General features: G+C 55.7%; 99 protein-coding genes, 1 tRNA gene and 1 pseudogene (2 of these 101 only partly in view). 49 read left to right on the top strand and 52 right to left on the bottom strand.

Translation table 11 applies throughout. The annotated features are described in order from the left end of the window. Positions 1–413: the final stretch of an NCS2 family permease gene (locus ABLV78_RS07990; protein ID WP_032708742.1), read on the top strand. The gene continues 931 nt to the left of window position 1, outside the view; the window shows 413 of its 1,344 coding nt (coding positions 932–1,344); the start codon falls outside the window, past its left edge; it ends in the stop codon at positions 411–413. Here ABLV78_RS07990 and ABLV78_RS07985 read toward each other — a convergent pair. Then, entirely contained in the window at positions 403–1,302 is a 900-nt protein-coding gene (locus ABLV78_RS07985; protein ID WP_047044861.1) for a LysR family transcriptional regulator, read from the bottom strand. The two genes, ABLV78_RS07990 and ABLV78_RS07985, sit on opposite strands and share 11 nt — an antisense overlap. Positions 1,303–1,485: 183 nt before the next feature. Here ABLV78_RS07985 and ABLV78_RS07980 point away from each other — a divergent pair, with 183 nt between their 5' ends. Then, positions 1,486–1,803, top strand: a complete 318-nt coding sequence (locus ABLV78_RS07980; protein ID WP_015365753.1) for an RcnB family protein — start codon at positions 1,486–1,488, stop codon at positions 1,801–1,803. Continuing rightward, entirely contained in the window at positions 1,775–2,248 is a 474-nt protein-coding gene (locus ABLV78_RS07975) for a GNAT family N-acetyltransferase (protein WP_047044864.1), read from the top strand. The genes ABLV78_RS07980 and ABLV78_RS07975 overlap by 29 nt, the downstream gene beginning before the upstream one ends. Here ABLV78_RS07975 and apbC read toward each other — a convergent pair. Beyond that, positions 2,245–3,354, bottom strand: a complete 1,110-nt coding sequence (gene apbC / locus ABLV78_RS07970; RefSeq protein ID WP_015365751.1) for an iron-sulfur cluster carrier protein ApbC — start codon at positions 3,352–3,354, stop codon at positions 2,245–2,247. The genes ABLV78_RS07975 and apbC overlap by 4 nt on opposite strands. Positions 3,355–3,505: 151 nt before the next feature. Between apbC and metG the strand changes: the two genes are divergently transcribed. Then, positions 3,506–5,539, top strand: a complete 2,034-nt coding sequence (gene metG / locus ABLV78_RS07965; protein WP_045377042.1) for a methionine--tRNA ligase — start codon at positions 3,506–3,508, stop codon at positions 5,537–5,539. 140 nt (positions 5,540–5,679) lie between these two features. After that, positions 5,680–6,144 (top strand): YehR family lipoprotein, encoded by a 465-nt coding sequence (locus ABLV78_RS07960; RefSeq protein ID WP_047044866.1) that lies wholly within the window; start codon positions 5,680–5,682, stop codon positions 6,142–6,144. Between the two features lie 43 nt (positions 6,145–6,187). On the opposite strand, the gene ABLV78_RS07955 is transcribed toward ABLV78_RS07960, so the two are convergent. The 3 genes from ABLV78_RS07955 to ABLV78_RS07945 are packed head-to-tail and all read right to left on the bottom strand — an operon-like array spanning position 6,188 to position 9,110. Next, the gene (locus ABLV78_RS07955) at positions 6,188–6,655 is read right to left on the bottom strand and encodes a YehS family protein (RefSeq protein WP_015706088.1); all 468 of its coding nucleotides are present in this window, start codon (positions 6,653–6,655) and stop codon (positions 6,188–6,190) included. Between the two features lie 53 nt (positions 6,656–6,708). Beyond that, positions 6,709–7,428, bottom strand: coding sequence for a two-component system response regulator BtsR (btsR, locus tag ABLV78_RS07950; RefSeq protein WP_045391229.1), 720 nt, complete (start codon positions 7,426–7,428; stop codon positions 6,709–6,711). Next, a complete protein-coding gene (locus ABLV78_RS07945; RefSeq protein WP_045391232.1) occupies positions 7,422–9,110 on the bottom strand; it encodes a sensor histidine kinase in 1,689 nt (562 codons plus the stop codon). Before ABLV78_RS07945 ends, btsR begins: the two co-directional genes overlap by 7 nt. A gap of 199 nt (positions 9,111–9,309) precedes the next feature. Between ABLV78_RS07945 and ABLV78_RS07940 the strand changes: the two genes are divergently transcribed. Together ABLV78_RS07940 and ABLV78_RS07935 are read left to right on the top strand one after the other, a co-directional pair. Continuing rightward, complete coding sequence (locus ABLV78_RS07940) at positions 9,310–10,041, top strand: MerR family transcriptional regulator (protein WP_047044868.1); 732 nt, start codon at positions 9,310–9,312, stop codon at positions 10,039–10,041. A 59-nt stretch (positions 10,042–10,100) separates the two neighbouring features. Beyond that, complete coding sequence (locus ABLV78_RS07935; protein WP_015365743.1) at positions 10,101–10,214, top strand: protein YohO; 114 nt, start codon at positions 10,101–10,103, stop codon at positions 10,212–10,214. Here ABLV78_RS07935 and ABLV78_RS07930 read toward each other — a convergent pair. The 5 genes from ABLV78_RS07930 to bglX all read right to left on the bottom strand — a co-directional run bounded on the left by ABLV78_RS07930 (position 10,189) and on the right by bglX (position 16,376). Next, positions 10,189–10,926, bottom strand: a complete 738-nt coding sequence (locus tag ABLV78_RS07930; protein WP_047044871.1) for an ABC transporter permease — start codon at positions 10,924–10,926, stop codon at positions 10,189–10,191. The two genes, ABLV78_RS07935 and ABLV78_RS07930, sit on opposite strands and share 26 nt — an antisense overlap. Next, a complete protein-coding gene (locus ABLV78_RS07925; protein ID WP_047044874.1) occupies positions 10,923–11,858 on the bottom strand; it encodes an ABC transporter ATP-binding protein in 936 nt (311 codons plus the stop codon). Before ABLV78_RS07925 ends, ABLV78_RS07930 begins: the two co-directional genes overlap by 4 nt. Beyond that, on the bottom strand, positions 11,851–13,008 hold the full coding sequence (locus ABLV78_RS07920) for an ABC transporter permease (RefSeq protein ID WP_047044876.1): 1,158 nt from the start codon (positions 13,006–13,008) through the stop codon (positions 11,851–11,853). Before ABLV78_RS07920 ends, ABLV78_RS07925 begins: the two co-directional genes overlap by 8 nt. Before the next feature lie 6 nt (positions 13,009–13,014). Further along, on the bottom strand, positions 13,015–13,932 hold the full coding sequence (gene osmF, locus ABLV78_RS07915) for a glycine betaine ABC transporter substrate-binding protein OsmF (RefSeq protein ID WP_047044879.1): 918 nt from the start codon (positions 13,930–13,932) through the stop codon (positions 13,015–13,017). A gap of 146 nt (positions 13,933–14,078) precedes the next feature. Next, positions 14,079–16,376, bottom strand: coding sequence for a beta-glucosidase BglX (bglX, locus tag ABLV78_RS07910; protein ID WP_072058213.1), 2,298 nt, complete (start codon positions 16,374–16,376; stop codon positions 14,079–14,081). 201 nt (positions 16,377–16,577) lie between these two features. Here bglX and dld point away from each other — a divergent pair, with 201 nt between their 5' ends. Together dld and ABLV78_RS07900 are read left to right on the top strand one after the other, a co-directional pair. Then, complete coding sequence (gene dld, locus ABLV78_RS07905) at positions 16,578–18,311, top strand: D-lactate dehydrogenase (RefSeq protein ID WP_047044882.1); 1,734 nt, start codon at positions 16,578–16,580, stop codon at positions 18,309–18,311. Positions 18,312–18,403: 92 nt separating this feature from the next. Next, positions 18,404–18,958, top strand: a complete 555-nt coding sequence (locus ABLV78_RS07900; protein ID WP_015365736.1) for a GNAT family N-acetyltransferase — start codon at positions 18,404–18,406, stop codon at positions 18,956–18,958. Between the two features lie 43 nt (positions 18,959–19,001). Here the strand turns inward: ABLV78_RS07900 and pbpG are convergent, their stop codons facing one another. Further along, complete coding sequence (gene pbpG, locus ABLV78_RS07895; protein WP_161799877.1) at positions 19,002–19,952, bottom strand: D-alanyl-D-alanine endopeptidase; 951 nt, start codon at positions 19,950–19,952, stop codon at positions 19,002–19,004. Between the two features lie 174 nt (positions 19,953–20,126). After that, positions 20,127–20,714 (bottom strand): Yip1 family protein, encoded by a 588-nt coding sequence (locus ABLV78_RS07890; protein WP_045391252.1) that lies wholly within the window; start codon positions 20,712–20,714, stop codon positions 20,127–20,129. Positions 20,715–20,868: 154 nt separating this feature from the next. On the opposite strand from ABLV78_RS07890, the gene ABLV78_RS07885 reads away from it, so the two are divergent. Continuing rightward, a complete protein-coding gene (locus ABLV78_RS07885; RefSeq protein WP_047044885.1) occupies positions 20,869–21,462 on the top strand; it encodes a DedA family protein in 594 nt (197 codons plus the stop codon). A 27-nt stretch (positions 21,463–21,489) separates the two neighbouring features. Here the strand turns inward: ABLV78_RS07885 and mdtQ are convergent, their stop codons facing one another. After that, complete coding sequence (gene mdtQ / locus ABLV78_RS07880) at positions 21,490–22,929, bottom strand: multidrug resistance outer membrane protein MdtQ (protein WP_047044888.1); 1,440 nt, start codon at positions 22,927–22,929, stop codon at positions 21,490–21,492. Positions 22,930–23,053: 124 nt separating this feature from the next. On the opposite strand from mdtQ, the gene ABLV78_RS07875 reads away from it, so the two are divergent. After that, positions 23,054–23,788, top strand: coding sequence for a class I SAM-dependent methyltransferase (locus tag ABLV78_RS07875; protein WP_047044892.1), 735 nt, complete (start codon positions 23,054–23,056; stop codon positions 23,786–23,788). 39 nt (positions 23,789–23,827) lie between these two features. On the opposite strand, the gene ABLV78_RS07870 is transcribed toward ABLV78_RS07875, so the two are convergent. From ABLV78_RS07870 to mhbT, 9 genes and pseudogenes are all read right to left on the bottom strand, one after another. Further along, complete coding sequence (locus ABLV78_RS07870) at positions 23,828–25,222, bottom strand: glycoside hydrolase family 1 protein (protein ID WP_045391264.1); 1,395 nt, start codon at positions 25,220–25,222, stop codon at positions 23,828–23,830. 15 nt (positions 25,223–25,237) lie between these two features. Continuing rightward, a pseudogene (gene bglF, locus ABLV78_RS07865) lies at positions 25,238–27,206 on the bottom strand (PTS beta-glucoside transporter subunit IIABC). 28 nt (positions 27,207–27,234) lie between these two features. Next, positions 27,235–28,068 carry a transcriptional antiterminator BglG gene (gene bglG / locus ABLV78_RS07860; protein ID WP_032712035.1) on the bottom strand — a complete coding sequence of 278 codons (834 nt, stop codon included), beginning with the start codon at positions 28,066–28,068 and terminating at the stop codon, positions 27,235–27,237. A gap of 210 nt (positions 28,069–28,278) precedes the next feature. Further along, the gene (gene dusC / locus ABLV78_RS07855) at positions 28,279–29,211 is read right to left on the bottom strand and encodes a tRNA dihydrouridine(16) synthase DusC (RefSeq protein WP_045391272.1); all 933 of its coding nucleotides are present in this window, start codon (positions 29,209–29,211) and stop codon (positions 28,279–28,281) included. A 73-nt stretch (positions 29,212–29,284) separates the two neighbouring features. Next, positions 29,285–30,478, bottom strand: a complete 1,194-nt coding sequence (locus tag ABLV78_RS07850) for a 3-hydroxybenzoate 6-monooxygenase (protein WP_047044900.1) — start codon at positions 30,476–30,478, stop codon at positions 29,285–29,287. 12 nt (positions 30,479–30,490) lie between these two features. Then, positions 30,491–31,135, bottom strand: a complete 645-nt coding sequence (gene maiA, locus ABLV78_RS07845) for a maleylacetoacetate isomerase (RefSeq protein WP_015706104.1) — start codon at positions 31,133–31,135, stop codon at positions 30,491–30,493. Positions 31,136–31,143: 8 nt separating this feature from the next. Beyond that, the gene (locus tag ABLV78_RS07840; RefSeq protein ID WP_047044903.1) at positions 31,144–31,845 is read right to left on the bottom strand and encodes a fumarylacetoacetate hydrolase family protein; all 702 of its coding nucleotides are present in this window, start codon (positions 31,843–31,845) and stop codon (positions 31,144–31,146) included. A gap of 17 nt (positions 31,846–31,862) precedes the next feature. Next, the gene (gtdA, locus tag ABLV78_RS07835) at positions 31,863–32,900 is read right to left on the bottom strand and encodes a gentisate 1,2-dioxygenase (RefSeq protein ID WP_047044904.1); all 1,038 of its coding nucleotides are present in this window, start codon (positions 32,898–32,900) and stop codon (positions 31,863–31,865) included. Between the two features lie 11 nt (positions 32,901–32,911). Further along, complete coding sequence (gene mhbT, locus ABLV78_RS07830; RefSeq protein WP_047044907.1) at positions 32,912–34,270, bottom strand: 3-hydroxybenzoate transporter MhbT; 1,359 nt, start codon at positions 34,268–34,270, stop codon at positions 32,912–32,914. A gap of 127 nt (positions 34,271–34,397) precedes the next feature. Here mhbT and ABLV78_RS07825 point away from each other — a divergent pair, with 127 nt between their 5' ends. The 5 genes from ABLV78_RS07825 to sanA all read left to right on the top strand — a co-directional run bounded on the left by ABLV78_RS07825 (position 34,398) and on the right by sanA (position 38,404). Beyond that, a complete protein-coding gene (locus tag ABLV78_RS07825) occupies positions 34,398–35,303 on the top strand; it encodes a LysR substrate-binding domain-containing protein (RefSeq protein ID WP_045391285.1) in 906 nt (301 codons plus the stop codon). A gap of 112 nt (positions 35,304–35,415) precedes the next feature. Beyond that, positions 35,416–35,814 carry a CidA/LrgA family protein gene (locus ABLV78_RS07820; RefSeq protein ID WP_045376759.1) on the top strand — a complete coding sequence of 133 codons (399 nt, stop codon included), beginning with the start codon at positions 35,416–35,418 and terminating at the stop codon, positions 35,812–35,814. Beyond that, the gene (locus ABLV78_RS07815) at positions 35,811–36,506 is read left to right on the top strand and encodes a CidB/LrgB family autolysis modulator (protein ID WP_015365717.1); all 696 of its coding nucleotides are present in this window, start codon (positions 35,811–35,813) and stop codon (positions 36,504–36,506) included. The genes ABLV78_RS07820 and ABLV78_RS07815 overlap by 4 nt, the downstream gene beginning before the upstream one ends. Positions 36,507–36,633: 127 nt before the next feature. Further along, positions 36,634–37,518, top strand: a complete 885-nt coding sequence (gene cdd, locus ABLV78_RS07810; RefSeq protein WP_047044911.1) for a cytidine deaminase — start codon at positions 36,634–36,636, stop codon at positions 37,516–37,518. Positions 37,519–37,687: 169 nt separating this feature from the next. Next, on the top strand, positions 37,688–38,404 hold the full coding sequence (sanA, locus tag ABLV78_RS07805) for an outer membrane permeability protein SanA (RefSeq protein WP_047044914.1): 717 nt from the start codon (positions 37,688–37,690) through the stop codon (positions 38,402–38,404). Between the two features lie 70 nt (positions 38,405–38,474). Here sanA and mglC read toward each other — a convergent pair whose 3' ends face one another. From mglC to folE, 6 genes are all read right to left on the bottom strand, one after another. Beyond that, complete coding sequence (mglC, locus tag ABLV78_RS07800; RefSeq protein ID WP_015365713.1) at positions 38,475–39,485, bottom strand: galactose/methyl galactoside ABC transporter permease MglC; 1,011 nt, start codon at positions 39,483–39,485, stop codon at positions 38,475–38,477. 15 nt (positions 39,486–39,500) lie between these two features. Continuing rightward, the gene (gene mglA, locus ABLV78_RS07795; RefSeq protein ID WP_015365712.1) at positions 39,501–41,021 is read right to left on the bottom strand and encodes a galactose/methyl galactoside ABC transporter ATP-binding protein MglA; all 1,521 of its coding nucleotides are present in this window, start codon (positions 41,019–41,021) and stop codon (positions 39,501–39,503) included. Between the two features lie 116 nt (positions 41,022–41,137). Beyond that, positions 41,138–42,136 carry a galactose/glucose ABC transporter substrate-binding protein MglB gene (gene mglB / locus ABLV78_RS07790; RefSeq protein WP_045391288.1) on the bottom strand — a complete coding sequence of 333 codons (999 nt, stop codon included), beginning with the start codon at positions 42,134–42,136 and terminating at the stop codon, positions 41,138–41,140. Positions 42,137–42,434: 298 nt separating this feature from the next. After that, a complete protein-coding gene (gene galS / locus ABLV78_RS07785) occupies positions 42,435–43,457 on the bottom strand; it encodes an HTH-type transcriptional regulator GalS (RefSeq protein ID WP_047044918.1) in 1,023 nt (340 codons plus the stop codon). A gap of 155 nt (positions 43,458–43,612) precedes the next feature. Further along, positions 43,613–44,770, bottom strand: coding sequence for a DUF418 domain-containing protein YeiB (yeiB, locus tag ABLV78_RS07780; RefSeq protein WP_047044922.1), 1,158 nt, complete (start codon positions 44,768–44,770; stop codon positions 43,613–43,615). Between the two features lie 15 nt (positions 44,771–44,785). After that, the gene (gene folE / locus ABLV78_RS07775) at positions 44,786–45,454 is read right to left on the bottom strand and encodes a GTP cyclohydrolase I FolE (protein WP_015365708.1); all 669 of its coding nucleotides are present in this window, start codon (positions 45,452–45,454) and stop codon (positions 44,786–44,788) included. Between the two features lie 343 nt (positions 45,455–45,797). On the opposite strand from folE, the gene fghA reads away from it, so the two are divergent. The 4 genes from fghA (at position 45,798) to arsC (ending at position 48,877) form a co-directional block, all read left to right on the top strand. Beyond that, on the top strand, positions 45,798–46,634 hold the full coding sequence (fghA, locus tag ABLV78_RS07770; protein ID WP_047044925.1) for an S-formylglutathione hydrolase: 837 nt from the start codon (positions 45,798–45,800) through the stop codon (positions 46,632–46,634). Between the two features lie 151 nt (positions 46,635–46,785). Beyond that, a complete protein-coding gene (locus ABLV78_RS07765) occupies positions 46,786–47,106 on the top strand; it encodes a metalloregulator ArsR/SmtB family transcription factor (RefSeq protein WP_047044926.1) in 321 nt (106 codons plus the stop codon). 34 nt (positions 47,107–47,140) lie between these two features. Beyond that, the gene (locus tag ABLV78_RS07760) at positions 47,141–48,430 is read left to right on the top strand and encodes an arsenic transporter (RefSeq protein WP_047044929.1); all 1,290 of its coding nucleotides are present in this window, start codon (positions 47,141–47,143) and stop codon (positions 48,428–48,430) included. A 12-nt stretch (positions 48,431–48,442) separates the two neighbouring features. Next, the gene (arsC, locus tag ABLV78_RS07755; RefSeq protein ID WP_047044933.1) at positions 48,443–48,877 is read left to right on the top strand and encodes a glutaredoxin-dependent arsenate reductase; all 435 of its coding nucleotides are present in this window, start codon (positions 48,443–48,445) and stop codon (positions 48,875–48,877) included. Positions 48,878–48,946: 69 nt separating this feature from the next. On the opposite strand, the gene cirA is transcribed toward arsC, so the two are convergent. The 3 genes from cirA to yieE all read right to left on the bottom strand — a co-directional run bounded on the left by cirA (position 48,947) and on the right by yieE (position 53,737). Then, positions 48,947–50,920, bottom strand: a complete 1,974-nt coding sequence (gene cirA, locus ABLV78_RS07750; protein ID WP_047044936.1) for a catecholate siderophore receptor CirA — start codon at positions 50,918–50,920, stop codon at positions 48,947–48,949. Positions 50,921–51,223: 303 nt separating this feature from the next. Next, a complete protein-coding gene (locus ABLV78_RS07745) occupies positions 51,224–52,693 on the bottom strand; it encodes an amino acid permease (protein ID WP_045376788.1) in 1,470 nt (489 codons plus the stop codon). A 177-nt stretch (positions 52,694–52,870) separates the two neighbouring features. Further along, positions 52,871–53,737, bottom strand: a complete 867-nt coding sequence (gene yieE / locus ABLV78_RS07740; RefSeq protein ID WP_015365699.1) for a DNA-binding transcriptional regulator YeiE — start codon at positions 53,735–53,737, stop codon at positions 52,871–52,873. Between the two features lie 374 nt (positions 53,738–54,111). Here yieE and ABLV78_RS07735 point away from each other — a divergent pair, with 374 nt between their 5' ends. Together ABLV78_RS07735 and nfo are read left to right on the top strand one after the other, a co-directional pair. Next, positions 54,112–55,161: a YeiH family protein gene (locus tag ABLV78_RS07735; RefSeq protein WP_045391310.1), complete on the top strand. Its 1,050-nt coding sequence runs from the start codon at positions 54,112–54,114 to the stop codon at positions 55,159–55,161. A gap of 96 nt (positions 55,162–55,257) precedes the next feature. Then, positions 55,258–56,112 (top strand): deoxyribonuclease IV, encoded by an 855-nt coding sequence (gene nfo / locus ABLV78_RS07730; protein ID WP_047044939.1) that lies wholly within the window; start codon positions 55,258–55,260, stop codon positions 56,110–56,112. Positions 56,113–56,165: 53 nt separating this feature from the next. Here nfo and fruA read toward each other — a convergent pair whose 3' ends face one another. From fruA to fruB, 3 genes are read right to left on the bottom strand one after another with little or no spacing between them, the layout of a single operon-like run. Further along, positions 56,166–57,860 carry a PTS fructose transporter subunit IIBC gene (gene fruA / locus ABLV78_RS07725; RefSeq protein ID WP_045391316.1) on the bottom strand — a complete coding sequence of 565 codons (1,695 nt, stop codon included), beginning with the start codon at positions 57,858–57,860 and terminating at the stop codon, positions 56,166–56,168. Positions 57,861–57,876: 16 nt separating this feature from the next. After that, positions 57,877–58,815 (bottom strand): 1-phosphofructokinase, encoded by a 939-nt coding sequence (fruK, locus tag ABLV78_RS07720; RefSeq protein WP_015365695.1) that lies wholly within the window; start codon positions 58,813–58,815, stop codon positions 57,877–57,879. Then, on the bottom strand, positions 58,816–59,946 hold the full coding sequence (gene fruB, locus ABLV78_RS07715) for a fused PTS fructose transporter subunit IIA/HPr protein (RefSeq protein ID WP_047044942.1): 1,131 nt from the start codon (positions 59,944–59,946) through the stop codon (positions 58,816–58,818). 330 nt (positions 59,947–60,276) lie between these two features. On the opposite strand from fruB, the gene setB reads away from it, so the two are divergent. Then, on the top strand, positions 60,277–61,458 hold the full coding sequence (gene setB, locus ABLV78_RS07710; protein WP_047044945.1) for a sugar efflux transporter SetB: 1,182 nt from the start codon (positions 60,277–60,279) through the stop codon (positions 61,456–61,458). Here setB and ABLV78_RS07705 read toward each other — a convergent pair. Then, positions 61,455–61,709, bottom strand: coding sequence for a YkgJ family cysteine cluster protein (locus ABLV78_RS07705; RefSeq protein WP_045391329.1), 255 nt, complete (start codon positions 61,707–61,709; stop codon positions 61,455–61,457). The genes setB and ABLV78_RS07705 overlap by 4 nt on opposite strands. A gap of 205 nt (positions 61,710–61,914) precedes the next feature. Between ABLV78_RS07705 and yeiP the strand changes: the two genes are divergently transcribed. Next, positions 61,915–62,487, top strand: coding sequence for an elongation factor P-like protein YeiP (yeiP, locus tag ABLV78_RS07700; RefSeq protein ID WP_015365690.1), 573 nt, complete (start codon positions 61,915–61,917; stop codon positions 62,485–62,487). Positions 62,488–62,828: 341 nt separating this feature from the next. Here yeiP and uxuA read toward each other — a convergent pair whose 3' ends face one another. Continuing rightward, on the bottom strand, positions 62,829–64,019 hold the full coding sequence (gene uxuA / locus ABLV78_RS07695; RefSeq protein WP_045376800.1) for a mannonate dehydratase: 1,191 nt from the start codon (positions 64,017–64,019) through the stop codon (positions 62,829–62,831). A 206-nt stretch (positions 64,020–64,225) separates the two neighbouring features. Between uxuA and ABLV78_RS07690 the strand changes: the two genes are divergently transcribed. From ABLV78_RS07690 to yejF, 9 genes are all read left to right on the top strand, one after another. Then, the gene (locus tag ABLV78_RS07690) at positions 64,226–65,692 is read left to right on the top strand and encodes a mannitol dehydrogenase family protein (protein WP_047044948.1); all 1,467 of its coding nucleotides are present in this window, start codon (positions 64,226–64,228) and stop codon (positions 65,690–65,692) included. Positions 65,693–65,813: 121 nt separating this feature from the next. Continuing rightward, the gene (locus ABLV78_RS07685) at positions 65,814–66,791 is read left to right on the top strand and encodes a CobW family GTP-binding protein (protein ID WP_059342127.1); all 978 of its coding nucleotides are present in this window, start codon (positions 65,814–65,816) and stop codon (positions 66,789–66,791) included. Positions 66,792–66,833: 42 nt separating this feature from the next. Further along, entirely contained in the window at positions 66,834–67,541 is a 708-nt protein-coding gene (locus ABLV78_RS07680; RefSeq protein ID WP_047043195.1) for a phosphatase PAP2 family protein, read from the top strand. 426 nt (positions 67,542–67,967) lie between these two features. Then, complete coding sequence (gene mepS / locus ABLV78_RS07675; protein WP_047043201.1) at positions 67,968–68,537, top strand: bifunctional murein DD-endopeptidase/murein LD-carboxypeptidase; 570 nt, start codon at positions 67,968–67,970, stop codon at positions 68,535–68,537. A 203-nt stretch (positions 68,538–68,740) separates the two neighbouring features. After that, positions 68,741–70,303, top strand: a complete 1,563-nt coding sequence (gene pdeN / locus ABLV78_RS07670; protein WP_047043203.1) for a cyclic di-3',5'-guanosine monophosphate phosphodiesterase PdeN — start codon at positions 68,741–68,743, stop codon at positions 70,301–70,303. A gap of 57 nt (positions 70,304–70,360) precedes the next feature. Beyond that, positions 70,361–72,166, top strand: coding sequence for an extracellular solute-binding protein (locus tag ABLV78_RS07665; protein ID WP_047043206.1), 1,806 nt, complete (start codon positions 70,361–70,363; stop codon positions 72,164–72,166). Between the two features lie 9 nt (positions 72,167–72,175). Beyond that, the gene (locus ABLV78_RS07660; RefSeq protein ID WP_020078276.1) at positions 72,176–73,270 is read left to right on the top strand and encodes a microcin C ABC transporter permease YejB; all 1,095 of its coding nucleotides are present in this window, start codon (positions 72,176–72,178) and stop codon (positions 73,268–73,270) included. After that, the gene (locus ABLV78_RS07655; protein ID WP_047043209.1) at positions 73,270–74,295 is read left to right on the top strand and encodes a microcin C ABC transporter permease; all 1,026 of its coding nucleotides are present in this window, start codon (positions 73,270–73,272) and stop codon (positions 74,293–74,295) included. The genes ABLV78_RS07660 and ABLV78_RS07655 overlap by 1 nt, the downstream gene beginning before the upstream one ends. Before the next feature lies 1 nt (position 74,296). Further along, positions 74,297–75,886 carry a microcin C ABC transporter ATP-binding protein YejF gene (yejF, locus tag ABLV78_RS07650; protein WP_047043211.1) on the top strand — a complete coding sequence of 530 codons (1,590 nt, stop codon included), beginning with the start codon at positions 74,297–74,299 and terminating at the stop codon, positions 75,884–75,886. A gap of 3 nt (positions 75,887–75,889) precedes the next feature. Here yejF and ABLV78_RS07645 read toward each other — a convergent pair whose 3' ends face one another. The 3 genes from ABLV78_RS07645 to rsuA form a co-directional block, all read right to left on the bottom strand. Next, entirely contained in the window at positions 75,890–76,234 is a 345-nt protein-coding gene (locus ABLV78_RS07645) for a YejG family protein (protein WP_045391356.1), read from the bottom strand. A 331-nt stretch (positions 76,235–76,565) separates the two neighbouring features. Beyond that, on the bottom strand, positions 76,566–77,762 hold the full coding sequence (locus tag ABLV78_RS07640; protein ID WP_045391357.1) for a Bcr/CflA family multidrug efflux MFS transporter: 1,197 nt from the start codon (positions 77,760–77,762) through the stop codon (positions 76,566–76,568). Next, positions 77,759–78,478, bottom strand: a complete 720-nt coding sequence (gene rsuA, locus ABLV78_RS07635) for a 16S rRNA pseudouridine(516) synthase RsuA (protein ID WP_047043216.1) — start codon at positions 78,476–78,478, stop codon at positions 77,759–77,761. The genes ABLV78_RS07640 and rsuA overlap by 4 nt, the downstream gene beginning before the upstream one ends. A gap of 147 nt (positions 78,479–78,625) precedes the next feature. On the opposite strand from rsuA, the gene radD reads away from it, so the two are divergent. After that, the gene (gene radD / locus ABLV78_RS07630) at positions 78,626–80,383 is read left to right on the top strand and encodes a DNA repair helicase RadD (protein ID WP_047043219.1); all 1,758 of its coding nucleotides are present in this window, start codon (positions 78,626–78,628) and stop codon (positions 80,381–80,383) included. Positions 80,384–80,519: 136 nt separating this feature from the next. Further along, positions 80,520–80,804 (top strand): 50S ribosomal protein L25, encoded by a 285-nt coding sequence (gene rplY, locus ABLV78_RS07625; RefSeq protein WP_015365674.1) that lies wholly within the window; start codon positions 80,520–80,522, stop codon positions 80,802–80,804. A gap of 58 nt (positions 80,805–80,862) precedes the next feature. Here the strand turns inward: rplY and ABLV78_RS07620 are convergent, their stop codons facing one another. Next, positions 80,863–81,750 carry a LysR family transcriptional regulator gene (locus ABLV78_RS07620; protein WP_045391365.1) on the bottom strand — a complete coding sequence of 296 codons (888 nt, stop codon included), beginning with the start codon at positions 81,748–81,750 and terminating at the stop codon, positions 80,863–80,865. 103 nt (positions 81,751–81,853) lie between these two features. Here ABLV78_RS07620 and ABLV78_RS07615 point away from each other — a divergent pair, with 103 nt between their 5' ends. Next, a complete protein-coding gene (locus tag ABLV78_RS07615) occupies positions 81,854–83,140 on the top strand; it encodes a serine hydrolase domain-containing protein (protein WP_047043350.1) in 1,287 nt (428 codons plus the stop codon). Between the two features lie 20 nt (positions 83,141–83,160). Here the strand turns inward: ABLV78_RS07615 and ABLV78_RS07610 are convergent, their stop codons facing one another. Then, on the bottom strand, positions 83,161–83,757 hold the full coding sequence (locus ABLV78_RS07610; protein ID WP_047043222.1) for an NUDIX domain-containing protein: 597 nt from the start codon (positions 83,755–83,757) through the stop codon (positions 83,161–83,163). Positions 83,758–83,838: 81 nt separating this feature from the next. Here ABLV78_RS07610 and ABLV78_RS07605 point away from each other — a divergent pair, with 81 nt between their 5' ends. Further along, entirely contained in the window at positions 83,839–84,600 is a 762-nt protein-coding gene (locus ABLV78_RS07605) for a DeoR/GlpR family DNA-binding transcription regulator (RefSeq protein ID WP_045391372.1), read from the top strand. A gap of 39 nt (positions 84,601–84,639) precedes the next feature. On the opposite strand, the gene yejK is transcribed toward ABLV78_RS07605, so the two are convergent. Next, the gene (gene yejK / locus ABLV78_RS07600) at positions 84,640–85,647 is read right to left on the bottom strand and encodes a nucleoid-associated protein YejK (protein ID WP_015365669.1); all 1,008 of its coding nucleotides are present in this window, start codon (positions 85,645–85,647) and stop codon (positions 84,640–84,642) included. A 188-nt stretch (positions 85,648–85,835) separates the two neighbouring features. On the opposite strand from yejK, the gene ABLV78_RS07595 reads away from it, so the two are divergent. From ABLV78_RS07595 to ABLV78_RS07575, 5 genes are all read left to right on the top strand, one after another. Beyond that, the gene (locus ABLV78_RS07595) at positions 85,836–86,063 is read left to right on the top strand and encodes a YejL family protein (RefSeq protein WP_045377048.1); all 228 of its coding nucleotides are present in this window, start codon (positions 85,836–85,838) and stop codon (positions 86,061–86,063) included. A gap of 19 nt (positions 86,064–86,082) precedes the next feature. Continuing rightward, positions 86,083–87,843 (top strand): LPS biosynthesis-modulating metalloenzyme YejM, encoded by a 1,761-nt coding sequence (yejM, locus tag ABLV78_RS07590; RefSeq protein WP_045391375.1) that lies wholly within the window; start codon positions 86,083–86,085, stop codon positions 87,841–87,843. 76 nt (positions 87,844–87,919) lie between these two features. Next, positions 87,920–87,996 (top strand) — tRNA-Pro (locus ABLV78_RS07585). Between the two features lie 338 nt (positions 87,997–88,334). Further along, positions 88,335–88,649, top strand: coding sequence for a cupin domain-containing protein (locus tag ABLV78_RS07580; RefSeq protein ID WP_045391377.1), 315 nt, complete (start codon positions 88,335–88,337; stop codon positions 88,647–88,649). A gap of 32 nt (positions 88,650–88,681) precedes the next feature. Next, positions 88,682–89,509: an aminoglycoside phosphotransferase family protein gene (locus ABLV78_RS07575; protein ID WP_047043227.1), complete on the top strand. Its 828-nt coding sequence runs from the start codon at positions 88,682–88,684 to the stop codon at positions 89,507–89,509. 115 nt (positions 89,510–89,624) lie between these two features. Here the strand turns inward: ABLV78_RS07575 and ABLV78_RS07570 are convergent, their stop codons facing one another. Next, a complete protein-coding gene (locus tag ABLV78_RS07570; protein ID WP_045376845.1) occupies positions 89,625–90,080 on the bottom strand; it encodes a GNAT family N-acetyltransferase in 456 nt (151 codons plus the stop codon). A gap of 227 nt (positions 90,081–90,307) precedes the next feature. Between ABLV78_RS07570 and ABLV78_RS07565 the strand changes: the two genes are divergently transcribed. Further along, positions 90,308–91,417 (top strand): AI-2E family transporter, encoded by a 1,110-nt coding sequence (locus tag ABLV78_RS07565; protein ID WP_045391382.1) that lies wholly within the window; start codon positions 90,308–90,310, stop codon positions 91,415–91,417. A gap of 129 nt (positions 91,418–91,546) precedes the next feature. Beyond that, positions 91,547–92,038 (top strand): serine protease inhibitor ecotin, encoded by a 492-nt coding sequence (gene eco / locus ABLV78_RS07560; RefSeq protein WP_045391384.1) that lies wholly within the window; start codon positions 91,547–91,549, stop codon positions 92,036–92,038. 46 nt (positions 92,039–92,084) lie between these two features. On the opposite strand, the gene mqo is transcribed toward eco, so the two are convergent. Next, positions 92,085–93,719 (bottom strand): malate dehydrogenase (quinone), encoded by a 1,635-nt coding sequence (gene mqo / locus ABLV78_RS07555; protein ID WP_047043232.1) that lies wholly within the window; start codon positions 93,717–93,719, stop codon positions 92,085–92,087. A gap of 278 nt (positions 93,720–93,997) precedes the next feature. Between mqo and ABLV78_RS07550 the strand changes: the two genes are divergently transcribed. Next, positions 93,998–95,206: a SulP family inorganic anion transporter gene (locus tag ABLV78_RS07550; RefSeq protein WP_047043234.1), complete on the top strand. Its 1,209-nt coding sequence runs from the start codon at positions 93,998–94,000 to the stop codon at positions 95,204–95,206. Here ABLV78_RS07550 and mgtE read toward each other — a convergent pair. The 6 genes from mgtE to ABLV78_RS07520 all read right to left on the bottom strand — a co-directional run bounded on the left by mgtE (position 95,169) and on the right by ABLV78_RS07520 (position 102,552). After that, positions 95,169–96,605 carry a magnesium transporter gene (mgtE, locus tag ABLV78_RS07545; RefSeq protein WP_045391390.1) on the bottom strand — a complete coding sequence of 479 codons (1,437 nt, stop codon included), beginning with the start codon at positions 96,603–96,605 and terminating at the stop codon, positions 95,169–95,171. The two genes, ABLV78_RS07550 and mgtE, sit on opposite strands and share 38 nt — an antisense overlap. Positions 96,606–96,769: 164 nt before the next feature. Continuing rightward, positions 96,770–98,413 (bottom strand): multidrug ABC transporter permease/ATP-binding protein, encoded by a 1,644-nt coding sequence (locus tag ABLV78_RS07540; RefSeq protein ID WP_047043236.1) that lies wholly within the window; start codon positions 98,411–98,413, stop codon positions 96,770–96,772. 68 nt (positions 98,414–98,481) lie between these two features. After that, positions 98,482–99,141 carry a DNA oxidative demethylase AlkB gene (alkB, locus tag ABLV78_RS07535; RefSeq protein ID WP_047043239.1) on the bottom strand — a complete coding sequence of 220 codons (660 nt, stop codon included), beginning with the start codon at positions 99,139–99,141 and terminating at the stop codon, positions 98,482–98,484. Then, positions 99,141–100,211 (bottom strand): bifunctional DNA-binding transcriptional regulator/O6-methylguanine-DNA methyltransferase Ada, encoded by a 1,071-nt coding sequence (ada, locus tag ABLV78_RS07530; protein WP_045391396.1) that lies wholly within the window; start codon positions 100,209–100,211, stop codon positions 99,141–99,143. Before ada ends, alkB begins: the two co-directional genes overlap by 1 nt. Before the next feature lie 72 nt (positions 100,212–100,283). Then, a complete protein-coding gene (gene apbE, locus ABLV78_RS07525) occupies positions 100,284–101,336 on the bottom strand; it encodes an FAD:protein FMN transferase ApbE (RefSeq protein ID WP_047043241.1) in 1,053 nt (350 codons plus the stop codon). Between the two features lie 103 nt (positions 101,337–101,439). Next, on the bottom strand, positions 101,440–102,552 hold the full coding sequence (locus tag ABLV78_RS07520) for a porin OmpC (protein ID WP_045391399.1): 1,113 nt from the start codon (positions 102,550–102,552) through the stop codon (positions 101,440–101,442). A 772-nt stretch (positions 102,553–103,324) separates the two neighbouring features. Between ABLV78_RS07520 and rcsD the strand changes: the two genes are divergently transcribed. Both rcsD and rcsB read left to right on the top strand, forming a co-directional pair. After that, the gene (rcsD, locus tag ABLV78_RS07515; protein ID WP_045391401.1) at positions 103,325–105,985 is read left to right on the top strand and encodes a phosphotransferase RcsD; all 2,661 of its coding nucleotides are present in this window, start codon (positions 103,325–103,327) and stop codon (positions 105,983–105,985) included. A gap of 16 nt (positions 105,986–106,001) precedes the next feature. Further along, positions 106,002–106,652 carry a response regulator transcription factor RcsB gene (rcsB, locus tag ABLV78_RS07510; protein ID WP_015365624.1) on the top strand — a complete coding sequence of 217 codons (651 nt, stop codon included), beginning with the start codon at positions 106,002–106,004 and terminating at the stop codon, positions 106,650–106,652. Between the two features lie 112 nt (positions 106,653–106,764). Here the strand turns inward: rcsB and rcsC are convergent, their stop codons facing one another. Together rcsC and gyrA are read right to left on the bottom strand one after the other, a co-directional pair. Beyond that, on the bottom strand, positions 106,765–109,617 hold the full coding sequence (gene rcsC, locus ABLV78_RS07505; RefSeq protein WP_047043244.1) for a two-component system sensor histidine kinase RcsC: 2,853 nt from the start codon (positions 109,615–109,617) through the stop codon (positions 106,765–106,767). A gap of 131 nt (positions 109,618–109,748) precedes the next feature. After that, complete coding sequence (gene gyrA, locus ABLV78_RS07500; protein WP_045391405.1) at positions 109,749–112,382, bottom strand: DNA topoisomerase (ATP-hydrolyzing) subunit A; 2,634 nt, start codon at positions 112,380–112,382, stop codon at positions 109,749–109,751. 146 nt (positions 112,383–112,528) lie between these two features. On the opposite strand from gyrA, the gene ubiG reads away from it, so the two are divergent. Both ubiG and nrdA read left to right on the top strand, forming a co-directional pair. Further along, positions 112,529–113,257: a bifunctional 2-polyprenyl-6-hydroxyphenol methylase/3-demethylubiquinol 3-O-methyltransferase UbiG gene (ubiG, locus tag ABLV78_RS07495; RefSeq protein ID WP_045391407.1), complete on the top strand. Its 729-nt coding sequence runs from the start codon at positions 112,529–112,531 to the stop codon at positions 113,255–113,257. A gap of 346 nt (positions 113,258–113,603) precedes the next feature. Then, positions 113,604–115,343: the 5' portion of a class 1a ribonucleoside-diphosphate reductase subunit alpha gene (nrdA, locus tag ABLV78_RS07490; protein ID WP_015365619.1), read on the top strand. The gene runs 546 nt beyond the window's last position; 1,740 of the gene's 2,286 nt are visible here — the first part of the coding sequence; its start codon is at positions 113,604–113,606; its stop codon lies off the right edge, out of view.

The raw sequence follows: 115,343 nt of genomic DNA, 5'->3' as shown, positions 1-115,343 counted from the left end.
GTATTCCGGCGGCCACGGCGCTGATTGAATCATCCGCGGCAGCGGAAGCCGGCGGCAAGACCGGCCTCACCGCGCTGGCGGCGGCGGTGATGTTCCTGCTGATGTTGCTGTTTACGCCGGTGGCGCTCATGATCCCTAAAGAGGCCACCGCGCCGGCGTTAATTTTGATAGGCCTGAACATGTTTAGCGGCCTGCGCAAAGTCGATCTGGGGAACTTTACCGATGGACTGCCGGTCCTCATGATGGTGATGATTACGCTCATCGCCAACAGCTTCGGCACCGGTATTGCCGGCGGGCTGCTGTTTTACATTGTCATTAAAGCGATCGCCGGCAAGTGGCGTGAAATTCCGATTGGCCTGTGGGTGCTGGCGATCCCGCTAATCTATTACTTCGCGACCTTAGTTAAGCACTAAGCGCTTCACAATGTGATTTCACCTCTTGATATAACAAACGCACCGCGGCAGAGAGCTGTTTGCGGTGCGGACAAATCATATTCAACGGCGTTAAATCGCCCTGATAGTCCGGCAGCAGCCGCACCAGTCTTCCTTCCCGCAGATCGTCGCTGACATCGAGAAACGATTTATATGCGATCCCCTCCCCGGCTACCGCCAGCCGACGGATCACCTCCGCATCATCGCTCATAATCGCGCCGTTCATCTCCACGGTATGTACTTCATTACCTGAAATCAGCGGCCAGCGGTCAAAAGGCCGGCCGCGTAATACATACAGTAGCGCACTGTGCCGGGATAACTCCTCCAGACTACTGATTTGACCGTGGCGGGCAATCCACTGCGGTGAAGCGACTAACACCCGGCGATTCTCCGGCGCGACCGGCAGCGAGATAAACGAAGCGTCTTCGTGGTAGCCGTAGCGAAAAGCGACATCCACCGGATCTTTAAACACGTCGGTCAGATGATCGGAAAAGTGCAGCCGCAGACTCAGCGCCGGATGACGTTCGCGAAAAGCGCAAAATACCTTGAGCAGCAGGTTGCGCCCAAGGTCGGATGGCACAGCGATTTGCAGCGTGCCGCGCACTTCATCCCCCGGAGCCTGAATTTTCTGTAACCCGGCCTGTAAGGTATCGAGCATCTGAGTGGCATAGGGCAACCAGGTTTCGCCCTCCGGAGTCAGACGCAGGCTACGGGTCGAACGGGCAAAAAGGCGAATGTTGAGCGTCGTCTCCAGGCGTTTGATCGCCGCGCTCACCTGCGCTGGCTGCTGCCCCGCCTCCCGCGCCGCCTCGCTAAAACTGCCTAACGCCGCCGCGCGGACAAATAAGGTCAGATCTTCCAGCCTGAACATGCCAAGTCTCCCCTGCTTCAGAATGCTCCCAAAATAGCGATTTACCGCCTAACAACGCAAGCGGGACAAGACTTCAGCCGTGTTTTGCTTACACTTTTTAAAAAACCAGTGCTTGCCATTTCAGCAGCGCTTCAGGAATGATACGAGGCTGCTATTTTGAGTCCAGGTAATATTGAGGAAAATATGCGTAAAACAAAAATGATGCTTCTGGGCGTACTTCTTGCCAGCGCCAGCGCAAGCTGGGCGGCGCCGGCCTCCGGGATTGAACAGTATGCGATGAAAGAATTCACCGCTGATTTTACCCAATTTCATATTGGCGATACCGTGCCGGCGATGTACCTCACTCCTGAGTACAACATCAAGCAGTGGCAATTGCGTAACCTGCCCGCGCCGGATGCCGGCAGCCACTGGACCTACATGGGCGGCAACTATGTTCTGATCACCGACACCGAAGGCAAGATCCTGAAAGTGTATGACGGCGAGATCTTCTATCATCGCTAAGCTCTCACTATCGCCGCAGTTGCGTATTCGTCCTGGCCGCGACAGCGACTACCCTCGCCTGCGTCAGCTGTTTCTTGACGCGCGTCTTGCGTCGTGGACATGGCTTAACGGCGATCAATGGCGGTTGGAAGATTTTGATGCCGTAGTGCAAGACGAACAGCTATGGGTCGCCGAATGCGGCGATGTGCTGGCAGGATTCGCCTCGGTGTGGGTTATCGACAACTTCCTGCATAACCTGTTCGTGGATCCGCAGTGGCAGGGAAAAGGCGTCGGTAGCCTGCTGCTGGAACAGGTTCAGCGCTCATTTAAGCGCAGCGGCACGCTGAAGTGCCTGTCGCGAAATGAAAACGCCCTGAGCTTCTACCAGCATCACGGCTGGAAAGTCGAAGCGCAGGGCGCGTCTCCTGACGGAGATTATTGGCTGATGCGTTACACCCAGCCTTAAACGGCGCGGAAGGCAATCTCGCTCGGGATAACTTCGCCCTGCCAGTACATCTGCGCCGCCACGCGTCCCGCCAACTGGCGGTAGATATCGGTAAACTCGCTTTCCGGACGCGCAATGACCGTCGGCGTGCCTTTATCCAGGTCTTCACGCAGCGTGATATGCAATGGCAACTGGCCTAGCAACTGGGTGTGATACTTCGCCGCCAGCTTCTCGGCGCCGCCGGTGCCAAAGATAGGTTCGTGGTGGCCACAGTTGCTGCAGATATGCATGCTCATGTTTTCCACGATCCCCACGACCGGCACTTCCACCTTCTCAAACATCACGATGCCTTTTTTGGCGTCGATCAGCGCGATGTCCTGCGGCGTCGTCACCACTACCGCGCCGGTCACCGGAATGTTTTGCGCCAGGGTCAGCTGGATGTCGCCGGTTCCCGGCGGCATATCCAGTACCAGGTAATCCAGATCCGGCCACAGCGTCTCTTGAAGCATCTGCATCAGCGCCTTGCTGGCCATCGGGCCGCGCCACACCATGGCGTTGTCGTCGGTCACCAGATAACCGATGGAGTTAGTCGCCAGGCCATACTTCATGATCGGCGCCATATGGGTGCCGTCCGGCGACGTCGGGCGGCTGTCTTCGGCGCCGAGCATGGTCGGAATCGACGGACCATAGATATCGGCATCGAGAATACCCACTTTGGCCCCTTCCGCCGCCAGCGCCAGGGCGAGGTTCACGGCGGTAGAGGATTTGCCCACCCCGCCTTTACCGGAACTCACGGCGATGATGTTTTTCACGCCATTAATGCCCGGCTGGTTTTTCACTCGCTTCAGGGTGGCGATACTGTGAGAGAGCTTCCAGTCGATGGCCTTCGCGCCGGTAATGCGCAGCAGCTCGGCGCTGCATTGCTCCTTCAACGCCTCAAACGCGCGGGTCCAGACGAACGGCATTTGGATCTCGATATGCACGGTATCGTCAAGCCAGGCAACATGGTGCAGCGCCTTTAGCGTGGTGAGGTTATGCTTCAGGGTTGGGTGCTGGAAATTAGCCAGAGTCCCGGCGACCATCGCACGTAGACGTTCGGGGGATTTGGCCTGGGATTGCGAACTCATCCCGACTCCTTTGTTATTGTGAGTTGATTCTTGTCCGTTAAGTTTACCTGAAAGGGAATAATTCCCCCACAATAAGCTTTGGGCTTACCAAATTATTGCCTTTCAGGTAACATCAAAAGCCCTTTTTACAACAGAAGATGTAATGCCCACTATGACTCAAGTCGCGAAAAAAATTCTGGTAACGTGCGCGCTGCCGTACGCCAACGGCTCTATCCACCTCGGCCACATGCTGGAGCACATCCAGGCTGATGTCTGGGTCCGTTACCAGCGAATGCGCGGCCACGAAGTCAACTTCATCTGCGCCGACGACGCCCACGGCACCCCGATTATGCTGAAAGCGCAGCAGCTTGGCATCACCCCGGAGCAGATGATTGGCGAGATGAGTCAGGAGCATCAGACCGATTTTGCCGGTTTCGATATCAGTTACGACAACTACCACTCGACGCACAGCGACGAGAACCGCGAGCTGTCGGAGCTTATCTATACCCGTCTGAAAGAAAACGGTTTTATTAAAAACCGCACTATCTCCCAGCTCTACGACCCGGAAAAGGGCATGTTCCTGCCGGACCGTTTCGTCAAAGGTACCTGTCCGAAGTGTAAATCTCCGGACCAGTACGGCGATAACTGCGAAGTCTGCGGCGCGACCTACAGCCCGACTGAACTCATCGACCCGAAATCCGTGGTGTCCGGCGCGACGCCGGTGATGCGTGAATCTGAGCACTTCTTCTTCGACCTGCCGTCCTTTAGCGAAATGCTGCAGGCGTGGACCCGCAGCGGCGCGCTGCAGGAGCAGGTGGCGAACAAAATGCAGGAGTGGTTCGAATCCGGCCTGCAGCAGTGGGATATTTCCCGTGACGCGCCGTACTTTGGCTTTGAAATTCCGAATGCGCCGGGCAAATACTTCTACGTCTGGCTGGATGCGCCGATCGGTTACATGGGTTCCTTTAAGAATCTGTGCGATAAACGCGGCGACACGACCAGCTTCGATGAATACTGGAAGAAAGATTCCAGCGCCGAGCTATATCACTTCATCGGTAAAGACATCGTTTACTTCCACAGCCTGTTCTGGCCGGCCATGCTTGAAGGCAGCAATTTCCGTAAGCCGACCAACCTGTTCGTTCACGGCTATGTCACGGTAAACGGCGCCAAGATGTCCAAATCTCGCGGCACCTTTATCAAAGCCAGCACCTGGCTGAACCATTTTGATGCCGATAGCCTGCGCTACTACTACACCGCTAAGCTCTCTTCGCGCATTGATGATATCGACCTGAACCTGGAAGACTTTATCCAGCGCGTCAACGCCGACATCGTTAACAAAGTGGTGAACCTGGCTTCGCGTAACGCCGGCTTTATCAATAAGCGCTTCGACGGCATGCTCTCCGCCGAACTGGCTGACCCGGCGCTGTATAAAACCTTCACCGATGCGGCTGCCGCTATCGGCGAAGCGTGGGAAAGCCGCGAGTTCGGTAAAGCCATCCGCGAAATTATGGCGCTGGCCGACGTCGCTAACCGCTATGTCGACGAGCAGGCGCCGTGGGTGGTGGCCAAACAGGAAGGCCGCGACGCCGACCTGCAGGCAATCTGCACCATGGGGCTGAACATGTTCCGCGTGCTGATGACCTGGCTGAAGCCGGTTCTGCCGGGGCTGAGCGCGCGCGCTGAAGCGTTCCTCAACACCGAGCTGAGCTGGGACGCCATCCAGCAGCCGCTGCTGGCGCACAAGGTTAACGCCTTTAAGGCACTGTACAACCGCATTGAAATGAAACAGGTCGAAGCGCTGGTGGAAGCCTCTAAAGAAGAAGTTAAAGCCGCCGCCGCGCCGGTGACTGGCCCGCTGGCCGATGATCCGATCCAGGAAACTATCTCCTTTGACGATTTCGCCAAGGTGGATATGCGCATCGCGCTGATTGAAAACGCCGAGTTCGTCGACGGTTCCGATAAGCTGTTGCGCCTGACCCTCGATCTCGGCGGCGAGAAGCGCAACGTCTTCTCCGGCATCCGATCCGCCTACCCGGATCCGCAGGCGCTGATTGGCCGTCTGACGGTGATGGTCGCCAACCTGGCGCCGCGTAAAATGCGCTTCGGTATCTCCGAAGGGATGGTGATGGCCGCCGGCCCTGGCGGGAAAGATATTTTCCTGTTAAGCCCTGACAGCGGCGCACAGCCGGGTCAGCAGGTTAAATAACCCTCCGCAAAAGCGCTGCTCCGGCAGCGCTTTTTTTATTCCCTTCACGCCTTCTGTTGCGACAACGCGTAATCGCCATAATAATCATTACTGTCTGCTCCTCTCTGGACGCGCAATACCACTCAACATAGGGAATCGTGATGAAATTTAACCGCAAGATGGCTGGCATGCTGGCCGTATCCGTTCTGCTGGCGGTCCTCGCCGGCTGCGATAATAAAAAAGAAGAGACTAAAACCTTTGCGCTGAATACCAACGGCGTCGAACTTAGCTTTACCTACCACTATGACGGCGACAAAGTGCTGCGTCAGGATGCCGACAATACCATTCCCTATAAATCGATCGGCGCGGAAAATAAAGAACAGGCGCGGGCGATTATCGAGCCGATCAGCAGCGTCTATCGTAATCTGCAGGGCGTTGAGCAGACCATCGACTATAAAGATTCCTACGCGCTTGAACATCTGACCGTGGATTTCAGCAAAGCGAAAATCAGCGAGCTGTGCAAGCTGCCGGGCTCGATGTTCACCGACTGCTCACAGCAGTTTGTTTCGCTATCAGTATCGACTAAGCTGCTGGAATCGCAGGGTTTTGAAGAAGTGAAGAAGTAAAGAGATACAGGGCCCGGGCGCAGGCCCGGGTCAAGTCAGGCGCTTAGCCTTTGGCGTGCTCGCGCTCGGTAAGACCGCGCAGGAAATAGCGCAAAAACTGATCGCCGCATTCACGGTAGTTTTTATGGTCCGGCGCGCGCATCATGGCGGTAATTTCCGGCATCGACACGCGGAATTTTTGCTGAGTCAGGATAGCCAGAATGTCGTCGGTCTTCAGCGAGAAGGCGATACGCAATTTTTTCAGTACGATATTGTTATTCACCCGGCGCTCGACCGCCAGCGGCGGCGCCGACTCATCTTTGCCGCGCTTGTCGTAAATCAGACCGTTGAGGAAATTCGACAGTACGACATCCGGGCAGCGCGCAAACCCTTCTTCGTCTTCTTTTTTCAGCCAGGGTACCAGTTGTTCCGCGCTCACCGGCGCATCCGCCAGCGCAAAGATACGTACCAGACCGTTATTATTCGTTTTCAGGGTGTAGCGCAGGCTACGTAAAATGTCGTTACTGATCATAATGCCTTCATGATGAAAAATGCTGGCGCTAAGTCTACCATGATTCCGCGTTTTTACAGACCAATCGCCTCTTTCAGGCTTTTCAGATAACGACGGCTGACCGGCACCGTTTGCCCGGCGCGCATCAGTAGCTCCGCCTGGCCGTTCTCCTCAAGGCGGATCTCTTTCAAATGCGCCATGTTAACCAAATACTGACGGTGGCAGCGCAGCAGCGGCGTTCGGCTTTCCAGAGTACGCAGAGTCAGCTCGGTAAAACCTTCTTTGCCTTCGCTATCGGTGACGTAAATACCGCTCATTCGGCTGCTCACAAAAGCCACATCCTCCATTTGCAGTAGCCAGATGCGGCTGTGACCGGTGCAGGGAATGTACTTCAGCGCCTGCTGGGCATCCTCCAACAGTGATACATCCTGCAGACTGCGCTCCTGGCGCAGGCGGCCCAGCGTTTTCTCCAGCCGGACGTTCTCAATAGGCTTGAGGAGATAATCGAAAGCGTGCTCTTCAAACGCCTTCACCGCATATTCATCGAAGGCGGTTAAAAAGACGATATAGGGGCGATGTTCAGGATCGAGCATGCCAACCATCTCCAGCCCACTGATACGCGGCATTTGAATATCCAGAAACAGCACGTCGGGACGCAGCTTATGCACCGCGCCAATCGCTTCGACGGCATTGCCGCATTCGCCAACGATTTCTATATCGCTTTGCTCCTCCAGCAGGATGCGCAGGTTTTCCCGCGCCAGCGGCTCATCATCGACGATTAAAACTTTTAGCATGCATTTTCCTCCACAGGCAGTCGCAGCGTGATGCGGGTAAAATGTTCCGCTTCGCAAGCGACGCTAATTCCGCAGTCGGCGCCGAAGCGCGTGCGCAGTCGTCTGTCCACCAGACTCATCCCAAGCCCGCTGGCATTAGGGTTATCACGGTAAAGCCCGGCATTGTCTTCCACATCCAGCTGTAGCCAACGCTCATGCTGACTGGCGCGAATGGTAATTTCGCCCACGCCAAGATGCTGAGAGGTGCCATGCTTGATCGCGTTTTCGACTATCGGCTGTAACGTAAATGCCGGTAGCTGGAGATGCTCAAGCGACGCTGGCACCTGCATGCGTATCTGCAAATTATCCTGGAATCGCGCCTTCTCAATTTGCAGATAGGCATTCACATGTTCAATTTCGTCCGCCAGGGTGACAATCTCCGTTGGTCGCTTCAGATTTTTGCGAAAGAAGGTCGATAAATACTGCACCAGTTGCCCAGCCTGATCGCTATCACGGCGGATCACTGCCTTCAGCGTGTTCAGGGCGTTGAACAGAAAGTGCGGGTTAACCTGCGCGTGCAGCAGTTTAATTTCCGACTGGGTCAGCAACGCTTTCTGTCGTTCATACTGGCCGGCAAGGATCTGCGCCGACAGCAGTTGCGCTATCCCCTCCCCCAACGTGCGGTTAATCGAGCTGAACAAGCGGTTTTTCGCTTCATATAGCTTAATAGTGCCAATAACCCGTTGATTCTCACCGCGCAGCGGAATGACCAGCGTCGAGCCCAGTTTACAGCCAGGATGAATTGAACAACGGTATGGCACTTCGTTGCCGTCGGCATAAACCACTTCGCCGGTATCAATCGCCTTTTGTGTATAGGATGAGGAGATAGGTTTACCTGGCAGATGATGATCGTCGCCGATACCGGTAAACGCCAGCAGCCGATCGCGGTCGGTAATCGCCACGGCGCCGATATCGAGTTCCTGAATCAGCACCTGAGCGACCTTCATACTGTTCTCTTCGTTGAACCCCTGGCGCAGGATCCCCTCGGTGGAGGCCGCCACCTTTAACGCGGTGGCTGAAAAAGCCGAGGTGTATTTCTCAAACATCGCCCGCTTATCCAGCAGAATGCGCATAAACAGCGCGGCGCCGACGGTATTAGTGACCATCATCGGCGCGGCGATACTCTGCACCAGGTGCAACGCATCCTGGAATGGCCGCGCAATGAGCAGGATTATCAGCATCTGTACCAGTTCAGCGAAAAAGGTAATCGCCCCGGCAGTAAGCGGGCTGAACACTTTATCCGGACGTCCGCGTTTGATCAGAATGCTATGCACCAGGCCGCCGAGCAGCCCTTCGACAATGGTCGACACCATACAGCTTAACGCCGTCATTCCGCCCAGCGAATAGCGATGCAAGCCGCCGGTCAACCCCACCAGACCGCCGACCACCGGGCCGCCGAGCAGGCCACCCATCACTGCGCCAATAGCGCGAGTATTAGCAATAGAGTCTTCGATATGCAGACCGAAATAGGTCCCCATAATGCAAAAAATCGAGAAGGTGACATAGCACAGCAGCTTATGCGGTAAACGCACGGTGACCTGCATCAGGGGAATGAACAGCCGCGTTTTACTCATCAGCCAGGCGATAACCAGAAACACGCACATCTGCTGGAGCAGCAGCAATACCAGATCGAACTCGTACATACCCGCCAACCACACAACCTTTGAAAGCGCGTAACATACACTGACCGCTTATAACTTTCTTTGAAGCGATACAAGAAAATGATAAATCATGGTGACGATCACACTTCCCACCGTCTCGCCGGCGCCGTAAAGCGCAAAAAATGAACAATTGATAAACCCCTTCTACAGTTAAATGAGGAGCACACGGCGGGAGGGGAAAATGGCGCTGTATACGATAGGCGAAGTGGCTCAGCTTTGTGATATCAATCCCGTGACGCTGCGAGCCTGGCAGCGACGTTATGAACTCATCAAGCCGCAACGCACCGATGGCGGCCATCGTTTATTCAATGACAGTGAAATCGATCGCATCCGCGAAATTAAGCGCTGGATTGATGCCGGCGTTCAGGTCAGCAAGGTAAAAAACCTGCTGCCCGATCGCGAAGCGGATGTCGAAGACGGCTGGCGCGAACAGCAGGAAATTTTGCTCGGTTTTCTGCAGGAAGGTCATTACCAACGCGTGCGACTATGGCTCAAAGAGCGTAGCCACAGCTATAGCGCACAGATGCTGGTGCATCATCTGCTTAATCCGCTTCGCCACCGCCTGCTAAGCCCTCAGCCGACTTTACTGGCGCTGCGTAGCCTGCTCGATGGTATCTTAATCAACCACATCGCCCAATGTCTCGCCCATGCCTGGAAGCGCCCCGGCCATCACGCGGTGGTGGTGGGCTGGAACACCGATGACACCACTCAATTATGGCTGGAAGGTTGGATCGCCTGCGAGCAGGGCTGGCGGGTGGATATCGTCGCGCACTCGCTTAATCAGATCCGCCCGCAGCTATTTCCTGACAGCACCCTGCTGGTGTGGTGCCCCGCGCCGCCGGGTAGCCCGCAGGCAGCGCAGCTCCGCGAATGGGAACAGCAGGAAAATCTGATCTGGCTAAATAGCAATTAATGTTTCATTAACACCTGCGCTTCACCGTATAATCCCTCCGTTAACAAAAGGAGCCTATCATGAAGCCTGCGAAAATCGCGGTCATTACCCTCTTCTTATGCATGGCCATCGGCGGGATCGGCGGCGTCATGCTGGCAGGTTACTCGTTTATTGTTCGCGGCGGTGTCGGCTGATCCACTGGTTCAGCCGTTCAAAAAAGCGGTCGATTATGATCGCGGCGAGCGCCACCAGCAGCGCCCCTTGCAGCACATAAGCGGTATTAAAGCCGCTGAGGCCGATAATTATCGGCGTGCCGAGGGTGTTGGCGCCCACCGTTGAGGCAATGGTTGCCGTACCAATATTGACGATGGTCGAGGTGCGGATCCCGGCCAGCATCACCGGCGCCGCCAGCGGCAGCTCCACCTTGCACAACCGCTGCCAGCCGCTCATCCCCATCCCCTCGGCAATATTCAATACTCCAGGCGATATCGAACTTAATCCAGCCAGCGTCCCCTGCAGCACGGGCAATATTCCGTATAGCGCCAATGCGATAAGCGCCGGCTGCCAGCCGAAGCCCATCACCGGTACCGCGATCGCCAGTACCGCTACCGGCGGAAATGTCTGTCCCATGGCGGCAATGGTTTCCACCAGTGGACGAAACTCTCGCCCGGCGGGTCGGGTGACGATAATCCCTGCCCCCACGCCGATAACCGTCGCGGCAATGCTTGAGAGCGCCACCAGCCAAAAGTGGGCCAGCGTCAGCGCCAGAAAACTCTCCTGCTGATAAACCGGGCGCGGCAGCTCCGGAAACAGCCAGCTAAACAGCGGCGCGCTGTGGGGCAATACCAGCAGCAGCGCGATAAACAGCGCTACCAGCCACAGTAGCGGATCGCGAAGCGCCTTCACATCGTGCCCCTATCGTGTAGCAGGTCTGAAAAGTGCAACGTACCGCACGCTTCACCCTGTTCATCGACCACCGGCAAAACGTCGCGGCGGTGAGCGACAAACTGCGACAGCGCCTCGCGCAACGTCATCGAGACGTTCAGCGCATCGCCTGCCAGCCGTTCATCCCGCCGCAGGTAATCCCCAACGCCGCGTAGCGAGAGCAGCCGAACGCCCAGTTCGCTACGGCCAAAGAAGGTTTCAACAAAGGCGTTTTTCGGCTGCAGTAGCATCTGCATAGGTTCCCCCTGCTGCACCACTTCGCCGCTGTCCATCAGCACCAGGTGATCCGCCAGGCGTAGCGCTTCGTCGATATCATGGGTGACGAGCACGATCGTGCGCCCAAACAGACGATGAATGCGCAGCATCTCCTGCTGCAGCGCTTGGCGGGTGACCGGATCCAGCGCGCCAAATGGCTCATCCATTAACAGCACCTCCGGGTTGGCTGCCAGCGCCCGCGCCACACCAACGCGCTGCTGCTGGCCGCCGGAAAGCTGATGCGGGTAGCGATCGCGTAGCAGAGGTTCCAGGCCAAGTAACGCCATGAGTTCATCAACCCGCTCGGTAATTTTTCCGCGCGGCCACTTTTGCAGCTGCGGCACGGTGGCGATATTCTGCGCCACCGTCCAGTGTGGAAACAGGCCGATAGACTGAATGGCGTACCCCATACGGCGGCGCAGCGCCAGCAGCGGCTGTCGACGGATATCCTCGCCGGCGAAGCGTATCACTCCACTATCCTGTTCCACGAGTTGATTAATCATCTTCAGAGTGGTCGATTTTCCGGAGCCGGAAGTACCAATCAGCACGGAAAACGCGCCTTCGCGCAGATGCAGATTAAGATCCTTCACCGCCGGCTGTCCGGCGAAGGCCTTGTTCACCCCGGCGAATTCAATCATGCGCCTCTCCTTTTAATAACGCGCCCCACAGTGCAAACACGGCATCCACGACTACCGCCAACGCAATCGTCGGAATGACGCCCAGTAGCACCAAATCCAGCGCGCTGCTGAGGAGCCCCTGAAACACCAAAGCGCCGAAGCCGCCCGCGCCTATCAGCGCCGCCACCACCGCCATACCGACGGTCTGCACGCTGACGACCCGCAGGCTACGCAGCAGAATCGGTAGCGCCAACGGCATTTGGACCTGGCGAAAACGCTGTCCGCCGCTCATTCCCATCGCCATCGCGCTTTCCAGCGCCTCCCGCGGCACCTGCTGTAGTCCGGTCACCACCCCGCGCACCAGCGGCAATAACGCGTACAACACCAGCGCGATCAGCGCCGGCGCCATCCCGGTTCCAGAAATACCTATATTCCCCAACCACGGAAAATGGCGGGTCAAACCGGCGAGCGGCGCGATCAACAAACCGAATAGCGCCACCGAGGGAATAGTTTGAATCACATTAAGGAAGGTAAATACTGGCGCCTGCCAGTGCGGTCGCCGCCAGAGGGCGAAGCCTATCGATAAACCCAATAATAATCCGGGTAGCAACGTCCCGAACAACAACCATAGATGCTGACGCAGCGCGTCATTAAAGACATCCTCGCGGTTAGCATACTCTTTCAGCAAAGAGAGTTGATCGAGGGCCCCATGCCACAGCAGCAGGCACGGTAGCAACCAAAGCTGCGCATTCAGCAGCCAACGCCATAAAGCGTGCGGAGTCAGTCGGCGGATAGTATCGCTGGCAAGCAGCAGGCATAGCGCGAGAGCAAGCCATAATCCGCTGCCAGGAGAGGTACGCGCCAGCGGGGAACCCTGTTGCACTAGCTGTAGCGCGATGTCTCCGGCGCCCCACATTAGTAGTGGCAGGAGCAAATCGGCAATCAGCAGACTTCCTAACAGCGCCAGACGGCCAGGGATCCAGCACAATAACAACAGCAACAGCCCGCCCGCCAGCTGCGCCGCCGCCAGCCACGGCATTTGCGTCCAGAGCCAGCGCGCTTCACCGGAGAGCAGACGATTAGGGGCATAAGTAACAAACGGCAGCGCCGCCACGGCCAACAGCAGTAGCGTGAGCAGCAGCGCCACGCGGTTATAACAACGAATAGTCACCAGTCCTTACTTCAGCAGCCCTTTTTGTTGCAGGTAATCGGCGGCAACGCTCTTCGCGTCACGCCCTTCAACGGCAATACTGGCGTTTAGTTTCTGCAATGTTTTTTCATCGAGGCTAGCGAACACCGGCTCCAGCCACTGCGCCATCTGCGGATACACCTTCAGCACCGCGTCGCGCACAACCGGCGCCGGCGCGTAAATGGGCTGTACGCCTTTTGGATCGCTCAGGGTTTGTAATCCCAGCGCCGCCACCGGCCCATCGGTACCATAGGCCATCGCCGCGTTAACGCCGGAGGTTTGCTGTGCCGCCGCCTTAATGGTCACTGCGGTATCGCCGCCCGCCAGCGACAACAGCTGATTCTGATTAAGCTTAAATCCGTAAGCTTTTTCAAATGCCGGCAGGGCATCGGCGCGCTCGATAAACTCCGCGGAAGCCGCCAGTTTGAAGTCGCCGCCCTTCTGTAGATAGGCGCTAAGATCGGCCAAAGAAGTAAGATGATTTTGCTCTGCCACTTCCTGTCGCACCGCGATAGTCCAGGTATTATTTGCGGGGGCCGGAGTCAGCCAGATCAGCTTGTTTTTGTCCGCGTCCAGCTTCTTAACTTTTTCATAGCCCTGTTTGGCGTTTTTCCACGCCGGGTCATTTTCATCTTTAAAGAAGAAAGCGCCGTTGCCGGTATATTCCGGATAGATATCCAGCTCGCCGGCGGTAATCGCTCCGCGAACCACCGGCGTGGTGCCAAGCTGAACTTTATTGACCGTTTTCACCCCATGGCTTTCCAGCACCTGCAAAATGATATTGCCGAGCAGCGCCCCTTCCGTATCGATTTTCGAGCCCACCTTCACCGGTTCCGCCGCCTGCAGCGGCAGGCTAAGCAGGGCTGCAAGCGCCATTACACCTGACCATTTCATTGCCATCATCATCCCGCTTCCCTCATTTTTATACGCTTCGCTTACAGAAGCTTAAGAGAAAAGCGTAGTCCATTTGGCCATTTAACGAAAAAGAAAAGGCCGATTAATCGGCCTTTCAGGTGTAACACCCGGTTTATCCCTTTTTACAGGGCTCGCGACTACAGCAGCTCAAACTCGCTCTGCTTAACGCGGGCGGAATCTACCCCAATAAAGACGTTAAATTTGCCCGGTTCGGCAACGTATTTCATCTGCTGGTTCCAGAACTTCAGCGCTTCAACATCAATCGGGAAGCTGACAGTTTGCGTCTCGCCCGGCTTGAGATTCACCTTCTTAAAGCCGCGCAGCATTTTCACCGGCCGGCTCATCGACGCGGTCACGTCCTGCAAATAAAGCTGGATCACCGTCGCCCCTTCGCGTTTGCCGGTGTTGGTCACCTGCACGCTGGCGGTCACGCTGCCGTCGCGCGGCATCGTTGGCGCCGACATTTTGACATCGGAAACGCTAAAGGTGGTGTAGCTCAGGCCATAGCCAAATGGATACAGCGGGCCGTTCGCTTGATCGAAATAACGCGAAGTGTATTTATTCGGTTTTTCCGGATTATACGGACGGCCGGTATTCAGATGGCTGTAGTAGGTCGGGATCTGACCCACCGAACGCGGGAAGGACATCGGCAGCTTACCGGACGGGTTGTAATCGCCAAACAACACATCGGCGATCGCATGGCCGCCTTCAGTACCGGCAAACCAGGTCTCCAGCAGAGCATCCGCCTGCTGATCCTCTTTCACCAGCGCCAGCGGACGCCCGTTCATCAGCACCAGCACCAGCGGTTTACCGGTCGCTTTCAGCGCGCTAATCAGATCGCGCTGACTTTGCGGCAGGGTGATATCGGTACGGCTGGAAGCCTCATGCGCCATACCCTGCGCTTCGCCCACCACCGCAACGACCACGTCGGACTGTTTCGCCGCCGCGACGGCCTCATCGATCATCTCCTGCGGCGAACGCGGGTCGACCTGCACCGCTTTCTCATACAGGTTAAGGAAATCGACAATGCCTTTATCGTCGGTAACGTTAGCGCCTTTGGCATAAATCACTTTGCCTTTATCACCCAGCGCCTCTTTGATGCCGGTCAGCACGGTGACCGACTGATCGGCCACGCCCGCCGCCGACCAGCTGCCCATCATGTCGCGCTTGCTATCCGCCAGCGCGCCCACCACCGCGATGGTGCCTGATTTTTTCAGCGGCAGCGTATCGAGACGATTTTTCAGCAGCACCAGGCTTTCTCGCGCTACTTCGCGCGCCTCTTTACGATGCAGACGGCTTTCGGCGTTGGTGTCCTGCGGGTCGGACGCTTTCGGCCCCAGATGGCTGTACGGATCGTTGAACAGCCCCATGTCATACTTGACGTTGAGCACGTGGCGGGTAGCGTCATCCAGTTCAGCCATCGTCACCTTGCCGGATTTCACCAGCCCCGGCAGATATTTGCTGTAGTACTCATCGCTCATGCTCATGTTGATACCGGACTTCAGCGCGACGCGCACCGCGTCTTCCGGGTCGGAGGCGACACCGTGTTTAATCAACTCTTTGATGGCGCCATGGTCGGAAACGGTGATGCCTTTGAAGCCCCACTGGTCGCGCAGGACGTCTTTCAGCAGCCAGGAATCGGAAGTGGCCGGGGTACCGTTGAGCGAGTTTAGCGCCACCATCACCGCGCCGCTGCCGGCATCGAGACCGGCTTTATACGGCGGCATGTAGTCATTGAACAGGCGCTGCGGGCTCATATCGACGGTGTTGTACTCTTTGCCGCCTTCAACCGCGCCGTAGGCGGCGAAGTGTTTAACGCTGGTCATCACCGAATAGCGGTCTGCCGGGCTCTTGCCCTGCATCGATTCCACCATCGCTTTACCCATCATGGTGGTCAGGTAAGTATCCTCGCCAAACCCTTCAGAGGCGCGGCCCCAGCGCGGGTCGCGAGAAACGTCGACCATCGGCGCCCAGGTCATATTAAGACCATCGTCAGCCGCTTCGTAGGCCGAGATACGCCCGACGGTATTCACCGCGTCGAGATTAAAAGAGGAGGCCAGGCCGAGGCTTATCGGGAAGACGGTACGCTGGCCGTGCAGCACATCGTAGGCGAAAAACAGCGGGATCTTCAGGCGGCTTAGCTGCATCACCTGATCCTGCATCACGCGGATATCAGGCCGGGTCACGGTATTAAAAATCGCCCCAACCTGACCGTTTTTGATCATTTCCCGGATCGCTTCTTTCGGGTTATCCGGGCCAACGCTGATTAAGCGCAGCTGACCGATTTTTTCATCGACCGTCATTTTTTTCAGCAGTTCGCTAACAAACGCATCTCGCGCCTCAGGCGTCAGCGGATGGTTACCAAACAGTTCATCGGCCAGCGCGGGTTGCAGCGCCAGGCTCACGGCGACGCCAACAGTACACAACCATTTCATTATTATGTATCCCTCTTTGATTCGGTGCTAATAGCCCAGCGAAAACGCAGCAAAAACCGCAGTTTGCCATATATATAAACAACGCGCCCGTAGAATGCTAAGGTTCTTATCTGATTTATAGAAACATTCATACACCAAATTGTCATACAAAGCGGTATGCTAACAGCGATATAGCTTTCCTGTGCCCACAAGGAGTGAATCATGTCATCTGCAACAACAATAAATAACCCTCCCTTTTTGGCGGAACTGGCGCGGCTGGTTGGCTCCTCGCATCTGTTAACCGATCCGGCGAAAACCCAGCGTTACCGAAAAGGTTTCCGCTCCGGCCACGGCGATGCGCTGGCGGTGGTGTTCCCCGGTACCCTGCTTGAACTATGGCGGGTTCTCAGCGCCTGCGTACAAGCTGACAAAATTATCCTGATGCAGGCGGCGAATACCGGCTTGACCGAAGGCTCCACCCCGAGCGGCAATGATTACGATCGCGAAATCGTCATTATCAGCACGCTGCGTCTGGACAAGCTGCACCTGCTGGATAAGGGCGAGCAGGTGCTGGCCTACCCTGGCACCACCCTCTATTCACTGGAAAAAGCGCTAAAACCGCTGGGCCGCGAACCGCACTCGGTGATCGGCTCTTCCTGCATCGGCGCATCGGTTATCGGCGGTATCTGTAACAATTCCGGCGGATCGCTGGTGCAGCGCGGACCTGCCTATACCGAAATGTCGCTGTTTGCGCAGATTGACGCCGACGGCAAACTGAAATTAGTCAACCATCTGGGAATCGATTTAGGCGCGACGCCGGAACAAATCCTGAGCCGCCTCGACGACGATCGTATCACCGATGCCGACGTGCAACACGATGGCCGCCACGCCCACGATCACGATTACGTCACTCGCGTGCGCGATGTCAACGCCGATACTCCAGCTCGCTATAACGCCGACCCGGACCGCCTGTTCGAATCCTCCGGCTGCGCCGGCAAGCTGGCGGTCTTCGCCGTCCGTCTCGATACTTTTCCAGCGGAAAAACGCCAGCAGGTGTTCTATATCGGTACTAACCAGCCGGAAGTGCTCACCGAGATCCGCCGCCACATCCTCGCTGAATTCAATAATCTGCCGGTGGCCGGCGAATATATGCACCGCGATATTTACGATATCGCCGAAAAATATGGCAAAGATACCTTCCTGATGATCGATAAGCTCGGCACCGACAAAATGCCGTTCTTCTTCACCATGAAGGGGCGTACCGACGCGATGCTGGAAAAGGTCTCCCTGTTCAAGCCGCACTTCACCGACCGCTTTATGCAGAAGCTCGGTCATGCCTTCCCGGCGCACCTGCCGGAGCGTATGAAAACCTGGCGCGATAAGTACGAACATCACCTGCTGCTGAAGATGGCCGGCGACGGCATCGAAGAAGCGCAGAAGTGGCTTACGGAATATTTCCAGCAGGCTGAAGGCAATTTCTTTGTCTGTACCGCGGAAGAAGGCAGCAAGGCATTCCTGCACCGCTTCGCCGCCGCCGGCGCGGCGATCCGCTATCAGGCGGTACATGCCGACGAAGTGGAAGATATTCTGGCGCTGGACATCGCCCTGCGCCGCAATGACACCGACTGGTTCGAACATCTGCCGGCGGAAATCGACAGCCAGCTGGTCTACAAGCTCTACTATGGCCACTTTATGTGTCACGTCTTCCACCAGGATTACATCGTGAAGAAAGGGGTCGACGCGCACGAACTGAAGGAAAAAATGCTGGATCTGTTGAAAGCGCGCGGTGCGCAGTATCCGGCGGAGCACAACGTCGGCCATCTGTATGAAGCGGCGGAGAGTTTAAAGCGCTTCTATCGCCAGAACGATCCCACCAACAGCATGAATCCGGGTATCGGCAAAACCAGCAAACAAAAATACTGGGGCGAGGCGCAGAAGCCGACTGAAGCACAATAATCGTTAACCAGGACTGTTCAGCCGCGGGGCTTCTGTATTACGCTGCATGCCGGAGAAAAAGACTCTCCGGCCAATTAGCTTGAGGAGCCCCCATGTCCGCCAAGGATAAGTTACAAGACGCCGACTTAGAGATCCGCGAAGCGCTGCCCGATGACGCACATGCGATTGCCGCGCTGTACGTCTGGCACGTGCTTAACGGCCGCGCCTCGTTTGAAGAGATCCCGCCTACCGTCGACGAAATGCGCAAGCGAATTAAAACCGTGCGCGATAACGGGCTTCCGTGGCTGGTCGCGCTGTGGCGCGGCACCATTGTCGGCTACTGCTATGCCACCTTTTACCGCCCTCGCCCGGCCTATCGCTATACGCTGGAAGAGTCGATTTACGTCGAGTCCGGTATGGGCGGGCGCGGCATCGGCAGCGCGCTGCTGACGCGCCTCATCGCGCAGTGTGAACAGGGGCCGTGGCGGCAAATGCTGGCGATTATCGGCGACGGCCACAACAACGCCGGCTCGATTGCCATTCATAAGAAATTTGGCTTTACCGTTGCCGGACAGTTGCGCAGCGTCGGCTATAAGATGGGCGACTGGCGCGATACCCTCATTATGCAGCGCCAGCTTGGCGACGGCGACTGGACGTTACCGGAGTGATATTAGAATTCCCGGATTGCGGCGCAATCCGGGGAAGGACAAATTAATCGTTCTGCGCGGTCTGCGTGCCGCCTTTCAGCATCGCTTCCGCCATCTGCGCTTCGCGCTGCTTTTTATAGCTCAATGCGGAGGCCGGAACCGGCATCACCTTGCCGGTTTCAATCCAGGTCCGTAAACGACTGGCGTCGGCAAAATGGGTGTATTTGCCAAACGCGTCCATTACCACCAGCGCCACCGGGCGTTGATTAATCACCGTACGCATAATCAGGCAGTGGCCGGCGGCGTTAGTAAAGCCGGTTTTGGTCAGCTGAATATTCCAGTTATCGCGATACACCAGATGGTTGGTATTGCGGAACGGCAAGGTATAAGCCGGATGCGCAAAGGTGGCGGTATCTTCTTTGGTGGTGCTTAGCTGGCCGATCAGCGGATATTGTTCGCTGGCGATCAGCAGCTTAGTCAGATCGCGCGCCGTGGAGACGTTATGCACCGACAGGCCGGTCGGCTCAACATAGCGTGTATGGGTCATCCCCAGCGCCTGCGCTTTGGCGTTCATCGCGCGGATAAAAGCGTTATAACCGCCAGGATAGTGGTGCGCCAGGCTGGCGGCGGCGCGGTTTTCCGAGGACATCAGCGCCAGCAGCAGCATATTGCGGCGGCTGATTTGGCTGTTAAGACGCACGCGGGAATAGATACCTTTCATCTCCGGCGTCTGGCTGATATCAACGGTCAGCATCTCGTCCAACGGTAAATGCGCATCCAGCACCACCATGGCGGTCATTACTTTGGTGATCGACGCCATCGGGCGCACCAAATCGGGCTGGCTGGCGTAGATGATTTTCTTGGTCGCCAGATCGACGATCATCGCGCTACCGGAAGCGATATCCGGCTGGGAAGCGGCGGTTACCGCGCTGGTTTTTGCTATCGCCTGGGGCGCAAAAGGCACAGCCAGCAGCAAAGTCAGGCTGAGCAAGGAAATTCGAAAATTCGGCATCATGGGCATTCTGAAAAGTATTTTTGCACGCTATTGAACGTACGCCGCGGCGTAAAGTGGGCTACGCCGCTGGCAAACGCCATCATACCGCGTCATAACGCCCTGAGGCCAATAAGAATCGTGAGTAAATGCTGCATTGCCGACATAATTATTCATTTCTGCCGGCAATGCATCTGATTAGAAGAGTCGGTACCCGTAGCCCCACAGCACGACGGTGATCGCCAGCAGCACTTCCAGCACCAGCACCCCGATAGCCAGGGTTGAGCTGGCGAAGCTGAGCCCCTCTTCCTTATTAATACTCAGAAAGGTCGGAATACCCAGATACAGCAGATAACCGGTGTAAAACAGCGCGATGGTGCCTATTAACGCGCACAGCCATACCAGCGGATAGAGCGCCACGATCCCGCTTAAAAACAGCGGCGTCGCGACGTAGCCGGCAAAGACCATACAGCGTTTCAGCGACGGCTGTTGCGGATAGCTCCTGGCCATCCACCAGATCACCCGCCCCATCACCGCCACCCCGGCCAGCATCACGGCATAAAACAGTACCGCTAATACCAACCCGGTCATCAGTGAAAGCTTAATCACCGTGCCGTCGCCGAAGTTCCAGCCGAGCTGCGTCGTACCGATAAAGGCGCAGATAACCGGAACCGCCGCCATCACCAGCACATGGTGGGTATAATGGTGCGAAATGGTTTCATTTTCACTCTTGATCACGCTCATCTCTTGATTAGGATGAGAGAAGAGTCCCCAGACATGGTTCATAGCGTCCCCCTTGTCACGGCTTCGTACAGCACTGATCCAAGTATAATTCACTCTGTAGATTATTTTGTGTACAGCGATAAAAATGCGCTTCAGACCGTTTTAATCATCAGGGTGTATGATTAAGGGACTGGTAATAGTAGGAGTTTATGTTTATATGGATATCAATCACCTGATTTCCCAATACGGCTACGCGGCGCTGGTTATCGGCAGCATCGCAGAAGGTGAAACCATCACCATCCTTGGCGGCGTGGCGGCGCATCAGGGTCTATTGAAGTTTCCTTTGGTGGTCGTTGCCGTAGCCTTAGGCGGCATGATCGGCGATCAGCTACTCTATTTTCTGGGGCGCCAGTTCGGCGGCAAGCTACTGCGTCGCTTCTCGCGGCAGAAGGCGCGGATCCGGAAAGCGCAGCGCCTGATTCAGCGGCATCCCTATCTGTTCGTTATCGGCACCCGCTTTATGTACGGCTTTCGGGTTATCGGCCCGGTCTTGATCGGCGCCAGTCGCTTGCCGCCGAAAATTTTTCTGCCGCTGAATATTTTCGGCGCCATCGTTTGGGCGCTGATTTTTACCACCCTCGGCTACCTTGGCGGCGAGGCGATAGGCCCATGGCTACATCATCTCGATCAGCACATCAAACACTGGGTCTGGCTGATCCTGGTGGTGGCGCTGGTAGTCGGAGCTCATCTGTGGCTGAAACGCCGGGAAGCGAAAAGAAAAGCGGAAGATACAGAGGATGATAATGAATAGCGGCGCCGCGCGCCGCTATTGACGCCGTTATTTCGTCGTCTGGTGATAACCGCCGCCCAGTGCGGAAGTCAGCTGAATGCTGGCGTCCAGCCACTGGCCGTGCAGACGCAGGGCGGTGATTCGCTCCTGTAGCGCAGGTAGCTTCGCCATGCTCACGCGGGAGCCGGGTAAGATTCCCGCATTCATCCGCGCCTGGGCGAGATTGACCACCCGCTGCGCATCTTTCTCCACCTGCTGCTGCTGCTGGTTTTTCTCCATCAGCGTCTCTACCTGGCTTGCGGTTTTCGCCACCTGGTTCACCGCATCGACTACGGCTTTGTTGTATTTAGCGATCGACAGGCCGTTCTGCGCGCTGGCGATATCGAGATTGGCGTTCAACCTGCCGCTATCAAAGATAGGCAGCGTCAGCCCGGCGGTCACGCCCATCTGCTGCGCCGAGTGGCGGAACAGATCGCTTAAATGCAGCGCATCCTGCTGCAGGAACGCCATCAGGTTGATATCCGGATAAAACGCCGCTTTCGCCGCATCAATTTCGCTCAGCGAGGATTCGATATACCAGTGGGCTTCCTGCAGATCCGGACGGCGGGCCAGCAGTTCATAGCCCAGTTCGCTCGGCATCTGCGCGCTGACCGCGGGCAGCGGCGCCGCTCGCAGATTGAGCGACTGGCTCTGGCTGTTGGTTAACGCCATCAGCCGCGCTTCAATCTCTTTCATATTACCCGCCACGTCGGCCAACTGCTGATCGGTTTTGCTGACGTTAATGTCGTTCTCCGCCCCTTCGGCGGAGTTGGTGATGCCACGCTGATAGAGCGCGGTATCGACGCTCACAATATTATTCTGTTCGCTTTTAACCTGCTGCAGCACCGTTTTTACCGCCGCTTCGGTCTGCCACTGCCAGTACAGGCGCGCCACGCTGCTGGCCAGCAGCTCGCGGGTCTGCGCCTGCTCGGCGAGCTGGGCTTTCACTTCGCCGATGCGCGCTTTCACCAGCGCGCGGTTTTTCCCCCACAGGTCCAGATCCCAACCGGCGGTCAGGCCAAAGGTACCGTTGGTATACCAGGGTCCGGTATTGCCGTCGGTGTCGGTGGCGAATGGCCCCATCAGGCCTTCCGCGGACATTTTCTGTCGTTCGATATCGGCGGAGAAATCCATCTCCGGACCGAGATTCGCCTGAGACATTCGCGCCTGCGCTTCGGCCAGCTTGATGCGCTGCGCGGCAATTTGCATATCCGGAGCATTAGCTAACGCGCGCTGAATCAGATTATCCAGTTGGGCATCGTGGTAATCTTTCCACCAGTCGGTATGCGGCCAGCCATTTTTTACGGCGGCGGGCAGATCCATCGAAACGTGAGATGCCGGGGTTTGCTGCTTTAAAGGGCCGCCAATGTCATGCGATGGCGCGCAGCCAGCCAGCGCGATGGCCAGTGGCAGTGCCGCCAGCACGCTTTTGCTCAGTGTAAGATTCATTCTTCAGGTCGGGTTACTTATAAAGGTTGGTCATCATAAATTAATTGAATGACGGTCGTTAAGTAAAGCGTGTGCATTGACAATGAGCCAGCTAAAAATAAACAAAGTTATTATTGGAGTTGCAATGAGTCAGAACATTTATGACGATCCCGGTTTCTTTGCCGGTTACGCCACCCTTGACCGCTCGGTGAAGGGGCTTGACGGCGCGCCGGAGTGGCCGGCAATTCAGCGCCTGCTGCCGGCGTTAGATGGCCTGCGGGTGGTCGATCTCGGCTGCGGATACGGCTGGTTTTGCCGCTGGGCGCAGCAACAGGGAGCAAAACAGATAATCGGTTTCGATCTCTCCAGCCGGATGCTGGAGCGGGCGCGAGAGATGACCACCGGCGAGACTATCGAATATCGCTGCGCCGACCTGCAAACCCTGACGCTGCCTGCGGATAGCTGCGATCTGGTCTACAGTTCGCTGGCGCTGCATTATCTGCCGGACGTCGCGCCGCTGTTCGCTATGCTCTATCAGGCGCTGGTTCCCGGCGGTACGCTGGTCTTTTCCGCCGAACACCCCATCTATACCGCGCCGCTGCAGCAGGGTTGGCAGGTAGATGAACAGGGGCAAAAACGCTGGCCGGTGAGCCACTATCAGCAGGAAGGCGAACGTATCAGCAACTGGTTTGCCGAGGGGGTGATTAAACAGCATCGCAAACTCTCAAGCTGGATTAACGCGCTTATCGCCGCCGGTTTTGTGCTGGAGCAGCTTGATGAGTGGGGCCCGAGCGCCGAGCAAATCGCCGCCCAACCGGCGCTCGAGGAAGAGAAAGAGCGTCCGATGATCTTTTTACTGCGCGCCGGTAAACCGGCTTAAACGGCATGCGGCCCGGAAAAAACCGGGCCGCCGAACAGCTTATTCCTGCAGACTACCGCCGTTGCTGGCAATCACCGCCTGATACCAGGCGAAGCTTTTCTTCTTACGCCGTTCGAGCGTCCCCTGCCCGCGATCGTCACGATCGACATAGATAAAACCGTAGCGCTTTGACATCTCGGCCTTCGACGCGCTAACCAGATCGATTGGCCCCCAGCTGGTAAAGCCCATCAGTTCGACGCCGTCAGCAATGGCTTCGCGCGCCTGCACCAGATGATCGTTGAGATAGCTGATGCGATAGTCATCGTTGATGCTGCCGTCGGCTTCGATTTTATCCTTCGCCCCCAGACCATTTTCAACGATAAATAACGGCTTCTGATAGCGGTCCCACAGTACGTTCAACAGCGTACGCAGCCCCAGCGGGTCTATCTGCCAGCCCCACTCTGAGCTTGCCAGATGCGGGTTCGGCACCATGCTGAGAATGTTGCCGCGCGCCTGCTGGTTCAGCGCTTCATCGGCGGTGACGCAGCCGGTCATATAGTAGCTAAAGGAGATAAAATCGACGGTCTCTTTCAGCGCTTCCCGGTCGTCGTCGGTGATGGTCAGCGTAATATCGTTTTCGCGGAAATAGCGCTGCATGTAGCCCGGATAGGCGCCACGGCACTGCACATCGCCGAAGAACTGCCAGCTGCGGTTTTGCTGCAGCGTTTCAAAGACATCTTCCGGCTTGCAGCTCAGCGGATACATCAACCCGCCGAGCAGCATATTGCCAATTTTCCCTTGCGGTACCAGTTCATGACAGGCTTTGACCGCCAGCGCGCTGGCCACCAGCTGGTGGTGGATAGCCTGATAGACTTCGCCTTTACTGCTACCGGCCGGCAGGCCGACGCCGGTCATTGGCGCATGCAGTGACATATTAATTTCGTTAAAAGTGAGCCACAGCTTGACCTGATTTTTATAGCGACTGAATACCGTCCGGGCGTAGCGCTCGAAAAAGCCAATCACCTCGCGGCTGCCCCAGCCGCCATAGTTTTTCACCAGCGCCCACGGCATTTCGTAATGAGATAGCGTCACCAGCGGAGTGATGTTGTGCGCGGCCATCTCGGCAAACAGTTTGTCGTAGAAGGCCAGCCCGGCTTCGTTCGGCTCGGCGTCATCGCCGTTCGGGAAGATACGCGTCCAGGCGATCGAGACCCGCAGACAGTTGAAGCCCATCTCAGCAAACAGCGCGATATCCTGCGGGTAACGATGGTAAAAATCGATCGCCACATCTTTAATACCGCTGTCGCCGGCGACGCGCTCCACGACGTCGCCGAATACCCCCTGCGGCTGCACGTCGGAGGTGGATAAACCTTTGCCATCTTCCAGATATGCGCCTTCGACCTGATTTGCCGCGGTGGCGCCGCCCCATAAAAAGCCCTGCGGGAATGTTTTCATCGCTCTCTCCTGTGATTAATGGCTAACGGACAACAGCGGCTGGCCGGCATCCACGACGCTCGCGGACACAATCTCAACGCTGCGGTAATCATCGCTGTTGCTGATAATAATCGGGGTCGCCAGGTCGTAACCGGCGTCCAGAATGGCCTGACGATCGAACTCCAGCAGCAGATCGCCGGCCTGAACTTTGTCCCCCTCTTTGACATGGGCGGTAAACGGTACGCCGTCGAGTTTGACGGTATCAATGCCGACGTGGATCAGTAGCTCAATGCCGCTGTCGCTCAGCAGGCCGATAGCGTGTTTAGTCTGAAACAGTGAGGCGACCTCGCCAGAAAACGGGGCAATGACCTTGCCCACCGCCGGAATAATGGCTACGCCTTTGCCCAGCAGGCCGCTGGCGAAGGTGCTATCCGGCACCTGATCGAGGGCCAGCACGCTGCCGGACATCGGCGCCAGAATATCGTTTTCCGCCGCGGGCGCGACGACGACCGCCTGTTCTGCCTGGCTGCGCGGCAAGCCGGCGAAGAAGGTCAATACGCAGGCGAGAATGAAAGCCACGCCGGTGCCAATGAGACCGCCCCACACGCTAAAATCAATGCCGCCGGGCGGGATCATCTGCGCCGGAAAGAAAATGTTCGGCACCCCAAAGGAGTAGGCGTAGCTATTACTGAAGGCGGTAATCGCGCCGCCAATCGCGCCGGCGATACATCCGAAGATAAACGGGCGACGTAACGGCAGCGTCAGGCCATAAATGGCAGGCTCAGTAATGCCAAACAGCCCGGCGGAAAACGCGGAACCTGCCAGCATCCGCTGACGCGAATCGCGCGTGGCCAGCAGTATCCCCAGCACGGCGCCCACCTGGGCTATCACCGCCGGCAGAATGATCGGCAGCATGGAATCATGCCCCAACACGGTCATGTTATTGATCATCAACGGTATCAGCCCCCAGTGCAGGCCGAAGATAACGCATACTTGCCATAGCGCGCCCAGCACTGCGCCTGCCAGCCATGGGGCAAAAACGTAGATAACCTGATAGCCATTGGCAATCATGTGGCTCAGCCAGGTCGCCAGCGGGCCTATCACCAGAAAGGTCAGCGGCACTACCACCGCCAGACAGATTGCCGGGGTAAAAAAGTTCTTCATCGCCGACGGCAGCACCGCGTTACTCTTCCGTTCGAGCCAGCAGCAGACCCAGGAGGCAAGAATAATCGGGATCACCGAGGAGCTATAATTGATATAGGTCACCGGTATACCGAGAAAATGCTCCACGGGCGCCCCCGTCTGACTGGCTTCAAAGGCCTGCATCATTAGCGGGTGGGTTAACGCGCCGCCGATCACCATTGAGATAAACGGGTTGCCGCCAAACTTTTTGCCGGCGGTGTAGCCAAGAAACAGCGGGAAGAAAAAGAACAGCGCGTCGCTGGCGGCAAACCAGATTTTATAGGTCCCCTGCTGCGGCGTGAGCCATCCGCAGGTTAGCGCCAGCGCCAGCAGTCCTTTCAGCAGACCCGTCGCCGCCATCACGCCAATAAAAGGGGTAAAGATGCCGGAGATGATGTCGATCAGCTGACTTAATACCGAGCTTTTCGCCGCTTTCTCCTGCGGCACCGGTTCGCTGTCGTCACTTAACCCCGCCTGCTGGCGCACTGCCAGCCAGACATCGTGGACATGGTTACCGATGACCACCTGAAACTGGCCGCCGCTTTCGACTACCATGATCACACCAGGGTTCGCCTTCAGCCCTTCGGCATCGGCCTTCGCGTTATCTTTCAATTTGAAACGCAGACGTGTCGCGCAGTGAACCAGACTCACAATATTCTCTTTGCCGCCGACGCGGTGAAGAATATCCTGCGCGAGTGCTTTATATTCCATGCTCTTTTCCTTACTGCCGCTGCCCACAGACAACCGGCGACTGAGTAGTAAAAATAAAAAAAACCCGAGAACCACGCCGGTTGGCGTCGCGCTCAGGTTTTGCCTGCATCATGCAGTAACAATCCAGTTTTGTGGGGGGATTAACGCCCCTCTTTTCTTACCCGCTCGATATGAATGGCAAGAAACATAATCTCTTCGGTGGTCAGCGCCCGTTGATAATTCTTTTGCAGGTGCTTCGCCACCGTTTCCGCGCACTTCCACGCTTTGGCGTAGTTATCTTTCACCGCACTGTGCAGCGTAACGTCGTCATCCTGCACTACCGTTCGCGTTAACATGCGCTGGGCGAAAAACTTCAGATGGGTCACAAAGCGCTGGTAGCTGAGCGACTCTTCATCGTAGTTAAGCTGCAGCTGATACTTCACCAGTTGCAGGATCTCCTGCATCACCCGCGTTACGTGCATCACTTCCGGCATTTCGCTGTTGAGCTGCGCCGTCACCAGATGCAAAGCGATAAACCCGGCTTCATCCTCGGCAAGCTCGACGCCCAGCCGGCGGGCGATGATGGCCCTCGCCTCCTGACCCAGTTCGAACTCCTTCGGATACAGCCGTTTAATCTCCCACAACAGCACGTTGCGAATCGCGACGCCGTTTTTCTGCCGCTCGATGGCAAAGTGGCAGTGGTCAGTTAAGGTGATGTATAAACTTTCTTGTAACTTTCCCAACCGCCCGCGGGCCAGCTCGATGATACGATCGCAGGTGGTCATCACTTCTAACGGTATCTGACTGAGTAATTCGCCTAAGCGGCCAACCAGTTCATCGCTTTGTAAGGCGAAGACTTTTTCAATTTTACTTTCGTCCAACGAGTCGCCCACGCGCTTTTGAAAGGCCAGCCCTCGCCCCATCACCACCTGTTCGCGCTGCTGCTCGTTGACCACTACCACCACGTTATTATTAAGTACTTTGGCGATTAGCATATGAACCCCAGAAACAAAAAAACCTGACCCCCGACAAATGCCAGGTAATCAGGTTTCGCCTGCCGAAGCAGTAGCAATCCAACTATTGCACTGTATCAACTTCTTGTGACGACTCAAGCGCGAGGGAATAAAAACGTGATACAGCTCGCGTCGTATCGTGCAGGAATAAGTGCTAATTACTAAAGTGCGTACGGAATAACACCGCCTTATCTAATAACGTGCAATCGCTTTCGCTATCTCTGCTGAGGTTTGCAAGGTGCGAATTTCATTAAAGAGGCCAAGCGCTTCCGTGTATTCTTTGCGTAAATAGCCCAGCCACTGCTTAATGCGCGCTACGTGATATAAACCGGTATCCCCCTGCTTTTCCAGCTGGGTATATTTTTTGAGTAACTCAACCACCTGCGGCCACGGCATACGCGGTTCATTGTATTTGATTACCCGGCTGAGATTCGGCACGTTGAGCGCGCCGCGGCCAATCATCACTGAATCACAGCCGGTAGCGGCCATGCACTCCTGCGCGCTTTGCCAGTCCCAGATTTCGCCGTTAGCAACCACCGGAATAGTCAGGCGCTGGCGGATTTCGCCGATGGCCTGCCAGTTGATGCGTTCAGCTTTGTAACCATCCTCTTTGGTGCGGCCATGCACCACCAGCTCGCTGGCGCCCGCCTGCTGTACCGCGTCGGCGATTTCGAAGCGCCGTTCGCCGCTGTCCCAGCCGAGGCGAACTTTCACCGTCACCGGCAGGTGATCGGGAACCGCTTCGCGCATGGCTTTCGCCCCGCGATAGATAAGCTCGGGATCTTTCAGTAACGTTGCGCCGCCGCCGCTGCCGTTCACCAGCTTCGATGGACAACCGCAGTTTAAATCCACGCCCCAAGAGCCAAGCTCCACCGCGCGGGCGGCGTTTTCCGCCAGCCATTGCGGGTATTGCCCCAACAATTGCACGCGCACGCGGGTGCCGGACGGAGTGCGACTTTGATGGTGCAGTTCCGGGCACAGTCTGTAGAACGATTTTACCGGCAGCAGTTGATCCACCACGCGCAGAAATTCGGTGATGCACAGATCGTAATCATTAACCTCGGTCAGCAGCTCGCGCACCAGCGAATCGAGCACGCCTTCCATTGGCGCCAGTAATACACGCATATCGTTACCCGGAAAAAAAGAGGCGCTATGGTAGCGCCTCTGTGCGTCGGTTTAAAGATCTCAATATCAGACCTTAGCGTGGTGCGAGGCAGTTATCCTCTTTCCAGCCGTAAAGCCACTCGATACCGCGGTAAAATTCATCCTGCGTTTTGCCCTTCCATAGAAGATTACGTACCTGCCGTTCGACCCCCGCCGCGTGATAAATCCGCCCCATTTCACGAGTTGACCAGACAATTCGCGCGGTACGCGGAATACGCACCGACTCGTACAGCGCGAAGGCGCGAGCGGCGTCGCCGTCGCACTGTTGCAGCGCTTTGCCTATCGTTACCGCATCCTCCAGCGCCATGCAGGCGCCTTGCGCCATATACTGCGCCACCGGGTGTGCGGCATCGCCGACCAGAGTAATGCGATCGTTGCCCCACTTTGCAACCGGCTCGCGGTCGGCGGTAGACCAGCGGCGCCAGGACGTTGGTTTGTCGAGCATTTGCCGCGGGCGGGGATGAATCCCTTTAAAGTAAGAAAGCACCTCTTCTTTGTTTCCGTCGCGCACGCCCCACTCTTCACTTTCGCGGCTATGGAAGGTGACCACCAGGTTGTACTGTTTGCCGCCGCGCAGCGGATAATGCACCAGATGACAATGCGGCCCGGCCCACAGCACCGGCGCGTTAATCCGCAGGTCTTCCGGCATGTCGGCCGCCTCGATCACCGCGCGGTACACCACGTGGCCGGTGACCCGCGGCGCATCGCCGAGCAGACTCTGGCGCACCACTGACTTCACGCCGTCGCAGCCCAGCAGAATATCGGCGGTCCAGCTGTTGCCTTTGTCATCAAAGACCGTCACGTCATCGGCGGTCTGGCGGATATCCACCACCTGAGTTGAAGTCCGGTATTCCACGCCGGGATGGGTCAGCGCGGCTTCCCAGACTGTGGCGTGAATGTCCACCCGATGGATCACCGCATACGGGCCGCCGAAATGGTCACGGAAGGCCTGGCCGGTCTCGATACGCACCACCTCTTCCCCATTCACCGCATCCATCATCGTGATATGGTCGGTAAACACCGCGCGCTGGCGCGCCATTTCGCCGACGCCGAGGCTATCCAGCGCTGAAAACGCATTCGGCCCCAGTTGAATACCGGCGCCGATTTCACCGATTTCATGCGCCTTTTCCAGCAGCATTACTTTGATTCCCTGGCGCGCCAGAGAGAGCGCCGTCGCCGCGCCGCCAATGCCGCCGCCGACGATAATTGCTCGCGTCACTTTCGCCATTTTCCTTCCTCCCTAGGCCGGAATTTTGTCTTGTTGATTTTCCGGCGCGGCGGCAATAAACGCCGGTAGCCGGGTACAGGCGTCGTAAACCGCCTGGCAGCGCGGATAATGGCTCAGATCGCACCCCATCCGCTGCGCGTTGGCCCATTGCGGCACCAGACAACAGTCGGCGAGCGTTGGCCTATCGCCGACGCAGAAAGCGCCGGATTTCGATTGTCGCAGCAGTTGCTCCAGCGCGCTCAGCCCCTGCTGGATCCAGTGGGCATACCAGCGTTTTTTGTCCGCTTCGCTGACCTTCAGCTCGTCGCTAAGATAGCGTAAAACCCGCATGTTATTAATCGGATGAATATCGCAGGCGATGGCGTAGACCATCTCCAGCACCCGCATCCGCGCCGGATCCTCCTGCGGCAGCAGCGGCATCTGTGGGTAGTGGCGGTCAAGCCAGTCAACTATCGCCAGCGACTGGCCCAGCGATTCACCGTCATCGGTGATAAGCGTCGGCACCAGCCCCACCGGATTGAGCCGCCGGTACTCCAGCGCATTCTGCGCCCCGATGCGGATATTCACCCCCACGCTCTGATAATCGATACCCTTGAGGGCCAGTGCGATGCGCACCCGGTATGAGGCAGAGCTATTAAAAAAACTGTACAGCTTCATTGTTCACCTCACACCACGCGAACGGCGATAGGCGTCAGTCCGTCTACGTTGCCGGTAATCACATCGCCCTTCACCACCGCGCCGACGCCTTCCGGCGTGCCGGTGAAAATCAGATCGCCGGGCTGCAGTTCAAAAAAGCCCGACAGATAGCTGATGGTTTCATTTACTGACCAGATGAGGTGGCGTATATCGCTACGCTGATGATCTTCACCATTCACCTGCAGCCAGATCCCGGCTTGATTCACCTCGCGCGCCTCGGCGGCTTTATGCAGCGGCGCGACAGGAGCGGAAAGATCGAATGCTTTACCTATTTCCCACGGGCGCCCCATCTGGCGCATCTCCATCTGGCGGTCGCGGCGGGTCATATCGAGTCCGGTGGCATAGCCCCAGATATATTCCTGCGCCTGCTCCAGCGGGATGTCGCGTCCCGCCTTGCCGATGGCGACCACCAGCTCAATCTCGTAGTGATAGTTGTCGGTCTGCGCCGGATACGGCAGATCCAGCGTTTCGCCAGCCGCCACCGGCACAACCGCATCCGCCGGTTTGCAAAAGAAGAACGGCGGTTCGCGATCCGGATCGAAGCCCATTTCACGGGCGTGGGCGGCATAGTTACGGCCAACACAGTACACGCGGCGCACCGGGAACTGCTCATCGCTGCCAACAACGGGGAGACTAATCGGCGCCTGGGGAGCAAAAACGTATTGAGTCATGATGGTTTTCCTTCTTATTAATAACGCGCTTCGCGGAACAGGCCTAAGGCCTCCTGTACCGGACGGTCCGAGAAGCTAAATAACACGCACTCTTCGCAGGCGTTGAACGATACGCCGTGCCAGGTTGGCGCCACGAAGATGTCTTTCGGCTGGAATGCGAAGGTTTGTTCGCCAATCGTCACCTGGCCGCTACCTTCCACTACGTGGTAGATGGTACTGTCGGTGGTTTTCGCCACCCGCGACCGGAACCCTTTCGGCAACAGTTGCAGGAAAGCGCCCATCGAGGGCATCGGATAGCCGCCGGTGACCGGGTTGACGTAGCGCATCTTGTAGCCGTCCCATTCGTCGGCCTCGCCAAGATGGGTCAGGTCATGCAGCGCCTCGCGGCTACGGTCGTAGCTGTAGTTAAAGATCGGCGAGGAATTTCCCACCTGATGGCGCAGCGGCAACATGTTGGCAGCGTAGCGCGGCAGGTAGTCGCCCTCTTTACGCGTCACCGGCTGCTGCTCCTGCGGATAATCTTCAGCAAAACCGCAGCCGAGATAGTTGACCAGCGGTAAATCGAGACCATCGAGCCAGACCACCGGTTCATCGCCAGGATTGCCGTGATCGTGCCAGCGCCACTGCGGAGTCAGAATAAAATCGCCGGGGCGCATTGGCGTGCGCTCGCCGTCGACGGCGGTAAACGCGCCGTGGCCTTCCACGATAAAGCGCAGCGCCGACTGATTGTGACGGTGGCTCGGCGCCACCTCGCCCGGCATGATGAGCTGCAGGCCGGCATACAGCGACGCGGTAATGGACGACTGGCCGCGCAGCTGCGGGTTCTCCAGCACCAGTACCCGACGCACCGCCTCTTTAGCGCCGATTAACTGCCCGCTTTCCAGCAGCAGCGGGCGAATTTCCTGATAGTTCCAGTACGCCGGGGCGCAGTTGGCATTCGGCGTTTGCGGCACCAGATGGTGCAACGATTCCCACAGCGGCGTCAGATTCTGTCCAGCGATATGCTGATAGAACTGCTGACGATTGCGGTTCGATTGCGGAGTAGATGGCGTCATTATTATTCTCCTCATTTATTCGCGATACCGGCAGAGGGCAACGCGTCGGGTACAGTTCCAGGGCGGCGAACCGCCAGCATCAGCAGGATGAGCATCACCGCGCCGATCGCCGCCGGTACCGCTATAACGTAAAACAGCGTGTCGAAAGAGAGATTCATCGCCATCATCATGCCGCCGGAGAGCGAACCAACGATGGCGCCGCAGCGGCCGACGGCGTTGGACCAGCTGACACCGGTCGCGCGGCTCTGAGTAGGATAAAGCGTGGCAGTCAGCGCATTCAGGCCTACCTGCGAACCACTCACGCCGATTCCGGTGCCGAAAATCGCCAGCGCCATCAGCCACAAACCGTTTTCGCTTAAACCGATCATCACGATGCACAACGCGCCCAGGCAGTAACTCAGCGCCAGCACAAGGAAGGGATTGAAACGGTCCATCAGGATACCGAGCAACAGTGCGCCGAGCGTGCCGCCCACCTGAAACGCGGCGGTCACCCACGAAGCGTGCTGCAAATCGATACCACGATGGTTAAGCAGCGTCGGCATCCAGCTGGAGAGCAAATAGATAATCAGCAGGCTCATAAAGAACACCACCCAGAGCATCAAGGTGATTGTCAACTGGCGGCCGACAAACAGCTGGCTAATGCTGCCTTTCGGCCCGGCCGCCGGTTCATCCAGCCAGAAATGGGTTTCGGAATAGCGCTCGCCGGTGATGGCGCTAACGGTTTTGGCGATGGTCGCCTGCGGCAGTCCGCGGCGAACCTGCCAGCGCGGCGATTCCGGCAGCGCCCACAGCAGCGCGACGGCCAGCAGCAGCGGCAGGATGCCGCCTAAGGCCAGAATGCCGTGCCAGCCGATATGCGCCACCAGTTGGGCGCTCACCACGCCGCCCAGCGCCGAACCCAGCGTGAAGCCGCAGAACATCAAGGTTACTAACGCCCCGCGGCGGCGAGCCGGCAGATATTCCGAAGTCATGGTAATGGTGTTGGGCATCGCCCCGCCCAATCCCAGACCGGTGAGAAAACGCAGGATCACCAGCATTTCAAGATTCGTCGAGAACGCGGAGAGCAGGCTAAATAAGCCAAACAACGCGACACAGAACTCAATCACCCGTTTTCGGCCAAAGCGGTCAGAAAGCGGGCCGCAGAGCAGCGCCCCGGCGGTCAATCCCAATAGTCCGGCGCCAAACAGCGGCGCGAGGTCGCTGGCGCTCAGTTGCCAGTGAATGCGGATATCGGGGGCGATAAAACCAATGGCGGCGGTGTCAAAACCATCAAGCATCACCACCAGAAAACAGCAAATAATCACACGCCACTGCAGGGCGCCAACCGGCGCTGCGTTGAGTAACGTCTGTAGTTCACGTCGTTGAGCCATAATGATGCCTCAGTGCAGGTCAGGGTAGATGTTGTATTTATTTCTTTTATGTTGCGATTTTGTAACCATGGCGATGAAATGTACAATGGCTTTTCGGGCATAGACATAACCTGGAGGTTATCGGCTGATGGCGAACTGGACGCAAAAGTTGAAGCTGCAGCATTTGAAAATGCTGGTGGCGCTGGGTGAGCAAGGCAATCTCACGCAGGTCGCGAAAATGATGAATATTACCCAGCCCGCACTCTCTAAGTGGCTGACGCAATTTGAAGAAGAAGTCGGCATGCCGCTCTTTGAGCGCCACAGTAAGGGCCTGCGCCCTTCGGAAGGTGGCAAACTGCTGCTTCAGCACGCCCAGCGGCTAATCAACGACATGTCGCGCTCGCAGTACGAGATCGAGCGCTTTAAACAAGGCGGGCTGGTCGGCAGCCTGATGATCGGCTGCTCGCCGGTGGCGACAGACTGCGTGGCGCAGGCCATCCTCGCCCTGCTTAAAGAGATGCCGACCCTGCATCTGAATATCGAAGAAAAAGTGATGACGCCACTGCTGCACGACCTGCTCTCCGGCGTGGTCGATGTGGTCGTTGGACGTGTTGGGGGGCGCGCGCTGGAACTGCCGCTCAACTACCGTGTGCTCTATACCGAACCGGTATGCTTCGTCGCCCGTCCCGATCATCCGCTGGCCAGCAGGTCCCATCTGAGCTGGGCGGATCTTGCCGCCTGGCGCTGGATCGTCTGGCCTACAGGCACGCCCATTCGTCAGAGTATTGATAACGCGCTGGTCGATAACGGCGTCATGCTGCCGGAGAATACTATCGAGTCGGCCTCAATGAATGTCACCAGCAATTTGCTGCAAAGCAGCGATATGATCTCTATTCTTTCTTTGCGGCTGGCGCAGCATTACGCCGAACATGGGCAACTGGCGATTCTGAATTTGCCGCGTATTGAACAAAAAGGTAGCGTTGGGGTGTTCTGGCGCAAAAGCGAAGTGCCATCGCTGGCGCTCACTCGTTTTCTGCACTACCTCGCAGAATAAGGCCGCTGTTCCCATTTTCTATGCTGACGATGCGTAGAATTCATGATGTGATCGGTAGCACATTTCAGGGTTTAATTGTATGATGAATGGCAGTTCATCAAGGGTTATTACCATGAGTAAGTCGCTGAATATTATCTGGCAGTACGCGCGAGCTTTCGTCCTGATTTACGCCTGCTTGTATGCGGGCATTTTTATCGCCGGGCTACTGCCCATCACAATTCCCGGCAGCATTATCGGCATGCTGATTTTGTTCGTGCTGCTGGCGCTGCAAATTATGCCGCCGCAGTGGGTCAACCCCGGCTGTAACATCCTGATTCGCTACATGGCGCTGCTGTTCGTGCCTATCGGCGTCGGCGTAATGCAGTACTGGGATTTGCTGCGCGCGCAGCTGGGGCCGGTGGCGGTCTCCTGCGCCGTCAGTACCTTATTAGTCTTTTTGGTAGTGAGCTGGAGCTCGCATCTGGTCCACGGTGAACGCAAAATCATCGGGCAAAAAGGAAGTAAAAAATGATCCATGAAATGTGGTGGTCGCTCCCGTTAACGCTGATTGTCTTTTTCCTTGCCCGCAAGCTGGCGGCGCGGTTTAAATTTCCGCTGCTCAACCCGCTGCTGGTCGCCATGGTGGTCATTATTCCTTTCCTGCTGGTCACCGGCATTTCTTATGAACGCTATTTTGCCGGCAGCAAAATCCTTAACGATCTACTGCAGCCGGCGGTGGTCGCGCTGGCCTTTCCGCTGTATGAACAACTGCACCAGATCCGCGCGCGTTGGAAATCCATCATCACCATCTGCTTTATCGGTAGCTGCGTGGCGATGATCACCGGTACTACCGTCGCTCTGCTGATGGGCGCCACCCCGCAAATCGCCGCTTCCATCATGCCAAAATCCGTCACTACGCCGATTGCCATGGCGGTCAGCGGCAGTATTGGCGGTATTCCAGCGATTAGCGCCGTGTGCGTCATTTTCGTTGGCATCCTCGGCGCGGTGTTCGGCCATACGCTGCTTAACGCCATGCGTATTCATACTAAAGCATCCCGCGGCCTGTCGATGGGTACTGCCTCGCACGCCCTCGGCACCGCCCGTTGCGCCGAACTGGACTACCAGGAAGGGGCATTTAGCTCGCTGGCGCTGGTACTGTGCGGAATTATTACCTCGCTGGTCGCGCCTTTTCTGTTCCCGGTGATCGTCGCTGTTGTTGGATAAATGTGATATGCATCACACTTATAAATGCAACAAATTAGCGTTGCACAAACAATGAGACTTATGTCACATATAGAGCCCGTACGGGCCCGTACACTAGCTTCCCATTACATTGTTATGAGGCAACGCTATGCACTCTCGTTTTCAAGCTGCTTTGACTAATCTGGCGGCAGACCTGCAGGCGGCCATCGCCCCGATGCTCGCAGACCCGCACTTCCCGGCGCTGCTCGAAGCCGATCAGGTGGCGACGCTACAACAAGCAACAGGTTTGGATGAAGACGCGCTGGCCTTTGCGCTACTGCCGCTTGCCGCCGCCTGCGCCCGTGCCGATCTTTCTCACTTTAACGTTGGCGCTATCGCCCGCGGCGTGAGCGGTCGCTGGTATTTCGGCGGCAACATGGAATTCCTCGGCGCCACCATGCAGCAGACCGTCCACGCGGAACAGAGCGCCATCAGCCACGCCTGGCTGCGCGGCGAAAAATCCCTGCGCGCCATTACCGTCAACTACACGCCTTGCGGCCACTGTCGCCAGTTTATGAACGAACTGAACAGCGGTCTGGCGCTGCGCATTCATCTGCCGGGTCGCGAAGCGCACTCCTTGCAGCACTATCTGCCGGACGCCTTTGGTCCGAAAGATCTGGAGATTAAAACTCTGCTGATGGATGAGCAGGATCACGACTTCCCCCTCAGCGGCGATGCGCTCACGCAGGCGGCTATTCAGGCGGCGAACCGCTGCCATGCGCCGTACAGCAACTCCCCTTCCGGCGTGGCGCTGGAGCTGAAAGACGGCACCATTTTCTGCGGCAGCTACGCGGAAAACGCGGCGTTCAATCCGACGCTACCGCCGCTGCAGGGCGCGCTGAACCTGCTGAGCCTTAACGGTTACGACTATCCGGATATCCAGCGCGCGCTGTTAGCCGAGAAAGCCGACGCCGCGCTTATCCAGTGGGATGCGACCGTTGCAACCCTGAAAGCGTTGGGCTGTCAGAATATCGACCGCGTGCTGTTAGGTTAACTAGCCAGATAGCCTGAGCAGATTGCCGGATGCGCCTTTGGCTTATCCGGCCTGGATTCGGTAATCTGCCATATTGCTGAAAATCCCCGCAATTAAACGATGGTTTCTTGCGCTTACCCGGCGGGTAAAGTAGCCTGAAGCTTCCCTCGTCCACCATTGAGTCAAGTTCATGTTAAAGCGTGTGTTATACAGCCTGTTAGTCCTGCTCGGCCTGCTGCTGTTGACCGTGCTGGGTCTTGACCGCTGGATGAGCTGGAAAACCGCGCCCTATATTTACGATGAGCTGCAGGAACTCCCCTACCGCCAGGTTGGCGTGGTGTTGGGTACTGCCAAATATTATCGCACCGGCGTGATCAATCAGTATTATCGTTACCGAATCCAGGGCGCGCTCAACGCTTACAATAGCGGTAAGGTTAATTATCTGCTGTTAAGCGGTGACAACGCCCTGCAAAGCTATAACGAACCGATGACCATGCGCCGGGATCTGATCAAAGCCGGCGTCGATCCGGCGGATATCGTGCTGGACTACGCTGGTTTCCGCACCCTCGATTCGATCGTGCGCACCCGCAAAGTGTTCGATACCAACGATTTTATTATTATCACCCAGCGCTTCCACTGCGAGCGCGCGCTGTTTATCGCCTTGCATATGGGGATTCAGGCGCAGTGCTATGCGGTGCCTTCGCCGAAGGATATGTGGACCGTGCGTCTGCGCGAGTTTGGCGCCCGGTTTGGCGCACTGGCGGATCTCTATATCTTCAAACGCGAACCGCGTTTCCTCGGGCCGCTGATCCCCATCCCGGCGCAGCAGCATGAAGTTCCGGAGGATGCGCAATCCTACCCGGCGGTCACGCCTGAGCAGTTACTGGAACTACAGAAAGAAAAATAGCCGCCGTCGTTTCGTCGATTTGAGATATAAAAAAACCCGCGCCAGGCGCGGGTTTTGTATGGGTTCAATCTTATTTCTTACGCGCGTATTTCAGTGAATCCAGCGCCACGGCGAAGATGATAATCGCCCCTTTAATAATATACTGCCAGTATGGATTGACGCCGATGTAGGTCAGACCGTAGTTGATGACGGTAAAGATAATAACCCCGGTCACCACGCCGAAAACCGTACCCACGCCGCCGCTGAAGGAAACGCCCCCCACCACGCAGGCAGCAATCGCATCCAGTTCGTACATAAAGCCGAGGTTGTTGGTCGCCGAACCGATACGTCCGGCTTCCAGCAGCCCGCCGAAGGCGTAAAACACCCCGGATAGGGCATAAATCATCAGCAGGTTCAGCGCCACGTTAACGCCGGAGACACGCGCCGCTTCCGGGTTGCCGCCGATAGCGAAGATGTTTTTACCGAAACGGGTTTTATTCCACAGGATCCACACGAAGAAGATAGCGATCAGCGCGTAGAAAGTAATGTACGACAGGCGGAATGAACCTAAAGCGACAAAGCCCTGGGCAAACTGCGAGAAGTGGCTGTCGAAACCGGAAATCGGCGACGCGCCGACGAAGTCGTAGTACAGGGAGTTGATACCGTAAACGATAATCATCGTCCCCAGGGTAGTGATAAACGGCGTCACGTTGAGATAGGCAATGACGATACCGTTAATCAAGCCAATCACCGCGCCAATTGCGCAAACCAGCAGAATAACCAACGGGATCGGCATGGTCGCCATCTCCGGGAACACCTTGTTGGCGTTATCCACCGCCTGCAGCATGGTAGCCGCCACCACCGCCGCCAGCCCCACCTGACGTCCGGCGGAAAGGTCGGTCCCCTGAGTAACAATCAGCCCGGCGACGCCGAGCGCGATGATAATACGTACCGAGGATTGCGTCAGAATGTTACTTAAGTTCAGCAGACTTAAGAAGGTCGGGTCCTGGAAAATAATAATGGCCAGCAAGACCAAAAGTACAACGTAAATCCCACCCTCTTTCAGGTAAGTGAGGAAACTCTTTTTATTTAACGCACTCATGGAAAGCCCCTGATCTCAAAGGTGCAATGATGCAAGACGCAGAATTTCATTTTGCGTCGTGGTTTTGGTCTCAACAATTCCGGCAACCAGCCCGTTGCTCATAACCAGAATACGGTCGGTAATTCCCAGCAGCTCCGGCATTTCAGAAGAGATAATAATGATGCCCTTATCTTTTTTAGCCAGTTCGGCAATCAGCTGGTAAATTTCAAATTTCGCGCCGACGTCAATTCCGCGGGTCGGTTCATCAAGCATTAATATTTCCGGTTGGGTTAATAACCAACGGCCGATAATAACCTTCTGCTGATTCCCGCCGGAAAGCGAACCGATTTGCGTTTGATGACCTGGCGTTTTTACACGCATGGAATCGATAACCCATTGGGTATCGCTTTTCATCCGTGAATTGTCCAACAGGCCGACCTTGTTTTTATACTTCTTGATATTTGATATCAGCGAGTTAAAACCAATATCGAGATAAGCATAAATCCCCGTCGAACGACGCTCTTCGGTTACCAGCGCAAAGCCGTGGTTAATCGCTTCGTTAGCGCTATGGTTATTAATTTTTTTACCATGCAGGGTAATAGTGCCGCTGGCCTTTTCGCGGATGCCAAACAGCGTTTCAACGATATCGGTACGCTTCGCGCCTACCAGCCCGGCAATACCGAGAATTTCGCCCTTATGCAGATCGAACGAGACATCGCGAATCGACGGCTGGCGCAGCGAGGTCAGGTTACGAACTTCAAGGATTACTTCGCCCGGTTTGTTTTGTTTATCCGGAAAACGCTGGTTCAGCGAACGGCCAACCATCATCGCAATGATCTTATCCATATCCAGCCCTTCCAGCGGCTGGGTGGCAATCCACTGACCATCGCGCAGGATAGTAATCTCATCGCAGAGCTGGAATATCTCCTCCATTTTATGGGAGATATAAACAATGCCGCAGCCACGCTCTTTCAGCTTGCGGATTATTTTAAACAGGTGATTGACCTCTTTTTCGGTCAGCGATGAGGTAGGCTCATCCATAATGACTATTTTGGCGTCATAGGAGAACGCCTTCGCAATTTCAATCATCTGCATCTGCGATACCGATAACGTCCCCACGCGAGCGCGCGGGTCAATATCAATATCCAGTTCATCAAATATCGCTTTGGTATCGCGATACATTTTATCCTGATCGACAAACATACCTTTGGTGGGGTAACGCCCCAGCCACATGTTGTCCATGACCGAACGTTGTAGAACCAGGTTTAACTCCTGGTGCACCATTGAAATACCGTTCTCCAGGGCTTCTTTCGCCGAATGGAAATCGATCTCTTTTCCCTGAAAAAGAATACTGCCGGAATCTTTTTGATAGATCCCAAATAAGCATTTTAATAATGTCGATTTACCCGCGCCATTCTCCCCCATTAATGCATGGATTGAGTGCGGACGAACCTTCAGGTTGACATTATCAAGAGCTTTCACGCCGGGGAAAGATTTGTTGATGTCGCTCATTTCCAACAAATATTCGCCCGACTGTACGCTATTATTGCTGACCATAGTTATACCTGGCTGCGTTCGTGCCGATCCGCGACGATAAGTTATATCGCAGCAAAATCGGCTTCGGTATCAGGAATAATCGGGCGCGCTGAACGCGCCCGCAATGCATGTAAAACTTATTTACCGATAAACTGGCTGAGGTTGTCTTTATCGACGCCTACGTATGGTACGCGGACAATCTTATTCTCAATTTTCCAGTTGGTGCCAGCAGCAGGCTCTTTGCCGTCAGCCAGGTTCTTCGCCAGATCGAAAGTCGCTTTCGCCTGGTTGTTGGCGTCGTTCAGCACGGTACCGGCCATCGCGCCGGATTTCACCAGCGCCAGCGCTTCAGGCAGAGCATCGACGCCGAACACCGGAATGCTGCTCTTGTTATGCGCTTTCAGCGCTTCTACCGCGCCCATCGCCATCGCATCGTTGTTAGCGATCACCACTTCGATTTTGTTAGCGTTCGGGCCGGAGAGCCAGGCGTCCATTTTATCTTTCGCTTGCGCGGTATCCCACATGGCGGTATCTAACGCCAGCTGCTGAGTTTTAAGACCTTTTTCATTCAGCTCTTTGATAACGTAGGAAGTACGCGCTTCGGCATCCGGGTGGCCCGGCTCGCCTTTCAACAGAACAAACTGAATCTGACCATCTTTATTCAGATCCCAGTTAGGGTTCGCTTTCCAGTGTTTGGCGATAAGATCGCCCTGGATAATCCCGGATTCTTTAGAGTCGGTACCTACATAGTAGGCTTTATCGTAGCTATCCAGCGCCTTGCGCGATGGCTCTTTGTTAAAGAACACCACCGGCACATTTTGCCCGCGCGCTTTGTCGATAACCGTACCCGCCGCCGCCGGGTCAACCAGGTTGATCGCCAGCGCCTTCACCCCTTTCGCCAGCAGCACGTCGATCTGATCGTTCTGTTTGGACTGATCGTTCTGCGAGTCATTCATCAGCAGTTTCACGTCCGGCGCAGATTTGCCGTCTTTTTCGATAGCTTTACGCACGACGGACATAAAGTTGTCGTCATACTTGTAGATCGTAACGCCGATACGGGTATCCGCGGCATGCGCTGCGGCGCCGAAAAGCATACCAGCCATGACGGCGGACAGAGCTAAGACCTTCTTATTCATGGAATCTCCGGTTTTATTATTTTGCATCGTTTTTTTTGGCGTGAAGATAGCTGGCGGGAGTTGTTACATTAGGGTTACCGCACAACGATATTCACAACGTTAATTCTGTCTTCCGTGTAGGGTAACGCTCCAGAAAAACGGCTTCATCAAGTGCCTAACCTATTGTTTAAGATGATGTTTAAACGCATCATCAGCACAGTCTGGTTCGGACTGGTCAACGCTGCCATCATAAACAGCGGAATGTTAATATACTGTGAATTTACTCACAGATTGAAAGCGGTTACATCGATGGATAGATTCAGTTAGTGATCGGCCCCACACTTTGCTTCTGCGTCACAGAATGGCGGCGCACCAGCGTGGGCATAAAACAGTGGCTGGCCTCACTATCGAGTTTTCCTGCCGCCCCTTGTAGCGCCAGTTCGGTAGCCAATTTGGCCATCGACATAATGGGATAGCGCACCGTGGTCAGCTGCGGATCGGTGTAACGGGAAATGGGAATGTCATCAAAGCCAATCAGCGAGAGATGCTGCGGCACAGCAATGCCGTTATCCTTGAGGGTGGTGAGCGCGCCGGCGGCCATACTGTCGTTATAGGCAAACACCGCCGTCAGGCCTAAATTACGCCCAAGCAGTTCCACCATCGCCGCTTCGCCGCCCTGCATATCCGGCGATCCCGAGCCAATCCAACTTTCCGGGGCGATAATACCCTGCTCCTGCAGCGCCTTACCCCACCCTTCGCGGCGCAGTTCATCATCCTCAATGCCGTGGTTGGAAGAGAGATAGCCAATCCGCTGATGGCCGTGATTGAGCAGCATCCGCGTAGCCATGAGCGCGCCGCTGACGTTATCGAGACCCACACAGCGGTGCGCGAAGCCGGGTACAATGCGGTTAATCAGCACCATGCCCGGAATATGCTGCATAAAATCGCCGAGTTCGGCATCGCTTAACGCTTTCGAATGCACGATAAGCGCCGAACAGCGCTGGCGAATCAGCACCTCAATGGCGTTACGCTCTTTTTCAGCTTCATGATAACTGTTGCCGATCAGGACATATTTCTGGTGCTGCTGCGCGACGGTATCCACCGCTTTCACCAGCGCGCCGAAAAAGGCGTCCGACACATCCATCACCACCACGCCGATGGTATCGCTAACCTGGGTCGCCAGCGCCTGGGCATTGGCATTGGGTCGATAACCCAGCTGCGCGACCGCCTTCATCACCGCTTCCCGCGTATCCGGGCTCACCAGCGCGCTGTTGTTCAGCACCCGTGAGACCGTCGCTACGGAGACCCCCGCCTGACGGGCGACATCACGAATGGTGATCATGGAGACCCACCTTAATAGCATTACAATACGTCACACCCACCTCCTGTGTTCAGCAAGGTGGCTATTCTGGCAGTGACACGCGCCGCGCTACGTGAGTGAGGTCACACCGCTGGAAACGGTTACATCCATTTTGTTAATGATTGTGATCGAGATCGTTATACGGATGTATCTCTTGTTGTTGTCCCTGAGGCTCTCAGGGTTAACTGACGCCATAGCCACTCAACGGGCCCCTGGCGGAAATGACGCAACCAAAACTGCGAGAAGAGGAGATTAACGGCCCACACCGCCGGCACAAAGGCCAACAGCTGAAAACGGTCAAATTTCATAAACAGGCCGAGATGATAGAACAGCGTGGTGCAGATCAGGGTTTGCAGTAAATAGTTACTGAGCGCCATCCGCCCAACGCAGGCAATCGCGCCGACCAGACGGAAGCGGCATAATTGCGGCCAGAATCCCCACGCCAGCGCGGCATAGCCGATGGTTTGAAGCGGCGCGCCAAGTTCACGCGGCGCCTGCAGCAGAAAACCGCACCAGCGGTAGTCCCATTGCAAGTACCACTGCGCGGCGATGGCCGGCACATTCACCGCCATCCCGGCAATAATCAGCACCAACCCGACGCGGCGGTAGTGACTAAGGCTAAACTGCCCTTTCAACCAGCCGCAGCGCATTAGCGCCGCGCCCATTAGCATCATCCCCGCCAGCTGCCAGCCGTACTGCACGCCCAGCGCCACCAGGTTATCGGACAGCATATCCGCGCGATTGCTCACCGCCTCCATACCGCCTTTAAGCTTCCAGAACTGTTCATACTGCACATTCGCGGCATCGGGCACCCATGACCGGCTGGCGCCGTTGGCGGAAATCAATCCCAGCAATACCAGCACCGCAATACCGATGAGATATAGCACTACGCCGGTATTAAATAGCGATTTAACGTGTTGGGCATCGCGTACCATGCGCCAGGCAATCAGCCCCACCAGCGCATAGGCCAGCAGAATATCGCCATCCCAGAAAAAGAGGCCGTGAATAAAACCAAGTAGGGCAAGCAGCGTTAGCCGCGACTGGATCCAGCGTTTACCGCGTACCAGCAGCATTTGTAATCCGGCGCCGAACAGCAGAGCAAACAGGGTGAGGAATTTCACCTGCGCAAACAGGTCGAGGATTGCCCAGCTCCAGGCGTCGCTCAGCGAAATACTCCCGGCCCATGCTGGATTAAGATAGGCCGCCTTCGGCAAGCCGAAGGCGGTGATATTCAGTAGCAGAATGCCGAGGATGGCGACGCCGCGAACGAAGTCCAGCGTGACGTTTCTCTCCATGCACCCTGCTCCGAATTAATTGTGGTGACGTACGGCGCGCAGGAACTCCTGGCGGGTATTCTGGCTGGATTTAAACAGACCGCCAAGCGAAGTGGTGGTCGTGGCGCTGGTCGCATCGCGGATGCCGCGCGCTTTCACACAGTAATGCACCGCGTCAATGGATACCGCGACGTTACTGGTACCGAGCAGGGTCTGCAACGCAGTGAGGATCTGCTGCGTCAGGCGCTCCTGCACCTGCGGACGCTGGGCAAAGAACTGCACGATGCGGTTAATTTTCGACAGGCCGATTACCGAATCTTTCGGGATATAAGCTACGGTCGCTTTGCCGTCAATCGTCACAAAGTGATGTTCACAGGTACTGGTCAGCGTGATATCGCGAACCGTCACCATCTCGTCAACTTTCATTTTGTTTTCAATAACGGTGATTTTCGGGAATCTGGCATAATCCAGACCGGAGAAAATCTCATCAACGTACATTTTTGCGATGCGATGCGGAGTCTCCATCAGGCTGTCGTCACTGAGATCAAGATTCAGCAGCTGCATAATCTCAGTCATGTGCCCGGCGATCAGACGCTTGCGCGTTTCATTATCAATTTCTTGTACTGGCGGACGCAGCGGCGTCTCCAGCCCACGAGCGACCAGCGCTTCATGAACGAGTATGGCTTCTTTACTCAATGATGACATTTAGGTTCTCCTGCAGGTGTGGCGCTCTTTGCTCTTCTGAGGGCAAAGTTTGCACTCATTGTGCGTGAGGTGGCGCACATAATCCAGTAGCCGTCACGATAATTATTGAAATTGGCGCAACCTTTCATTTTTACCGCTGCGGTTGGACGTTGTCGATGCGCCACGCCAGCGAGCCCCGCCGCTACCGCGCGCAATCATAAGTACTGTAGATGTTCTGAGATGTTCTTTATAACTCGTATTAATGATGCAATAGCTTTGCGCGACGGGAAAGTGAAAGTTGCTCACCGGTTAATGAAATATCTGTATTATTAAGCATTACACATAGATACCCGAGGAGCCCTGCATGGAACTGCTTGAAGAGCATCGCTGTTACGAGGGTCGACAGCAACGCTGGCGTCATCACTCCAGTACCCTGAACTGCGCCATGACGTTTAGCATCTTTTTACCGCCGGCGACGGAAACCGCCCCGCCGCCGGTGCTGTACTGGCTATCCGGTTTGACCTGCAATGACGAAAACTTTACCACTAAGGCCGGCGCTCAGCGGATAGCCGCCGAACTTGGCATTGCGCTGGTGATGCCCGACACCAGCCCGCGCGGCGATGACGTCGCCGATGATGCCGGTTACGATCTCGGTAAAGGCGCAGGTTTTTACCTCAACGCCACTCAGGCGCCGTGGGCGGCGCATTTTCGCATGTACGACTACCTGCGCGATGAGCTGCCGCAGTTAATTAACAACCAGTTTCAGGTCGCCGACCGTTGCGCCATCAGCGGCCACTCGATGGGCGGCCACGGCGCGCTCATCGTGGCGCTGAAAAACCCAGGGCGCTTTACCAGCGTCTCGGCCTTCGCGCCGATCGTCAACCCATGCAAAGTTCCGTGGGGACAAAAAGCGTTCAGCACCTATCTCGGCGATGATGAGGCGACCTGGCAGGAGTGGGACAGCTGCGCGCTGATGCAGGCAAGCCAGGCCGGGGATGCCATTCCGACTTTAATTGATCAGGGTGACGCCGACCAGTTTCTCGGTACCCAGCTGAAGCCCGCGGTCCTTGCAGAGGTGGCGCGACAGAAACAGTGGCCGCTGAGCCTGCGTATCCAGCCCGGCTACGACCACAGCTACTATTTCATTGCCACCTTTATAGAAGATCATCTGCGCTTCCACGCGAAGCATCTGTTTAAATAGTCCCCCTTCCCCGCCTCGCCGGGCATCCTCCGCTTGCCCGGTTTTTTATCATCGTCAGGAACTACCTTGTCGCTACGGGCGATAATTTGTTATTTCAAACACAACACATATGATTTAGCATATATGTACTCCGATGATAATCTGGTCAACCATGATAAAACCTATCCAGCTGTTTAAAATTCTGGCGGATGAAACCCGTCTAGCCATCATCATGTTGCTACGTGAGTCCGGCGAACTGTGCGTCTGCGATCTGTGTGCCGCCACCGGGCAATCCCAGCCGAAAATTTCGCGTCATATGGCGATATTACGTGAGTCCGGACTGGTGCTCGACCGTCGGCAAGGGAAATGGGTCCACTATCGCCTCTCGCCCCATATGCCGGCCTGGGCGGCGGAGATCATTGCCGCATCCTGGCAGAGCATGAGAGAAGATATTGACGAATGGCGCACGAAATCAGCGTGTAGCACCTGTTGATACATATATATAAACGCATATATTGGAGTAGGAAATGTTGTTGGCAGGTAGTCTCTTTTTATTCACGCTGGTGTTGGTTATCTGGCAGCCCCGGGGCCTCAGCATCGGCTGGAGCGCGAGTATTGGCGCAGTGCTGGCGCTGGTCAGCGGCGTTATTCATCCCAGTGATATTCCTGTGGTCTGGAATATCGTCTGGAACGCAACTGCGACTTTTATCGCGGTAATTATCATCAGCCTGCTGCTCGATGAATCGGGCTTTTTTGAATGGGCCGCGCTGCATGTCTCCCGCTGGGGTAACGGGCGCGGTCGTCTGCTGTTTAGCTGGATTATCCTGTTAGGCGCGACCGTTGCGGCGCTGTTTGCTAACGATGGCGCAGCGCTCATTCTGACTCCCATCGTCATTGCCATGCTGCTCGCTCTGGGGTTCAGCAAAAGGACAACATTGGCCTTTGTCATGGCAGCCGGGTTTATTGCCGATACCGCCAGCCTGCCGCTTATCGTTTCTAATCTGGTAAACATTGTCTCTGCTGACTTCTTCCGGCTTGGTTTTACGCAATACGCCTCTGTAATGGTTCCTGTTGATATTGCTGCCATCGCGGCCACGCTGGGCATGCTGCATCTGTTTTTCCGCCGGGATATTCCGGCAACCTACAACGTCACTTTGCTGAAAACGCCTGCCAGCGCGATTAAAGATCCCGCAACCTTCAAGGCTGGCTGGGTTGTTCTGCTTTTGTTGCTGGTTGGTTTCTTTGTTCTTGAACCGCTGGGGCTGCCCGTTAGCGCCATCGCCGCTGTCGGAGCCGCTGTTCTGTTTGCCGTTGCGAAAAAAGGTCACGCTATCAATACCGGTAAAGTATTGCGCGGCGCGCCCTGGCAGATCGTTATTTTCTCGCTGGGTATGTACCTGGTGGTCTACGGTCTGCGCAATGCGGGCTTAACGGAATATCTGTCGGGTGTCCTGAATATGCTGGCGGATAAGGGACTGCTGGCGGCAACGTTTGGCACGGGCTTCCTGACCGCTTTCCTGTCGTCGGTAATGAACAATATGCCAACGGTCCTGGTGGGCGCGCTGTCGATTGAAGGAAGCACCGCTTCTGGCGTTATCAAAGAAGCGATGATCTACGCCAACGTGATTGGGTGCGATTTAGGCCCCAAAATCACGCCAATAGGCAGTCTGGCGACCCTGCTGTGGCTGCACGTACTGTCGCAGAAGAGTATGATCATCAGTTGGGGATATTACTTCCGCACCGGCATCATCATGACGCTACCCGTGCTGTTTGTCACTCTGGCCGCGCTGGCGCTGCGGCTCTCTCTCACTCTATAACGAGACACTTATATGAGTAATATCACCATCTATCACAACCCGGCCTGCGGCACGTCACGTAATACACTGGAGATGATCCGTAACAGCGGTAATGAACCCACCGTTATTCACTACCTTGAAACACCGCCGACTCACGATGAGCTGGTTAAACTTATCGCAGAGATGGGGATCGCGGTGCGTACTCTGCTACGCGAGAATGTTGAACCTTATGCCCAGTTGGGACTCGCGGAGGATAAGTTCACCGACGAACAGTTAATAGAATTAATGCTCGCTCATCCCATCCTGATTAATCGCCCTATTGTGGTCACTGAACGGGGAACCCGCTTATGTCGACCTTCTGAAGTGGTACTGGATATCCTGCCCGATCCGCAGCAAGGCGCTTTTAGCAAAGAGGATGGAGAAAAGGTGGTGGATGAAAGAGGCAAACGGCTGATACCTGGCGGATAGCGGCGTACACGTTTTATCGGGGCTGCCGCCACTGAAGTTACTTCAGCGGCGGCGGACAGTTTATCGCTATCAGAAGCGGTAATCGACGGCCATAAAGTAGCGACGGCCATCTTCGGTGTAGCTGTAATCGTCGCGGTTCAGATCTTTGTCGCCAACGTTAAGCACGCCGGAGCGCAGTTTCACGTTTTTACTGACCTGCCACGCGGCGCCGATATCGAACATGGTATAACCGCCTGGGGTTTTACCCGTCGCGCTTACCGCACGCTGCTCGCCGGTATAGTTGGCCGTGACGTAGAAAGACCAATCCTCCAGCGGTTTCCAGTCGAGGGTACCGTTAGCGGTGTGGAACGGCAGCGTCTGCAGCGGTTTATTGCCGCCGTTGCTCAGATCGCGACCATCGTTATAGGTATAGTTGACCGTCAGTTTCCACTCTTCGCCGAACGGAACCTTCACTTCGGTCTCCACGCCTTTAATCCGCGCTTTGTTGACGTTGAAGTAGCGGAATACCGGCACGCGCTTACCGTTCACGGTCTTCCAGCCGACGAAGTTCGGGTAACCCGGCGCCTCGCTGGCGCTGGAGGTGCGCAGGATGTCGATCATATCGTCAACGTTGTTCTGGAAGGCGGTCACGCTGCCTTCAACACCTTCCAGCCAGCCCTCTTCACCGCTGTAATACAGACCAAGCTCAAAGCTTTCGCTGGTTTCCGGCTTCAGATTCGGGTTACCGATAATGCTGCAGCTACCGCGACAGGAGTTGGTGGTCCAGTCCGGGTTCAATTGCAGCAGCGAAGGCGCTTTAAAGGCCGTAGCCCAACCGCCTTTCACAGTCACGGTATCGGTGGCGTTATAGACCAGGTACGCACGCGGGCTCCAGTGATCGCCGTAAGTTTGGTGATCGTCCATACGGATGCCGGTGGTCAGCGCCAGCGGTTCAAAGATCCGCCACTCATCTTCGAGGAACAGCGCGTACTGGCTGGCGGAAGTCGATTTGCCGCCGCTACTCAGGTTTACCGGATCTTTGAGTTTATCGTGGCGCCATTCACCGCCGAGGGTGACGATCTGGTTGATCATACCCAGCGGCATCACATATTTACCATCGACCGCATTACTCTCAGAAGTAATAGTGCCCGCCTGCCCTGGATTTTTGTTATCCACTTTCTCGCCGTAGAATTTCACTTCGCTATTGCCGACATCCCAGCGCCCGTTATGGGTCAAAGAGTAGTTCTGACGTTCGAGGCGGTTTTTGTCGAGCGAGTCTGAATCGCGATCCTGGCGATCGAAACCGTAGCCGGCGGTAATGTCCTGATTCTCCGTTGGCGTCCAGGCGAACTCAACGTTGCCGTCGCGGCTGGTAAAACCTTCAATGCGCGGCGTTTCGCCCGCGGCGTTGCTGGAAGATTGCTGATCGTCTTTACTGCGTTTCGCCAGGCTGCCGTAGGCTTTCATGCCCAACACGCCGTCAATCAGCGGGCCGCTGGTGAAGAACTGGCCGTTATAAGTGTCACCGCGATCGCGGTGTTCCTGAATGGTGGCATCGCTGCTGAGGGTACCGGTCCATTTCTGGCCGATTTTTTTGGTAATGATGTTGACCACGCCGCCGAGCGCGTCGGAACCGTACAGGGAAGACATCGGGCCGCGCACTACTTCAATCCGTTCGATGGAGTCCACCGGGATCCAGTTCAGATCGAAATCGTTATGGCGGAAGACGGCGTTACGCGAGTTGACGCGTTTGCCATCGATCAGGATCAGCGTATAGCTGCTATCCAGACCGCGGATGCTGACACCCTTGCGGTTATCCCCTTCGTTGGTGAGCTGAACGCCAGGCACATCGCGCAACACGTCCTTCAGGTTCTGCACCGGCTTACGCTGCAAGTCCTGTTGGGTGATCACGCTGATACTGGCGGGGGCATCTTTGACGCTCTGTTCAGTCGCCGCGGCGGTGACAACCAGCGTTTCGTCATCATTTGCGGCCAGCGCCGGAAATGCCAATGCTACGACGGACGCGCACAGTCCCGCCCGGGCAAAAGGGTTTAACCTGAACATACCAAATCTCCATGAGGTCAACTACAAATCAAACAAAGGGTGCTGCTTGCACATCCTGTCGACACACGGCTCTGGCGGCCGCGCGCAATTTTTTTACAGTCGATGTGGCTGGTCACCCCTTGCCTTTCATGGTTGAGCGGCAAGATATGGAGATTGGCTTCATCCTGAATTTGCCGAAATGATAAGGATAATGATTACAATTATCAATACAATTATGAAGAAGTGTGTCCGTTTGTAAGTCTTGCAGGCATAAAAAAAGCCCTCTTTAAAAGAGGGCTTTATCGAAAGCGGCAGTGTATGAAGTTAGCCTTTAAAGCGTTCCGGGAACTTCATCTCGCTGTAGCGCACGAAGCGGGTACCTTTCACCAGCTTGTAACCAAACCAGATAACCAGGAACAGCGGAATGCCGATGTAGGTCGCCGCCACGCCGCCCCAATCAATGGTGTCCTTGAGGAAGGCTTCATAGTTCTGGCCAAGGGTGATGATAAGGCACAGTACGAAGGCGAAGATCGGCCCCAGCGGGAAGAAGCCGGAACGGTACGGCAGGTTATTAATATCGTTACCCTGCAATACGTAGCCACGACGGAAACGGTAGTGGCTGATCGCAATCCCCAACCAGGCGATAAAGCCGGTCATCCCGGAGGTGTTCAGCAGCCACAGGTAGACCGTCTGGTTGCCGAACATCGAGGTCAGGAAGCACAGCGCCGCAATCACGGTCGTCGCATACAGCGCATTACGCGGTACGCCACCTCTCGACAGCTTCGAGAAAATGCGCGGCGCTTTGCCGTCGCACGCCAGGGTATACAACATACGCGTAGAGGCGTACATCCCGGAGTTACCCGCCGACAGCACCGCCGTCAGGATAACCGCGTTCATGATAGCCGCCGCAGAGAGCAGACCGGCGTGCTCGAACACCAGGGTGAACGGGCTAACGGAAATATCTTTAACGTCGTTACGCAGCAGGCTCGGATCGGTATACGGGATGATCAGGCTGATAATCAAAATCGCGAAGACATAGAACAGCAGGATACGCCAGAACACCTGACGCACCGCGCGCGGAATGTTCTTCTCCGGATTTTCCGATTCGCCCGCGGCAATACCGATGAGCTCGGTGCCCTGGAAGGAGAAACCGACAATCATCGCCACGCCGATCATCGCCGCAAAGCCGCCGGCAAACGGCGCGTCATCAATGCCCCAGTTGCTCCAGCCCGCCGGCGTCGTGCCTTCGAAAATGCCAAAAATCATCATGATGCCGACGATGATAAAGATAATCACGGTGGCAACTTTAATCAGCGAGAACCAGTACTCCGCTTCGCCGAAGCCGCGTACCGAGATCCAGTTCAACAGGAACATGATACCAAGGAACAGCGCGCTCCAGATCCAGCCGGGGGTATCCGGGAACCAGTAGCTCATCACCAGCTGCGAGGCAACGAGGTCAACGGCGATAGTCACCGCCCAGTTGTACCAGTAGTTCCAGCCCAGCGCGAAACCAAAGCCTTCTTCTACGTAGTTCTGACCGTAGGTCGCAAAGGAGCCTGAAACCGGCATAAACGCCGCCAGCTCGCCGAGACTGGTCATCAGGAAATACACCATCAGACCGATCAGAATGTAGGAAAGCAGCGCGCCACCGGGGCCTGCCTGTGAAATTGTTGCGCCAGAGGCAACGAAAAGACCTGTACCGATGGAACCGCCAATAGCGATCATGGTCAAGTGGCGCGCTTTTAGCTCGCGGCGGAGCGTGGGCGCTTCTGTGGTTTTAGTTTCCGAAACCATGTGAAAATGCTATCCATCCAAAAAATGAGGCGCGATTGTAGCAGACGATCGTCCGTCCATCCGGTACAAATGCAAAGTTATAAGAGAGCTTCATGATCTGACACAAATTATTAGTAAAGCAGTAATCCTGCATTGGCGCATAAAAAAACAGACAAAAAATCGTGGCTTACGCCAGCGCTATACCTCGCAGTAGCGGATAAAACGCTGCAGCGCCTTGGAAACGTGTTTTTGCCGATGGCGAATACGCCACAACGTGCGCGTCAGGCGCGGTAACGGCAGCTTGAGCTCCACCAGCGTTCCGGCTTCCAGCTGTTCGGCAATCACCCGCCGTGACAGGCAGCTGATGCCTAACCCATGACGGACCGCATGTTTAATCGCCTCCGAGTTGCCAAGCTCCATGCCCAGTTGAAATGCGGGCAGATGCGACAACAGCACGTAGTCGACGATTTCCCGCGTGCCGGAGCCATGCTCGCGCAGGATCCACTGCGCTTCCGCCAGCCGTTGCAGCGTCAATTCGCCCTCTAAGAACGGCGAGTCAGGGGCGGCGAACACCACCAGTTCATCTTCAATCCACGGCTCGGCGATAATATCCGCCGCGTGGCACGGCCCTTCTATCAGACCAATATCGACGCGCAGATCGCTGACCGCATTAATCACGTCCTGGCTGTTGCCGACGCTCAGCTCCAGCGGTAGTTCGGGGAAATCGCGGCGGTAGCGGGCGATGATTTCCGGCAGAATATAGTTGCCGATGGTGCTACTGGCATAAACGCGGATAGCGCCATTATCGCCGCGAAACAGCTGTTCTATCTCTCCGGCGCGCTCCAGCAGGGCCAGCGCGCGCGGATAGAGCAAGCGGCCGTGCTCGTTGACCACCAGCCGTTTGCCAACGCGGTCAAAAAGCTGAACGCCGAGTTGCCCCTCCAGATCGGTCAACGCCGCGCTCACCGCCGACTGCGACAGCGCCAGCATCTGTGACGCCTGAGTCGTCGACCCGCTTTTCAAAACCTCAGCAAAAACTTCCAGTTGCCGTAGCGTGATATGCATAACTCACCTGTGTAATAGCCCAAGCTGGATAACCGTCAACGCTATGTTGACATAAATCAGCAGGGCTGTGGCCTGAAGGATGAAGGGTATAACCCAAAATCATTCGTGCTGCAGAAAGGCGGCAAGTGAGCGACAAATTCGTCAGGAACGAATTTGACCAGCCAAAGGCTGACCTCCGGTGAGGGACAAGGATGTCCCTCATTAATCCCCAAGAGCTTACATCAGTAAGTGACTGGGGTGAGTAAACGCAGCCAACACATCTGCAGCGCGAAGGATGAAGGGTTTATCACTTATTCCGATAGATTATAAATATATAATCAATTTTATTTTTAAACCAGCCAGTCGTATTCTTTGCCCAGACAAAGGAGAAGGTTATGACAGCACTCACTTTACCCACTAAACATCGCACCCTGTGGCATTTCGTCCCAGGCCTGGCGCTGACCGCCGCGTTGACCGGCGCCGCCCTGTGGGCAGGCAGTTTTCCTGCTATCGCCGGCGCGGGCTTCAGCGCGCTGACGCTGGCTATCTTGTTCGGCATGGTGGTCGGTAACACCGTTTATCCAAAGATTTGGCAGTCCTGCGATGGCGGGGTGATTTTCGCCAAGCAGCATCTGCTGCGCCTGGGGATCATTCTGTACGGTTTTCGTTTGACGTTCGCCCAGATTGCTGACGTCGGCGTCAGCGGGATCCTGATTGACGTACTGACGCTTTCCAGCACCTTCTTTATCGCCTGTTTCCTCGGGCAGAAGGTCTTCGGTCTCGATAAACACACCAGTTGGCTTATCGGCGCCGGTAGCAGCATCTGCGGCGCCGCGGCGGTTCTGGCCACCGAACCGGTCGTCAAAGCTGAAGCCAGTAAAGTGACGGTCGCCGTGGCGACAGTAGTTATCTTTGGTACCATCGCCATCTTCCTCTACCCGGCGATGTATCCGCTGCTGGCGCACTGGTTCACTCCGGAAACCTATGGCATCTATATGGGCTCCACCATGCATGAAGTCGCGCAGGTGGTTGCCGCCGGTCACGCGGTTAGCCCGGACGCCGAAAATGCCGCGGTTATCGCCAAAATGCTGCGCGTGATGATGCTGGCTCCGTTCCTGCTGTTCATCGCCGCTCGTGTGAAACAGCTGGCGCCAGCCGGTAACGGCGAAAAGAGCAAAATCACCATTCCGTGGTTTGCCATCCTGTTTATTCTGGTGGCGGTGTTTAACTCCTTCCACCTGCTGCCGAAAGCCGTCGTCGATATGCTGGTCACGCTTGATACCGTACTGCTGGCAATGGCAATGGCCGCGCTGGGCTTAACAACCCACGTCAGCGCGCTGAAAAAAGCCGGCGCTAAGCCGTTGCTGATGGCGCTGGTGCTGTTCGTCTGGCTGATTGTTGGCGGCGGCGCGATTAACTTCGCTATCCACCACCTGATTGGCTAAGCAGTAAGTTTCTCGTCGATATTCATTCATTGCTGTAACTCTCCGGTTAAGCCGCTATCATTACCCTCCCCCCAGCGGCTTAACTGGAGTTTTTTTATGAAATACATTGGAGCGCACGTAAGCGCCTCCGGCGGGCTGGCCAATGCCGCCATCCGCGCCGCCGAAATCGAAGCGACCGCCTTCGCCCTGTTCACCAAAAATCAGCGTCAATGGCGCGCCGCGCCGCTCACCAATGACGCGATTGCCGAATTCAAAGCCGCCTGCGAAAAATATCACTTCGGCCCGGGGCAGATCCTGCCGCACGACAGCTACCTGATTAACCTCGGTCATCCGGTCGAAGAAGCGCTGGAGAAATCCCGCGAGGCGTTTATCGATGAATTAACCCGCTGCCAGCAGTTGGGATTAACGCTGCTCAACTTCCATCCGGGCAGCCACCTGCAGCAGATCCCGGAAGATGAATGCCTGGCGCGTATCGCTGAATCCATCAACATCGCGCTGGCGAAAACCGAAGGCGTGACCGCGGTTATCGAAAATACCGCCGGTCAGGGCAGCAATCTTGGTTTTAAATTTGAACATCTGGCCGCCATCATTGACGGCGTTGAAGACAAATCCCGCGTTGGCGTCTGCATTGATACCTGCCACGCTTTCGCCGCCGGTTATGACCTACGCAGCGCGGAGGTGTGTGAAAAGACCTTTGCCGAATTCGAACGGATCGTCGGCTTCCAGTATCTGCGCGGCATGCACCTCAATGATGCCAAAAGCACTTTTGGCAGCCGCGTCGACCGTCACCATAGCCTCGGTGAAGGCAATATCGGCCATGATGCTTTTCGTTGGATCATGCAGGATAACCGTTTCGATGGTATCCCGCTGATTCTGGAAACCATTAACCCGGATATCTGGGCGGAAGAAATTGCCTGGCTGCGGGCGCAGCAGACCGCCGAAGTGGCCTGAATTCAGGAACAAAAAAAGGGCCGATGAATCGGCCCTTTTCTATTGCGCTGATATTACGCCGCTTTTTCAACTTCCGCTGCCGGCGCTTCCGGGCGCTTCAGCACCGCGTAAGAGAGACCCGCGACCAGCGTACCGGCAATAATCGCCAGCAGATAACCCAGCACCGGAGTGATGGCGCCAGGGATCAGCAGGACGAACAGACCGCCGTGCGGCGCCATCAGTTTCGCGCCTACCGCCATCGAGATAGCGCCGGTCACCGCGCCGCCAACGATACAGCAAGGCAGTACGCGCATCGGGTCACGTGCGGCGAATGGAATCGCCCCTTCGGTGATAAAGCACAGCCCCAGAACCAGCGCCGCTTTACCGCCTTCACGCTGCGATTTATCGAACTTGTTACGAGCAATCAGCGTTGCCAGGCCAAGCGCCAGCGGTGGCACCATACCGGCCGCCATGATCGCCGCCATCGGCGCATAGGTTTGGGTACTCAACAGACCCACACCGAAAGCATAAGCCGCTTTGTTCACCGGCCCACCCATATCGGTACACATCATACCGCCGAGGATCGCGCCCAGCAGCACCGCGTTCGCCGTCCCCATGGTTTGCAGCCAGTGGGTCAGCCAGGCCAGGATACCCGCCACCGGTTTGCCAATCAGGTAGATCATTGCCAGGCCGACAATCAGGCTGGAAATCAGCGGAATGATCAGAATCGGCTTCAACGCTTCCATACTCTGCGGCAGCTTCAGCTTGGTGCTGATTAACTTCGCCACATAACCGGCAAGGAAACCGGCGATAATACCGCCGATAAAGCCGGAGCCGCCGCTGACGGCCAGCATACCGCCGATAAGACCAGGCGTCAGACCCGGACGGTCAGCGATGGAGAAAGCGATAAAGCCCGCTAGTACCGGCACCATCAGCGCAAAGGCTGAACCGCCGCCGATTTGCATCAACGCCGCCGCCATGGTGTCTTTCACTTCAAACGCTTTAATACCAAACGCGAACGACAGCGCGATACACAGCCCGCCCGCGACCACCATCGGCAGCATGTAGGATACGCCGGTCAGCAGGTGACGATAGGCGCCAGCCGACTCTTTTTTACCTTCACCGGACGCCTGCGGTTTGCCGGATGGCTGGTACGGCTTCGCTTCCGCAACGGCTTTATCCAGCTCCTGCGCGGTTTTCTTCAGCGCCAGGCCGGTGGTGGTGCGATACATCGGTTTACCGGCGAACTTCGCCAGATCGACTTCAATGTCGGCGGCGACGATGACCAGATCCGCCTGCTCCACCTCTTCCGGAGTAATGGCATTACCCGCCCCCACGGAGCCACGGGTTTCCACTTTCACCCACCAGCCGCGTTTTTTGGCTTCGGTTTCGATGGCTTCCGCCGCCATAAAGGTATGAGCAACGCCGGTCGGACAAGCGGTAACGGCGACAATACGTTTCTGCCCCTGAGCGGCGGCCGGAACGGCTACCGCCGCTGGCGCAACGTACGGCTTAGCGTGGTCTTTCGCTTCGCCGAGGAACAATTCCGGATGAGCGACTGCACGGTTAATATCGCCCAGATAGACGTTTTTACCGTTCAGCGCGCTGTCAGCCGGCAGCGCGGTTCCCAGCACGATGGCCAGTTCAGCATCGTTCGGGTTATCAATCAGCTCAAGGTGCGCTTTCTGCGCCGCGGCGCTGAGCAGGGTCTTCGCCATGTAGGCGCGAGCCTGTCCAAGCCCGGCATCAATAATCAGCAGCGTTTTCATTATGCCTCTCCTGCTGTCAATTAAAGGGTTGTAAGTCGACGCGCGCCATCATTGCGGCCAACTGGGTACGATCGGTAATGCCAACGTTGCTCTGGCTGACGGCCAGGGCGGCGACGGCAGTCGCCAGACGCAGGGTATGCTCGCTGGATTCACGCATCAGCAGGCCGTAAATCAGGCCGCCGACCATCGAATCACCGGCGCCTACGGTGCTGACGACCTCGACTGAAGGCGGTTTAGCAATCCATTCGCCGGAGGCGTTGACCCACAGCGCGCCCTCTTCGCCCAGCGAAATCACCACGTGGGCGATACCTTGCTCGCGTAGCGCATGAGCGGCGTCGATGACATCTTTCATCTCCGGCAGCTTGCGGCCAGCCCAGATTTCCAGCTCGCGGCGGTTTGGTTTTACCAGCCACGGCGCGGCTTTCAGTCCGGCGACCAGCGCTTCGCGGCTGCTATCGAAAATAATGCACGGACACTGGCTGCGCAGGCGCGTCATCCAGTCGGTGAAGGCCTCCGGACTTACGCCGGACGGCAGGCTGCCGCTGACGCAAACCATATCGAACTGCCCCAGCCAGCTCAGAGAATCATTAACGAAACGCTCCCAGTCCGCCGGGGTTACTTCAAAACCGGAGAAGTTGAAATCGGTCACTTCGCCGTCTTTTTCCGTCAGCTTGACGTTAATACGGGTACGCCCCTGCACCACCTGGAAGCGGTTGGCGATGCCCAGCTCGCTGAACAGCTGCTGGAAGCCATCCTGGTTATCTTTTCCGAGGAAGCCGCCGACGGTGACGTCGATGCCGAGATCTTTCAGCACTTTCGCCACGTTAATACCTTTACCTGCCGCATGCAGGCCGGTGGTGCGCACGAGGTTCACTTCGCCACGTTCGATTTCCGGGGTGAAGCCCACCAGGTCGTATGCCGGATTTAAAGTAATCGTTGCTACACGTCTGCTCATTTATGCGCCCTCCCCAAGGCCTGCGGCGATCGCTTCGCCAATCGCATCCAGCGCTTGTTGCGCATCTTCACCCTGCGCGGTAAAACGCAGACGGTGACCTTTTTTCACACCCAGCGCTACGACCTTCATCAGGCTGCGGCCATTGGCCGGCTTGCCGGAACCGTCGAGGTTGGTGACGGTAATGTCGCTGGAGAATTGTTTAATCGTATTGACCAACATCGTGCCCGGACGCGCGTGCAGCCCGTGCTCGTTGCGTACTACAAATTCAGCATTCAGCACGTCTTCAGCAATGGCGTCGTCGCTGGTCAGCAGCGCCAGCAGCGTGGCGGCGTCGGCTTTCAGCAGATGCTCCGCTTTTTTATCAATGAGCAGATTGCTCAGGCGATTAAGCACCGCGGTCGGCTGCTCATCGGCCATCGCGACGGTGATCAGCAGCGCCACCGGCTGCCCGTCAGCGGTAAACACGTTGGCGGCGCGACTCACGGCGATAGCGCTACGCAAGTTGCCTTCCGCACAGTCGTTCAACCAGATCCCCTGACCCAGGTTGAGCGGCGCATCGTTAATGGTGCGGCTGACGAAATCGGCGTTTACCGCGCCCGCCTCTTTCAGCCGCGCGGCGTTCAGCGCCTGCAGCGTCAGCAGATCGTTGGCGACCACGTCCAGGCTCAAGGTTTCGTTGTCGAGCTTCAGCGCTTCGCTTTGCTTTTCGCCCATCAGCAGAGCGCGCAGTTCTTCTGCCGTAGTGGCGGTTCTCAGCTGTTCAGCCACCGAGTCGTCGCTCAGAACGTGCGTCAACTGACGCAGCAGACCAAGGTGCTCGTCGGAGCTGGCGGCAATGCCGATCGCCACATAAGCGGTTTGTCCTTCTCCCCAGGTCACGCCCTGCGGGAACTGATACACCTGTACACCCGTTTTCAGAACCTGGTCGCGGGTATCGGTGGTGCCGTGCGGGATGGCGATGCCATTGCCGAGGAAAGTGGAGGTCTGCTGCTCGCGGGCAAGCATACCGTTAACGTAGCCGTCAGCCACATTACCCGCGCTAACCAGCGCGCCAGCAATCTGACGTATTGCCTCTTCTTTATTCGCGGCCTGCTGGCCGGGATGAATATCCTGAACAGATAACTGGAACATAGTTCTCCTCTCCGCTGAATTGAATCGTTTCAGCTAACATGAGAAAAAATACGCCACCCGATGATTGGATAATACTCTGATGACGCTGAAACGTTTCAATGAGTCTGTACCTTTATTGTGCACTGCGCAAGTAAACTCCGAAGGCTGATAACAGAATTTAGAGATACCGCACATTTTTGCTGAAGCTAATAGTGAAATCCGCCATTGGCTTCAGCATTTTGCTGAACGACATAATTTGAAACGCCTTTTTAATTTTTCGTGCCATACCACTATTTATTTTATGGGTGTCGGCGTAAACTTCGCCTCTTCTGAAACCAACGATATTCCAGCATGCAAAACAGTAGCGCCGCCCTTCCCCGCCGCGGGTTCGACTTAACCTCCTCCGCTTTTCTTATCGTCGCCTTTCTGACGGGGATCGCCGGGGCCTTACAAACCCCGACCCTGAGCCTGTTTTTGACCAATGAGGTGCACGTGCGCCCGGCAATGGTCGGCTTCTTTTTTACCGGCAGCGCGGTCATCGGTATTCTGGTAAGCCAGTTTCTTGCCGGGCGTTCCGATCGTAAAGGCGATCGCAAGCAGCTGATTGTCGCCTGCTGCCTGCTGGGGGTGCTGGCCTGCGTGCTGTTCGCCTGGAACCGCAACTACTTTATTCTGCTGTTCGTCGGCGTCTTTCTCAGTAGTTTTGGCTCTACCGCCAACCCGCAAATGTTCGCCCTCGCTCGCGAACACGCGGACAAAACCGGGCGCGAGGCGGTGATGTTCAGCTCCATTCTGCGCGCGCAGGTCTCGCTGGCGTGGGTAATCGGCCCACCGCTGGCCTACGCGCTGGCGATGGGTTTTGGTTTTACCGTGATGTATCTCAGCGCCGCCGTGGCGTTTATTATCTGCGCGCTGATGGTCTGGTTTTTCCTGCCCAGCATGCGTAAAGAGAGCAAAACCGCCGTTGGTCATCTCGAAGCGCCGCGCACCAACCGCCGCGACGCGCTGCTGCTGTTCAGCATCTGTACGTTAATGTGGGGCACCAACAGCCTCTATATCATTAATATGCCGCTGTTTATCATTAATGAACTTCATCTGCCGGAGAAACTGGCCGGGCTGATGATGGGGACCGCCGCCGGGCTGGAAATCCCCACCATGCTGATTGCCGGGTATTACGCGAAACGCTTTGGTAAGCGCTTGCTGATGCGCATTGCCGCGCTTGCAGGGCTGCTGTTTTATATCGGTATACTGACCGTCCATACCCCGGCCCTGCTGCTGGGGATGCAGGCGCTGAACGCGATTTACATCGGGATCCTCGCCGGTATCGGTATGCTCTATTTTCAGGATCTGATGCCGGGCCAGGCGGGCGCGGCGACCACGCTCTATACCAATACCACGCGCGTCGGCTGGATCATCGCCGGCTCGCTAGCGGGCGTCGTCGCGGAAATCTGGAGCTATCACGCGGTATTCTGGATTGCGCTAGTGATGGGAATTATCGCCCAGGTCTGCCTGTGGCGTATTAAAGACGTTTAGGGCGCAGTCAGCGCTTCGAGATGAATGAGATAAGCCATCGCCTGCTGACGCGTGCTGCCGCACATTTCCGCCGTCGGTTGTAAACCCGCGCAGACTTTAGGGCGCAGCGGCGAGGCAAAAATCTTGCAACGCAGATGTTCATCCAGCTGCACGCACGGTGTATTTGCCGGCTTGCCGTCAGGCATTCCGGGAATGGGGCTTGAGATGGACGGCGCGGTGCAACAGGCTCCGCAGTCCGGGCGACATTCCATACCTGACTCCTTAATGAGTGGGAGGCGGACAGTAGCAAAATATCGGCTATCAGGAAAGCTGAAGCTGGCGAAACGGCTTTTTCAGCAGCGCCGATCGAAGATTTGCCAGGAGATAGCAAAAGTCGCGAATTCCGCTTGCCTGAAAGGCCCGGCGCGAGTAGTTTTACGCGATATTTTTGACCCTTTAAGTGACAGGATTACTGCAATGCCAAGAGCGAATGAAATTAAAAAAGGTATGGTGCTGAATTACAACGGCAAACTGCTGATTGTTAAAAATATTGATATTCAGTCGCCAAGCGCCCGTGGCGCAGCAACGCTGTATAAAATGCGTTTTTCCGACGTGCGTACCGGCCTGAAAGTAGAAGAGCGTTTTAAGGGCGACGATATTGTTGATACCGTCACCCTGACCCGTCGTTTCGTTGATTTCTCCTACGTCGATGGCAACGAATATGTATTCATGGATAAAGAAGACTATACCCCGTATACCTTCACCAAAGAGCAGATCGAAGAAGAGCTACAGTTTATCCCGGAAGGCGGCATGCCGGATATGCAGGTTCTGACCTGGGATGGCCAGCTGTTGGCGCTGGAGCTGCCGCAGACCGTTGACCTGGAAATCGTAGAAACCGCACCGGGTATCAAAGGCGCTTCCGCCAGCTCGCGCACCAAACCGGCCACTATGAGCACCGGGCTGGTCATTCAGGTTCCGGAATACCTGACCAGCGGTGAGAAAATCCGCATTCATATCGAAGAGTGCCGCTATATGGGCCGCGCGGACTAACCCCCCTCCTCTGACGGTTGCCCGGCCCCGCGTCGCGCAGGCCGGGTCTGTTCCCGGATGGCGGCGCTGCGCGCCTTATCCGGGCTACGGTTCGTGCCATTGTGAGCTTAAGATCTCTATTTTGTACCCATGGTTACTGAAACTGCCGGTGTTGGTGGCCTCAAAATCGCTGAGACGTTCCCGGAAGGCCGGGGCAGTTCGGTAGCCCGGCTAAGCGTAGCGCAGGCCGGGGAATGTCCCGGATGGCGGCGCTGCGCTCCTTATCCAGGCTACTCGCTGCCGATATCAGGCACAAAAAAGGACAGCCGTTGGCTGTCCTTTTGCTTTCCCTCACGCCATGATTACAGCAGCTCAGGGTATTTGGTCATCTTCAGCGCCAGCTCAACCCCGCGCACTTCCGCCATGCCTTTCAGACGGCCAATCGCCGAATAACCGGGGTTGGTTTTCTTACGCAGATCGTCAAGCATCTGATGGCCGTGATCCGGACGGAACGGGATCGGGCGCAGATCGCCGGCTTTCTTACGACGCAGCTCTTCGCTCAGGATAGCATTGACCACCGCCACCATATTGACGTCGCCGTTCAGGTGCGCCGCCTCGTGGAAGGTTTTTGGATTTTCTTCACGGCAGGTAGAGCGCAAATGGGTAAAGTGGATACGATCGCCGAAGGTTTCCACCATCTTCACCAGATCGTTATCGGCGCGCACGCCGTAGGATCCGGTACACATGGTAAAGCCGTTATAAATGCTGTCTACCGTCTCTTTCAACCACTGCATATCGTCGATCGTCGACACGATACGCGGCAGGCCGAGGATCGGACGCGGCGGATCGTCCGGGTGAACCGCCAGGCGCACGCCGACTTCTTCGCACACCGGCACAATCGCCCGCAGGAAGTAGGCCATGTTCTCACGCAGCTGCGCTTTATCGATGTGGTCATACTCCGCCAGCCGCGCGCGGAACTGATCGAGGGTATAGCCCTCTTCCGCTCCCGGCAGACCGGCAATGATATTGCGGGTCAGCTTGTCGATATCCGCCGCGCTCATCGCCTTGAAGTAAACGTCAGCCTGCTGCTGCTCTTCAGCGCTGTAGTCAGCTTCGGCGCCCGGGCGTTTAAGGATGTGCAGTTCAAAAGCGGCGAAAGCAATCTGGTCAAAACGCAGCGCTTTGGAGCCATCGGCCAGCTGATATTCCAGATCGGTACGCGTCCAGTCCAGAATCGGCATGAAGTTATAGCACACGGTATCAATACCGCAGGCCGCCAGATTGCGGATGCTCTGCTGGTAGTTGGCAATCCACTTATCATATTGTCCGCTGTGGGTTTTGATATCCTCATGCACCGGGATACTTTCGACCACCGACCAGCTCAGGCCTTTTTCCGCCAGCAGCGCTAAACGCTGTTGAATCTCGTCTACCGGCCAGACCTGGCCATTCGGAATATGATGCAACGCCGTCACGACACCCGTGGCGCCCGCCTGGCGCACATCATCAAGCGATACCGGATCGTTCGGTCCATACCAACGCCAGGTTTGCTCCATCGCAATGCCCTCTTTAAGTTGTTATACCAATAATGTGAAACATCATGACGACTACCATACATGCTTCTGCTGAATGGTCAATTTCGCCCGTAGCATTGATTGATCCAGCTCACACTAAGCGGATAAATTCGGCTTACCAATTTAAATTGCTGTCATATAACTTTACACTGCGTGATGTTAATCATTGGTTAATCAGGTGTATAAAAATGACAACTATCGCTACCGCCGCGCTGCCAGCAGGCGTGCAACTTCCGCAGTACGATCGCCGCCAATTGCGCTCGCGTATCGTGCACCTTGGTTTTGGCGCGTTTCACCGCGCGCATCAGGCGCTGCTAACCGACCGGGTGCTTAACGCCGGCGGCGGCGACTGGGGAATTTGTGAAATCAGCCTGTTCAGCGGCGATAAGCTGATGAGCCAACTGCGTGCGCAGGACCACCTGTTTACGGTGCTGGAAAAAGGCGCTGAGGGTAACCAGCCGATCGTGGTTGGCGCAGTACATGAATGCCTGAACGCCAGACTGGATTCGCTGGCGGCGATTATCGAGAAATTCTGCGAACCGCAGGTGGCTATCGTTTCGCTGACGATCACTGAGAAAGGTTACTGCATCGATCCGGCGACCGGTAAACTGGATCCAACCCAGCCGCGTATCGTTCACGATCTGGAAAACCCGACGCTGCCGCAGTCGGCTCCCGGTATTTTAGTTGAAGCGCTCAATCGTCGCCGCGAACGCGGACTCGCTCCCTTCACCGTACTCTCCTGCGACAATATTCCCGACAATGGTCACGTCGTGAAAAACGCCGTTCTCGGCATGGCTGAGAAACGTAGTCAGGAGCTGGCCGACTGGATTGCTGAACATGTCAGCTTCCCCGGCACTATGGTTGACCGCATCGTACCGGCCGCCACCGAAGAATCGCTGGCGGAGATTGTCTCCGTGCTGGGCGTTGAAGATCCCTGCGCCATCAGCTGCGAACCGTTTATTCAATGGGTGGTGGAAGATAATTTTGTCGCCGGGCGCCCGGCCTGGGAAACGGCGGGCGTACAGATGACCCGCGACGTCCTGCCGTGGGAACAAATGAAACTGCGGATGCTCAACGGTAGCCACTCTTTCCTCGCCTGGCTGGGCTATCTGGCAGGGCACGCGCATGTGAGCGACTGTATGCAGGATGATGTTTTCCGCCATGCCGCACGCCGCCTGATGCTTGATGAACAAGCGCCAACGCTATCGATTACCGGCGTGGATTTAGTTGCCTATGCTGACAGCCTGATAACGCGCTTCGCCAATCCGGCGTTAAAGCATCGTACCTGGCAAATCGCCATGGACGGCAGCCAAAAGCTGCCGCAGCGCATGCTCGATAGTATTCGCGTTCATCTGGCAAACGGCAGCCGCTGGCCGCTGCTGGCGCTGGGCGTGGCTGGCTGGATGCGTTATGTAAGCGGCGTCGACGACGCCGGGCAAGCCATTGATGTGCGCGACCCGCTGGTCGACAAAATCAAACAGTTGGTTGACGCCAGCCAGCAAGAAGAGCGCGTCAGCGCCCTGCTCAGCCTCGAAGAGATATTTGGCAAGGATCTACCGGGCAATCCGCAGTTTGTTGCCGACGTCACTGCAGCCTGGCATCAGTTGGTTAAATCAGGCGCCCGCGAAGCCGTGGCTAAGGCGCTACGCAGTTAACAATTTCTGCTGTTTAGCGGACAGAATGCATTTCTGTCCGCAGTATCCCTTCTCTTTTTCCCCTTTTTTCGTCAGGATAGTCGCAACTGTTACAACATTACATTTCTGTGCTGGAGAAATTGTGACCAAAACTAACCTGATCACGGGCTTTCTCGGCAGCGGCAAGACGACCTCAATTCTTCATCTACTGGCCAATAAACCTGCGGATGAAAAATGGGCCGTGCTGGTCAACGAGTTTGGGGAAGTCGGCATCGACGGCGCCCTGCTGGCGGAAAGCGGCGCGTTGCTAAAAGAGATCCCCGGCGGCTGCATGTGCTGCGTCAACGGTCTGCCGATGCAGGTTGGGCTCAATACGCTGTTGCGCCAGGGAAAACCTGACCGTCTGTTGATTGAGCCTACCGGGCTGGGCCATCCGAAGCAAATTCTCGATATCCTCACCGCCGCCGTCTATGAACCGTGGATCGATCTGCGCGCGACGCTGTGCATTCTCGATCCGCGCCAGCTGTTGGAGGAAAAGATCGTGGCCAATGATAATTTCCGCGATCAGCTGGCCGCAGCCGATGTCATCGTCGCCAATAAAAGCGATCGGGCGACGCCGGAAAGCGATGCCGCTTTTGCCAACTGGTGGCGGCAGTACGCCGGGGAGCGCCTGCAGGTAAACGCCACCCAGGGGAATATCAAGCTCGCGCTGCTGGATCTCCCGCGCCGTAACACCGCCCCGCTGCCGGCAAGCCCGGACCACGTGCATAGTCACGGGCAAAAGCAGGGTCTGGCGGCGTTGAATCTACCGGCGCATCAACGCTGGCGTCGCAGTGTTAACAGCGGCCAGGGATACCATGCCTGCGGCTGGATTTTTGATGCTGATACCCAATTTGACACCGTTGGGTTGCTGGAATGGGCGCGCCTGGCGCCGGTTGGCCGGGTGAAAGGCGTGATGCGTATTGCTGAAGGATTGGTGCGTATCAACCGTCAGGGGCTCGATCTACACATCGAAACCCAAAACGCGCCGCCGCCGGATAGCCGCATCGAACTGATTTCCGAGTCAGAAGTTGACTGGAATGCCCTGCAGTCCTCGCTGTTGAAGCTTCGTTTAAGTTAATGCGGCTATGTTTGGCCGCTGTTTAAAAAAATCGCATCTGTTATGACTAAAAACCGTATCCCCCTTATCTTGCTGCTGAACGTCGCGGGCGTAGCCTTATTTTGTTCCTGGTATCTACCGGCAAATCACGGTTTCTGGTTCCCGCTTGACTCGGCTATTTTTCACTTCTTTAACCAGGGCGTCAGCACCAACCGCGCGTATGCCTGGCTGTTAGCCATTATCAACAATCGCGCGTTCGACGCCTGCTCGCTGCTGGCGATGGGCTGTCTGATGCTCAGTTTCTGGATCAAAGCGCAGAGCGCTGAACGCCGTCGCATTATCCTTATGGGGCTGGTGATGTTGCTCGCGGCGGTGATTATCAATCAACTTGCCCAGCATCTGATGCCGGTACAGCGCGCCAGCCCTTCGTTGTTCTTTACGGATATTACGAAAGTCAGCGACGTGGTCTCACTGCCAACCAAAGACGCTTCAAAAGATAGCTTCCCGGGCGACCACGGCATGATGTTGCTCATTTTCGCCTCGTTTATGTGGCGATATTTCGGCCGCCGGGCATTTATCATTGCACTGGTTATTTTTGTGGTTTTTGCTTTCCCGCGAGTGATGATCGGCGCCCATTGGTTCACCGATATTGCCGTAGGGTCGCTCAGCGCGGTGCTGATAGGCGCGCCGTGGGTATTAATGACCTCGCTTTCCGATAAGTTGATCGCCTGGTTTGACCGTTCGCTTCCGGGTGGAATAGCAAAAAAATAAGATCATTTTTACATTTTATTAATATTATCCATAAGGGGTCGTTCTGACCCCTTTTTTTATATTTGCTGATGATTTATTCGCGACATCATCTTCCTGTCACATTAATCATCATTGAAATGAAGATATTGCATATTTTTCAGCCAAAAAAGGCGCTATTTTTCCCTTTGCCGATGATTCACTTTTTGTCGCAAAAATACTTATAAGAAATCGCGCAAAACCGCTCGCCATCCCACGTTTGATAGGGTAATCTCTTTCTCGTTTTGCCCTTCCAGGCAACACAATTCATCATTTGAATAAATTTGTGCGGTACTCCACATTTTTAGGCTTAAGGAATTGTCTCATTGCTTTCTGGAATCTAGGCTCTACCACGTTTGGCATTTTTTATAACGACATTGTCGTTAAGGACAACAAGGGAAAATAAACATAATGGTCAAATCTCAGCCGATTTTGAGATATATCTTGCGGGTCGTCCCCGCGATTGCAGTTGCGGTTCTGCTTTCCGCGTGTAGTTCAACAAGTACCGCCAAGAATATGCATTCTGAGACGCATGCTGTGGGTAGTGGAGATTTATCATCACTGCAAGCCTCTCAGGATGAATTTGAAAAAATGGTCAGCAACCTGGACGTTAAGTCCCGCTTGATGGACCAGTATGCTAGCTGGAAAGGCGTGCGTTACCGCCTTGGCGGCAGCACCCGGAAAGGGATCGATTGCTCGGCGTTCGTGCAGCGTACTTTCCGTGAACAATTTGGTCTGGAGCTGCCGCGCTCAACTTCCGAGCAGCAGGATTCCGGCAAATCGATTTCGCGCACTCAACTGCGTACCGGTGATTTAGTACTGTTCCGTGCGGGCTCTACGGGCCGTCATGTCGGTATCTACATCGGCAACAACCAGTTTGTACATGCCTCTACCAGTAGCGGCGTCACCATCTCAAGCCTGGATGAGCCATACTGGAAAAAGCGCTATAACGAAGCGCGTCGCGTTCTGAGTCGTTCCTGATACCTCTTCTTACCGTCGGTTATCCCTTGGCTGACGGTAAGAAATGAAAAAAACACTGCCCCGGCAGTGTTTTTTTGCTTTTCCGCCGATGATCTCCGCAAAATAAGCTATGTCTTTACAAGCTATGCCTTTTAAAGGAAATGGAACCATACTCTTCTGGCACCCCATTGGCATGATTCAATTATACGGACAGATTCTGGCCTATGCTAACCCGCTACTTTTCACCCCGACGTAAAATCTGGCTCACCAGTATTTGCATTGGCGTTGCCGTCGCGCTACTGGCCGGCAGCATCCAGTTTATGGTTATCTACCACAACCGCTCTGAACGTTTCGATCAGATAATCAATAACGTCAGTCACTACCTTAATAGTTATTTCGCCGATTTAAGCGAAACCATCGATGGCCTGCAGCCTCTGCTCGATCAGCCCTGTGAGCATATTGACTCCGGCCTGGCTGCCAGCGCCGCCTTCAGTCCGAACGTACGCGCCTTCCTGCTGGTGAAAAACGGTAAAGCGTTCTGTTCATCCGCCACCGGCGCAATGAACACACCGTTTAAACAATTGATACCGCAGCTTGATATCAATAAACCCCTGGATATGGCCATCCTCCAGGGCACACCGATGATGCCGGACACCGCCGCGTTGGCAATGTGGGTGCAACACCCCGGCGATCGAGACAGCGGCATTTTTGTATCCATCAATGCTAATCTGACGCCTTACATCCTCTATACCGCACGGCAGAATGACTTCAACGGTATTGCGCTGGCCATCGGCCATACTGCGATTTCGACCTTCAGCAGCAAAATTATCGATCCGCTATCATTGCCCAATGAGCCGATACGCCAGATTCAGGTTCCGGGGCTACCGCTAAAAGTGTATCTCTTTTCCAACAGCTGGTTTGGCGAGAATACCCAGTTCGCCCTGCTGCTCGGCGTGGTATGCGGCATGCTTGCCGGCTTACTCAGCTACTACATCCTGACGATCAAATCCGATCCGCGGAAATCGATCCAACTGGGCATCAAAAACAACCAGTTCTACGTGGTCTACCAGCCGGTGGTAAAGGCCGATACCCTGCAGATTAGCGGCGTTGAAGTGCTGATGCGCTGGCGGCATCCGGTGGTGGGTGAAATCCCGCCAGACGTCTTTATTAATCTGGCGGAAACGCAGCAGATGATCGTGCCGCTCACCCATCACCTGTTAATGTTGATTGCCCGCGATGCGCCGACTCTGCAGCGCATTTTGCCGCGCGGCACCAAGCTTGGCCTGAATATCTCCCCTGCCCACCTGCATGCCGCCGAATTTCAGCAAGATATGCGACGTTTTGCTGCCGCGTTACCCGCAAACTACTTCGACGTCGTGCTGGAAATAACCGAGCGCTCGATGATCGATAAAAACCGGTCGATGGCTATTTTTGAGTGGCTGCACCAACAGGGCTTCGAAATTGCTATTGATGATTTTGGTACCGGCCATAGCGCGCTAATTTATCTTGAGCGCTATAACTTTGATTATCTGAAGATCGATCGTGGTTTTGTGCAGGCGATCGGTACCGAAACCGTCACCTCTCCCGTCCTGGATGCGGTATTAACGCTAAGCCGCCGCCTGCAGCTGAAAACCGTGGCAGAAGGCGTAGAAACACCGGAGCAGGCGGAATGGCTGCGCGCTCACGGCGTGAAATATCTGCAAGGTTACTGCTTCAGCCGCCCGCTGCCGCTGGAGAAACTGGTTGCCGCTCATGATGAACCGGCAAATTATTTCACAAGCCGCTGAGGGTCGCTTATGATGCGAAACCATCGGGGTTAATGGTCAGAGGATGATATTCCAACTATGTTTGCGCGCATCGGCCTGCTGCTGCTGGCTTTATTTAGCCTTAGTAGCCAGGCGCAAACCATAAAAGAGAGCGAGGCGTTCGCTATTATCGGCGAGCCAAAGTATGCCGTTGACTTTCATCACTTCGATTACGTCAATCCGGATGCGCCAAAAGGCGGTGGTATTACGCTTGCCGCCATTGGCACCTTCGACAATTTCAATCGCTACGCCCTGCGCGGTAATCCCGGCGTACGCACCGATGCGCTGTATGACACTCTGTTTACCACCTCGGACGATGAACCGGGCAGCTACTACCCGCTGATTGCCGATCGCGCGCGCTTTAGCGATGATTTCTCGTGGATGGAAATTACCCTCAACCCGCGCGCCCGCTTTCATGACGGTAGCCCGATTACCGCCAGCGACGTTGCTTTCACCTTTCAAAAATTTATGACCGAAGGGGTGCCGCAGTTCCGTCTTATTTATAAAGGGACAACCGTCAAAGCTATCGCCCCGCTGACGGTGCGCATCGAACTGGCCAAGCCGGGCAAAGAAAATATGCTCAGCCTGCTGTCCCTGCCGATAATGCCCGCGTCATTCTGGCGCCATCATAAACTGAGCGACCCCCTTTCAACGCCGCCGCTCGCCAGTGGCCCCTATCGCATCAGCAGTTGGCGGATGGGGCAATATATTGTCTATTCGCGAGTCGAGAACTACTGGGCCGCCGACCTGCCGGTGAACCGCGGGCGCTGGAACTTCGACACGATTCGCTACGACTACTATCTCGACGATAACGTCGCTTTCGAAGCCTTCAAAGCCGGAGCGGTAGATATGCGCGAGGAGAGTTCGACAAAAAACTGGGCGACGCGCTATATCGGGCGCAACTTTAGCAACGGTTATATAGTGAAAGACGATCGCACGACTACCTCGGCAAAGGATACCCGCTGGCTGGCTTTTAATACTCAGCGCCCGGTCTTTGCCGACCGCCAGGTGCGTGAAGCCATCACCCTTGCATTTGATTTCGAATGGATGAATAAGGCGCTGTTTTACGGCGCCTACAGTCGACCAAACAGTTACTTTCAGAATACAGAATATGCCGCTCGTGATTACCCGAAGGCCGATGAACTCACTTTGCTGGCGCCGTTGAAAAAAGATGTGCCGCCAGAGGTCTTTACCCGGATTTATCAGCCGCCCGTTTCCAACGGCGATGGGTTTGATCGCGCCAATTTACTTAAAGCAGATGCCCTGTTGAACCAGGCGGGATGGGTGCTAAAAAACCGTCAGCGGGTAAACCGTAAAACCGGCAAACCGCTGCGCTTTGAGCTGCTGCTCGCTTCCGGCGGCAACGTCAGTTGGGTACTACCGTTCCAGCATAATTTACAGCGTTTAGGCGTGACGATGGATATCCGTCAGGTGGATAACTCCCAGGCCAACAGCCGACTGCGGAGCCGCGATTACGACATGATGCCTTCGCTGTGGCGCGCCACCGCCTGGCCAGATACGGGTTTACAGGTTTCGTGGGCCTCGGACTATATTAACTCCAGCTATAACGCGCCGGGAGTGCAGAACCCGGCGGTCGACGCGCTGATTGCGCAGATCGTTCGCTGGCAGGGCAACAAACAGAAACTCCTGCCGCTGGGCCGCGCGCTCGACCGGGTGCTAACCTGGAACTATTACATGCTGCCGATGTGGTATATGGCGCAGGACAGGACGGCTTACTGGAATAAATTTTCCTTCCCGCAAACACGCCCGGCCTACTCCTCCGGTTTTGATGGCTGGTGGTACGATGTTAACAAAGCCGCCAGGCTTCCCGCGGACCGACGTTAAGGATTAAAGATGGGCGCCTACCTGCTCCGCCGACTATTACTGGTGATCCCGACGCTTTGGGCCATCATCACCATCAATTTTTTTATCGTGCAGATTGCGCCAGGCGGTCCGGTCGATCAGGCGATCGCCGCCGTGGAGTTCGGCGACCGCAGCGGGTTGCCCGGCGCAGGAGATAGCGGTATGGGCGCCAGTCATGCGCGTACCGGCGTTGGCAATATCAGTGAAGGTCATTATCGCGGCGGGCGTGGGCTCGATCCGGAAGTGATTGCCGAAATCACCCACCGCTACGGCTTCGATAAACCGATTCACGAACGCTACTTTAAGATGCTCGGCGACTATCTGCGCTTTGATTTTGGCGATAGCCTGTTTCGCAGCGCTTCGGTGCTGCAGTTGATTAAAGACAGCCTGCCGGTGTCTATTACCCTCGGCCTGTGGAGCACGCTGATTATCTACCTGGTGTCGATACCGCTGGGGATCCGTAAAGCCGTCAGTAACGGCAGCCATTTCGACGTCTGGAGCAGCACATTTATCATCATCGGTTACGCCATCCCGGCATTTCTGTTCGCGATATTACTGATCGTGATTTTCGCCGGCGGCAGCTATTTCGATCTTTTTCCGCTGCGCGGCCTGGTCTCCGCTAATTTTGATAGCCTGCCGTGGTATCAGAAGATCGCCGACTATCTCTGGCATATCACCTTACCGGTGCTGGCGACGGTGATCGGCGGTTTCGCCGCCCTGACGATGCTGACTAAAAACAGTTTCCTTGATGAGATCCGCAAACAGTATGTGGTGACGGCCCGCGCCAAAGGCGTCGGGGAAAAACAGATCCTGTGGAAACACGTTTTTCGCAACGCCATGCTGCTGGTGATTGCCGGTTTTCCCGCCACCTTCATTAGCATGTTCTTTACCGGTTCGCTGCTGATTGAGGTGATGTTCTCGCTCAATGGTCTTGGGCTGCTCGGCTACGAAGCCACCGTGTCGCGCGATTACCCGGTGATGTTCGGCACTCTGTATATCTTCACGTTAATCGGCCTGCTATTAAACATTGTCAGCGACATCAGCTATACGCTGGTCGATCCGCGTATCGATTTCGAGGGCCGCTAATGTCATTTCTCTCCCCCGTTAATCAGGCCCGCTGGGCGCGTTTTCGCCACAACCGCCGCGGCTACTGGTCGCTATGGATCTTCCTGGCGCTGTTTATTTGCAGCCTGTGCGCCGAGCTTATCGCCAACGATAAGCCACTGCTGGTGCAGTATCGCGGTAGTTTGTACGTACCGGCGCTGAAAACCTATAGCGAAACGACCTTCGGCGGTGATTTTGCCACCGCCGCCGACTATCAGGATCCCTGGCTGCAAAAACGGCTGGCTGAAAACGGTTGGGTGCTGTGGGCCCCGGTGCGTTTCGGCGCCACCAGCATCAATTTCGCCACCGACAGCCCCTTCCCTTCGCCGCCGTCCAGGCACAACTGGCTGGGTACCGACGCTAACGGCGGCGATGTATTCGCACGGATCCTCTATGGCGCGCGGATTTCATTATTATTCGGTCTGCTGCTGACGCTCTTCTCCAGCGTGCTTGGCGTGCTTGCCGGGGCGCTGCAGGGCTACTACGGCGGTAAGCTCGACCTGTGGGGGCAGCGTTTTATCGAAGTATGGTCCGGAATGCCGACGCTATTTTTAATTATTCTGCTCTCAAGCGTAGTGCAACCTGATTTCTGGTGGCTGCTGGCGATCACCGTTTTATTTGGCTGGATGACGCTGGTCGGGGTGGTTCGCGCCGAATTCCTGCGCACCCGTAACTACGATTATATTCGCGCCGCACAGGCGCTGGGGGTCAGCGATCGCCATATTATCCTGCGCCATATGCTGCCGAATGCGATGGTCGCCACCCTCACCTTCCTGCCGTTTATTTTGTGCAGTTCGATAACCACCCTGACCTCGCTCGATTTTCTCGGCTTTGGCCTGCCGCTAGGCTCGCCGTCGCTGGGCGAACTGCTACTGCAGGGGAAAAATAACCTGCAGGCGCCGTGGCTGGGGATGGCGGCATTTTTGTCGGTGGCGGTGCTGCTGACGTTGCTGATTTTCATTGGCGAAGCGGTCCGCGACGCCTTCGATCCGAGTAAGGCGGTATAACATGAGCCAGCCGTTATTAGACATTGACGACCTCTCTATCGCCTTCCGCCAGCAAGGGGCAAGCCAAACGGTAGTCAGCAACCTGACGCTGCAGATTGCCGCGGGTGAAACGCTGGCGTTGGTCGGCGAATCCGGCTCCGGCAAGAGCGTCTCCGCGCTGTCGGTACTGCGCCTTCTGCCCTCGCCGCCGGTTAGCTATCCCAGCGGCGATATCCGCTTTCACGGCCAGTCGCTGCTGCACGCCGATGAGCGTACCCTGCGCGGGATCCGCGGCAACCGCATCGCGATGATTTTCCAGGAGCCGATGGTCTCGCTCAATCCGCTGCATACGCTGGAGAAACAGCTGTACGAGGTGCTCTCGCTGCACCGCGGCATGCGCAAAGAGGCGGCGCGCGGCGAAATCCTCGACTGTCTGGATCGGGTTGGCATCCGTAACGCTTCACGGCGGCTTGCCGACTATCCGCACCAGCTTTCCGGCGGCGAACGCCAACGGGTGATGATCGCCATGGCGCTGCTGACGCGCCCGGAGCTGCTCATCGCCGATGAACCAACCACCGCGCTGGACGTCTCGGTGCAGGCGCAAATTCTGCAACTGCTGCGCGAACTGAAGCATGAGCTCAACATGGGGATGTTGTTCATCACCCACAATCTAAGTATTGTCCGCCAGCTTGCCGACCGGGTGGCGGTGATGCAAAACGGCCGCTGCGTCGAAGAAAACGGCTGCCGGGAGTTGTTTCAGGCGCCCGCGCATCCGTATACCCGCCGCCTGCTGGATAGCGAACCGACCGGCAAACCGGTGCCGCTATCCGCCGATGCGCCCATCCTGCTGCAGGCCCGCGATCTTAACGTCGCCTTCCCAATCCGCAAAGGGATCCTGCGCCGGGTGGTCGATCACAATCGGGTGGTCAACCATCTGACTTTTACCCTGCGGGCCGGAGAAACGCTGGGGCTGGTGGGAGAATCCGGCTCTGGCAAAAGCACCACCGGGCTGGCGCTGCTGCGGCTGATTAACTCCAGCGGAGAAATGCAGTTTGCCGGCGAGTCGATCCAGGGGCGAAATCGCCGCCAGATGCTGCCGCTGCGCCGACGCATTCAGGTCGTTTTTCAGGATCCGAATTCATCGCTCAACCCGCGCCTGAGCGTCCTGCAGATTATCGAGGAAGGATTACGCGTTCATCAGCCAACGCTGACGCCCGCGGAACGTGAACAGGCGGTGATTCAGGTGATGCAGGAAGTGGGGCTCGACCCCGCGACGCGACAGCGCTATCCGGCGGAATTCTCCGGCGGCCAGCGCCAGCGTATCGCCATTGCCCGGGCGCTGATCGTCAAACCGCAGCTGATTGTGTTAGATGAACCGACTTCATCACTGGATAAAACCGTGCAGGCGCAGATCCTGGCGCTGCTGAAGACGCTACAGCAAAAGCATCAGCTGGCCTATCTGTTTATCAGCCACGATTTACGTGTTGTACGGACGCTCTGTCATCAGGTGATAGTGCTGCGGCAGGGAGAAGTCGTCGAGCAGGGTGAATGCGAGCGCGTATTTACGGCACCGCTTCAGGAGTACACCCGCCAGCTGCTGGCGTTAAGCTGACGGTCAGAAGGGGTTGTTGCCAGAGAAAGGCTCGGCAATGGCCACGCCGAAATTTTTCAGTCGGCAGGTAGCGGCAAACTCATCCTGCATATTAACGAACAGGCACGGCTCGCCTTCACACTCGAGAATGGAACAATCCACTTCGATGTCGCTCAGCGCCTGGCTCAGCGTACGCATCACCGGCCACGCTTTCTCGCCGTCCGGGCTGAGCAGTTTTAATGCCACCAGGCTATTTTCGCCCTGCGCGCCGTTTTGCGGAATCGGTTCAACTCTTGAACCCGCAAAACCGGCCAGCCAGCGATAGCTCTGCGGCAGTCGGTGTACGATAGAGAGTTGCTGTGTATTCACTTGGTTTCCCCGGAAGCAAAAGGCTTCACAATAAATTTACATCAATATTAACACATTGTTGACAAATAGTCCTGCAACAGCTTAGAAAACGCTTACACCAGCATCGGGCCAGGGCTAACAGCTTATTATCCAGGACTTTATAGTTGCCTTGCGGAAACAGTTCGCGGCTATATGTACCCGTTTCTGTGATCCAAAACAACTTTTTTATCGCAACATTGCGACTTTTTACACTAATTGATTTTACATAAAAGAAACAAATAGCTAAACAGGGAAGCCGATTTCGGTTGATATGTATCAAAAAAGGGGCGGAAATCGCCCCTGAAAATGTGACTTAATGTGCGACTTTTCGTCGCCGGCTGGCGTACAGATAGAAGAGAATGGAGCTCGCGGCGCAAAAAGCGATAGAAATCAGCATCGGCCAGGCGGTGGTAAAGGTGGCCATCGACAGCAACGCGCCGATAATCGCGCCAATCCCAAAACGAAATGTTCCGGCCAGCGACGATGCGGTTCCCGCCATATGCGGAAACTCGTCGAGGATCACCGCCATGGCGTTAGAGGAGACCATTGATACGCAGCCGACGAACGCCGCCACGCCCACCACCAGCGACCAGAAACCAACATCAAGCAGCGCGCAAACCACCATCCACACCGCCATCGCCAGCTGGATCCACAGCCCGGCGCGGAACATATTCAATGCGCCGACCCGGCGAACAAAGCGGCTATTAATGATGGTCATGATGAACAGGAACACGATATTCAGCGCAAAATAGTAGCCAAAGTGCTGCGGCGACACGTGATTAATGTTGATGTAGACGAATGGACCCGCGCTGAGAAATGAAAACATGCCGGCAAAACTAAAGCCGCTGGCCAACATATAGCTTAGTACCCGCTTGTGGCGGAACAAGGTGGCGAAGTTGCCAAGCGTGGTGCGAATATGAAATTTCTGCCGTCTTTCAACCGGCAGCGTCTCGCTAATAAAGAAAGCGATCATCGCCGACGCCAGCAGCGCCGCCAGCGCCAGGATCCAGAAAATCGCGTGCCAGCTGAACCACACCAGCACCGCGCCGCCGACCATCGGCGCCACCAGCGGCGCAATGGTGGTGACCAGCATGACAAATGACATCATGCGCGAGAACTCTTCTTTCGGGTAAATATCGCGCATCAGGGCGTTGATCACCACGCTGGCCGCCGCGGCCGCCAGGCCGTGGAAGAAACGCATAGTAATCAGCATCTCGATGGTCTGCGATAACGCGCAGGCCACCGCCGCCGCGGCGAAAATCAGCGTCCCGCCGAGGATCACCGGTTTACGGCCAATGCTGTCGGCCATCGGCCCGTACAGCAGCTGGCCCAGCGCAAAGCCCAGAATATAGGTGCTGAGCGTCATTTGCGCGCTGCCGTCCGGCACGTTGAACTGCGACGAGATAACCGGTAGCGCCGGCAGATACATATCAATCGACAGCGGCATTAACATGGCCAACAGGCCAAGAATAAACACAATCCCCAATGAAGAATTCTGCTTTGTCGTCACGTTTTACTCCGTGCTTGTGGGGCGCCAACGCTGGCGATTTCGTCAGCCGTCAGCGGGCGGTATTCGCCGGGCTCCAGCGACGCATCAAGGGTAATATCGCCGATACGTTCGCGATGTAATCCCACGACGTGGTTACCCACCGCCGCGAACATGCGTTTTACCTGGTGGTAGCGGCCTTCGCTGATGGTCAGGCGCACTTCTGTCGGAGTGATGACTTCGAGGACAGCAGGTTTGGTGAGATCTTTTTCATTATGCAGCTGCACGCCTTTGGCAAACTGCTCGGCGACGCCCTCTTCCAGCGGATTTTCCAGCTCCACCAGATAGGTTTTTTCGCAGTGATGGCGCGGCGAAGTAATGCGGTGCGACCACTGCCCATCATCGGTCATCAGTACCAGACCGGTGGTGTCGATATCCAGACGCCCGGCGGCGTGCAGCTTATGGGCAACCGGCTCATCGAGAAAATAAAGCACCGTTGGATGATCGGGATCGTCTGTTGAACAGACATAACCCTGCGGCTTGTTGAGCATAAAGTAACGGGGGCCGTGCTGCTGGGTCAGCGTATTGCCGTCATATTCCACCTCGTGCTCCGGCTGGAGCTTAAAAGAGGCATCTTTCACAATGTCGCCGTCCACGGTAACGCGGCTGCCGCGGATTTCACGCCCGGCAATAGCACGGCTGACGCCAAGCTGCTGAGCGATAAACTTATCAAGTCGCATGAGATTTTTTAGCCTGTAATAATGCTGGAGCGGGCATCTCGCCCGAAAAAGAAGAATTCCATTGGTTAGTATAACGGGCTCTTAACACCACTCAAGGGAAAAGATTCATGGCATACTATTTGCGAGTTAATTAACCCCCGAGAATTGATGACTTTTACACTACGTCCCTACCAAAAAGAGGCGGTCGACGCCACGCTCGCCTGGTTTCGCCGTCACCATGAGCCGGCCGCCATCGTGCTGCCGACCGGCGCCGGCAAAAGCCTGGTGATCGCCGAACTTGCGCGGCTGGCGCGCGGACGCGTATTGGTTCTGGCCCACGTTAAAGAACTGGTGGCGCAGAATCACAGTAAATACTGTGCGCTTGGCCTGGAAGCCGATATTTTCGCCGCCGGTCTGCAGCGTAAAGAGAGCCAGGGCAAAGTGGTCTTCGGCAGCGTGCAGTCGGTGGCGCGCAATCTTGAGCAGTTTCAGAGCGAATTCTCCTTACTGATCGTCGATGAGTGCCACCGTATCAGCGACGATGACGACAGCCAGTATCAGCAAATCATCAGCCACCTGCGGCAGGTGAATCCACAGCTCAGGCTGCTTGGCCTGACCGCGACCCCCTTTCGCCTGGGCAAGGGGTGGATCTATCAGTTCCACTATCACGGAATGGTGCGCGGCGACGAGAAAGCGCTGTTCCGCGACTGCATCTACGAGCTGCCGCTGCGTTATATGATTAAGCACGGCTACCTGACGCCGCCTGAGCGCCTCGATATGCCAGTGGTACAGTACGATTTCAGCCGCCTGCAGGCGCAGAGCAATGGTCTGTTCAGCGAAGCCGACCTTAACCACGAGCTGAAAAAACAGCAGCGCATCACGCCGCATATCGTTAGCCAAATCGTTGAGTTTGCCGAAAGCCGTCAAGGCGTGATGATCTTTGCCGCGACCGTCGAGCATGCGCGGGAAATTACTGGCCTGCTGCCGCCCACGCAGGCGGCGCTGATTACCGGCGAAACGCCGGGGCCGGAGCGCGATCGCATCATCGAAGCTTTTAAAGCGCAGCAGTATCGCTATCTGGTGAATGTCGCGGTACTGACTACCGGCTTTGACGCGCCGCACGTCGATCTTATCGCGATTCTTCGGCCAACCGAGTCGGTAAGCCTTTACCAACAAATTGTTGGCCGTGGTCTGCGTCTGGCTCCGGGCAAAACCGACTGCCTGATCCTCGACTATGCCGGTAACCCTCACGACCTGTATGCGCCGGAAGTCGGCACGCCAAAAGGCAAAAGCGATAATGTCCCGGTACAGGTTTTCTGCCCGGCCTGCGGTTTCGCCAATACTTTTTGGGGGAAAACCACCGCCGACGGCACGTTGATTGAGCATTTTGGCCGTCGCTGCCAGGGCTGGTTCGAAGACGATGACGGCCATCGCGAACAGTGCGACTTCCGCTTTCGTTTTAAAAACTGTCCGCAGTGCAACGCCGAGAATGACATTGCCGCCCGCCGCTGTCGCGAGTGCGATACTATTCTGGTCGACCCGGACGACATGCTGAAGGCGGCGCTGAAGCTTAAAGACGCGCTGGTGTTACGCTGCAGCGGCATGGCGCTGCAGCATGGCAGCGATGAAAAAGGCCCGTGGCTGAAAATCACCTATTACGATGAGGACGGCGCCGATGTGAGTGAGCGCTTCCGTTTACAAACACCCGCGCAGCGTACCGCCTTTGAGCAGTTGTTTATCCGCCCGCATACCCGTACTCCGGGCGTGCCGCTACGCTGGATAACTCCGGCAGACATCATTGCCCAGCAGGCGCTGCTGCGCCATCCGGACTTTGTCGTCGCCCGGATGAAGGGGCAATACTGGCAGGTGCGGGAAAAAGTGTTCGATTATCAGGGCCGTTTCCGTCGCGCCAATGAGCTGCGTTAATCCGCCAAAAACTGAGGTTTTGATTGCCGCTGTGCCGATAGGCGGCTATAATGCCGCCCGCTTTTGCATTCGCAAAGCAGATAATCTGCCTGCTGCTGGGTCGCCTGTTGCAGGCTTTATATATAGAGAGACATCAATGTTTACTATCAACGCAGAAGTACGTAAAGAGCAGGGTAAGGGTGCGAGCCGCCGCCTGCGCGCAGCTAACAAGTTCCCGGCAATCATCTACGGTGGCGAAGCTGCTCCGGTTGCTATCGAACTGGACCACGACAAACTGTGGAACATGCAGGACAAAGCTGAGTTCTACGGCGAAGTTCTGACCCTGGTTGTCGATGGCAAAGAAGAGAAAGTTAAAGTTCAGGCTGTTCAGCGTCACGCGTTCAAGCCGAAACTGACCCACATCGACTTCGTTCGCGCTTAATCGCCGATAGCAAGTTGTATGGCAAACGCCCTGGTGTCTTCTGACCCGGGGCGTTTTGTTATCTGCGCCGCCATAACCCTGGCGCGTCGTCAACAATCTCTCCCAGCGCGCGGTGTTTATTCATTCCCGGCAGCCACAGCATCACCATGGTAACGTTAAGCCCCTGATTACCGACCTCGGTGGCTATTTCAGCAACCCCCTGCCACTCGTCGGGCCGTAAATGGTCGGGTAAAAAACCCCAGCCCTGCCCCTGCTCCATTGCGTGGCGCAACATGGTGATTTCATTCATATACAGCGTATGGCCGGATATCTGCAACCGGCGGGCGATTTGATCGTCGCTGCGCCGGTGCATGACTAACTGCGGGGTGAGCGATAAATTCAGCAACGTCAGCGGCCTTGCGGCATCAGCGAACAACCGCTGCGCGGCGTAAAAGCGTAAATCAACGGTACCCAGCGCCCGCCACTCCATTTCGCTACCCAGCGTACGATTGTTAGCCTGGCAAATGGCCATATCCGCGACGTCATCGCTCAACGCCTGCTCGGCTTCGCGACGCGAAGCGCTCCAGCAGCTTAAACGGATCTGCCGCCGGGCAAGCGTATCGGCCAGCAAACAGAGAAATTCACGCGGCACGAACGGATCGTACACCAGGCGTAACTCCTGCCAGGCCGTTTGCGGCAGCGTTTGCGCAAAAGACTCGAAAGCCTGCGCCTGTCGCAACAACAGGTGCGCCTGGCGAAAAAGCTGCTCTCCCTCGGCCGTTAAAGTCAGGCTACGCCCTTCACGGCTGAATAGCCGGTAGCCCAACGCATCTTCCAGGTAATCCAGCAGATCGCGAAGCGTCGTACGGTCTTTCCCTAAACGGATCGCCGCCCGCGACAGGCTGCCGGTCTCAGCAATCGTCGCGAAGGCTTCAATCTGTGCAAATGAATACTGCAGGGTTTTCATCCTTCTCTCCCTTTCGGGGGAAAATCCCCCATAGAGTGATTTTAGCCGCCGCGCGCCGGTTTATATACTGCGATGCGAATCTATGGCAAACGAGGGAATGAAAATGATAAGAAAACCACTGGCTCTGGCGTTAATTTTGGCGGCGCTGCCGGCGGCGGCAATGGCGCAAAACTGCGGCGGCCTGACGCTGGATGTCTGCCCCACGCCTTACGATCAAACGCTACCCGCGGCCAAAGACATGCTCACCTGGGATCAGGCGTCACGCGTCGTTGGCTTTCGTAATGACTATCGCAACTATGCTGGCGATGTTTTCCGTCACGGCGACTCGGTCCCGCTGGAGCGCGCTAAAAAGCAGCTGACCGATGCCCGCTACACACTCAACGGCCACACCTGGAATTTGCAAGATTACCTGAAGCGCGAAAACGTCAGCGGTATGCTGGTGCTGAAAGATGGCAAAGTCGCCTGGAAATATCTCGCCGAAGGTAATACCGACACCACGCTGTGGACCTCGCGCTCGGTGGGTAAATCGGTCGTCTCGACGCTGGTCGGTATCGCTATTCAACAGGGTAAAATCCACTCCCTTGATGACCTGATTACCGTTTATGAACCCGAACTGAAAGGCACCGCCTGGGATGGCGTGACGCTCAAGCAGCTCATTCAACATACCAGCGGCGTGGAATGGAATGAAGATTACACCAATCCACAGTCGCACTTCGCCCGCCTGACCCAGTGTGAAGCGCAGCCCGGCGCCTATGATTGCGTGCGTAAAATTGTGTCGACGCTGTCGCGCAAACACCCGGCAGGCGAGCAGTGGTCCTACTCTTCCGGCGGCGCCTGGCTGCTGGGCGATGTGCTGGAACGCGCAACCGGTATGTCGCTGGCCGCCTGGCTTGAACAATCACTGTGGCAGCCTGCGGGCATGGCCCACGATGGCGTGTGGCACGCCTACAAAAAAGGACAACATGATGTCGGCGCCCACGGCTTTAACGCCACCCTCGAAGACTGGGGACGCTTTGGCGAGTTTGTCGCCCGCGATGGCCGCCTGAGCAACGGTGAACCGCTGGTGCCCGCAGGCTGGTTCGATCAAGCCGCGAGCTGGACAAAAGCGCTGAACTCGGTTTCAGCAGCGCATCCGGAAGGTATCTACGGCTATCAATGGTGGAATAACGCCATTCCGGCCAATGCGCAAAACGTGCAGCCGACGCCGCAGGAAGGGCTCAAAGGCTCGCTGTGGGCGCTGGGGATCTACGGCCAGGTGATAATGGTCAACCGTGCGGAACATCTGGTGATCGTGCAGTGGTCAACCTGGCCACAGGCGGAACCGTCCTTTAACGCGCAACCGCTGGAAGCGGCGCTGATGTACAGCGCCATTGCCCGCGAATTGCGCTAATCTTGCCGGCTCCTTGCCGCTTAACCGGCAAGGAGCGTGTCGGCATTTAACGCCAGGTGCTGCAGCAACATAATGGTTTTCGCATCCACGATTTCGCCATCGCGAATGGCCCGTAACGCCCGCGCCAGCGGCCACTCCAGCACTTCAATATCCTCTCCTTCCGCCGCCAGCCCGCCGCCATCGCCACGGCGATCGTCAGCGGAGTATTCGGCAATAAAGAAGTACAGCTTCTCGGTCACCGACCCCGGACTCATAAACGCGGTGAATACCGGTTCAATACGGGTGACGCGAAAACCGGTCTCCTCTTCCGCTTCGGCGATAATGCGCTCTTCCGGCGAGGCGTTATCCAGTAACCCCGCGGCGGCCTCGATCAGAAAGCCGTCGTGACCGTTGATCCACACCGGAAAACGAAACTGGCGGATGAGCACCACGCTCTGCTTGTGGCGATTGTAGAGCAGAATAACCGCGCCGTTGCCGCGGTCGTAGGCTTCCCGGCTCTGCTCCTGCCAGCGTCCATCACGACGCAGCAGTTCGAAGGTATATTTTTTCAGCGTGTACCAGTTATCTGACAAGAGCGTTTCGCGAACGTGGCGAACGCGCGGTGCGTCTACATGCATGTTTTTCCCCTTCTAAGGTGACAGCGGGCAACATAACATGCATAATCGTGCATAAACAAGATCAATCGTGAAGTGAACAACATGCTCGCCAGCCAGAGAAAACAGCACATCCTGCAGCTCCTTGCCGCAGAAAAACAGGTGATGTCGGGAGAGTTAAGCCAGCGCTTTAAAGTCTCCGAAGACTCCATTCGTCGCGATCTGCGCGAACTGGCGGCGGAAGGTAAACTGCAACGGGTCCACGGCGGCGCGCTGCCGGTATCCGCCGCTATCGCGCCAATCGAAAGCAGAAAAAGCGTGCAGATGGCTTCCAAACAGGCGATAGCCCGCCGGGCGGCGGCGCTTATCCAGCCAGGACAGGTGGTCATCGTCGACGGCGGCACCACCACCACGGCGATGATCGCCGCGCTACCCGCCGACCTTGCTTGTACCGTGGTGACGCACAGTCCAGGGATCGCCGTGGCGCTGGTCGAGCATCCGCTGATCGACGTGATCCTGCTCGGCGGCACAATGTTTAAACATTCGGTAGTCACGGTCGGCGCCGAGACGCTGGCGGCGATGGCGCGGATTAATGCCGATCTGTTCTTTATGGGAGTAACGGGTGTGCACCCGCGGGTGGGCTTTACCACCGGTGATTATGAAGAGGCGGGCATCAAGCGCGCGCTGGCGGCCAGAGCCGCAGAAACCGTGGTGATGGCCTCTGCCGAGAAAATCAACTCCGCCTCCGCATTTGCCATCGGCGAGCTTAATCTTGCCAGCACAGTGGTTATCGACAGCGAACTGGATGACACGTTACGCCAGAAGCTTAAACAAAGCGGCGTCGGGATTATTCAGGTAGAAGGTTAACCCGGCGGCATCATGTTCCGCCGGGATAAGCAGCAGGGATTAATTACCGCCAGAAGTACGGCGCTGCAGCTGATCGCGCAGGTTCGGCGGCGTACCTTTGATGGTCAGCGTATCCGTTGCCGGATCCCAGAATACGCGTTCGCCTAACAGCATCGCATCAAAGTTAATGGTCAAACCGCCACCGCTACCGGCAAATTTGGTCAGCTGGCGCAGCGTACTGCGGTCCGCCGGGAAGCTCTCTTCCAGCTCATAACCCTGTTCAGCGGTAAACTCCTGGAAACTCTTTTCGCTGACGCCGGAGAGCTCTTTAGACAGCGACTCCAGCTCGATCTCTTCACCCGCCTGCAGCTGTTCGTTACAGTAAGCATACACCTGCTGGCGCACGTTCTGGCGCTCGGATTTATCCAGCTGCGCGTCAGCGGCGAAATCATCCACCGCCTGCAGCAGACCGCGGTTCTGCGCTTTGGCGTTGAGCCCTTCGCTGGCGCCGAGGAAGTCCATGAAGAAATCAGCGACTTTACGCCCCACCCGCCCTTTCAGGAAGGTCAGGTAACGGGTCGATTCGGGATTGGTTTCCCACTCGGTCAGATCGATACGCGCCACGATGTCGGCATGGTTGATATCGAGGTAATGCGTGGAACTGATATCCAGCTCTTCGTTAACGCGCATGCTGCTCAGATTATTGAGCACCGCCACCAGCAGATACTCGACCGCCAGATAACGATACTGACAGAACAGCACAATGCCGCCTTCGGCAAACGGATACTTCGCCAGCTCATCGCGCAGGCGACCGGTTGCCGCACGGCTGAAAGGAAGAAATTCTTCTTCACCCTGACGCTGTAAACGCAACGCTTGCGCCAGCTCGCTCTCTTCATTAAAGAGGCCATAGGCTTTGCTTTTTGCGCTGTAGACACGATGCAGTTCAGCCATCATTTCCACGACAGTGGCATTTGGTTCCAGCAGCGACTCGCGCAGCACCAGTTCCAGATTCTGTTCATCACGTTTGATCAACTGATGCAGGGCAATCTGGTCGATATCCAGACTCATGTTAAACTCTCCTTTTAGACCGGGCGGTATTCAACCACCACCGGGACGATGACGCAACCGGCAGATGTCTGTTTCACGCTTGAGACTCGCGTTGCTGGGCGCTTTTACGCCGTGGCGAAAAAATGCGGAAAAAATGCTGCTGCTACGGTAATATGTTGCCCTTTCACGAACAAACAGATTTTGAGTTTATGCCACAAATATCCCGCTATAGCGATGAACAGGTCGAGCAGCTGCTCAGCGAGCTGACGAACGTCCTGGAAACACACAAAGCGCCGGTTGACCTGTCACTGATGGTGCTGGGCAATATGGTGACCAACCTGATTAACAGTAGCGTCGCGCCGGCGCAGCGTCAGGCAATCGCCCGTTCTTTCGCCCAGGCGCTGCAATCGTCCATTAACGACGATCCCGCGCACTAAGGATAACGAACAACAGTATATGGTGACTCTACGTCAGCCCTACCGAGAAAAAGTCTCCCAGATGGTCAGTTGGGGACACTGGTTTGCCCTGTTCAACATGTTGTTGGCCATGGCGCTCGGCAGCCGCTATCTTTTTGTCGCCGACTGGCCAACGACGCTTGCCGGGCGGGTTTTCTCGTATGTCAGCCTCGTTGGTCATTTCAGTTTTCTGGTGTTCACCAGCTATGTACTGATTCTCTTCCCGCTGACCTTTATCGTCGGCTCGCAGCGGCTTATGCGCTTCCTGTCGGTCATCTTCGCCACCGCCGGGATGACGCTGCTGCTGATCGATAGCGAAGTCTTCACTCGCTTCCACCTGCACTTAAACCCTGTCGTCTGGGAACTGGTGATTAACCCCGACCAGAACGAGATGGCTCGCGACTGGCAGCTGATGTTTATCAGCGTACCGATCATCTTCCTGATCGAGATGCTCTTCGCCACCTGGAGCTGGCAAAAGCTGCGCAGCCTGACGCGCCGCCGCCACTACGCGCGCCCCGTCGCCTGGTTTTTCTTTATTTCATTTATCAGCAGCCACCTGATTTATATCTGGGCGGATGCTAACTTCTATCGCCCGATCACCATGCAGCGGGCCAACTTGCCGCTCTCTTATCCGATGACCGCTCGCCGCTTCCTTGAGAAGCATGGCCTGCTCGACGCTCAGGATTACCAGCGCCGTCTGGTTGAACAAGGCGCGCCGGAAGCGGTTTCCGTGCAGTATCCGCTGAGCGATCTGCGCTATCGCGACCTCGGCACGGGCTACAACGTGCTGCTCATTACCGTGGATAATCTCAACTATTCACGCTTCGAGAAGAACATGCCGCAGCTGGCTGCTTTTGCAAAAGAGAGCGTCAACTTTAGTCAGCATATGAGCTCCGGTAATAGTACCGATAGCGGAATGTTCGGCCTGTTCTACGGCATATCGCCGGGTTATATGGATGGCGTGCTCTCGGCGCGTATCCCGGCGGCGCTGATTACCGCCCTCAACCAACAGGGTTACCAGTTGGGCCTGTTCTCATCTGACGGTTTCAGCAGTCCGCTCTATCGTCAGGCGCTGCTGTCGGACTTCTCGCTGCCGGCGGCCAAAACGCAAAGTGACGAGCAAACGGCAGACCAATGGATCGGCTGGCTGGATCGCTACGCCCAGGATGAGAACCGCTGGTTCTCGTGGGTATCGCTGAACGGCACTAATATTGATAACAGCCAGCAGCAGAATTTTGCGCGCACCTATGGCCGCGCCGCAGGCGACGTCGATACGCAAATTGGCCGCGTGCTCGACGCGCTGCGCAAAGCGGGCAAACTGGATAATACGGTGGTGATTATTACCGCCGGGCACGGTATGCCGCTGGATAACAAGCAGGGTAAATTCGACTGGTCACGGGGCAATCTGCAGGTGCCGCTGGTTATTCACTGGCCGGGAACCCCAGCGCAGGAGATCGCCACGCTCACGGATAACAAAGACGTGATGACGACGCTGATGCAGCGTCTGCTGCACGTGTCGACGCCAGCGAATGAATATTCGCAGGGCGAAGACCTGTTTAGCCCGGCGCGCCGCCGCAGCTGGGTCACCGCGGCCAATAGCGATACTCTGGCGATTACCACGCCAACGATGACCGTGGTGCTCGACCACAACGGCACCTATCACACCTGGAACAGTAACGGCGAGAAGGTGAAAGACCAAAAACCACAGCTCAGCCTGCTGCTGCAGGTACTGACGGATGAAAAACGCTTTATCGCTAACTGATTGATTAATTTTGAATCAATCAGTTGTCGGTCGCTTGCATTCGATGGGGGAACGGGTAATATTATCCTCCACGCGTCGGCACGTAGCGCAGCCTGGTAGCGCACCGTCATGGGGTGTCGGGGGTCGGAGGTTCAAATCCTCTCGTGCCGACCAAAAACCTTCGAAAAACCAGCCTCTTATGGCTGGTTTTTTTGTGCCTGTTTTTTGCAGGGGGTGAAACCCCGTCGAAAAACTCGATCCTTCCTTCACTCCAGACCTGAAACGTGTCTCCCTGCCCGGCCTTTCTCTATAGATCATTCACCGCGTAACCGCCGGCTGTAACTCCCCCTGCCCATCATGATGAAGCAGGACATCCGCCCCTCGCTCCCAGCGGAAATTCAACTCAGTAAATATATACTTCTTACTCAACCTGTTTTCCCATATTTGTTATATGACGGCAGGAAACTTATATGGCATAAGAGCAATAAACGCACATCAAAAGGAATGGCGCTATGTCGCTTTATGACCTCAGAACCGAAGCGCATGCATTACCTGAAGCCTGGCACTCTCATGTATTAGGCCGCATTGGCACTGCAAATCTTAAAGTTGTACGAATGGATGAACGCTCAGTAGCTGAAGAAGTACATGAGTATGACGAGGGGTTACTGGTCATTAATGGACAACTGGAGCTGAGTGTGAAGGGAGAAAAAATCACTGTATCGTCTGGCCAGCTTTATGTGGCAAAAGCTGGCATTCCTCATACGGTAGATACGGGCAGCTTTGGTATACTGGTTATCATTGATTTACCCGAAACGGACGTTGTCTAAACGTTGATTGCAAGGATGTTAAAGACCGCTTTATGGATATGTTCAAGTTAACACCCTGGCTAAATTGCTGGAATCTCATTCCTGATGGCACCCCATTTGTCACTCATACGTCACAGTTGTATCCGGTCAAAACAGCAACCCATGGTATTAAAGCCATGTTAAAAGTCACTGATGATACTGACGAACAAGCCGGTAATGCACTCATGGTATGGTGGGAAGGGAACGGCGCTGCCCATGTGATTGCACATGAAAAGGAAGCAATTCTTCTCTCAAGAGCCACAGGTTCCGCGTCTTTATCAGCAATGTCTCGTGGAGATAGGGATGATATCGCTTGTCGTATTTTATGTATGACTGCGAACCGGCTTCATTCATTCGCCAAAAGACCGTTCCCCCGGCTAACCTCCCTGCGTGAATGGTTTTATCCTCTAAAACCAGCCGCCTTGCAGTATGGCGGTATCCTGACACGTTGCGCAGAAATTTCAGAAGAGTTGCTTTCTTCTCCACGAGATGTGGTTGTATTACATGGCGACTTACATCACGGTAACGTGCTTGATTTTGAAACGTCCGGTTGGTTAGCCATTGACCCCAAAGGGCTGATAGGTGAACGGGGATTCGACTTTGCTAATATTTTTACTAATCCGGATCTTGGTTATCCGGTACCTGCTGTTGCGACTGTACCAGAGACCTTTAAACAGCGTCTAAGCATCGTTACCAGGATGGCAGACATGGATAAAGAGCGCCTGCTCAAATGGATAATTGCGTGGTGCGGTCTTTCAACCGCCTGGTCACTCTCAAGTAACGAAACGACTTCAATAACAATAAAAATTGCCGAACTGGCGATTGCTGAATTGGAATCGTGAGTGGGATATCGCCACTGGGTATGGTGATTTCCTGCACGCCCGCTTCGCGTCAAGAGTAGATACATCAGGAAACAAGCCAACAAGCACCTGAATATGAGTGTTTGCCAGACAGATTTTATCCCTTGGTATAAATATCAGGCCTGGTAATAGTCCAGGCGTAGTTTTCCTGGTTTACTGGCTGGTAGCCGAACTTTTCGTAAAGCCAGGGCGCGGTGGTGGTGAATAACATAATTCTGCGAAGCTGTTCAAATAAAGGATGATTATGCAAACATTCCATCATCCACCTTCCAAGCCCTTCTCCCTGATATTCTTCGAGCACATACACATCACAAAGATAGGCAAATGTAGCAAAATCCGTAATCAGGCGAGCGAAGCCTATCTGAGTATCATGATGATAAATGCCAAAATTAAGGCTGTTTTCAATTGATGTAGCGACAGTGTCAAGATTGATACCCTTGGCCCAGGTCGACCTTGTCAGATACCGATGGATAGCCTTAACATCCAGTTTTTCTCTGTCTGTACTGACCAGGTAGCTATTCTTGCGCCACTCGTAGATCTCGGAAATATTCACTTTCGGCCATACCTCAAATAGTTAGATAAACCCAAGCCTATCACCTGACGAAAAAATGTATGATTTAAATTGCACGGACGGATCGCCACACATGATCATGTCGTCTTGTAGCACATCTTTTTAATGTTTGTACTCCCCTTCCCGCTAAGACTGCGATTATCCTGATGGCAAATTGTTAAATTCCATCTATTATTCGACTGTATTCGTTATCATCTGGAGCGGACCCAATGAGAGTTAAAGGACTTCCCAAAGGATTTTTTATCCTTATTTTACTGATCGTTACCCTGGCCTTTTTTGACGTACTCTCCCCTTACTATTCCGCTATCCTGTGGGCCGCAATCCTGGCGGTGATATTTAATCCGATAAAAAACAATATCCGTACGCGCATCGGTGAACGCAACGGCATCGCGGCGCTCCTGACCGTCGTCATTATCTGTCTTATTGTTTTCACCCCGTTGGCGATTATCATTTCGTCGCTAGCCTTCGAGCTGAACGTGGTCTACACCAAGCTACAGCATAATGACACCCAGTTTCCGACGGTGGTCGCCAACCTGTTTGCCCATCTCCCGAGCTGGGCCAGAAGTTTCCTCTCAGAGCACAATCTCGATAGCGCGGAACAGATTCAGCAGCAACTATCCGATGCCGCCCTGAAAGGCGGACAATATCTGGCCGGTAGCGCCTTCCTGATCGGTAAAGGGACGTTTGGCTTCACCGTCAGCTTCGGCATTATGTTATACCTGCTGTTCTTCCTGCTGAAAGACGGCCCTTATCTGGTGCTGTTAATCCTTGAATCTTTGCCGCTATCCAATTATGTCAAACAGCACCTGTTTGCCAAATTCGCCGCCGTCGCGCGGGCGACGGTTAAAGGTACCGTTGCCGTCGCGCTGGCACAGGGGGCGCTCGGCGGCTTTGCATTCTGGATTGTCGGTCTTGATGGCAGCATTCTGTGGGGCGCTTTAATGGCTTTTCTGTCGCTCATCCCGGCGGTGGGCTCCGCCATTATCTGGGTGCCGGCGGCGATTTATCTGTTCGCCACCGGGCAATTGTGGCAAGGGGCGTTTATTGTCGGTTTCTTCGTCATTGTCATCGGCCTGGTGGATAACATTCTGCGTCCGCTGCTGGTGGGAAAAGATACCAAAATGCCGGATTACCTGATCCTGATTGCCACTCTTGGCGGCATGGAAATCTACGGTATCAACGGTTTCGTCATTGGCCCGCTGATTGCCGCCTTGTTTATTGCCTGCTGGAACCTGTTATCGGGGCGTGAACACGCCGGGAACGCCGACTTACTGGACGAAGAGTTTATTGAAGAAGCCAAAAACAGCCGCGATGAATAGCTGGCGCACGCTTCACTTCACTAGTGCATTTCACTATTCATAATGAAAATAATGGTAAATAACTCTTATCATTCAGGCCAATGATGTTAGTCTGTATTGGTTAGTAACGATAATAAAGGATGATCAACCGTGAAAAAAATCGCTACGCTTGCTGTTTCTCTGCTGGCCGTTGCCTGTGTTTCCACCAGCGCGTTAGCCGCTGAGCAGCCGTTGGAGAAAGTCGCCCCCTATCCGAAAGCGGAAAAAGGGATGAAGCGTCAGGTGATTCAGCTGCCGCAGCAGCAGGATGAATCCGCGTTAAAAGTTGAACTGATGATTGGCCAGACGCTGGAAGTCGACTGCAACCATCACCGCCTCGGCGGTCAACTGGAAAGCAAAACGCTGGAAGGCTGGGGCTATGACTACTATGTCTTTGATAAGCTGACGTCCCCGGTTTCCACCATGATGGCCTGCCCGGACGGTAAGAAAGAGAAGAAATTTGTTACCGCGGGTCTCGGCGATGCAGCCATGCTGCGCTACAACAGCAAGCTGCCGATCGTGGTTTATACTCCGGCCAACGTTGAAGTGAAATACCGCATCTGGAAAGCCGAAGAAACTATCGGTAATGCCGTGGAGCGTTAATCGCCAGCGGTAATACAAAACGGCAGCCCTCGGGCTGCCGTTTTTGTTATAGCGCGATATCCGCCATCGGTTTGCCGCCGGTCAGCGGCTTGAGTTCAGCCTGCGGCACGTCGTCTGCCGCGGTCGTCGGCTCGTAGTGTAGCCCCAGCACTTCACTGGTCCACGCCAGCGCCTGCTCAATAGCGGCCGGATTACCATCCAGACGCATGCCGTAGCTCGGCACGATCTCTTTCATCTTCGCCTGCCAGGCCGGCGTCTGTACTTTGTCTTTGAAGACTTTCTCCAACAGCTGCACCATGATCGGCGCCGCCGTCGACGCGCCAGGAGAAGCGCCCAGCAGAGCAGCTACGGTGCCTTCATCATCGCACACCACTTCGGTGCCAAGGCGCAACACGCCGCCCATCTTCTTATCACGCTTGATAATCTGTACACGCTGGCCGGCCTGCCACAGGCGCCAGTCTTCTTTGCGCGCCTCCGGGTAGTACTCGCACAGCGCGGCATGACGATCTTTATCTTTCTGCAATACCTGGCTAATCAGATATTTCACCAGGTCAAAGTTATCCATCCCGACGTTAAGCATCGGCAGAATATTCGAGGTATTGGTCGACGCCAGCAGATCCCAAAGGGAGCCGTTTTTCAGGAAGCGGGTCGAGAAGGTCGCGAACGGCCCGAACAGCACCACGCGTTTGCCGTCGATAATACGGGTGTCGATATGCGGCACCGACATCGGCGGCGCGCCAACTTCCGCCTGGCCATAGACTTTCGCCAGGTGATGATTAACCACTTCCGGGTTCTCACACACCAGGAACTGTCCGCCAACCGGGAAGCCCGCATACTCTTTCGCCTGCGGAATGCCGGTTTCCTGCAGCAGCGTCAGGGCAGCGCCGCCCGCGCCAATAAAGATGAATTTGGTTTTGATCGTCCGCTTCTGGTGACGATTGTTGGCATCCGCCAGCGTCACCGTCCAGCTGTTGTCCGCATTGCGCTTAAAGCGGCGAACGACGGTACCCAACTGGAGAGAGAAGTTATCATGCGTCTGTAGCCCGGCGATCAGCTGGCGAGTGATCTCGCCGTAGTTAACGTCGGTACCCATTTCGGTACGCGTTGCCGCGACTTTTTGCTGCGGATCGCGTCCTTCCATCACCAGCGGCGCCCACTCTTTGATCTGCTGATGATCTTCAGAATAACGAATACCGCGGAACAGTTCGCTCTGCTGCAGCGCCGCGTAGCGCGCGCGCAGGAAGTTAACGTTGTCTTCGCCCCACACAAAGCTCATGTGCGGCACGCTGTTAATAAAGGATTTCGGCTTAGTCAGGATGCCGCGGGTCACCTGGTGGGCCCAAAACTGACGAGAAATATGGAAGGACTCATTGATATCGACCGCTTTGTCGATATTGATCCCATTGGCGGTTTGCGGCGTGTAGTTGAGCTCCATCAACGCCGCATGGCCGGTACCCGCATTGTTCCAGCCGTTCGAGCTTTCCTCGGCAACGCTGGTCATCTGCTCGACCATGGTAATAGACCAATCCGGCTCCAGTTCCTGCAGCCAGGTTCCCAACGTGGCGCTCATGATACCGCCGCCAATCAACAATACATCCGTCTCTTGCTCATGGCGGGTGTTGGTCCGATTTGTATTGGAACCAACCGCCTGTGAGCTGGGTACGGCCATCTTTTTCTTCATCGGATTTGAGCCTTACTTTTACTCGCTTTTTTTATTTAGCGCAGGTGAAACGATTCTCGGGATCAAAGGTACCACCTGTACTCAAAAATTTAAATATTGTTTAAATTTTAAGTTGAGTTTTGAGATCTGTTATAAAAATGTTTAATAAATGTGTACACAAAATCACTTTTTGTACTGGTATGATGGCCCTTTCCGCGCTATCATCTCCCGTTCTGTGATGGAGCGCACGCCAACGGCGGCTTCTCTCCCTTCAAATTTTTTATCATCCGCGAACTTTTATGCCCTCAACTTCCCGCACTCTCTCACCGGCGTTGATAACACGCGAGACCCTCGCTGGCGTGCTAACTGCCCTGGCGTTAATCCCTGAAGTCATTTCATTTTCGGTCATTGCCGGCGTGGACCCGCAGGTCAGCCTGATTGCTTCAGTGGTGCTCTGTCTGGCGATGTCGGTTCTCGGCGGGCGTCCGGCGATGGTGACGGCGGCGGCAGGTTCTGTCGCCCTGGTAATTGGCCCGATGGTACATCAGCATGGCGTAGGGTATATTCTGCCTGCTGTCATTCTGGCTGGTATTATTCAAATTTTGTTTGGGGTATGCGGTATGGCGCGGTTAATGCGCTTTATCCCGCCAGCGGTGATGACCGGTTTTGTTAATGCGCTCGGCATTCTTATTTTTTTCGCCCAGGTTCCCCATTTCTGGAGCAGGCAGCCGCTCATCGTCGGCCTGTTCGTTCTGACGCTGCTCATCGTGCTGTGGGCGCCGCGTTTTATCAAAGCCGTGCCGGCGCCGCTTATTGCTATCGTCCTTCTCACCGTTTATACCGTCACCAGCGGACAGTTGCTGCCGACCGTGGGTGATGAAGGCGCCATGGGCGGCGGTCTGCCGGGCTTCAACGCGCTGGCGGTGCCGCTGGATTTAAGCACCTTGAAAATTATCTGGCCCTGCGCCCTGAGTATCGCCTTTGTCGGCCTGATGGAATCGCTGTTGACGGCAAAGCTGGTTGACGATCTCACCCATACGCCGTCAAATAAGTCGCGTGAGAGCGCAGGACTGGGGGTCGCCAATATCCTCGCGGGCTGCTATGGCGGCATCGCCGGGTGCGCGATGATCGGCCAGACTATCGTTAACGTGGAAATGGGCAAGGCGCGTAGCCGCCTATCGACGATAGTGGCCGGTCTGGTACTGCTGCTTCTGGTGACGGCGCTTAGCCAGGTGATGGCCAAAATTCCAATGGCGGTGCTGGCCGGGGTCATGGTGATTGTGGCGGTGAAAACCTTCAGCTGGCAGAGTATTCGCCCAACCGCGCTGGCGCGCAATCCGTGGCCGGAAACGCTGGTCATGGCGGCAACCGTCGTCGTGACGGTCACGACCAGTAATCTGGCGATCGGCGTACTGGCGGGGCTTATCGCAATGGCGCTCATCCCTCGCCGCCTGCGCGTAAAAGCGCAGCTTACATCAGAAACAGCGTCGCCAGACCAAGGAAAATAAAGAACCCGCCGGTGTCGGTAATCGCGGTGATCATCACGCTGGAGCCGACCGCCGGATCGCGCCCCAGCTTGACCATCACCATCGGGATGATAACCCCCATCATCGCCGCCATCAGCAGATTGAGCATCATCGCCAACGTCATCACCCCGCCAAGCTGCGGGTCATCGTATAACCACCAGGTGATAGCCCCCATAATCCCGCCCCATACGAGGCCATTAATCAGCGCCACCCCCATCTCGCGCAGGATCAGGAAGGTAAAACTTCCCGGCTGGATCTTTTGCAGCGCCATCGCGCGGACGATCATGGTGATCGTCTGATTGCCGGTATTTCCGCCTATCCCGGCGACGATCGGCATCAGCGAGGCCAGGGCCACCAGTTGAGAAATGGTATGTTCAAAGCCATCGATCACCCGTGAAGCGATAAACGCCGTACAGAGGTTCACCGCCAGCCACGCCCAGCGGGTTTTCACCGCTTTGCTTACCGGCGCAAAAACATCATCATCTTCGCTCAGACCGCCCATCCGGCGCAGATCGTTATCGGTCTCTTCGTACACCACATCGACGATTTCATCGATGGTCAAACGCCCCATCAGCTTGCCGTCGGCATCAATTACCGCAGCACTCAGTAAGTCATCACGCTCGAAGGTACGCGCCACTTTTTCCGCCTCTTCCTGCGGCTGGAAAGTCACCGGATCGCCTTCCATCACCTCGCCAACGCGCTTTTGCGCATCGTTGAGCAGAATAGTCTGTAGCTCCAGCTCGCCGAGCAGCAGTTTATTGCGCGTGGTGACGAACAGTTTATCGGTGTTTTCCGGCATTTTGCCCAACCGGCGCAGATAGCGCTGTACCGCCGCCAGAGTGGCTTCCGGGCGAACGGTAATCACCTCAAACTCCATGATCGCGCCGACGGTGTTATCGGCGTAGCGCATCATCTGGCGAATGCGCGCGCGTTTATCCGGCGGCAGCGTCGCCAGCAGGCGGCCGGTTAAGTCGCGCGGCAGGTGCTGCAACAGGTAAACCTGTTCATCAATATCCAGCGATTGCAGGGCAAATATCAGGTCGTGGTCGCTCATCTTGTCGATGAGATCGCCCCATACGCTCTCTGACGCCTCCAGCAGCACTTCGCCGCGCTTGTCATCGGCAACCAGCCCCCACAGCGCGGTACGCGCGTCATAAGGCAGCGCTTCCAGGGCATCGGCGAGATCCGGCGGCGGCAGATGCGACACCAGCACTTCCACTTCCGCCAGGTCATCGGCCAGCGTCCCTTCATCATAGCGCTCCGCGAGGGTGAGTTTCCCCAGCAGCGCGGAGGTGACGGCTTTATCAGTGCTCAATAGCCAAATCAGGCGGGCGCGTTCTTCATCGCGTAATCGGGCGCTTTTTTTATGCAAAACGGACATCGCTCAGGCAATCCTTGTGAGAATAGAAGTCGACCTGCATGGCCGCAACCATAAGCATAGCGCGAGGAGGGGGAAATAATAACCGCCAGCAATTTATCTGCTGTAAAAACCAGCAATATGTCCCGATCGGACGAAAACGACCGATCGGGTAACCAGCAAAAACGTTAAGCAGTACGTGCTACCGCGTCGCGGGTCGCCAGTTCGCGCTCAACGCCGGTGAGCTCGCTCAGCTTGCCGCTGCGCATCTCCAGCAGGCGATCGGCATGCTGGAAATAGTGATCATCATGGCTGATGGCAAACACGGTTTTCCCCATTTGCTGCATCAGCGGCAATAGCACCTGATAAAACTCGCGGCGGAAATGCGGATCCTGATCCGCGGCCCACTCATCGAGCAAAATGATATCGCGCTCTTCGGCCAGCGCCAGCAGCAGCGCCACACGCTTTTTCTGCCCTTTAGACAGCTTCAGATCGAGGATTTTCCCCTCTTCCAGCTGCAGCTTGTGGTCCATCTTCAGATATGCCAGCCACTTCGCGACCAGCGCCGGATCGGCGCGTTCGCCTTTTGGCCCTAACAGACGATCAAATAGCCAGACATCGGTAAATACCGCCGAGAATAGCTTGCGGTAATCTTCTGGTTTTTCCGTCGCCAGAGGCTGACCATCGAGCAGGATCTGCCCGGAGAGCGGTTGATACAGCCCGGTCAGCAGCATCGCCAGCGTCGACTTGCCGCTGCCATTGCCGCCAATCAGAAACACCAGTTCGCCGCGTTTGAGAGTCAGATTAATCGGCCCGACGGCAAAACTGTTATCCGGGTAGCGGAACGAGACGTCGCGCAGCTCCAGAGTCTGCCAGTGCGGATGCGCCTGCGGCTCGGGGAAACCGGGGCGGTAAGGCGCCAGCGCGAACTGATGCAGTTTATTGAATGCCACCTGGGCGCTGAGCAAGGTCGGCAGCGCCCCCACTGCCGACAGCAGCGGCGTACGCAGGAATAGCAGCGTCAGGGAATAGGTCGCCGCCACCGCGGTATTGGCCCACCCGAGGCCATTAGCCATCCAGAACACCAGACCGATGGCGCCAAGCATCATGATATTCGACCAGTTCACCGCGCTCAGGTGGAACGTATCGGCGCGAATGATGTGGTGGCGATAATCGCGGGCATCCGGCAGATACAGCTGATTAAAAACATATTCGGCGCGTTCGCGGTTCAGCGTCAGCTCTTTGCGCCCTTCCAGCACCGTCTGATAATCATGATACAGCTTATCTTCGGTCTCGCGCAGCGTCGCCATATGCTTATAGACGCGCGCCACCAACACAAAGCCGCCCCAGATGGTGACCGCCATCCAGACCGCGGTCACCAGCATCATTTTACCTGACAGAAAAGCCAGGTAGGCGGCGGACCCGAAGGTCAGGATAATCCCCTGCACCAGCTCCGGCAGGCGCACAAAGGCGATGGTAATGTTACGCACGTCGCTGGTTAAGCCCGCCAGCAGCGAAGCGCTGCCGATTTTTTCGATCTTTTCGATTTGGGTGTCGAGAATGCGTTTAATAAATTCGCCGCGCAGGCGATAGACGAAATGGTGGCCAAGGGTGGTTAACGCCAGCTGCGAGCCGAGCGTTACCGCCATCAACAGCAGCAGCAGGCCGAGAAACTCCGGCAGCACGGTGAGCGAGGTATCCACAAGGGAAATCAGGCGCAGGTTAATAAAGGCGATAAGCCCGATACCCAGCGCCGCGCTGAGCAAACTCAGCGCCATGACGGCAATGAACGGCCAGCGGTACTGGCGCCAAACAAGAACAAGTAATTCCATAAGCTACGATCCGGACAAGCAAACAGCCAGCAGTTTAAACGGCTTGCCGACGACAGCAAGAATAATTCTTATTTTTGTTTTTGCCGGCCTCCCGCGAGGCGAAACGTGAGGTTATAACGACAGGCGCCGGTCAGCGGGTGCTCCCCCGGTTTAAGCGGCTGGATGCCGTGGTAAAAGAGCCGTGATTCGCCGCCCCAAACCACCACATCGCCATGCTCCAGCAGCAGCCGACGCAGCGGATCGTTACGTTTCAGCCCGCCAAACTGAAACACTGCCGGCAGTCCCAGCGACACCGAAACGATAGGCGCACGCAAATCCCGCTCGTCTTTATCCTGATGCAGCGACAGCTTCGCGCCCGGCTGGTAGCGGTTAATCAGACAGGCGTCCGGGGAGAAATGCGCATAGCCCGCCTCCTGCGCTGCCTCCGCCGCCAGTTGCTGAAAGAGCGGCGGCATCGGCGGCCAATGTTCGCCGGTCAACGGATCGCCCGGCGCATAGAGATAGCCGTGCATATCGGTCGTCCAGCCGAGTTGGCCACAGTTGGTCATAGCCACCGACATGGTATAACCACCGGGGGTCACCATCTGGCGGAACGGAGAAGCGCTGGCCACTCCGGCGATGGCCTGCAGCAGCGCCGCCGCGCGCTGAACGGCGAAACGGCGTAATATCATCGCCCCGGGGGCCAGCGGCTCCTGCCAGGGCGGCGTATCGGCAAACAGATCGAGCATTATTTCTCCCGTATTTTTGCTTCGCGCGCCAGCAGCAGCGCTTTGCGTTCGCTGCCCCAACGATAGCCGGAAAGCGCCCCGCCCTCACGCACTACCCGATGGCAAGGAATGACTATCGCCAGTTTATTAGCCGCACAGGCCCCGGCAACCGCTCTGACCGCACGCGGTTGACCAATGCTGTGCGCCACCTCGCGGTAGCTGCGGGTTTCGCCTGGCGGGATCTGGCGCAAGGCTTGCCACACCCGTTGCTGGAAAGCGGTACCGCGAATATCCAGCGGCAAATTCACCGCCTGCTGCGGATTATCCAGATGGGCAACCACCTGCGCCACGCGTTCGGTAAACGTGTCATCACCCGGCTGTAATTGGGCGCCGGGAAACAAGCTCGCCAGCTGCGCATATAACGCCTTATCGTCATCGCCCAGCAACACGGCGCATACGCCACGTTCGCTGAACGCCACCAGGCACCGGCCAGAGGCGCTATCGCTGCAAACCCAGCGAATCACCACATCTTCGCCGCCGCGTTTAAACTGGCGGGCGGTCATGCCCAGCGTCTCGTTTGCCTGGCGATAATAGCTGGCGGAATCAGGGAAACCGGCGGCTAATGCCGCGCGGGTGACATTCTCGCCCTGGCTTAATGCTTCGCGTAGACGCCGCGCGCGCCACGCCTGCTGCCAGGCCTTGGGCGTAAGCCCGGTGACGGATTTAAAAATACGATGGAAGTGAAACGGGCTGACCGCCAGCTGCTGCGCCAACGCCTCAAGGGTGATTGGCGCCTCTTGTTCCAGCAGGCGACAGGCGGCGGCCACCTTCTCGACCCGCTGTTGGTCGGGGTCGAGATTATCCGGCCGACAGCGTTTACAGGGGCGATATCCGGCGGCCTTTGCCGCTTCGACATCAGAATAAAAGCGGACATTCTCCCGTAGCGCGCGCCGTGAACGGCACGAGGGACGGCAGCAGACGCCGGTGGTCAACACGGCGAAGACAAACTGCCCGTCGGCGCTGGCGTCACGTTCGCAGACCGCCTGCCAGCGGCGGTCATCGTTAGTCATATCGGCAATCATCGGTTTCATAGCGGGCTCCTGCTGTAAGTGTATCCTTACTTTGCGCCTTGCTCCGATCTAAAAAACTGCGCTTCTTGCTTTTTAATTCTGCTCGCCGACCAGGAAGGTGCGGAACTGCGGCGACATCCAGGTCTTAAAGCCGTCGCCCTCTTTGACAATCATATAGACCGCCAGCCCCTGCTCGTGTGCCACCTGTTGGGCTTTTTCCGGCCCTAATACCATCAGCCCGGTATCCCAACCGTCGGCTTCCAGCGCCGTCGGCGCAATCACCGTCACCGAAACCAGCTTATGGTTGATGGGGTGCCCGGTTTGCGGATCGATAACGTGAGAAATACGTTTGCCGTCCAGCTCGTAGTAGTTGCGATAGCTGCCGGAGGTGCTGATGCCGTGGCCGTTGATATCGACTATCGCCTGGACGGCGTTTTCGCGGTCGGTTGGTTTTTGAATCGCCACTCGCCAGGGTTTATCGTCGCCGTTCATCCCGCGGCTGACCAGCGCGCCGCCAACCGATACCAGATAGCGGGCAATTCCTTCCTGCTCCATCAGCCGCGCCAGATGATCGGCGGCATAGCCCTCGCCGACCGTGGAAAGATCGACAAATAAATCGGCAATATCTTTTTGCAGATACTGTTGATCGGCGCGGTTAATCACCGTCAGATGCTGCAGCCCGGTACGCGCTTTTGCCGCCGCGATTTGCTGCTCCGTCGGCGTTTTTACCGGTTGCTTATCCGGGCCAAATCCCCATAGATTGACCAGCGGCCCGACGGTAACATCCATCGCTCCGGCGGTTTTGGCGCCAATACGCAGCGACAGAGTGACGATATCCGCCATCGCTTCGTTCACCGGCCACGGTTCGGTCGTGGCGGCATGATTGAAGTGCATCAGCGCGGAGTCGTTTTTCCAGGTCGAAAGCAGCAGATCGTCACCATCGAGCTGCGCCTGAACTTTATGGCGTAAATCTTCGGCTTTCGCTGGATCCAACCCGACGACGCTAACGCGCCAATAGGTCCCCATCGTTTTGCCATCGAGCACGGTGGCGGCGGATTTTGGCGTGGCCGGGGATGTCGCGGAATCACAGCCGGTAAGCAGAACGCAGAGGCCGATAAAGGCGGCGCGGAAAAAGGTGGTATCCATGAAAACGGGCTCCTGTTACAAAGGCAGCCAGAGTATACCAGCGAGGTTAAACCGGGCATAAAAAAAGGCGCCCACAGGCGCCTTTTTCAACACTTCAGCTTGCTTAGAACTGGTAAACCAGGCCCAGAGCAACGACGTTGTCGGTAGAGATACCGGCAGCGCGGGTGAAGTCGTTGTCGTCCAGCAGGTTGATTTTGTAATCAACGTAGGTGGACATGTTTTTGTTGAAGTAGTAGGTCGCGCCCAGGTCAACGTATTTCAGGATATCCTGGTCGCCATAGTTGATACCGGTGCCACGAATGGACAGGTCCTTACCTTTAGACTGCAGGTAAGCGATGGACGGACGCAGGCCGAAATCGAACTGGTACTGAGCAACCACTTCGAAGTTCTGCGCTTTGTCAGCAAAACCGATGTCGCCAGTGCGAGTTGCGTTGTAAGTCTGGGTGTACTGAGTCGCCAGGTATACGTTGTTAGCGTCGTATTTCAGGCCACCGGTATAGGTTTCAGCGTCGTCGCCGTGACCCATAACACCATTAACGTTCTGATCGTCAGTACGTTTAGAGTGGGAGTACGCGAAACCAGCGCTGATGCCGTCCCAGATATCATAAGTAACGGAGGTGCCGTAGCCTTCGCCGTTCTGTTTCTGGAAGCCGCGACCGTTGTTGGTCATGTCTTCACCGCTGGTGCTGCCGTTTTTACCCTGGTACTGCAGAGCAAAGTTCAGGCCGTCAACCAGACCGAAGAAGTCAGAGTTACGGTAGGTAGCAACGCCGTTAGCACGGGACTGCAGGAAGTTGTCGGAACCGTAGGTGTCGCCGCCGAATTCCGGCAGAACGTCGGTCCAGGAAGTCACGTCGTATACAACGCCGTAGTTACGACCGTAGTCGAAAGAACCCGCGTCGCCGAATTTCAGACCAGCGAATGCCAGACGGGTCCAGGACTGCTTGTCAGAACCTTCGGTGTTGTTAGCCTGAACGTTGTATTCCCACTGGCCGTAACCGGTCAGCTGGTCGTTGATCTGGGTTTCGCCTTTCACGCCGATACGCATGTAGGTCTGGTCGCCGTCTACGCTCTTGTCGTCAGAGAAGTAGTGCAGACCATCAATTTTACCGTACAGATCTAATTTGTTGCCGTCTTTGTTATAAATTTCAGCCGCATTTGCTGCGCCCGCTACCAGCAGTGCTGGTACCAGGAGGGACAGTACTTTAACTTTCATGTTATTAACCCTCTGTTTGTTATATGCCTTTTATTATTGCCACTGCTTACTGATTACCCTTCTAATCAGTCGGCTGTATTCATTGTGCTGCAAAATGCAGAATAATCCAACAAGAATATGATACGAAAACTTCTAAGGTGTTTCAAAATGCGCACAAGATGTTTCAATTTGTAAATATCAAGGAACTTTTCAGGCACGATAATGGTCGCCAAAATAAGCATCAAAAATCAAAAAAATAATATTTATCTTTAAAATCAAATTATTGAAAGCATGTAAATGTATAGCACTGAATGGTAAAACAAAATCTTCCCCGAAGACTAAAATAATCCTCGCTATCATCATTAACTTTATTTATTACCGTCATTCAGTTCTGAATGTCTGTTTACCCCTATTTCAACCGGATGCCTCGCATCCGGTTTTTTTTACCCTTCTTTACGTATCTTTAATTATGCTGTGCTATCGCATAAAAAAAATAACGACTATTAATCAATCAATTCCGAATGAAAGTTAGCCTATTTCGCCAATTTCTTGTTTTTTCGTGCTATTTACCTGCAACAAATGCCAGTTAATTGTACAAGATCAATTCCACTGTACATATTCGTCGTCGCTATGGTTTTGAGACAAATCTCAGCATTAAAAGATCCCTCAGCGTCAATCTGTTGTATGGATTTCCCGTTTTAGCCTTTATACTTCCAGCCAGTATTCGTTGTGCTGCCCGTCACTATGGCGCAACATCTTGTTTACAAACACTACTGAGCAGCCCTGCTACGCGATGACCCAAAAAAAATTCTCCCTGATCCCAGGCAACATCACCCGCTTCTTCATTTTGATGGTTATCGTCTTGCTCGCGACGATGGGCGTGATGATCCAAAGCTCGGTCAATACGTGGCTAAAAGACAGAAGTTACCAGGTGGTTGATATCAGCCACGCGTTGCACAAACGCATCGATACCTGGCGTTACGCCACCTGGCAGATTTACGACAATATCGCAGCCACCAGTTCCAGTACTTCAAGCGATGGGCTGCAGGAAACCCGGCTAAAGCAGGATGTCTACTATCTGGAAAAGCCTCGGCGCAAAACCGAGGCGCTGATTTTCGGATCTCATGACAGCTCGACGCTTGAGATGACGCAGAAAATTTCTAATTACCTCGATATTCTATGGGGCGCGGAAACCATCCCCTGGTCGATGTATTATCTGAACGGGCTGGATAACAGCTTGATTCTGGTCTCTACCCTGCCGCTGAAAGATCTGTCTTCGAGTTTTAAAGAATCGACGATTAGCAGCGTGGTGGAATCCCGCCGCGCCGAAATGCTGCTGCAGGCAAATACGCTGGACGAACGGGAAACCTTTTCTTCGCTGCGCCATTTGACCTGGCAAAATGGCCACTACTTCACGCTGCGTACCACCTTTAACCAACCGGGCCACCTGGCAACGGTGGTGGCCTTCGATTTACCGATTAACGACCTCATCCCCCCGAGCATGTCGTTGGATAGCTTCCGTCTGGAGGCAGATCCGGCACAGAATGCCGCCAACAGCCCTGATAAAGAAGCCGTTGATAACGTTAGCGTCAGCTTCAATGGCCTGCGTATTGAGATAACTACCGCCATCAATACCACCGGCATGCGGCTGGTGTGGGTCGTGCCGTTCAGTACTTTGCTGATGGAATCCCTGCAGAATATTTTACTGCCGCTGCTGCTCACCATTGGTCTGCTGGCATTAACCCTGTTTGGCTTTACCACATTCCGTCACTATAGCGGTCGCCGTAATACTGGCAGCGTTAGCGCGGCACCCACCGCCGCCAACAGCGAGCTTCGCGCTCAGCGCGCAATTAATGAAGAGATTGTCTCTTTGCTGCCGCTGGGCCTGTTGGTGCACGATCAGGAAGCCAATCGCACTATTATCAGCAACCCGATCGCCGATCATCTGTTGCCTCATCTGAACCTGCAGAACATCACCAACATGGCCGATCAGCATCAAGGGGTCATTCAGGCGACGATCAATAATGAACTTTATGAAATCCGCCAGTACCGTAGCCAGGTTGCTCCGCGTACGCAGATCCTGATTATTCGCGACCAGGACAGAGAAGTACTGGTGAACAAAAAGCTCAAACAGGCCCAGCGTCTGTATGAAAAAAATCAGCAGGGGCGTATCGCCTTTATGCAGAACATCGGCGCCGCGCTGAAAGAACCGGCGCAGGCGCTGGCGCATGAAGCGGCGGCCATCGGCATTAATGAGAGCCGTAAACTGGCGCAGCGCGCGGATGAACTGGTTCATCTGGTCGATGAGATTCAGTTGGCGAACTTACTGGAAAGCGACGCCTGGAAAACCACACCCGGCTTATTCTCCATTCAGGGCTTAATAGATGAAGTAGTTCCTGAAGTCCTACCAATGGTAAAACGCAAGGGACTCCAGCTGTTAATCAATAACGCGCTGCCGGCCAACGAGCAGCGCTACGGCGATCGCGACGCGCTGCGCCGCACGCTATTACTGCTGATTCAGTACGCGATCACCACTACCTCTATCGGTAAAATCACCCTTGAGGTGAGCAAAGATGAATCTGCCGACGATCGGCTGACTTTCCGTATCCTTGATACCGGCAACGGCGTAAGCGCTAATGAAATCGATAATATGCACTTCCCGTTCCTTAACGAGACGCAAGCCGACCAGTACGGCAAGGCCAATGCCCTCACCTTCTGGTTATGCGACCGTTTAACCCGCAAGCTTGGCGGGCAGCTTAATATTAAGGCGCGAGAATCGCTCGGCACCCGCTACTCGCTACACCTTAAAATGGCGGCAAGCGAGGAAGAGAGCGACTCCGGCGAACACCTGTTGGACGATGTAGTCGTAATGATTGACATTACCGCCAATGAAGTACGCCGCATCGTGACGCGCCAGTTAGAGAGCTGGGGCGCGAGCTGCATCACCCCGGACGAAAGACTCTCAAGTCAAGAGTACGATCTCTTTTTAACTGATAATCCGTCTAATCTTACTGCTTCAGGCTTGCTTTTAAGCGATGATGAGGTTGGGATACGCAAAATTGGCCCTGGTCAGTTGAGCGTCAATTTTAATATCAGCACTGCCATGCAGGAAGCTATCCTGCAGCTGATTGAGCAGCAGCTGGCGCAAGAAGAGATTCAGCCCGCCTCCACTGGAAATGAAGGGAATGCTGAACTCCATGCCAGCGGTTATTACGCGCTGTTTGCCGACACTGTTCCGGATGATGTTCAGAGATTGTATACTGAATTAACCATCAGCGATTTCGCTGCGCTGGCGCAGACCGCTCACCGCCTCAAAGGGGCGTTTGCGATGCTTAATCTGATACCCGGCAAGCAGTTATGTGAAGCGCTTGAGCATCTGATTCATGAAAGAGATGCTCAAGGTATAGAAAAATACATCAGCGACATTGACGGTTACGTCAAGAGCTTGCTGTAGCAAGGTAGCCTAATACATGAACAATATGAACGTAATTATTGCCGATGACCATCCGATCGTACTGTTCGGCATTCGTAAGTCACTTGAGCAGATCGAGTGGGTGAATGTTGTTGGCGAATTTGAAGATTCCACAGCTCTGATTAACAATCTTCCTAAACTTGACGCGCACGTCCTGATTACCGACTTGTCGATGCCTGGCGACAAATATGGCGATGGGATCACCCTGATCAAATACATCAAACGCCATTTTCCTGAACTGTCGATTATCGTTCTGACCATGAACAACAACCCGGCTATCCTCAGCGCAGTACTGGATCTCGATATTGAAGGGATCGTACTGAAGCAGGGTGCGCCGACCGATCTGCCGAAAGCGCTGGCCGCGCTGCAGAAAGGCAAAAAGTTTACTCCGGAAAGCGTCTCCCGCCTGCTGGAAAAAATCAGCGCCGGCGGTTATGGCGACAAACGCCTGTCGCCGAAAGAGAGTGAAGTTCTGCGTTTGTTCGCTGAAGGCTTCCTGGTCACCGAGATCGCCAAAAAGCTGAACCGCAGCATTAAAACCATCAGTAGCCAGAAGAAATCGGCAATGATGAAGCTGGGTGTCGAAAATGATATCGCACTGCTGAACTACCTCTCTTCCGTTTCTCTTACCTCAACGGATAAAGAGTAATTCACTTTTCCCGGATGGCGGCCAGCCGCCGTTTCCGGGCCATTCTGAAACTTTATTCCCGCCCCGGAGAGCATCGCGCGCCGGGGAGCTCTCAGCACCATTCCGTGCGGCCTCAGCTTGTTTTTCTGGCTTTACGTACCTGTGCGGCATAGGTGGCCAGCGTGTGCTTAAGGATATCCAGCGTCACCGGTTTTGACAGGCAGCTATCCATTCCCGATTCCAGACAACGCTGTTTTTCTTCCGCCAGCGCGTTAGCCGTCACGCCAATAACCGGCAACATCATCTCCAGCTGACGGATCCGCTGCGTCAGACGGTAACCATCCATATTGGGCATGTTCACATCGCTGAGAACAATATCAATATGCTGTTTACTGAGGACGTTAAGCGCATCGATGCCATCATTGGCCGTTACGCATTGATAACCCAGCGAGCCAAGCTGATCGGCCAACAGGCGGCGGTTAATCGGATGATCGTCGACCACCAGAATCATCATGTCGTCATTGCTGGCCGTTGGCGCGTCATGGGCCGATAGCGCCGGACCATTCTCTTCCGCCGCCAGCGCCAGATGCAGCAGACGCCCCAGTAATGGCAGGAGCTCATGCGGCGTGGTAACGCTATGTAGCCACTCTCCCGGCGCGCGCTCAACAGGAATGCCGATATGGCGGCGGCAGAAGATTACCGCAGCGCTTCCCGGCCAACCCTCATAGCCTTCATCATCGGTTAATAAAATATCGTCGGCAGCCGGCGTCTGACCAGCAAATTGACGTACCGTCAGGCCATGATATTGCAGCAGCGATTCGACAAAAAGCGCCAGTGACGTGTTATGAATCTCCAGCCAACAGGTGCTGTTGCTGTGCCGATCGGCCAGCAGCGGCGGCATCGGCTGCATGCCGTATAGCGGAATACGAATAGTGAAACGGCTTCCCATGCCGGGTTCAGTTTCCACGGCAATGTCGCCATCCATCATGCTGATAAGTTTTTCACAGATAGCCAGCCCCAAGCCGGTGCCCTGGAAATTACGCTGTACTCCGGTACCGACCTGGAAGAACGGGTCGAACAGGCGCACAACCTCTTTCGCCGGGATCCCCTCGCCGGTGTCACGTACGCTAATTTGCAGATAGTCGCCGGCGCGCTGGACGTGCAACACGATACAGCCGGTATCGGTAAATTTAATAGCGTTACTCAGCAGGTTGGAAATAACCTGCTGCAGACGCATCGGGTCGCCGATCATCGTTTGCGGGACATCCGGCTCGATGAAACAGTACAGCCCCAGCTGTTTGCGCACCACCAGCGGTAGATAGTTCGCCGAAATATGATTCATGACCTCGCGTGGCGAGAACTCTCGCGGTTCGATTTTTAGCTGCTCTGACTCAATCTTCGAGAAGTCGAGAATATCGCTGATAATCTTCAATAGCAGGCTGGAGGAGTTATTCATCGCCGTCACCAGCCGATCGACTCCCTTCGGCAACGCTTTGGTCTGCAGCAGATCGAGGTTGCCAATAATGCCGTACAGCGGCGTACGCAACTCGTGGCTAACGGTGGCGAGGAACATCGATTTCGACTGGCTGGCCTGTTCCGCCGCCTGGGCCATCTCCTGCAGCGACTCTTCCATTTTCACACGGGCGGAAACATCCACCAGCACGCATATCGCTACGTTTTCATTACGATAGCGCGAGTGTACAAAGCTAATCTGCAGGTTGGTGTTGTTGCTGGTTAACACGTCGACGAAGTTGACCTGCTGGCCGCAGATAATCTGCGTGAGCCGCTGGCGGTCTTCGTGAGTCAGCATATTCAGATAGTTATGCGCCAGTTCGTTACTGAGTATGTTAGTGCCGTCCTGGGTACGCAGAATACAGATCCCTACCGGCGCGGAGGCGACGATTTTACGGTTGAACTGCTCATGCTCTTCCAGACGCTGGGCGTCGTTTTCCGCCGGAATAAATATCCGCCGTTCATACATGCGCGCCAGCGCGAACAGGATCGCGCCAGTCAGGATATTCAGCACGATAGCGTTGAGGATCAGCATCCTGATACGCTCGAGCACCTGATCGACGGAAACCGAATAGACAATACTCAGCGATGACGGCAGCAGGCTCTTTTTCAGCACCAGTTCGCGGAAACCAGAACTGTAGCCAAACCACATCCGCTCCTGCATCCAGCGGGTTTCCGGTTTAATGCTGTTATCCGGTCCGGCAAGGGAAATGAGCTGCTGGCCGTTATCATCGAGGATCGTCACGCTCATCGGCAGGCTGCCTGGCGTAAAGAAGCTCTCCATACGGATAGTCTGCTCGACGCCGAGCATCGCCTGCAGGCGGTTAGCCATATAGATTGGCGTCAGGGCATAGAAATAGCCGACGCCCGGACGCACGCCCTGGCTAATCCAGAACAGGTTATTGCCCCGCTCGTTTTGCGGCGCATCGCGATATTGTTCGATACGTTGATGCAGCACCTTCAGCGCCTGATCGCGCTCCAGCGGCATATCGCGCAGGCCGAAGTTAGCCATACAGAGGTTGTCGCTGCCAATTAAAAAGATACGGTTCAGGTCGTAGGCGGCGGAGAAATTATCGCGCCAGTAGCGCATGAACCACGCCAGCGATTGCAGCGAATTGCGCCAGGCGCCGCTCATTGCGCTGCAGTCGGAATCCGGATACAGCGGTTCAAAATTGGGGATAGTGATATTGCCGCTGTTGGCCAGCGCCGCGCTGCCCTCGCTCCCGGTCGCCGCACGGTTGCCTGCGACGTACTTCAGCTCTTTAATGACATCCGCAGTCCGCTGGATATAACGCTGCGCCTGATCGGCGTTAAGATTCAGCTCCTGACGAATTTCCGATTCCCGTTCATGCAATGCGTTAACGATATAAAACACGGAGACAAAAGCAATCAGCATCCATAGCAGAACCGCCAGCGCTCTGAACAGATAACGAGAAACCTTTAAGGTCGTATGAAACGAGGCAAGATATTTCAATGGGGCAATGCTCGGTCGTCAGGGGCTCAACAGAATGGGGTTAAAGTAGCGGTAAATGGGCTTTGTCGCAATGTTAATGCAAAAAGGGCCGGGATAATACCCGGCCCTTTCAGAACATTTACCTGCGACGATTACTCTTCGTCTTCGGCGATGTCGTCGTCAGCATCGTTTTCCGGCGCGATATCATCATCGCCTTCCGCTACGCTGCCGTCGATGGCATCCAGTTCTTCGTCGTCAACCGGTTCAGCCACGCGCTGCAGGCCAACAACATTTTCATCTTCCGCGGTACGGATCAGAATCACGCCCTGAGTATTACGACCCACGATGCTCACTTCAGAAACGCGAGTACGCACCAGGGTGCCCGCATCGGTGATCATCATGATCTGGTCGCAATCATCGACCTGCACGGCGCCGACCACGGAACCGTTACGTTCGGTGACCTTAATAGAGATAACGCCCTGCGTCGCACGTGACTTGGTCGGATACTCTGCTGCCGCAGTACGCTTGCCGTAACCGTTTTGCGTCACGGTCAGGATAGCGCCTTCGCCGCGAGGAATGATCAGCGACACTACGCTATCTTCTCCCGCCAGCTTGATGCCGCGTACGCCGGTTGCGGTACGCCCCATCGCGCGAACGGCGTCTTCTTTAAAGCGCACCACTTTACCAGCGGCGGAGAACAGCATCACTTCGTCCTGGCCAGAAGTCAGATCGACGCCGATCAGTTCGTCGCCTTCGTTCAGATTAACGGCAATGATACCGGCAGAACGCGGACGGCTGAACTCGGTCAATGCCGTTTTCTTCACGGTACCGCTGGCGGTCGCCATAAAGACGTTAACGCCCTCTTCGTACTCGCGAACCGGCAGGATAGCGGTGATACGCTCGTCAGCTTCCAGCGGCAGCAGGTTGACGATCGGCCGACCACGCGCGCCGCGGCTGGCTTCCGGCAGCTGATAAACCTTCATCCAGTACAAACGACCACGGCTGGAGAAGCAGAGGATCGTGTCATGGGTGTTGGCCACCAGCAGGCGGTCGATAAAGTCTTCTTCTTTAATACGCGCTGCCGATTTGCCTTTACCGCCACGACGCTGCGCTTCGTAGTCGGTTAATGGCTGATATTTCACATAGCCCTGGTGCGACAGGGTCACGACAACATCTTCCTGGTTGATCAGGTCTTCGATATTGATATCGGCGCTGTTGGCGGTGATTTCGGTACGACGCGCATCGCCAAACTGTTCTTTAACCAGCTCCAGCTCTTCGCGAATAACTTCCATCAGACGATCGGCGCTACCCAGAATGTGCAGCAGCTCGGCAATCTGATCCAGCAGCTCTTTGTACTCGTCGAGCAGTTTTTCATGCTCCAGACCGGTCAGTTTCTGCAGACGCAGATCCAGAATCGCCTGGGCCTGCTGTTCGGTCAGATAGTACTGGCCGTCACGCACGCCGAACTCTGGCTCCAGCCACTCCGGACGCGCAGCGTTATCGCCGGCGCGCTCCAGCATCGCGGAGACATTGCCCAGATCCCATGAACGCGCGATTAAACCCGCTTTTGCTTCCGCCGGCGTCGGCGCGCGGCGAATCAATTCGATAATCGGATCGATGTTAGCGAGCGCAATCGCCAGCGCTTCAAGGATATGCGCACGGTCGCGCGCTTTGCGCAGTTCGAAAATAGTACGACGAGTGACAACCTCGCGGCGGTGACGAACAAACGCCGCAATGATGTCTTTCAGGTTCATGATCTTCGGCTGACCGTGGTGCAGCGCAACCATGTTGATACCGAAAGAAACCTGCAGTTGGGTCTGGGAGTAGAGGTTGTTAAGAACCACTTCACCCACCGCGTCGCGTTTTACTTCGATAACGATACGCATACCGTCTTTGTCAGACTCGTCGCGCAGCGCGCTGATGCCTTCAACGCGTTTTTCTTTCACCAGCTCGGCGATTTTCTCAATCAGGCGCGCTTTGTTCACCTGATACGGAATTTCGTGCACGATGATGGTTTCACGACCGGTTTTCGCGTCAGCTTCGACTTCCGCGCGCGCGCGAATGTAAACTTTACCGCGACCGGTACGATAGGCCTCTTCAATACCGCGACGGCCGTTAATGATAGCGGCGGTCGGGAAGTCCGGGCCCGGAATGTGTTCCATCAGCCCTTCAATGCTGATGTCTTCGTTATCAACGTACGCCAGGCAGCCGTTGATCACTTCCGTCAGGTTATGCGGCGGAATGTTGGTCGCCATACCTACGGCGATACCGGAAGAACCGTTCACCAGCAGGTTAGGGATTTTTGTCGGCATGACGTCAGGGATTTTCTCCGTGCCGTCATAGTTGTCGACGAAATCAACCGTCTCTTTTTCGAGATCGGCCATCAGCTCATGAGCGATCTTCGACATACGGATTTCCGTATAACGCATCGCTGCGGCGGAGTCGCCATCGACAGAACCAAAGTTACCCTGGCCATCGACCAGCATATAACGCAAGGAGAACGGCTGCGCCATACGTACGATGGTGTCATAAACGGCGGTATCACCATGCGGGTGGTATTTACCGATTACGTCGCCAACGACACGGGCTGATTTTTTATAGGCTTTGTTCCAGTCATTGCCCAATACGTTCATGGCGTATAGTACGCGACGGTGTACCGGCTTCAGGCCATCTCGGACATCCGGCAGCGCACGGCCAACAATGACCGACATCGCATAATCCAGATACGAGCTTTTCAGCTCTTCCTCAATGTTGACCGGTGTAATTTCTCTCGCAAGGTCGCTCATCTAACCGCTATCCCTCTACTGTGTCCCGGATTCAAAGGTCGCAAATTATAACACAGCCGTCGTAATAGAGGTAAAGCAATACGGTTTATTCGTGGCAGTCTGCTGATATACTCGCAGGTCAGAACAGAAAAGGAGTAAAAGCGCCCATGAATGCCGAAAAACCGTCGGTGGCCCCCAACGTTGATCACAATGAAATCGCCAAATTTGAAGCCGTCGCCTCGCGCTGGTGGGATCTAGAAGGCGAGTTCAAACCGCTGCATCGCATCAACCCGTTGCGCCTTGGCTATATTGCCGAACGCTCCGGCGGCCTGTTCGGCAAAAAAGTGCTTGATGTCGGCTGCGGCGGCGGCATCCTCGCCGAAAGCATGGCGCGCGAAGGTGCGACAGTCACCGGTCTGGATATGGGCTTCGAGCCGCTGCAGGTCGCAAAACTGCACGCGCTGGAGAGCGGCGTTCAGGTGGAGTATGTGCAGGAGACCGTCGAAGAGCACGCGGCGAAGCACGCCCAACAGTACGACGTCGTCACCTGTATGGAGATGCTCGAGCACGTCCCTGATCCACAGTCGGTCGTGCATGCCTGCGCGCGACTGGTGAAGCCCGGCGGCCAGGTCTTCTTCTCGACCATTAACCGCAACGGCAAAGCCTGGCTGATGGCCGTGGTCGGCGCAGAATACGTGATGAAAATGGTGCCAAAAGGTACGCATGACGTTAAGAAGTTCATCAAGCCGGCGGAGCTCATCGGCTGGATCGATCAGACTTCTCTGAAAGAGCAGCACATTACCGGCCTGCATTACAATCCGCTCACTAATACCTTCAAGCTGGCGCCGGGGGTTGATGTTAACTATATGTTGCATACAACGGCGAAAAAAGCATAACGTCATACGTTTTTATGATGATGATTGCGCGGCATCAAGCTGCGCAATTTTCCCTTCCGACGAAGAAATCAGCACTCGATCAAATTTTGATTTTTTTTTCTGTTTTATTGACTTCTTCTCCAGGCCTTATACGGCGTGGACTTAGCGATTATTACGCCTGCGCAACCTCAAATTAACGTCAAAATCAACCCTTGTACTCAAAAGAATCCTTACTAAAATAACTCACCATATAGCGTTCTTTTTATCGACAACCCCCTACATATAGTATTTATCCACAGAGTTAGTCACAACGACTTGCTGTGGATAAATGGGGGGATATTTTTTCTCACGGACAGGTAAAAACCACATGAATCAGAGTCTGCTGGTGACAAAGCGCGACGGTAGCACCGAGCGTATCAATCTCGACAAAATCCATCGCGTACTAGATTGGGCGGCAGAAGGACTGAATAACGTTTCGATTTCTCAGGTAGAACTGCGTTCGCATATTCAGTTCTATGACGGCATCAAAACCGCCGACATCCACGAGACCATTATTAAGGCCGCAGCGGACCTGATCTCCCGCGATGCGCCGGACTACCAGTACCTCGCCGCGCGACTGGCGATTTTCCACCTGCGCAAAAAAGCGTTTGGCCAGTTTGAACCGCCGGCGCTGTACACCCATGTGGTGAACATGGTCGAAAAAGGTAAATACGATCATCATCTGCTGGAAGACTACACGGAAGAAGAGTTCCAGCAGATGGACGGTTTTATCGACCACTGGCGCGATATGAACTTCTCCTATGCCGCCGTTAAGCAGCTGGAAGGTAAATACCTGGTGCAGAACCGCGTCAGCGGCGAAATCTATGAAAGCGCCCAGTTCCTCTATATTCTGGTCGCGGCTTGCCTGTTCTCTAACTATCCGCGTGAGACCCGTCTGGACTACATCAAGCGTTTCTATGACGCGGTGTCCACCTTTAAAATTTCGCTGCCGACGCCGATCATGTCCGGCGTGCGTACCCCTACTCGTCAGTTCAGCTCCTGCGTGCTGATCGAGTGCGGCGATAGCCTGGATTCGATCAACGCCACCTCCAGCGCGATTGTGAAATACGTTTCCCAGCGCGCCGGTATCGGTATCAACGCCGGCCGCATTCGCGCGCTGGGTAGCCCGATCCGCGGCGGCGAAGCTTTCCACACCGGCTGCATCCCGTTCTATAAGCACTTCCAGACCGCGGTGAAATCCTGCTCGCAGGGCGGCGTTCGCGGCGGCGCGGCCACCCTCTTCTATCCAATGTGGCATCTGGAAGTCGAAAGCCTGCTGGTGTTGAAAAACAACCGCGGCACCGACGCCAACCGCGTTCGCCACATGGACTACGGCGTGCAGATCAACAAGCTGATGTACACCCGCCTGCTGAAAGGCGAGGACATCACCCTGTTCAGCCCGTCCGACGTTCCTGGCCTGTACGATGCGTTCTTCGCCGATCAGGACGAGTTCGAACGTCTGTATACTAAATACGAAAAAGACGACAGCATCCGCAAACAGCGTATTAAAGCCGTTGAGCTGTTCTCGCTGATGATGCAGGAACGCGCCTCCACCGGCCGTATCTATATCCAGAACGTTGACCACTGCAACACCCACAGCCCGTTCGACCCGGTTGTCGCGCCGGTGCGTCAGTCTAACCTGTGCCTGGAAATCGCCCTGCCGACCAAACCGCTGGACGATGTGAACGACGAAAACGGCGAAATCGCGCTGTGCACGCTGTCGGCGTTCAACCTTGGCGCCATCGATAGCCTCGATGAGCTGGAAGATCTGGCGGTGCTGGCGGTGCGCGCCCTGGATGCGTTGCTGGATTATCAGGATTACCCAATCCCGGCGGCCAAACGCGGCGCGATGGGTCGTCGTACGCTGGGCATCGGCGTTATCAACTTCGCTTACTATCTGGCGAAACATGGCAAACGCTACTCCGACGGCAGCGCCAACAATCTGACGCACAAAACGTTCGAAGCTATTCAGTATTATCTGCTGAAGGCCTCCAACGAACTGGCTATCGAACAAGGCGCCTGCCCGTGGTTCAACGAAACCACCTACGCGCAGGGTATTCTGCCGATC

The organism is Klebsiella sp. CN_Kp075, from assembly GCF_040065055.2.
GTDB classification, from domain to species: Bacteria; Pseudomonadota; Gammaproteobacteria; order Enterobacterales; family Enterobacteriaceae; genus Klebsiella; species Klebsiella aerogenes.
This window is presented reverse-complemented; position numbering and strand designations above follow the sequence as displayed.

Coding starts and splice junctions, on each gene's coding strand:
- ABLV78_RS07985 (WP_047044861.1), bottom strand. CDS start 1,302: ATGTTCAGGCTGGAAGATCTGACCTTATTTGTCCGCGCGGCGGCGTTA.
- ABLV78_RS07980 (WP_015365753.1), top strand. CDS start 1,486: ATGCGTAAAACAAAAATGATGCTTCTGGGCGTACTTCTTGCCAGCGCC.
- ABLV78_RS07975 (WP_047044864.1), top strand. CDS start 1,775: ATGACGGCGAGATCTTCTATCATCGCTAAGCTCTCACTATCGCCGCAG.
- apbC (WP_015365751.1), bottom strand. CDS start 3,354: ATGAGTTCGCAATCCCAGGCCAAATCCCCCGAACGTCTACGTGCGATG.
- metG (WP_045377042.1), top strand. CDS start 3,506: ATGACTCAAGTCGCGAAAAAAATTCTGGTAACGTGCGCGCTGCCGTAC.
- ABLV78_RS07960 (WP_047044866.1), top strand. CDS start 5,680: ATGAAATTTAACCGCAAGATGGCTGGCATGCTGGCCGTATCCGTTCTG.
- ABLV78_RS07955 (WP_015706088.1), bottom strand. CDS start 6,655: ATGATCAGTAACGACATTTTACGTAGCCTGCGCTACACCCTGAAAACG.
- btsR (WP_045391229.1), bottom strand. CDS start 7,428: ATGCTAAAAGTTTTAATCGTCGATGATGAGCCGCTGGCGCGGGAAAAC.
- ABLV78_RS07945 (WP_045391232.1), bottom strand. CDS start 9,110: ATGTACGAGTTCGATCTGGTATTGCTGCTGCTCCAGCAGATGTGCGTG.
- ABLV78_RS07940 (WP_047044868.1), top strand. CDS start 9,310: ATGGCGCTGTATACGATAGGCGAAGTGGCTCAGCTTTGTGATATCAAT.
- ABLV78_RS07935 (WP_015365743.1), top strand. CDS start 10,101: ATGAAGCCTGCGAAAATCGCGGTCATTACCCTCTTCTTATGCATGGCC.
- ABLV78_RS07925 (WP_047044874.1), bottom strand. CDS start 11,858: ATGATTGAATTCGCCGGGGTGAACAAGGCCTTCGCCGGACAGCCGGCG.
- osmF (WP_047044879.1), bottom strand. CDS start 13,932: ATGATGATGGCAATGAAATGGTCAGGTGTAATGGCGCTTGCAGCCCTG.
- bglX (WP_072058213.1), bottom strand. CDS start 16,376: ATGAAATGGTTGTGTACTGTTGGCGTCGCCGTGAGCCTGGCGCTGCAA.
- dld (WP_047044882.1), top strand. CDS start 16,578: ATGTCATCTGCAACAACAATAAATAACCCTCCCTTTTTGGCGGAACTG.
- ABLV78_RS07900 (WP_015365736.1), top strand. CDS start 18,404: ATGTCCGCCAAGGATAAGTTACAAGACGCCGACTTAGAGATCCGCGAA.
- pbpG (WP_161799877.1), bottom strand. CDS start 19,952: ATGATGCCGAATTTTCGAATTTCCTTGCTCAGCCTGACTTTGCTGCTG.
- ABLV78_RS07890 (WP_045391252.1), bottom strand. CDS start 20,714: ATGAACCATGTCTGGGGACTCTTCTCTCATCCTAATCAAGAGATGAGC.
- ABLV78_RS07885 (WP_047044885.1), top strand. CDS start 20,869: ATGGATATCAATCACCTGATTTCCCAATACGGCTACGCGGCGCTGGTT.
- mdtQ (WP_047044888.1), bottom strand. CDS start 22,929: ATGAATCTTACACTGAGCAAAAGCGTGCTGGCGGCACTGCCACTGGCC.
- ABLV78_RS07875 (WP_047044892.1), top strand. CDS start 23,054: ATGAGTCAGAACATTTATGACGATCCCGGTTTCTTTGCCGGTTACGCC.
- ABLV78_RS07870 (WP_045391264.1), bottom strand. CDS start 25,222: ATGAAAACATTCCCGCAGGGCTTTTTATGGGGCGGCGCCACCGCGGCA.
- bglG (WP_032712035.1), bottom strand. CDS start 28,068: ATGCTAATCGCCAAAGTACTTAATAATAACGTGGTGGTAGTGGTCAAC.
- dusC (WP_045391272.1), bottom strand. CDS start 29,211: ATGCGTGTATTACTGGCGCCAATGGAAGGCGTGCTCGATTCGCTGGTG.
- ABLV78_RS07850 (WP_047044900.1), bottom strand. CDS start 30,478: ATGGCGAAAGTGACGCGAGCAATTATCGTCGGCGGCGGCATTGGCGGC.
- maiA (WP_015706104.1), bottom strand. CDS start 31,135: ATGAAGCTGTACAGTTTTTTTAATAGCTCTGCCTCATACCGGGTGCGC.
- ABLV78_RS07840 (WP_047044903.1), bottom strand. CDS start 31,845: ATGACTCAATACGTTTTTGCTCCCCAGGCGCCGATTAGTCTCCCCGTT.
- gtdA (WP_047044904.1), bottom strand. CDS start 32,900: ATGACGCCATCTACTCCGCAATCGAACCGCAATCGTCAGCAGTTCTAT.
- mhbT (WP_047044907.1), bottom strand. CDS start 34,270: ATGGCTCAACGACGTGAACTACAGACGTTACTCAACGCAGCGCCGGTT.
- ABLV78_RS07825 (WP_045391285.1), top strand. CDS start 34,398: ATGGCGAACTGGACGCAAAAGTTGAAGCTGCAGCATTTGAAAATGCTG.
- ABLV78_RS07820 (WP_045376759.1), top strand. CDS start 35,416: ATGAGTAAGTCGCTGAATATTATCTGGCAGTACGCGCGAGCTTTCGTC.
- ABLV78_RS07815 (WP_015365717.1), top strand. CDS start 35,811: ATGATCCATGAAATGTGGTGGTCGCTCCCGTTAACGCTGATTGTCTTT.
- cdd (WP_047044911.1), top strand. CDS start 36,634: ATGCACTCTCGTTTTCAAGCTGCTTTGACTAATCTGGCGGCAGACCTG.
- sanA (WP_047044914.1), top strand. CDS start 37,688: ATGTTAAAGCGTGTGTTATACAGCCTGTTAGTCCTGCTCGGCCTGCTG.
- mglC (WP_015365713.1), bottom strand. CDS start 39,485: ATGAGTGCGTTAAATAAAAAGAGTTTCCTCACTTACCTGAAAGAGGGT.
- mglA (WP_015365712.1), bottom strand. CDS start 41,021: ATGGTCAGCAATAATAGCGTACAGTCGGGCGAATATTTGTTGGAAATG.
- mglB (WP_045391288.1), bottom strand. CDS start 42,136: ATGAATAAGAAGGTCTTAGCTCTGTCCGCCGTCATGGCTGGTATGCTT.
- galS (WP_047044918.1), bottom strand. CDS start 43,457: ATGATCACCATTCGTGATGTCGCCCGTCAGGCGGGGGTCTCCGTAGCG.
- yeiB (WP_047044922.1), bottom strand. CDS start 44,770: ATGGAGAGAAACGTCACGCTGGACTTCGTTCGCGGCGTCGCCATCCTC.
- folE (WP_015365708.1), bottom strand. CDS start 45,454: ATGTCATCATTGAGTAAAGAAGCCATACTCGTTCATGAAGCGCTGGTC.
- fghA (WP_047044925.1), top strand. CDS start 45,798: ATGGAACTGCTTGAAGAGCATCGCTGTTACGAGGGTCGACAGCAACGC.
- ABLV78_RS07765 (WP_047044926.1), top strand. CDS start 46,786: ATGATAAAACCTATCCAGCTGTTTAAAATTCTGGCGGATGAAACCCGT.
- ABLV78_RS07760 (WP_047044929.1), top strand. CDS start 47,141: ATGTTGTTGGCAGGTAGTCTCTTTTTATTCACGCTGGTGTTGGTTATC.
- arsC (WP_047044933.1), top strand. CDS start 48,443: ATGAGTAATATCACCATCTATCACAACCCGGCCTGCGGCACGTCACGT.
- cirA (WP_047044936.1), bottom strand. CDS start 50,920: ATGTTCAGGTTAAACCCTTTTGCCCGGGCGGGACTGTGCGCGTCCGTC.
- ABLV78_RS07745 (WP_045376788.1), bottom strand. CDS start 52,693: ATGGTTTCGGAAACTAAAACCACAGAAGCGCCCACGCTCCGCCGCGAG.
- yieE (WP_015365699.1), bottom strand. CDS start 53,737: ATGCATATCACGCTACGGCAACTGGAAGTTTTTGCTGAGGTTTTGAAA.
- ABLV78_RS07735 (WP_045391310.1), top strand. CDS start 54,112: ATGACAGCACTCACTTTACCCACTAAACATCGCACCCTGTGGCATTTC.
- nfo (WP_047044939.1), top strand. CDS start 55,258: ATGAAATACATTGGAGCGCACGTAAGCGCCTCCGGCGGGCTGGCCAAT.
- fruA (WP_045391316.1), bottom strand. CDS start 57,860: ATGAAAACGCTGCTGATTATTGATGCCGGGCTTGGACAGGCTCGCGCC.
- fruK (WP_015365695.1), bottom strand. CDS start 58,815: ATGAGCAGACGTGTAGCAACGATTACTTTAAATCCGGCATACGACCTG.
- fruB (WP_047044942.1), bottom strand. CDS start 59,946: ATGTTCCAGTTATCTGTTCAGGATATTCATCCCGGCCAGCAGGCCGCG.
- setB (WP_047044945.1), top strand. CDS start 60,277: ATGCAAAACAGTAGCGCCGCCCTTCCCCGCCGCGGGTTCGACTTAACC.
- ABLV78_RS07705 (WP_045391329.1), bottom strand. CDS start 61,709: ATGGAATGTCGCCCGGACTGCGGAGCCTGTTGCACCGCGCCGTCCATC.
- yeiP (WP_015365690.1), top strand. CDS start 61,915: ATGCCAAGAGCGAATGAAATTAAAAAAGGTATGGTGCTGAATTACAAC.
- uxuA (WP_045376800.1), bottom strand. CDS start 64,019: ATGGAGCAAACCTGGCGTTGGTATGGACCGAACGATCCGGTATCGCTT.
- ABLV78_RS07690 (WP_047044948.1), top strand. CDS start 64,226: ATGACAACTATCGCTACCGCCGCGCTGCCAGCAGGCGTGCAACTTCCG.
- ABLV78_RS07680 (WP_047043195.1), top strand. CDS start 66,834: ATGACTAAAAACCGTATCCCCCTTATCTTGCTGCTGAACGTCGCGGGC.
- mepS (WP_047043201.1), top strand. CDS start 67,968: ATGGTCAAATCTCAGCCGATTTTGAGATATATCTTGCGGGTCGTCCCC.
- pdeN (WP_047043203.1), top strand. CDS start 68,741: ATGCTAACCCGCTACTTTTCACCCCGACGTAAAATCTGGCTCACCAGT.
- ABLV78_RS07665 (WP_047043206.1), top strand. CDS start 70,361: ATGTTTGCGCGCATCGGCCTGCTGCTGCTGGCTTTATTTAGCCTTAGT.
- ABLV78_RS07660 (WP_020078276.1), top strand. CDS start 72,176: ATGGGCGCCTACCTGCTCCGCCGACTATTACTGGTGATCCCGACGCTT.
- ABLV78_RS07655 (WP_047043209.1), top strand. CDS start 73,270: ATGTCATTTCTCTCCCCCGTTAATCAGGCCCGCTGGGCGCGTTTTCGC.
- yejF (WP_047043211.1), top strand. CDS start 74,297: ATGAGCCAGCCGTTATTAGACATTGACGACCTCTCTATCGCCTTCCGC.
- rsuA (WP_047043216.1), bottom strand. CDS start 78,478: ATGCGACTTGATAAGTTTATCGCTCAGCAGCTTGGCGTCAGCCGTGCT.
- radD (WP_047043219.1), top strand. CDS start 78,626: ATGACTTTTACACTACGTCCCTACCAAAAAGAGGCGGTCGACGCCACG.
- rplY (WP_015365674.1), top strand. CDS start 80,520: ATGTTTACTATCAACGCAGAAGTACGTAAAGAGCAGGGTAAGGGTGCG.
- ABLV78_RS07620 (WP_045391365.1), bottom strand. CDS start 81,750: ATGAAAACCCTGCAGTATTCATTTGCACAGATTGAAGCCTTCGCGACG.
- ABLV78_RS07615 (WP_047043350.1), top strand. CDS start 81,854: ATGATAAGAAAACCACTGGCTCTGGCGTTAATTTTGGCGGCGCTGCCG.
- ABLV78_RS07610 (WP_047043222.1), bottom strand. CDS start 83,757: ATGCATGTAGACGCACCGCGCGTTCGCCACGTTCGCGAAACGCTCTTG.
- ABLV78_RS07605 (WP_045391372.1), top strand. CDS start 83,839: ATGCTCGCCAGCCAGAGAAAACAGCACATCCTGCAGCTCCTTGCCGCA.
- yejK (WP_015365669.1), bottom strand. CDS start 85,647: ATGAGTCTGGATATCGACCAGATTGCCCTGCATCAGTTGATCAAACGT.
- ABLV78_RS07595 (WP_045377048.1), top strand. CDS start 85,836: ATGCCACAAATATCCCGCTATAGCGATGAACAGGTCGAGCAGCTGCTC.
- yejM (WP_045391375.1), top strand. CDS start 86,083: ATGGTGACTCTACGTCAGCCCTACCGAGAAAAAGTCTCCCAGATGGTC.
- ABLV78_RS07580 (WP_045391377.1), top strand. CDS start 88,335: ATGTCGCTTTATGACCTCAGAACCGAAGCGCATGCATTACCTGAAGCC.
- ABLV78_RS07575 (WP_047043227.1), top strand. CDS start 88,682: ATGGATATGTTCAAGTTAACACCCTGGCTAAATTGCTGGAATCTCATT.
- ABLV78_RS07565 (WP_045391382.1), top strand. CDS start 90,308: ATGAGAGTTAAAGGACTTCCCAAAGGATTTTTTATCCTTATTTTACTG.
- mqo (WP_047043232.1), bottom strand. CDS start 93,719: ATGAAGAAAAAGATGGCCGTACCCAGCTCACAGGCGGTTGGTTCCAAT.
- ABLV78_RS07550 (WP_047043234.1), top strand. CDS start 93,998: ATGCCCTCAACTTCCCGCACTCTCTCACCGGCGTTGATAACACGCGAG.
- mgtE (WP_045391390.1), bottom strand. CDS start 96,605: ATGTCCGTTTTGCATAAAAAAAGCGCCCGATTACGCGATGAAGAACGC.
- ABLV78_RS07540 (WP_047043236.1), bottom strand. CDS start 98,413: ATGGAATTACTTGTTCTTGTTTGGCGCCAGTACCGCTGGCCGTTCATT.
- alkB (WP_047043239.1), bottom strand. CDS start 99,141: ATGCTCGATCTGTTTGCCGATACGCCGCCCTGGCAGGAGCCGCTGGCC.
- ada (WP_045391396.1), bottom strand. CDS start 100,211: ATGAAACCGATGATTGCCGATATGACTAACGATGACCGCCGCTGGCAG.
- apbE (WP_047043241.1), bottom strand. CDS start 101,336: ATGGATACCACCTTTTTCCGCGCCGCCTTTATCGGCCTCTGCGTTCTG.
- ABLV78_RS07520 (WP_045391399.1), bottom strand. CDS start 102,552: ATGAAAGTTAAAGTACTGTCCCTCCTGGTACCAGCACTGCTGGTAGCG.
- rcsD (WP_045391401.1), top strand. CDS start 103,325: ATGACCCAAAAAAAATTCTCCCTGATCCCAGGCAACATCACCCGCTTC.
- rcsB (WP_015365624.1), top strand. CDS start 106,002: ATGAACAATATGAACGTAATTATTGCCGATGACCATCCGATCGTACTG.
- gyrA (WP_045391405.1), bottom strand. CDS start 112,382: ATGAGCGACCTTGCGAGAGAAATTACACCGGTCAACATTGAGGAAGAG.
- ubiG (WP_045391407.1), top strand. CDS start 112,529: ATGAATGCCGAAAAACCGTCGGTGGCCCCCAACGTTGATCACAATGAA.